The sequence below is a fragment of the Pseudomonas sp. Arb-4-2C genome (genome assembly GCF_055755015.1).
The window spans coordinates 1099560-1211478 of record NZ_CM146899.1 but is presented as its reverse complement, the minus strand read 5'-3'; the positions used below and the strand labels follow the sequence as shown (position 1 = coordinate 1211478).

General features: G+C 60.2%; 111 protein-coding genes and 1 tRNA gene (2 of these 112 only partly in view). 54 read left to right on the top strand and 58 right to left on the bottom strand.

The window, feature by feature from the left end:
• The 3 genes from AC0J41_RS05520 to AC0J41_RS05510 all read left to right on the top strand — a co-directional run.
• Positions 1 to 446: the end of a TolC family outer membrane protein gene (locus AC0J41_RS05520; RefSeq protein WP_025110584.1), read on the top strand. The gene continues 919 nt to the left of window position 1, outside the view; only the last 446 of its 1365 coding nucleotides appear in the window; its start codon lies beyond the left edge, outside the window; it ends in the stop codon at positions 444 to 446.
• A 165-nt stretch (positions 447 to 611) separates the two neighbouring features.
• On the top strand, positions 612 to 2771 hold the full coding sequence (locus tag AC0J41_RS05515; RefSeq protein WP_473014791.1) for a type I secretion system permease/ATPase: 2160 nt from the start codon (positions 612 to 614) through the stop codon (positions 2769 to 2771).
• A gap of 9 nt (positions 2772 to 2780) precedes the next feature.
• Complete coding sequence (locus AC0J41_RS05510) at positions 2781 to 4142, top strand: HlyD family type I secretion periplasmic adaptor subunit (RefSeq protein WP_025110586.1); 1362 nt, start codon at positions 2781 to 2783, stop codon at positions 4140 to 4142.
• A gap of 148 nt (positions 4143 to 4290) precedes the next feature.
• Here the strand turns inward: AC0J41_RS05510 and AC0J41_RS05505 are convergent, their stop codons facing one another.
• The gene (locus tag AC0J41_RS05505; protein WP_473014790.1) at positions 4291 to 4887 is read right to left on the bottom strand and encodes a tRNA-uridine aminocarboxypropyltransferase; all 597 of its coding nucleotides are present in this window, start codon (positions 4885 to 4887) and stop codon (positions 4291 to 4293) included.
• Between the two features lie 4 nt (positions 4888 to 4891).
• The gene (locus tag AC0J41_RS05500; protein ID WP_007956593.1) at positions 4892 to 5785 is read right to left on the bottom strand and encodes a LysR family transcriptional regulator; all 894 of its coding nucleotides are present in this window, start codon (positions 5783 to 5785) and stop codon (positions 4892 to 4894) included.
• A gap of 340 nt (positions 5786 to 6125) precedes the next feature.
• Here AC0J41_RS05500 and speB point away from each other — a divergent pair, with 340 nt between their 5' ends.
• The 6 genes from speB to AC0J41_RS05470 all read left to right on the top strand — a co-directional run bounded on the left by speB (position 6126) and on the right by AC0J41_RS05470 (position 11979).
• The gene (speB, locus tag AC0J41_RS05495; RefSeq protein ID WP_003222717.1) at positions 6126 to 7076 is read left to right on the top strand and encodes an agmatinase; all 951 of its coding nucleotides are present in this window, start codon (positions 6126 to 6128) and stop codon (positions 7074 to 7076) included.
• Positions 7077 to 7086: 10 nt separating this feature from the next.
• Entirely contained in the window at positions 7087 to 7509 is a 423-nt protein-coding gene (locus tag AC0J41_RS05490) for a YybH family protein (protein ID WP_473014789.1), read from the top strand.
• Positions 7510 to 7564: 55 nt separating this feature from the next.
• The gene (locus tag AC0J41_RS05485; protein ID WP_025110589.1) at positions 7565 to 9076 is read left to right on the top strand and encodes a purine-cytosine permease family protein; all 1512 of its coding nucleotides are present in this window, start codon (positions 7565 to 7567) and stop codon (positions 9074 to 9076) included.
• 158 nt (positions 9077 to 9234) lie between these two features.
• Positions 9235 to 10614: a sodium:solute symporter family protein gene (locus AC0J41_RS05480; RefSeq protein WP_473014788.1), complete on the top strand. Its 1380-nt coding sequence runs from the start codon at positions 9235 to 9237 to the stop codon at positions 10612 to 10614.
• Positions 10615 to 10962: 348 nt separating this feature from the next.
• Positions 10963 to 11688, top strand: a complete 726-nt coding sequence (locus AC0J41_RS05475) for an MBL fold metallo-hydrolase (protein ID WP_025110591.1) — start codon at positions 10963 to 10965, stop codon at positions 11686 to 11688.
• A 42-nt stretch (positions 11689 to 11730) separates the two neighbouring features.
• The gene (locus AC0J41_RS05470) at positions 11731 to 11979 is read left to right on the top strand and encodes a hypothetical protein (RefSeq protein WP_025110592.1); all 249 of its coding nucleotides are present in this window, start codon (positions 11731 to 11733) and stop codon (positions 11977 to 11979) included.
• A 196-nt stretch (positions 11980 to 12175) separates the two neighbouring features.
• Here the strand turns inward: AC0J41_RS05470 and AC0J41_RS05465 are convergent, their stop codons facing one another.
• On the bottom strand, positions 12176 to 12304 hold the full coding sequence (locus AC0J41_RS05465) for a PA1414 family protein (RefSeq protein WP_003184145.1): 129 nt from the start codon (positions 12302 to 12304) through the stop codon (positions 12176 to 12178).
• Positions 12305 to 12446: 142 nt separating this feature from the next.
• Positions 12447 to 13340, bottom strand: a complete 894-nt coding sequence (gene ptrR, locus AC0J41_RS05460; protein ID WP_473014787.1) for a putrescine utilization regulator PtrR — start codon at positions 13338 to 13340, stop codon at positions 12447 to 12449.
• A gap of 104 nt (positions 13341 to 13444) precedes the next feature.
• Here ptrR and AC0J41_RS05455 point away from each other — a divergent pair, with 104 nt between their 5' ends.
• Positions 13445 to 14626 carry an MFS transporter gene (locus AC0J41_RS05455; RefSeq protein ID WP_473014786.1) on the top strand — a complete coding sequence of 394 codons (1182 nt, stop codon included), beginning with the start codon at positions 13445 to 13447 and terminating at the stop codon, positions 14624 to 14626.
• On the opposite strand, the gene AC0J41_RS05450 is transcribed toward AC0J41_RS05455, so the two are convergent.
• The 3 genes from AC0J41_RS05450 to AC0J41_RS05440 all read right to left on the bottom strand — a co-directional run bounded on the left by AC0J41_RS05450 (position 14571) and on the right by AC0J41_RS05440 (position 17031).
• The gene (locus AC0J41_RS05450; RefSeq protein WP_025110594.1) at positions 14571 to 15503 is read right to left on the bottom strand and encodes a DMT family transporter; all 933 of its coding nucleotides are present in this window, start codon (positions 15501 to 15503) and stop codon (positions 14571 to 14573) included. The genes AC0J41_RS05455 and AC0J41_RS05450 overlap by 56 nt on opposite strands.
• 253 nt (positions 15504 to 15756) lie before the next feature.
• The gene (locus tag AC0J41_RS05445; protein ID WP_029977628.1) at positions 15757 to 16149 is read right to left on the bottom strand and encodes a DUF2177 family protein; all 393 of its coding nucleotides are present in this window, start codon (positions 16147 to 16149) and stop codon (positions 15757 to 15759) included.
• A gap of 45 nt (positions 16150 to 16194) precedes the next feature.
• The gene (locus tag AC0J41_RS05440) at positions 16195 to 17031 is read right to left on the bottom strand and encodes a CvfB family protein (protein ID WP_025110595.1); all 837 of its coding nucleotides are present in this window, start codon (positions 17029 to 17031) and stop codon (positions 16195 to 16197) included.
• Between the two features lie 350 nt (positions 17032 to 17381).
• Here AC0J41_RS05440 and AC0J41_RS05435 point away from each other — a divergent pair, with 350 nt between their 5' ends.
• The 3 genes from AC0J41_RS05435 to AC0J41_RS05425 all read left to right on the top strand — a co-directional run bounded on the left by AC0J41_RS05435 (position 17382) and on the right by AC0J41_RS05425 (position 19432).
• Positions 17382 to 17570: a hypothetical protein gene (locus AC0J41_RS05435; protein WP_016985943.1), complete on the top strand. Its 189-nt coding sequence runs from the start codon at positions 17382 to 17384 to the stop codon at positions 17568 to 17570.
• Between the two features lie 204 nt (positions 17571 to 17774).
• Complete coding sequence (locus AC0J41_RS05430; protein WP_473014785.1) at positions 17775 to 18491, top strand: TorF family putative porin; 717 nt, start codon at positions 17775 to 17777, stop codon at positions 18489 to 18491.
• A 71-nt stretch (positions 18492 to 18562) separates the two neighbouring features.
• Positions 18563 to 19432, top strand: a complete 870-nt coding sequence (locus AC0J41_RS05425; RefSeq protein WP_025110597.1) for a DUF6279 family lipoprotein — start codon at positions 18563 to 18565, stop codon at positions 19430 to 19432.
• A gap of 115 nt (positions 19433 to 19547) precedes the next feature.
• Here the strand turns inward: AC0J41_RS05425 and AC0J41_RS05420 are convergent, their stop codons facing one another.
• Positions 19548 to 19940: a hypothetical protein gene (locus AC0J41_RS05420; protein ID WP_025110598.1), complete on the bottom strand. Its 393-nt coding sequence runs from the start codon at positions 19938 to 19940 to the stop codon at positions 19548 to 19550.
• Between the two features lie 176 nt (positions 19941 to 20116).
• Here AC0J41_RS05420 and AC0J41_RS05415 point away from each other — a divergent pair, with 176 nt between their 5' ends.
• From AC0J41_RS05415 to AC0J41_RS05400, 4 genes are all read left to right on the top strand, one after another.
• The gene (locus AC0J41_RS05415) at positions 20117 to 20854 is read left to right on the top strand and encodes a DUF899 domain-containing protein (RefSeq protein WP_473014784.1); all 738 of its coding nucleotides are present in this window, start codon (positions 20117 to 20119) and stop codon (positions 20852 to 20854) included.
• 90 nt (positions 20855 to 20944) lie between these two features.
• A complete protein-coding gene (locus AC0J41_RS05410) occupies positions 20945 to 21220 on the top strand; it encodes a hypothetical protein (protein WP_473014783.1) in 276 nt (91 codons plus the stop codon).
• A 242-nt stretch (positions 21221 to 21462) separates the two neighbouring features.
• Positions 21463 to 22047: a papain-like cysteine protease family protein gene (locus AC0J41_RS05405; protein WP_473014782.1), complete on the top strand. Its 585-nt coding sequence runs from the start codon at positions 21463 to 21465 to the stop codon at positions 22045 to 22047.
• A 12-nt stretch (positions 22048 to 22059) separates the two neighbouring features.
• Positions 22060 to 22659 (top strand): hypothetical protein, encoded by a 600-nt coding sequence (locus tag AC0J41_RS05400; protein WP_473014781.1) that lies wholly within the window; start codon positions 22060 to 22062, stop codon positions 22657 to 22659.
• Between the two features lie 63 nt (positions 22660 to 22722).
• Here AC0J41_RS05400 and AC0J41_RS05395 read toward each other — a convergent pair whose 3' ends face one another.
• A complete protein-coding gene (locus AC0J41_RS05395) occupies positions 22723 to 24063 on the bottom strand; it encodes a DEAD/DEAH box helicase (RefSeq protein ID WP_025110603.1) in 1341 nt (446 codons plus the stop codon).
• Positions 24064 to 24254: 191 nt separating this feature from the next.
• Here AC0J41_RS05395 and AC0J41_RS05390 point away from each other — a divergent pair, with 191 nt between their 5' ends.
• A complete protein-coding gene (locus AC0J41_RS05390) occupies positions 24255 to 25553 on the top strand; it encodes a mechanosensitive ion channel family protein (RefSeq protein WP_025110604.1) in 1299 nt (432 codons plus the stop codon).
• Positions 25554 to 25663: 110 nt separating this feature from the next.
• Here the strand turns inward: AC0J41_RS05390 and AC0J41_RS05385 are convergent, their stop codons facing one another.
• The 3 genes from AC0J41_RS05385 to AC0J41_RS05375 form a co-directional block, all read right to left on the bottom strand.
• Positions 25664 to 26530: a carboxylate/amino acid/amine transporter gene (locus AC0J41_RS05385; protein WP_473014780.1), complete on the bottom strand. Its 867-nt coding sequence runs from the start codon at positions 26528 to 26530 to the stop codon at positions 25664 to 25666.
• Between the two features lie 355 nt (positions 26531 to 26885).
• Positions 26886 to 27485 (bottom strand): FMN-dependent NADH-azoreductase, encoded by a 600-nt coding sequence (locus AC0J41_RS05380; RefSeq protein ID WP_473014779.1) that lies wholly within the window; start codon positions 27483 to 27485, stop codon positions 26886 to 26888.
• A 228-nt stretch (positions 27486 to 27713) separates the two neighbouring features.
• A complete protein-coding gene (locus AC0J41_RS05375) occupies positions 27714 to 28028 on the bottom strand; it encodes a hypothetical protein (RefSeq protein WP_025110608.1) in 315 nt (104 codons plus the stop codon).
• A gap of 49 nt (positions 28029 to 28077) precedes the next feature.
• On the opposite strand from AC0J41_RS05375, the gene AC0J41_RS05370 reads away from it, so the two are divergent.
• The 5 genes from AC0J41_RS05370 (at position 28078) to aqpZ (ending at position 33313) form a co-directional block, all read left to right on the top strand.
• The gene (locus AC0J41_RS05370) at positions 28078 to 29001 is read left to right on the top strand and encodes a LysR family transcriptional regulator (RefSeq protein ID WP_025110609.1); all 924 of its coding nucleotides are present in this window, start codon (positions 28078 to 28080) and stop codon (positions 28999 to 29001) included.
• Between the two features lie 14 nt (positions 29002 to 29015).
• Entirely contained in the window at positions 29016 to 29819 is an 804-nt protein-coding gene (locus tag AC0J41_RS05365) for an alpha/beta fold hydrolase (protein WP_473014778.1), read from the top strand.
• A 3-nt stretch (positions 29820 to 29822) separates the two neighbouring features.
• Positions 29823 to 30386 (top strand): peptidylprolyl isomerase, encoded by a 564-nt coding sequence (locus AC0J41_RS05360; RefSeq protein ID WP_473014777.1) that lies wholly within the window; start codon positions 29823 to 29825, stop codon positions 30384 to 30386.
• Between the two features lie 88 nt (positions 30387 to 30474).
• Entirely contained in the window at positions 30475 to 32307 is a 1833-nt protein-coding gene (locus tag AC0J41_RS05355) for an ABC transporter ATP-binding protein (RefSeq protein ID WP_025110612.1), read from the top strand.
• Positions 32308 to 32617: 310 nt separating this feature from the next.
• A complete protein-coding gene (gene aqpZ / locus AC0J41_RS05350) occupies positions 32618 to 33313 on the top strand; it encodes an aquaporin Z (protein WP_025110613.1) in 696 nt (231 codons plus the stop codon).
• Between the two features lie 113 nt (positions 33314 to 33426).
• Here aqpZ and AC0J41_RS05345 read toward each other — a convergent pair whose 3' ends face one another.
• Positions 33427 to 34551: a GNAT family N-acetyltransferase gene (locus AC0J41_RS05345; protein ID WP_025110614.1), complete on the bottom strand. Its 1125-nt coding sequence runs from the start codon at positions 34549 to 34551 to the stop codon at positions 33427 to 33429.
• A 279-nt stretch (positions 34552 to 34830) separates the two neighbouring features.
• Between AC0J41_RS05345 and AC0J41_RS05340 the strand changes: the two genes are divergently transcribed.
• Positions 34831 to 36162 (top strand): putative porin, encoded by a 1332-nt coding sequence (locus tag AC0J41_RS05340; protein ID WP_025110615.1) that lies wholly within the window; start codon positions 34831 to 34833, stop codon positions 36160 to 36162.
• A gap of 196 nt (positions 36163 to 36358) precedes the next feature.
• On the opposite strand, the gene AC0J41_RS05335 is transcribed toward AC0J41_RS05340, so the two are convergent.
• From AC0J41_RS05335 to aceK, 5 genes are all read right to left on the bottom strand, one after another.
• On the bottom strand, positions 36359 to 36595 hold the full coding sequence (locus AC0J41_RS05335; protein WP_025110616.1) for an anti-sigma factor family protein: 237 nt from the start codon (positions 36593 to 36595) through the stop codon (positions 36359 to 36361).
• Positions 36589 to 37203 carry an RNA polymerase sigma factor gene (locus tag AC0J41_RS05330; protein WP_025110617.1) on the bottom strand — a complete coding sequence of 205 codons (615 nt, stop codon included), beginning with the start codon at positions 37201 to 37203 and terminating at the stop codon, positions 36589 to 36591. Before AC0J41_RS05330 ends, AC0J41_RS05335 begins: the two co-directional genes overlap by 7 nt.
• Positions 37204 to 37322: 119 nt before the next feature.
• Complete coding sequence (locus AC0J41_RS05325) at positions 37323 to 38444, bottom strand: beta-ketoacyl-ACP synthase III (protein WP_025110618.1); 1122 nt, start codon at positions 38442 to 38444, stop codon at positions 37323 to 37325.
• Positions 38445 to 38692: 248 nt separating this feature from the next.
• On the bottom strand, positions 38693 to 42619 hold the full coding sequence (hrpA, locus tag AC0J41_RS05320) for an ATP-dependent RNA helicase HrpA (RefSeq protein WP_473014776.1): 3927 nt from the start codon (positions 42617 to 42619) through the stop codon (positions 38693 to 38695).
• A 135-nt stretch (positions 42620 to 42754) separates the two neighbouring features.
• Positions 42755 to 44476: a bifunctional isocitrate dehydrogenase kinase/phosphatase gene (gene aceK, locus AC0J41_RS05315; RefSeq protein WP_025110620.1), complete on the bottom strand. Its 1722-nt coding sequence runs from the start codon at positions 44474 to 44476 to the stop codon at positions 42755 to 42757.
• 219 nt (positions 44477 to 44695) lie between these two features.
• Here aceK and AC0J41_RS05310 point away from each other — a divergent pair, with 219 nt between their 5' ends.
• Complete coding sequence (locus AC0J41_RS05310) at positions 44696 to 45604, top strand: DMT family transporter (RefSeq protein ID WP_025110621.1); 909 nt, start codon at positions 44696 to 44698, stop codon at positions 45602 to 45604.
• A gap of 147 nt (positions 45605 to 45751) precedes the next feature.
• Here the strand turns inward: AC0J41_RS05310 and AC0J41_RS05305 are convergent, their stop codons facing one another.
• The gene (locus AC0J41_RS05305; protein WP_473014775.1) at positions 45752 to 46618 is read right to left on the bottom strand and encodes a DMT family transporter; all 867 of its coding nucleotides are present in this window, start codon (positions 46616 to 46618) and stop codon (positions 45752 to 45754) included.
• Between the two features lie 557 nt (positions 46619 to 47175).
• Between AC0J41_RS05305 and AC0J41_RS05300 the strand changes: the two genes are divergently transcribed.
• A complete protein-coding gene (locus tag AC0J41_RS05300) occupies positions 47176 to 47598 on the top strand; it encodes a hypothetical protein (protein WP_473014774.1) in 423 nt (140 codons plus the stop codon).
• 35 nt (positions 47599 to 47633) lie between these two features.
• Complete coding sequence (locus tag AC0J41_RS05295; RefSeq protein ID WP_177327332.1) at positions 47634 to 47792, top strand: hypothetical protein; 159 nt, start codon at positions 47634 to 47636, stop codon at positions 47790 to 47792.
• A gap of 58 nt (positions 47793 to 47850) precedes the next feature.
• Here AC0J41_RS05295 and AC0J41_RS05290 read toward each other — a convergent pair whose 3' ends face one another.
• Positions 47851 to 48789 (bottom strand): aspartyl/asparaginyl beta-hydroxylase domain-containing protein, encoded by a 939-nt coding sequence (locus AC0J41_RS05290; RefSeq protein WP_025110624.1) that lies wholly within the window; start codon positions 48787 to 48789, stop codon positions 47851 to 47853.
• Between the two features lie 184 nt (positions 48790 to 48973).
• Entirely contained in the window at positions 48974 to 49948 is a 975-nt protein-coding gene (cysK, locus tag AC0J41_RS05285) for a cysteine synthase A (RefSeq protein WP_473014773.1), read from the bottom strand.
• Between the two features lie 127 nt (positions 49949 to 50075).
• On the opposite strand from cysK, the gene AC0J41_RS05280 reads away from it, so the two are divergent.
• The 3 genes from AC0J41_RS05280 to AC0J41_RS05270 all read left to right on the top strand — a co-directional run bounded on the left by AC0J41_RS05280 (position 50076) and on the right by AC0J41_RS05270 (position 53423).
• Complete coding sequence (locus AC0J41_RS05280; protein WP_025110626.1) at positions 50076 to 51152, top strand: DUF748 domain-containing protein; 1077 nt, start codon at positions 50076 to 50078, stop codon at positions 51150 to 51152.
• 221 nt (positions 51153 to 51373) lie between these two features.
• Positions 51374 to 52219, top strand: coding sequence for an AAA family ATPase (locus AC0J41_RS05275; protein ID WP_025110627.1), 846 nt, complete (start codon positions 51374 to 51376; stop codon positions 52217 to 52219).
• 25 nt (positions 52220 to 52244) lie between these two features.
• Complete coding sequence (locus AC0J41_RS05270) at positions 52245 to 53423, top strand: vWA domain-containing protein (protein ID WP_007911295.1); 1179 nt, start codon at positions 52245 to 52247, stop codon at positions 53421 to 53423.
• 92 nt (positions 53424 to 53515) lie between these two features.
• Here AC0J41_RS05270 and AC0J41_RS05265 read toward each other — a convergent pair whose 3' ends face one another.
• From AC0J41_RS05265 to AC0J41_RS05250, 4 genes are all read right to left on the bottom strand, one after another.
• The gene (locus AC0J41_RS05265; protein ID WP_473014771.1) at positions 53516 to 54439 is read right to left on the bottom strand and encodes a 5-oxoprolinase subunit C family protein; all 924 of its coding nucleotides are present in this window, start codon (positions 54437 to 54439) and stop codon (positions 53516 to 53518) included.
• On the bottom strand, positions 54436 to 55140 hold the full coding sequence (gene pxpB, locus AC0J41_RS05260) for a 5-oxoprolinase subunit PxpB (protein WP_025110630.1): 705 nt from the start codon (positions 55138 to 55140) through the stop codon (positions 54436 to 54438). The genes AC0J41_RS05265 and pxpB overlap by 4 nt, the downstream gene beginning before the upstream one ends.
• Positions 55137 to 55889, bottom strand: coding sequence for a 5-oxoprolinase subunit PxpA (locus tag AC0J41_RS05255; protein WP_473014770.1), 753 nt, complete (start codon positions 55887 to 55889; stop codon positions 55137 to 55139). Before AC0J41_RS05255 ends, pxpB begins: the two co-directional genes overlap by 4 nt.
• A 78-nt stretch (positions 55890 to 55967) precedes the next feature.
• The gene (locus AC0J41_RS05250) at positions 55968 to 57254 is read right to left on the bottom strand and encodes an MFS transporter (protein WP_025110632.1); all 1287 of its coding nucleotides are present in this window, start codon (positions 57252 to 57254) and stop codon (positions 55968 to 55970) included.
• Positions 57255 to 57412: 158 nt separating this feature from the next.
• Here AC0J41_RS05250 and AC0J41_RS05245 point away from each other — a divergent pair, with 158 nt between their 5' ends.
• Positions 57413 to 58327: a LysR family transcriptional regulator gene (locus AC0J41_RS05245; protein ID WP_473014768.1), complete on the top strand. Its 915-nt coding sequence runs from the start codon at positions 57413 to 57415 to the stop codon at positions 58325 to 58327.
• A gap of 49 nt (positions 58328 to 58376) precedes the next feature.
• Here the strand turns inward: AC0J41_RS05245 and AC0J41_RS05240 are convergent, their stop codons facing one another.
• From AC0J41_RS05240 to AC0J41_RS05230, 3 genes are read right to left on the bottom strand one after another with little or no spacing between them, the layout of a single operon-like run.
• A complete protein-coding gene (locus tag AC0J41_RS05240; protein WP_473014767.1) occupies positions 58377 to 58919 on the bottom strand; it encodes a DUF2937 family protein in 543 nt (180 codons plus the stop codon).
• A gap of 14 nt (positions 58920 to 58933) precedes the next feature.
• Positions 58934 to 59710: a class II glutamine amidotransferase gene (locus AC0J41_RS05235; protein ID WP_025110635.1), complete on the bottom strand. Its 777-nt coding sequence runs from the start codon at positions 59708 to 59710 to the stop codon at positions 58934 to 58936.
• Between the two features lie 16 nt (positions 59711 to 59726).
• A complete protein-coding gene (locus AC0J41_RS05230) occupies positions 59727 to 60224 on the bottom strand; it encodes an MFS transporter (RefSeq protein ID WP_473014766.1) in 498 nt (165 codons plus the stop codon).
• Between the two features lie 234 nt (positions 60225 to 60458).
• Between AC0J41_RS05230 and AC0J41_RS05225 the strand changes: the two genes are divergently transcribed.
• Complete coding sequence (locus tag AC0J41_RS05225; RefSeq protein ID WP_473014765.1) at positions 60459 to 62513, top strand: S9 family peptidase; 2055 nt, start codon at positions 60459 to 60461, stop codon at positions 62511 to 62513.
• Positions 62514 to 62719: 206 nt separating this feature from the next.
• On the top strand, positions 62720 to 63193 hold the full coding sequence (locus AC0J41_RS05220) for a cyclic nucleotide-binding domain-containing protein (RefSeq protein ID WP_025110638.1): 474 nt from the start codon (positions 62720 to 62722) through the stop codon (positions 63191 to 63193).
• On the opposite strand, the gene AC0J41_RS05215 is transcribed toward AC0J41_RS05220, so the two are convergent.
• Positions 63190 to 63474 (bottom strand): hypothetical protein, encoded by a 285-nt coding sequence (locus tag AC0J41_RS05215; RefSeq protein ID WP_025110639.1) that lies wholly within the window; start codon positions 63472 to 63474, stop codon positions 63190 to 63192. The two genes, AC0J41_RS05220 and AC0J41_RS05215, sit on opposite strands and share 4 nt — an antisense overlap.
• An 80-nt stretch (positions 63475 to 63554) precedes the next feature.
• Here AC0J41_RS05215 and AC0J41_RS05210 point away from each other — a divergent pair, with 80 nt between their 5' ends.
• The 4 genes from AC0J41_RS05210 to AC0J41_RS05195 all read left to right on the top strand — a co-directional run bounded on the left by AC0J41_RS05210 (position 63555) and on the right by AC0J41_RS05195 (position 65783).
• The gene (locus tag AC0J41_RS05210) at positions 63555 to 64241 is read left to right on the top strand and encodes a spermidine synthase (protein WP_025110640.1); all 687 of its coding nucleotides are present in this window, start codon (positions 63555 to 63557) and stop codon (positions 64239 to 64241) included.
• A 50-nt stretch (positions 64242 to 64291) separates the two neighbouring features.
• On the top strand, positions 64292 to 64663 hold the full coding sequence (locus tag AC0J41_RS05205) for a YajD family HNH nuclease (RefSeq protein ID WP_473014763.1): 372 nt from the start codon (positions 64292 to 64294) through the stop codon (positions 64661 to 64663).
• A 189-nt stretch (positions 64664 to 64852) separates the two neighbouring features.
• Positions 64853 to 65323 (top strand): RNA methyltransferase, encoded by a 471-nt coding sequence (locus AC0J41_RS05200; RefSeq protein ID WP_007911337.1) that lies wholly within the window; start codon positions 64853 to 64855, stop codon positions 65321 to 65323.
• 82 nt (positions 65324 to 65405) lie between these two features.
• A complete protein-coding gene (locus AC0J41_RS05195; protein WP_025110641.1) occupies positions 65406 to 65783 on the top strand; it encodes a YgaP family membrane protein in 378 nt (125 codons plus the stop codon).
• A gap of 103 nt (positions 65784 to 65886) precedes the next feature.
• Here the strand turns inward: AC0J41_RS05195 and AC0J41_RS05190 are convergent, their stop codons facing one another.
• Positions 65887 to 67116, bottom strand: a complete 1230-nt coding sequence (locus AC0J41_RS05190) for a hypothetical protein (RefSeq protein ID WP_473014762.1) — start codon at positions 67114 to 67116, stop codon at positions 65887 to 65889.
• Positions 67117 to 67190: 74 nt separating this feature from the next.
• The gene (locus AC0J41_RS05185; RefSeq protein ID WP_025110643.1) at positions 67191 to 67640 is read right to left on the bottom strand and encodes a YcgN family cysteine cluster protein; all 450 of its coding nucleotides are present in this window, start codon (positions 67638 to 67640) and stop codon (positions 67191 to 67193) included.
• Between the two features lie 279 nt (positions 67641 to 67919).
• Between AC0J41_RS05185 and AC0J41_RS05180 the strand changes: the two genes are divergently transcribed.
• Entirely contained in the window at positions 67920 to 68513 is a 594-nt protein-coding gene (locus tag AC0J41_RS05180) for a nitroreductase family protein (protein ID WP_025110644.1), read from the top strand.
• 124 nt (positions 68514 to 68637) lie between these two features.
• Here AC0J41_RS05180 and AC0J41_RS05175 read toward each other — a convergent pair whose 3' ends face one another.
• The 3 genes from AC0J41_RS05175 to rnd form a co-directional block, all read right to left on the bottom strand.
• Positions 68638 to 69570: a D-2-hydroxyacid dehydrogenase gene (locus tag AC0J41_RS05175; RefSeq protein WP_473014761.1), complete on the bottom strand. Its 933-nt coding sequence runs from the start codon at positions 69568 to 69570 to the stop codon at positions 68638 to 68640.
• A gap of 118 nt (positions 69571 to 69688) precedes the next feature.
• Positions 69689 to 69982: a YcgL domain-containing protein gene (locus AC0J41_RS05170; RefSeq protein ID WP_025110646.1), complete on the bottom strand. Its 294-nt coding sequence runs from the start codon at positions 69980 to 69982 to the stop codon at positions 69689 to 69691.
• Entirely contained in the window at positions 69979 to 71112 is a 1134-nt protein-coding gene (rnd, locus tag AC0J41_RS05165) for a ribonuclease D (protein ID WP_025110647.1), read from the bottom strand. Before rnd ends, AC0J41_RS05170 begins: the two co-directional genes overlap by 4 nt.
• 267 nt (positions 71113 to 71379) lie before the next feature.
• Here rnd and AC0J41_RS05160 point away from each other — a divergent pair, with 267 nt between their 5' ends.
• Both AC0J41_RS05160 and AC0J41_RS05155 read left to right on the top strand, forming a co-directional pair.
• Complete coding sequence (locus AC0J41_RS05160; protein ID WP_473014759.1) at positions 71380 to 72561, top strand: cyanate transporter; 1182 nt, start codon at positions 71380 to 71382, stop codon at positions 72559 to 72561.
• A 200-nt stretch (positions 72562 to 72761) separates the two neighbouring features.
• Positions 72762 to 73697, top strand: coding sequence for a LysR family transcriptional regulator (locus tag AC0J41_RS05155; protein ID WP_025110649.1), 936 nt, complete (start codon positions 72762 to 72764; stop codon positions 73695 to 73697).
• 3 nt (positions 73698 to 73700) lie between these two features.
• Here AC0J41_RS05155 and AC0J41_RS05150 read toward each other — a convergent pair whose 3' ends face one another.
• From AC0J41_RS05150 to AC0J41_RS05120, 7 genes are all read right to left on the bottom strand, one after another.
• Positions 73701 to 74066 (bottom strand): 5-carboxymethyl-2-hydroxymuconate Delta-isomerase, encoded by a 366-nt coding sequence (locus AC0J41_RS05150; RefSeq protein WP_025110650.1) that lies wholly within the window; start codon positions 74064 to 74066, stop codon positions 73701 to 73703.
• Between the two features lie 53 nt (positions 74067 to 74119).
• Entirely contained in the window at positions 74120 to 75328 is a 1209-nt protein-coding gene (locus tag AC0J41_RS05145) for a low temperature requirement protein A (protein ID WP_473014757.1), read from the bottom strand.
• 174 nt (positions 75329 to 75502) lie between these two features.
• Positions 75503 to 76423, bottom strand: coding sequence for a LysR substrate-binding domain-containing protein (locus tag AC0J41_RS05140; RefSeq protein ID WP_007963299.1), 921 nt, complete (start codon positions 76421 to 76423; stop codon positions 75503 to 75505).
• Between the two features lie 88 nt (positions 76424 to 76511).
• Positions 76512 to 78596, bottom strand: coding sequence for a DUF6311 domain-containing protein (locus AC0J41_RS05135; RefSeq protein WP_473014755.1), 2085 nt, complete (start codon positions 78594 to 78596; stop codon positions 76512 to 76514).
• Positions 78593 to 78979: a GtrA family protein gene (locus tag AC0J41_RS05130; protein ID WP_025110653.1), complete on the bottom strand. Its 387-nt coding sequence runs from the start codon at positions 78977 to 78979 to the stop codon at positions 78593 to 78595. Before AC0J41_RS05130 ends, AC0J41_RS05135 begins: the two co-directional genes overlap by 4 nt.
• Positions 78976 to 79686: a class I SAM-dependent methyltransferase gene (locus AC0J41_RS05125; protein WP_025110654.1), complete on the bottom strand. Its 711-nt coding sequence runs from the start codon at positions 79684 to 79686 to the stop codon at positions 78976 to 78978. Before AC0J41_RS05125 ends, AC0J41_RS05130 begins: the two co-directional genes overlap by 4 nt.
• A gap of 3 nt (positions 79687 to 79689) precedes the next feature.
• Positions 79690 to 80655, bottom strand: coding sequence for a glycosyltransferase family 2 protein (locus AC0J41_RS05120; RefSeq protein ID WP_025110655.1), 966 nt, complete (start codon positions 80653 to 80655; stop codon positions 79690 to 79692).
• A gap of 276 nt (positions 80656 to 80931) precedes the next feature.
• On the opposite strand from AC0J41_RS05120, the gene AC0J41_RS05115 reads away from it, so the two are divergent.
• Positions 80932 to 81123 carry a YegP family protein gene (locus AC0J41_RS05115; protein ID WP_025110656.1) on the top strand — a complete coding sequence of 64 codons (192 nt, stop codon included), beginning with the start codon at positions 80932 to 80934 and terminating at the stop codon, positions 81121 to 81123.
• A 153-nt stretch (positions 81124 to 81276) separates the two neighbouring features.
• Positions 81277 to 81483, top strand: a complete 207-nt coding sequence (locus tag AC0J41_RS05110; RefSeq protein WP_025110657.1) for a hypothetical protein — start codon at positions 81277 to 81279, stop codon at positions 81481 to 81483.
• 80 nt (positions 81484 to 81563) lie between these two features.
• Here the strand turns inward: AC0J41_RS05110 and AC0J41_RS05105 are convergent.
• From AC0J41_RS05105 to dapA, 5 genes are all read right to left on the bottom strand, one after another.
• A tRNA-Ser gene (locus tag AC0J41_RS05105) sits at positions 81564 to 81653 on the bottom strand.
• Positions 81654 to 81737: 84 nt separating this feature from the next.
• The gene (purC, locus tag AC0J41_RS05100) at positions 81738 to 82451 is read right to left on the bottom strand and encodes a phosphoribosylaminoimidazolesuccinocarboxamide synthase (protein ID WP_102354440.1); all 714 of its coding nucleotides are present in this window, start codon (positions 82449 to 82451) and stop codon (positions 81738 to 81740) included.
• 28 nt (positions 82452 to 82479) lie between these two features.
• Positions 82480 to 83241, bottom strand: coding sequence for an MBL fold metallo-hydrolase (locus AC0J41_RS05095; protein WP_473014754.1), 762 nt, complete (start codon positions 83239 to 83241; stop codon positions 82480 to 82482).
• Positions 83242 to 83245: 4 nt separating this feature from the next.
• Positions 83246 to 84361 carry an outer membrane protein assembly factor BamC gene (gene bamC / locus AC0J41_RS05090; protein WP_025110660.1) on the bottom strand — a complete coding sequence of 372 codons (1116 nt, stop codon included), beginning with the start codon at positions 84359 to 84361 and terminating at the stop codon, positions 83246 to 83248.
• Between the two features lie 17 nt (positions 84362 to 84378).
• Positions 84379 to 85257 (bottom strand): 4-hydroxy-tetrahydrodipicolinate synthase, encoded by an 879-nt coding sequence (gene dapA / locus AC0J41_RS05085; protein ID WP_025110661.1) that lies wholly within the window; start codon positions 85255 to 85257, stop codon positions 84379 to 84381.
• A 325-nt stretch (positions 85258 to 85582) separates the two neighbouring features.
• Here dapA and AC0J41_RS05080 point away from each other — a divergent pair, with 325 nt between their 5' ends.
• Both AC0J41_RS05080 and AC0J41_RS05075 read left to right on the top strand, forming a co-directional pair.
• Complete coding sequence (locus AC0J41_RS05080) at positions 85583 to 86143, top strand: glycine cleavage system transcriptional repressor (RefSeq protein WP_025110662.1); 561 nt, start codon at positions 85583 to 85585, stop codon at positions 86141 to 86143.
• Positions 86144 to 86153: 10 nt separating this feature from the next.
• A complete protein-coding gene (locus AC0J41_RS05075; protein ID WP_473014753.1) occupies positions 86154 to 86627 on the top strand; it encodes a peroxiredoxin in 474 nt (157 codons plus the stop codon).
• 122 nt (positions 86628 to 86749) lie between these two features.
• Here AC0J41_RS05075 and AC0J41_RS05070 read toward each other — a convergent pair whose 3' ends face one another.
• Both AC0J41_RS05070 and AC0J41_RS05065 read right to left on the bottom strand, forming a co-directional pair.
• The gene (locus AC0J41_RS05070; protein WP_473014752.1) at positions 86750 to 87820 is read right to left on the bottom strand and encodes an AI-2E family transporter; all 1071 of its coding nucleotides are present in this window, start codon (positions 87818 to 87820) and stop codon (positions 86750 to 86752) included.
• A 31-nt stretch (positions 87821 to 87851) separates the two neighbouring features.
• Positions 87852 to 88091 (bottom strand): sulfurtransferase TusA family protein, encoded by a 240-nt coding sequence (locus tag AC0J41_RS05065; RefSeq protein ID WP_007963279.1) that lies wholly within the window; start codon positions 88089 to 88091, stop codon positions 87852 to 87854.
• A gap of 98 nt (positions 88092 to 88189) precedes the next feature.
• Here AC0J41_RS05065 and AC0J41_RS05060 point away from each other — a divergent pair, with 98 nt between their 5' ends.
• Complete coding sequence (locus AC0J41_RS05060; RefSeq protein ID WP_473014750.1) at positions 88190 to 89623, top strand: M48 family metalloprotease; 1434 nt, start codon at positions 88190 to 88192, stop codon at positions 89621 to 89623.
• A gap of 82 nt (positions 89624 to 89705) precedes the next feature.
• Here the strand turns inward: AC0J41_RS05060 and AC0J41_RS05055 are convergent, their stop codons facing one another.
• The 4 genes from AC0J41_RS05055 to rpoE all read right to left on the bottom strand — a co-directional run bounded on the left by AC0J41_RS05055 (position 89706) and on the right by rpoE (position 93517).
• Positions 89706 to 91136, bottom strand: a complete 1431-nt coding sequence (locus AC0J41_RS05055; RefSeq protein WP_025110666.1) for a DegQ family serine endoprotease — start codon at positions 91134 to 91136, stop codon at positions 89706 to 89708.
• A gap of 210 nt (positions 91137 to 91346) precedes the next feature.
• Positions 91347 to 92309, bottom strand: a complete 963-nt coding sequence (locus AC0J41_RS05050; protein ID WP_473014749.1) for a MucB/RseB C-terminal domain-containing protein — start codon at positions 92307 to 92309, stop codon at positions 91347 to 91349.
• 8 nt (positions 92310 to 92317) lie between these two features.
• Complete coding sequence (locus AC0J41_RS05045; RefSeq protein ID WP_473014748.1) at positions 92318 to 92905, bottom strand: sigma-E factor negative regulatory protein; 588 nt, start codon at positions 92903 to 92905, stop codon at positions 92318 to 92320.
• A gap of 30 nt (positions 92906 to 92935) precedes the next feature.
• Positions 92936 to 93517: an RNA polymerase sigma factor RpoE/AlgU gene (gene rpoE, locus AC0J41_RS05040; protein ID WP_003172477.1), complete on the bottom strand. Its 582-nt coding sequence runs from the start codon at positions 93515 to 93517 to the stop codon at positions 92936 to 92938.
• Between the two features lie 558 nt (positions 93518 to 94075).
• On the opposite strand from rpoE, the gene nadB reads away from it, so the two are divergent.
• Positions 94076 to 95692, top strand: coding sequence for an L-aspartate oxidase (gene nadB, locus AC0J41_RS05035; RefSeq protein WP_025110669.1), 1617 nt, complete (start codon positions 94076 to 94078; stop codon positions 95690 to 95692).
• On the opposite strand, the gene AC0J41_RS05030 is transcribed toward nadB, so the two are convergent.
• Both AC0J41_RS05030 and AC0J41_RS05025 read right to left on the bottom strand, forming a co-directional pair.
• Complete coding sequence (locus AC0J41_RS05030; RefSeq protein WP_473014746.1) at positions 95661 to 96113, bottom strand: protein YgfX; 453 nt, start codon at positions 96111 to 96113, stop codon at positions 95661 to 95663. The genes nadB and AC0J41_RS05030 overlap by 32 nt on opposite strands.
• Complete coding sequence (locus AC0J41_RS05025; RefSeq protein ID WP_025110671.1) at positions 96097 to 96351, bottom strand: FAD assembly factor SdhE; 255 nt, start codon at positions 96349 to 96351, stop codon at positions 96097 to 96099. Before AC0J41_RS05025 ends, AC0J41_RS05030 begins: the two co-directional genes overlap by 17 nt.
• A gap of 149 nt (positions 96352 to 96500) precedes the next feature.
• Between AC0J41_RS05025 and ygfZ the strand changes: the two genes are divergently transcribed.
• Entirely contained in the window at positions 96501 to 97442 is a 942-nt protein-coding gene (gene ygfZ / locus AC0J41_RS05020; RefSeq protein ID WP_473014744.1) for a CAF17-like 4Fe-4S cluster assembly/insertion protein YgfZ, read from the top strand.
• 35 nt (positions 97443 to 97477) lie between these two features.
• On the top strand, positions 97478 to 98299 hold the full coding sequence (locus AC0J41_RS05015; RefSeq protein WP_025110673.1) for an HDOD domain-containing protein: 822 nt from the start codon (positions 97478 to 97480) through the stop codon (positions 98297 to 98299).
• A 117-nt stretch (positions 98300 to 98416) separates the two neighbouring features.
• Here AC0J41_RS05015 and AC0J41_RS05010 read toward each other — a convergent pair whose 3' ends face one another.
• Together AC0J41_RS05010 and AC0J41_RS05005 are read right to left on the bottom strand one after the other, a co-directional pair.
• Entirely contained in the window at positions 98417 to 99802 is a 1386-nt protein-coding gene (locus AC0J41_RS05010; RefSeq protein WP_025110674.1) for a sensor histidine kinase, read from the bottom strand.
• Positions 99795 to 100466 (bottom strand): response regulator, encoded by a 672-nt coding sequence (locus AC0J41_RS05005; RefSeq protein ID WP_025110675.1) that lies wholly within the window; start codon positions 100464 to 100466, stop codon positions 99795 to 99797. Before AC0J41_RS05005 ends, AC0J41_RS05010 begins: the two co-directional genes overlap by 8 nt.
• Before the next feature lie 237 nt (positions 100467 to 100703).
• Between AC0J41_RS05005 and AC0J41_RS05000 the strand changes: the two genes are divergently transcribed.
• From AC0J41_RS05000 to AC0J41_RS04980, 5 genes are read left to right on the top strand one after another with little or no spacing between them, the layout of a single operon-like run.
• On the top strand, positions 100704 to 101996 hold the full coding sequence (locus AC0J41_RS05000) for an OprD family porin (protein WP_473014743.1): 1293 nt from the start codon (positions 100704 to 100706) through the stop codon (positions 101994 to 101996).
• A 39-nt stretch (positions 101997 to 102035) separates the two neighbouring features.
• A complete protein-coding gene (locus AC0J41_RS04995) occupies positions 102036 to 103013 on the top strand; it encodes a Bug family tripartite tricarboxylate transporter substrate binding protein (RefSeq protein WP_025110677.1) in 978 nt (325 codons plus the stop codon).
• A 59-nt stretch (positions 103014 to 103072) separates the two neighbouring features.
• Positions 103073 to 103531: a tripartite tricarboxylate transporter TctB family protein gene (locus AC0J41_RS04990; protein WP_473014742.1), complete on the top strand. Its 459-nt coding sequence runs from the start codon at positions 103073 to 103075 to the stop codon at positions 103529 to 103531.
• A gap of 1 nt (position 103532) precedes the next feature.
• Complete coding sequence (locus AC0J41_RS04985) at positions 103533 to 105047, top strand: tripartite tricarboxylate transporter permease (RefSeq protein ID WP_025110679.1); 1515 nt, start codon at positions 103533 to 103535, stop codon at positions 105045 to 105047.
• The gene (locus AC0J41_RS04980) at positions 105040 to 106074 is read left to right on the top strand and encodes an AbrB family transcriptional regulator (protein WP_473014741.1); all 1035 of its coding nucleotides are present in this window, start codon (positions 105040 to 105042) and stop codon (positions 106072 to 106074) included. Before AC0J41_RS04985 ends, AC0J41_RS04980 begins: the two co-directional genes overlap by 8 nt.
• A gap of 127 nt (positions 106075 to 106201) precedes the next feature.
• On the opposite strand, the gene ung is transcribed toward AC0J41_RS04980, so the two are convergent.
• Positions 106202 to 106894 (bottom strand): uracil-DNA glycosylase, encoded by a 693-nt coding sequence (gene ung, locus AC0J41_RS04975; protein ID WP_007963257.1) that lies wholly within the window; start codon positions 106892 to 106894, stop codon positions 106202 to 106204.
• Between the two features lie 133 nt (positions 106895 to 107027).
• Between ung and AC0J41_RS04970 the strand changes: the two genes are divergently transcribed.
• Positions 107028 to 108140 (top strand): enoyl-CoA hydratase/isomerase family protein, encoded by a 1113-nt coding sequence (locus AC0J41_RS04970; RefSeq protein WP_473014739.1) that lies wholly within the window; start codon positions 107028 to 107030, stop codon positions 108138 to 108140.
• Between the two features lie 59 nt (positions 108141 to 108199).
• Here the strand turns inward: AC0J41_RS04970 and AC0J41_RS04965 are convergent, their stop codons facing one another.
• A protein-coding gene (locus AC0J41_RS04965) for a calcium-binding protein (RefSeq protein WP_473014737.1) crosses the window boundary here: on the bottom strand, positions 108200 to 111919 show its 3' portion. Its footprint extends 1851 nt past the window's final position; only the last 3720 of its 5571 coding nucleotides appear in the window; its start codon lies off the right edge, out of view — the gene reads right to left on this strand; it ends in the stop codon at positions 108200 to 108202.

Sequence of the window (111919 nt, the reverse complement as noted above, 5' to 3'; positions counted from 1 at the left end):
TGAACTACAACCTGTTCCGCGGCGGCAGCGACAAGGCCCGTCTGGCGTCCGATGCGCACCAGATCAACCAGGCAATGGACATCCGCAACAATGCCCTGCGTCAGTTGAACGAGAACATTCACCTGGCCTGGAACGCCATGGTCAACGCGAAGAAGCAGACCCCGACCGCCCGCGAATATGCCGAGACCACCAAACGTGTGCGCGCGGCCTATCAGGATCAGTTCGGCCTTGGCCAACGCACCCTGCTCGACTTGCTCGACAGTGAAAACGAGCTCTACAACGCCAACCGTCGCTACACCGAAATCCGCTACACCGAGGAGTATTCGATGTACCGCGTGCTGGCAAATATGGGCCAGTTGCTGAGCAAGCAACGGGTGGTGCTGCCGGCAGATGCGATCGCGGCGACCGAGGTGAAGAACGAGGCGCGCCTGCCTGAACTGAAGTAAGCAAAACGCTGTGGTGGGGGAGCTTGTCGGATCGCCGCACCGTAACTCTTGAGTGCGCAGCGCTCACACTGCCGATTCCGTTAGTTGCACAGGGCTGCTGCGCAGCCCAACGGAAGCACGCTCCCTCGCCACAGGTTTTGGGCAAGTCTTACGGAGGCGATCAATATGACCAGCATGGAACCCGGTAGCACCGGGATCGATCCGCGGTTGAGCTTCGATGACCCGTTACTCGACGGTCTGTTGATCCTCTGCAAACTCCACGGCGCGACTGTCAGTCGCGCCAGCCTGAGTGCCGGGCTGCCCCTGAACAAGCAACGCCTGAGCCTGGACCTGTTGCCCCGTGCAGCGGCCCGGGCCGGTCTGCAGGCGCGCTTGCTGCGGCGTGAACTGAAAGATGTCTCAGCGCTGAATCTGCCGATTCTGTTGTTGCTCAAGGATGGGCGTACCGCTGTGCTGCGGCGTTTCGCCGACGACGGCAAGGTGCTGATTCTGCCCAGCGAAGCCGATGGCGGCGAGCAATGGGTCAGCCGTGAAGAGTTGGCCGAACACTACAGCGGCCAGGCCTTGTTCGCCCGTCCGCGCCACGAACTCGAAGACTTGCGTTCACCGCTGGTGCCGCGGGTCCACGCCTGGTTTCGCGACACCCTGAAGCTGTCGAAATGGCTGTACAGCGATGCGATCCTCGCCAGTTTCCTGATCAACCTGCTGGGCCTGATGGTGCCGCTGTTCGTCATGCAGACTTACGACCGCGTGGTGCCCAATCAAGCCACCTCGACCCTGTGGGTATTGGCGATCGGCCTGTTGATCGGCACCGGTTTCGAACTGGTGCTGCGGGTGGTGCGTGCGCACCTGCTGGACACCGCCGGCAAGAAAACCGACGTGATCCTTTCCGCGACATTATTTGAACGCATCACCGGCATGGCGATGAAGGCACGGCCAGCCACCATCGGTGGTTTCGCCCAGAGCATTCATGACTTTCAGGGCCTGCGTGAATTCCTCACGGCGGTGACCCTGACCAGCCTGATCGACCTGCCCTTCGTGGTGTTGATGCTGGTGGTGATCGGCCTGCTCGGCGGCTGGCTGGTGGTGATTCCGCTGCTGGCGTTTCCGATCACGATCATTTTTGCCCTGGCCATTCAGGTGCGCCTGCGTGACACCGTGCAAAAAAGCCTGAGCCTGGGCGCCGAACGTCAGGCGTTGCTGATCGAAACCCTCGGCGGCCTCGAAACCCTCAAGGCCTGCAGCGCCGAAAGCGAGCGCCAGCACAAATGGGAAAGCACCCACGGCGCCCTCACCCGCCTCGACAGCCATGCGCGCAACCTCTCGGCGCTGGCGACCAACGGCACGCTGTTCATCCAGCAGTTTTCCGGGATGGCGACGATTGTCGCCGGGGTCTACAGCATCATCGCCGGCAACCTCAGCGTCGGTGCGCTGGTCGCCAGCTACATGCTCGGCAGCCGCGTGCTCGCGCCGCTGGGGCAGATCGCTGGCCTGATCACCCGCTACCAGCAAGCGCAACTGACGATGAAAAGCACCGACGCGCTGATGGGCCTGCCGCAGGAGCGCGACGGCAAGCAGCGGCCACTGGAACGTACACAACTGCAAGGTGCGCTGGACGTCAGCGGCGTGACGTTTCACTACAACGGCCAGAACGCGCCGGCGTTGAGCAACGTCAGCTTCAGCATGAAACCCGGTGAGCGGATCGGCATCATCGGCCGCAGCGGTTCAGGCAAAAGCACCCTGGCGCGATTGCTGATGGGCTTCTATGAACCCGAAGAAGGCCAGTTGCTCCTCGACGGCCTCGACCTGCGGCAACTGGATGTCGCCGACCTGCGCCAGCAGATCGGCTACGTCGCCCACGACCTGCCGCTGCTGGCCGGCAGCCTGCGCGACAACCTGACCCTCGGCGCACGTTACATCAGCGATGCACGCATGCTCGAAGTCGCCGAACTGACCGGCGTCACCGAGCTCGCCCGCCAGCATCCGCAAGGTTTCGACCGCCCGGTGGGCGAGCGTGGACAATTGCTCTCCGGCGGCCAGCGCCAGGCCGTATTGCTGGCCCGGGCGCTGCTGCTCGACCCGCCGATCATGCTGCTCGACGAGCCCACCAGCGCCATGGACAACAGCAGCGAAGACCTGCTGCGCCAGAAGCTCCACGGCTGGGTGCAAGGCAAGACGCTGCTGCTGGTCACCCATCGCACCTCGATGCTGAGCCTGGTGGATCGGTTGTTGGTGCTGGACAACGGCCGGGTCGTCGCTGACGGCCCGAAAGAAGCGGTCATCGATGCACTGCGCAAGGGCCGTGTCGGCTCGGCGGCGGTCTAGGAGTTGCCCATGTCAGCTGCATCCGATGGCAAATCACGCGGCTACTTCGACAGTTTCGGCAAAAGCGCCGAAGCCGAGTTCATGCCCGAAACCGCCGGTGCTTCGTTACAGGATTCGCCGCGCTGGTCGCGGATCACCGTGTGGCTGGCGGCGGCGCTGTTGATCAGTGCGCTGGTCTGGGCCAAGTTCGCGGTGCTTGAAGAAGTGACCATGGGCGAAGGCAAAGCGATCCCATCGAGCAAGGTCCAGGTGATCCAGAACCTTGAGGGCGGCATCGTCACCGAGATTTTCGTGCGTGAAGGGCAAATGGTGAACAAGGGCGACAAGCTGTTGCGCCTGGATGACACGCGCTTCCTGTCGAACAAGGGTGAGAGCGAAGCCGACCGTTACGCCCTGACCGCGCAAGTCGAACGCCTCTCCGCCGAAGCCGAGGGGCGCCCGCTCAAGCTGTCTGACGAGGTGGTTGCCAAGGCACCACAGGTCGCCGAAGACGAACGGGCGCTGTACGACCAGCGCCAACGGCGCCTGGCCAGTGAGCAACGCACCCTCACCGAACAGCTGCGGCAGAAGACGCAGGAGCTGGCGGAGTTTCGCTCCAAACAAGGTCAGTACAGCTCCAGCCTGGCGCTGCTGCAGCAAGAGATGAACATGTCCGCGCCGCTGGTCGGCACCGGCGCGGTATCGCCAGTGGAAATACTGCGGCTCAAGCGCAGCGCGGTGGAGATTCGTGGCTCGCTGAACGCGACGACGCTGGCGATCCCCCGAGCCGAATCGGCGATCAACGAGATCAAGAGCAAGATCGACGAATCGGAACAGACCTTCCGCTCCGACGCCGCCAAGGACCTCAATCAGAAGCGCACCGACCTGTCGAAAATCACCGCCTCGAGCATCGCAATCGACGATCGCGTCAGCCGCACCACCGTGACCTCGCCGGTGCACGGGGTGATCAAGCAGCTCAAGGTCAACACCATCGGCGGCGTGGTGCAGCCGGGCAGCGACATGGTGGAAATCGTGCCGCTGGAAGACAACCTGTTGATCGAAGCCAAGGTTCGTCCGCAGGACGTCGCGTTCCTGCACCCGGGCCAGAAAGCCATGGTCAAGTTCAGTGCCTATGACTACACGATCTACGGCGGGCTGAGCGCGAAACTGGAGCTGATCGGCGCCGACACCATCACCGATGACAAGGGCAACAGCTTCTATCTGATTCAGGTCAGGACCGATAAAAACCATTTGGGCGGGGATGTGAAACCGCTGCTGATCATCCCGGGGATGGTGGCGACGGTGGACATTATTACCGGGGAAAAAAGTGTGCTGGATTATCTGCTGAAACCGGTGCTGAAGGCGCGGACCGAGGCGATGCGCGAACGGTAGGCACTGCGAACAGTGCATAGATAGATCTGACGCATTCGCGAGCAGGCTCGCTCCCACAAGGGGATGTGAGGTGAACACAGCGTTTGTGCGCAGATTCGATCAAATGTGGGAGCGAGCCTGCTCGCGAAGAGGCCAGCTCAGGCAACGACTATCTGTCCCCATGATTACGCTGAAAAACCTCCTCCCCCATCGCCGCAATCTGCCCCTCGATCAACGCCTCGAACGGCTTGAGCAACGGCGTAAACGTCGTCGGCGCCTCGAGGGTTTCCAGCGCCTGCACGATCGCCTCGATGGTCGACAACGCCCCCGGCCCCGGCGCCTTGCGCAACCGATACCGCGACACCCCGCCCTCGGCCAGTGTCACTCGGGGCAGCGCCGCCAGCAGCGAATTGAGATGGAGCATCTTGCGCGCCTTGCGCCAGGTGCCATCCGGCACCACCAGCAGCAGCGGCTCAGCGGATTCGCTGTAAGCCTGCATCGGCTGCGCATCGTCGGCGGGAAACAACAACCGCGTCTGATACCCCGGTCGGCTGAGCAGCGCCGGCAGATCCTCGAATACCTCACCGACGATCAGCTCGGCGTTGGTCAGACCCAGCGCCGCCAGTCGCGCCGTGTTCAGCGCGTGATTGACCTCGCTCGGGTGCTGCAACAGCAACACCCGGGTGCGGCTGTCGAGGCTCGGGATCAGCGGGCACAGGCAATGGGTTTGTGGGCGCAGGCAGCGCGGGCATTGGGGTCTGGACATGTTCTCAGGCCTGATTGAGCTGTGCTTTGAGCAAGTCACGGAAAGTCTGGATCAGCGGCTCGCGGCTGCGGCCCCGGCGCATGATCATCGAAAACGGCGCCTGATAACCGAAGGTCGCCGGCAGCAACACGCGCAAGTCGCCCTTGTCGGCCCAGGCCTGGGCGTAGTGTTCCGGCAGGTAGCCGATGTAGGCGCCGGACAGCACCAGAATCAGCTGCGCTTCCATACTTTCCACGGTCGCCGCGCTGTGCTTGAAACCGTGGCGCGCCAGCTCGGCCTGGCTCCAGTAACCCCGGCCGACCATGCGTTGCTGGGTGATGACTTGCTCGGGAATCCGCCGCTCGTTGAACAACGGGTGCCGGCTGCTGCAATACAGCCAGTGCTGCTCACGGTACAGCGGCATGTAGACCAGACCGCTCATGCGCGTGGAAAACGCACCGATGGCCAGATCGAGGCGGTTGTCCTGCACGCCGAGTTGCAGTTCGTACGGGCTCATCACCGACAGGTGCAAATGCACCGCCGGGTGTTCCTGGCTGTAGGCGCCGATGGCTTCGGCGAACGGCAGGGCCTTGTCGCTGACGGTGGAGTCGATCACACCGAGGTTGAGCGTGCCACGCAGCTCACCCTTGAGCGCGGCGGCGTACTGCTCGAAGCCTTCGAGTTCGGCCAGCAGGCGCAGGGTTTCCTGATGGAACAGCTCACCCTTGCTGGTCAGACTGAACCCGCCCCGCCCGCGATGGCACAACACCAGACCGAGCGCCGCTTCGAGCTGGCTCATGTAGGTGCTGATCGCCGAGGTCGACAGGTTGAGTTCCTGCTGCGCATTGGCGAAGCCCTGATGCCGCACGACGCTGACGAAGATGCGCAATAGTTTCAGGTCAGGTAAAGCGTTGGCCATGTCTACTCCATCACAAGAAACACACGGTGCGTCTGGAAACACACCCTCCCTGTGGGAGCGGGCTTGCTCGCGAAGGCGTCGTGTCAGTTGACATCCATGATGCTGACACACCGTATTCGCGAGCAAGCCCGCTCCCACAGGGGCATCCTGTTCACCCCGGTGAACAGCACTGAGTCTATCTCCAGCCTCGGCATTAGTTTAGAAAAATCTGAACTAAGTATTTGCCCGTAGCGATTCTTCCCCTCCACTACATTTCGCAGAATCGGCCCCACAGCGGCGTCCGAACCTGTGTTGAACGGTGCGCCGACATAAATAAAACAAAGACGATGAGGCCCTACCCGTGGACAAGATTCTTCACCAACCACTGGGCGGCAACGAAATGCCGCGCTTCGGCGGCATCGCCACCATGCTCCGACTCCCCCATGTACCGACCGCTGCCGGCCTGGACGCTGCCTTCGTTGGCGTGCCTCTGGACATCGGTACTTCGCTGCGCCCAGGCACCCGCTTCGGGCCGCGCGACATCCGCACCGAATCGGTGATGATCCGCCCGTACAACATGGCCACCGGCGCCGCGCCGTTCGACTCGCTGTCGGTCGCCGACATCGGTGACGTGGCGATCAACACCTTCAACCTGCTCGACGCCGTGCGCATCATCGAAGAAGCCTACGACAACATCCTCGAGCACAACGTGATCCCGATGACCTTGGGTGGCGACCACACCATCACCCTGCCGATCCTGCGTGCCATCCATAAAAAGCACGGCAAGGTCGGTCTGGTGCACATTGATGCGCACGCTGACGTCAACGATCACATGTTCGGCGAGAAGATCGCTCACGGCACGACCTTCCGTCGTGCCGTCGAAGAAGGTCTTCTGGACTGCGACCGCGTGGTGCAGATTGGTCTGCGCGCGCAGGGTTACACCGCTGACGACTTCAACTGGAGCCGCGATCAGGGCTTCCGCGTGGTGCAGGCCGAAGAGTGCTGGCACAAGTCGCTGGCACCGCTGATGGCCGAAGTGCGCGAAAAAGTCGGCGGCGGCCCGGTGTACCTGAGCTTTGACATCGACGGCATCGACCCGGCCTGGGCGCCGGGCACCGGCACCCCGGAAATCGGAGGTCTGACGACCATTCAGGCGATTGAAATCGTCCGTGGCTGCCAGGGCCTCGACCTGATCGGCTGCGATCTGGTAGAAGTCTCGCCCGCTTATGACACCACCGGCAACACCTCGCTGCTGGCCGCCAACCTGCTGTACGAAATGCTCTGCGTACTGCCTGGCGTGGTCCACCGCTGAGGGTTCGGTCATGAACGAACGTGATCAGGTTCTGAAGGCGGCCGCCGATCTGGTGTCGGCTTTCGCCCGCAACGATCGCGAGGCTTACTTCGGCGCGTTCAGCGCCGATGCGAGCTTCGTGTTCTACACCCTCGAACAGCCCCTGCTGTCGCGCGATGCCTATCAGGCCTTGTGGGACAGCTGGCGCGCCGAGGATGGCTTCGAGGTGCTTTCCTGCACCTCAAGCAACGCCTTCGTCAGCCTGCTGGGTGACGTGGCGGTGTTTATCCATGACGTGGCCACCGAGCTGCGCATGCAAGGGGAGCAACACTTCAGCCAGGAGCGCGAGACGATTGTTTTCAAGAAACAAGCGTCGAGCCTAGAACAACAAGGCCATTGGCTGGCCTGCCATGAACATTTGTCCGCAATGCCGGAAGGGCTGCCATCCCCTTAGCCAAGACAGGTGACGCTCACGCACGATGAGCGCGCCTTTATGATCGGAGCAGATCATGAATAACAACAACAACGACCAAAGCCTTACGCAAATTGAAACCCACGGGGTCGAGCAGATCCCGGACAACGAACGCACCGCGGGCCCGACGGATCTGTTCCGGATGATCTTCGGTGGTTCGAATACCTTTGCCACCGCCGTGCTCGGCAGTTTCCCGGTGCTGTTCGGTCTGTCTTTTCAGGCCGGCGTCTGGGCGATTGTGTCGGGCGTGCTGCTCGGCTCGCTGATCCTCGCACCGATGGGCCTGTTCGGCCCGATCAACGGCACCAACAATGCCGTGTCGTCTGGCGCACACTTCGGCGTGCACGGGCGGATCGTCGGTTCGTTCCTGTCGCTGTTGACCGCTATCGCGTTTTTCTCGCTCTCGGTGTGGAGTTCGGGGGATGCGCTGATCGGTGGTGCGAAACGCCTGATCGGTCTGCCGGAAACCGACCTGACCCTGGGCCTGGCCTACGGTCTGTTCGCGATTCTGGTACTGACCGTGTGCATCTACGGCTTCCGTTTCCTGCTGTGGGTGAACAAGATCGCGGTGTGGAGCGCCAGCCTGTTATTCCTGCTGGGCATCTTCGCCTTCGCCGGCCCGTTCGACGTCAACTACGCCGGTACCGTGAACCTCGGTCAGCCAGGCTTCTGGGCAGCGTTCATCGGCGCGGCGCTGGTCGCGATGAGCAACCCGATTTCCTTCGGTGCGTTCCTCGGCGACTGGTCACGCTACATTCCGCGTGACACGTCCAAGCAGCGGATCATGGCGGCGGTGGTGCTGTCACAGATCGCCACGTTCATCCCGTTCCTGTTCGGCCTGGCCACCGCGACCATCGTCGCGATCAAGGCGCCGGACTACATTGCGGCCAACAACTACGTGGGCGGCCTGCTGGCGGTGTCGCCGAGCTGGTTCTTCCTGCCGGTGTGCCTGATTGCGGTGATCGGCGGCATGTCCACCGGCACCACCTCGCTGTATGGCACCGGGCTGGACATGTCCAGCGTGTTCCCGCGGGTGCTGTCGCGGGTCAAGGCAACGCTGCTGATCGGCGTGCTGTCGATTGCCTTCATCTTCATCGGACGCTTCGCGGCCAACCTGGTGCAGAGCGTGTCGACCTTCGCCGTGCTGATCATCACCTGCACCACGCCATGGATGGTGATCATGATCATCGGTCTGCTGGTGCGTCGCGGCTTCTATTGCCCGGATGACCTGCAAGTGTTCACTCGCGGCGAACAGGGCGGACGCTACTGGTTCAGCCACGGCTGGAACTGGCGTGGTCTGGGTGCGTGGATTCCGAGCGCAGCGGTCGGCTTGTGCTTCGTCAATCTGCCGGGGCAGTTCGTTGGCCCGCTGGGTGAAATGGCCGGCGGTATCGACATCAGTTTGCCGGTGACGCTGGGCCTGGCGTCGGTGGTGTACCTGACGTTGCTGAGCCTGTTCCCGGAACCGCGGGAAGTGTTCGGCCCGCAGGATGCGCGCAGCCAAGGCGCGTCAGCACCGGCCAAATCGGCACTGCGCCAGGCGGCCTGAAGAAACACACACCTTCTGTGGGAGCGGGCTTGCTCGCGAAAGCGATCTGTCAGTCACATCACGTTTGAATGTGCCGACGCCTTCGCGAGCAAGCCCGCTCCCACAAGGGCAAATCGAATTCAGCCTCACATAAAAAAGACAATCGGAGACACGCCATCATGGCTTTGGATTTATTCGTCGTCCTCATCTACGCCGCCGGCATGCTCTTGCTCGGCTACTTCGGCATGCGCAAGGCCAAGACCAACGAGGACTTTCTGGTCGCCGGACGTAATCTGGGGCCGAGCCTGTACATGGGCACCATGGCCGCGACCGTGCTTGGTGGTGCGTCCACCGTCGGCACCGTACGTCTGGGCTACGTCCACGGCATCTCCGGCTTCTGGCTGTGCGCGGCACTGGGTTGCGGCATCGTGGCGCTGAACCTGTTCCTCGCCAAACCGCTGCTGAAACTGAAGATCTACACCGTTACCCAGGTTCTGGAAAAACGCTACAACCCGATGGCCCGCTCGGCGAGCGCGGCGATCATGCTGGCCTACGCACTGATGATCGGCGTGACCTCGATCCTCGCCATCGGCACCGTGCTGCAAGTGCTGTTCGGTCTGCCATTCTGGGTCTCGGTATTGCTCGGCGGTGGTGTGGTGGTGATCTACTCGGCCATCGGCGGCATGTGGTCGCTGACCCTGACCGACATCGTCCAGTTCATCATCAAGACCGTGGGCCTGATGTTCATCCTGTTGCCGATCTGCCTGTACCGCGTTGGCGGCTGGGACGAGTTGGTGCTGAAACTGCCGGCGACCGCCTTCAGCTTCACCACCATCGGCTGGGACACGATCATCACCTACTTCATGATCTACTTCTTTGGCATCCTGATTGGTCAGGACATCTGGCAACGGGTGTTCACCGTCAAGACCGCCAAAGTCGCCCAGTACGCCGGCAGCATCGCGGGCATCTACTGCATCGTCTATGGCCTGGCCTGCGCACTGATCGGTATGGCCGCGCACGTGCTGATCCCCGATCTGGACAACGTCAACAACGCCTTCGCCGCCATCGTCAAACTGTCGCTGCCGGACGGCATCCGTGGCCTGGTGATCGCCGCTGCTCTGGCAGCCATGATGTCCACCGCCAGCGCCGGCCTGCTCGCCGCCGCCACCACCCTGACTGAAGACCTGCTGCCGAAACTGCGTGGCGGCAAGCAATCAAGCCTGGCCATCAACCGCTTGTTCACTTTGCTCACCGGAGTCGTCGTGCTGGGTATCGCCCTGGTGGTGAATGACGTGATCAGCGCCCTGACCCTCGCTTACAACCTGTTGGTAGGCGGCATGCTGATCCCGCTGATCGGTGCGATCTTCTGGAAACGTGCGACCACCGCCGGCGCCATCGCCAGCATGGGCCTGGGCTTTGCTACCGCGCTGCTGTTCATGTTCAAGGACGGTCTGGACGCCAACACCCCGATCTACTACAGCCTGGCTGTGGGCCTGATCAGTTTTGTGGTGGTCAGCCTTTTCTCCCGCCGTCCTGCGACGATGGCGAGCGCGATCTAAGCTTTGATGTAACGACTTGATGCTTTCTTCGACGGGTGTGGCGCGGGCGTGTCCTCCCTTATTTCCTGCACCGGGTTGCGCCTAAAAGCGAGCCAGGCAAGGCGCAGTCCGTAGGTAAGGGTTGTTTCCTTGCCAAGGACTGCAACGCAGCCTGGCTCGCTTTTAGGCACAACCCGGAGGGCCGGAGCTGATGTCGTGCAGGGCTGCGTTGCTCGGAGCTTATTTGGAAAACCAAACTACGCTCCTCGCGCCTTGCCCTGCACGACATCAGATCCGGCGCGGTGCAGGAAATAAGGGAGGACACGCCCACTTGCCACACCCGTTTTTTTCGTCTGGAGAAAAGGCCTTATGAAGATCGTTTCGCGCGATCAATGGTTTGAAGTGCAAAACCTGAGCGACGGCATCCGGCTGATTCACGAGCCGTACATCCGCCCGTTCTACCGCTGCAACCTGTGGCATGTGCAGGGCCGCGACAAAGACCTGCTGCTCGACAGCGGCTCGGGGCTGGTCAGCCTGCGCGAACAGTTGCCGTGGCTCACCGAACGGCCGCTGGTGGCCGTCGCCAGTCATTGCCACTTCGACCACATCGCCGGGCATCACGAATTCGCCGAACGCCTGGTGCATCGCGCCGAGGCGGATATTCTTGCCGCGCCGGATGGCGAGAACGACTTGAGCCGGGCCTTCGTCGGTGACGACATGTTCGAAGCACATCCGGACTGCCCGTTGTGCTACGCCGAATACCGGGTCAAGGCCGCTCCGGCTACCGGGTTTGTCGAGGACGGCGACGTGCTCGATCTGGGTAATCGCACGCTGCAAGTGCTGCACACGCCAGGACATTCGCCGGGCGGGATCAGCCTGTATGAGGCGGCCAGCGAAACCTTGTTCAGCGGCGACATCATCTACGACGGGCCGCTGATCGAAGACGCTTACCACTCCAATCTGCAAGATTACGCCACCAGTCTGCGGCGCTTGCAGGCATTGCCGATCCGCACGGTGCATGGCGGGCACTTCGGCAGTTTTTCCGGTGGGCATTTGCGCTCGATGATTGACGAATGGTTGCGCGGCCACGCTTGAGGCCTGCTGTAATCAGTCAAAACAACGACGAATACATCTGCCATGAGAAGAGCCGCCGTGCGTGCCGCGGTACACCGCTACATCCGGCGCCTGCTGGAAACCCGCGAATTCAACGACCACACCAGTCTGGTGCAATTAGGGCTGGAAACGGCGGATATCGAAGACCTGATCTTCCACCTGGAAGATGAATTCGGACTGACGGCATTCACCGCCGAAGAGGATCACATGCTCAAGACCGCGAAAACGGCGAATGACTTGAGCAGGTTTCTGATTGAGATCGGGCGCCACTGAGAGGCAGTGCCAAACACATCTATCGGGATGAGATGAAACCCTGTGGCGAGGGAGCTTGCTCCCGCTCGGCTGCGCAACAGCCGCAAACACAGAACATGCGATTGATCATATACAACCGGGCCGAATGGTTTTGGCGCCGCTTCGCAGCCCAGCGAGAGCAAGCGCCCTCGCCACAAATAGCCCGGTGCTTTTTGGCTTAACGGCGACGCGGCTGGCGCCGGCGCTGTTCGTCATCGGTGCGGATTGGTACGGGTTGCAGAGGCGGTTCGATCAAGCCGAGGGCAACACCCAAATCGTGTAGCCAGTTCTGAATTTTCTCTTTCATCGTCATGCCCCCTTCAGGGTAGTGCTGAGCGACCGGAATTCTGAGGCCGCTTCGCACTGATAATAGTCCGAAGTCCTACGCAATGCTCGGCCAAATCCGCAATGATCTGTTACTGAATTGAACAGAATTCCGATCGGTTGGTTCACCCCGCCTGCCGGGGTTCATCCGATGCCACGGGATAGAGCGCCTGCTGTTGTTCAATCCAGGCATTGAGGTTGGCCCCGACCATGCCCTTGCGCCACATGAGCCACGTTGTCGCACTGGCGAACGGCTCGGCCAACGGGTGCACCGCAACGCTCTCGCGCCCCGGCAAACTGGCAAGCATCGACTCCGACATCAGCGCCACGCCGCTGCCGGCAATCACACAGGCGAGCATGCCTTGATAGGACTCGATCTCCATCGCCCGGCCCATCGCCGCCTGATAATGAACAAACCACGCCTCCAGCCGTGCGCGATAAGCGCAGCCATGACGAAAGGTGAACACCGCCCTGCCCTCGACCTCCTTGGCGCTGCGGATCGGCGGGTGATCGGCCTCGCTGATCAGCACCAGACGCTCGTCGCACAGCGGCACGCCGTCAATGCCCGCCAACTGTGGAGGGCCGTCCACCAACGCCGCATCGAGGCGCCCGGACACCAGACCTTCGAGCAACTCACCGCTAGGCCCCGACTGCACTTGCAGGTTCACCGCCGGGTATTGCTTGTGATAGCGCGCCAGCAACGCCGGCAAATGGATCGCCGCCGTGCTGTACAGCGTGCCGAGGACAAAATCCCCCACCGGTTGCCCGCCCATCACCGCCGCACTGGCCTGATCGCGCAGGGCGAACAGTTTGCCGGTGTAGTCCAGCAGGACTTTTCCCGCAGGCGACAGCTGCAAACGCTGACGCTCGCGGACGAACAGTTCGACACCCAATTGCTCTTCCAGCTGCTTGAGCCGGGTCGACAGGTTGGACGGCACCCGGTGCAGACGCTCGGCGGCGCGGGTGATCGAACCTTCCTCGGCCACCGCCTGAAAGATCCGCAATTGGCTGAACTCCACAAGCCTTCTCTAAAACAGAACAAGTTACTCACTATTATTCAATTTTAAAGAAAGTCAATCGGTTCTAGCCTGACGGTCATTGCTCCTTCAAAGGAATCCAGACCATGTCGCCACTGATTCGCTTATCCGCCTGTTTCGTCGCCCTGATGATGGCCATGGGCATCGGGCGCTTCGCCCTCACCCCGCAAATGCCGCACCTGCTCAGCGAAGGCCAGGTCGACCTGACCGCCGCCGGTCTGATCGCGGCGGCCAACTACCTCGGCTACCTGCTCGGCGCGGTGGACGCAATGTTCGCCCATCGTCCGCAGCAAGTGCAGCGCCGTTTGCACGGTGGCTTGTGGCTGTGTGTGCTGCTGACCCTCGCATCGTTCTGGGCCAACGGCTTCTGGTCGCATCTGTTGCTGCGCTTTGGCACCGGGGTGGCGAGTGCCTGGGTGCTGGTGATGATTACTGCACTGAGCCAGCCACTGGCGGCTGCGGCGGGTCGGCCACGGCTGGGCGCGCTGGTATTTGCCGGGCCTGGGCTGGGAATTTTTCTGACAGGGTTGCTGGCGCTGGTCTCACACCTGCTGAATCAGACGTCGGCCACGCTGTGGCTGATTTACGCCGCCGTGGCGCTGCTGATGTTGCTGGGGATCGTACGGATCCTGCCACAACCGGGCATTCACACGCCGGCCACCACGCTCAATGTCAGTCACTCGAATCGCGGCATCCCGCGACTGGCAGCGGTGTATGCACTCTACGGTGTGGGTTACATCATTCCGGCCACGTTTCTCTCGCAAATGGCCAATGCGCAGTTTCACGGACAATGGCAGGCCGACCTGTTCTGGCCGTGCTTCGGCCTCGGCGCCGCGGTTGGTGTGCTGCTGGTGAGCCTGCGTCGCCACGATCCGAACACCACGCGCCACTGGCTGACGGCAACCTTGTGGCTACAGGCGCTTGGGGTCTTTGCCTGTCTATTGGGCAGCGGTTATGGCCTGGCGCTGGGCGTGATGTTGTGCGGCATGCCGTTCCTGGCCTGCATGCAACTGGTGATGCAACGTTCGCGGGAACTGGCGCCGCACGCCACCCAACGCAACGCCGGCCTGCTGACCGCGTGCTTCGCCGTCGGCCAGCTCAGCGGTCCGTTGCTGGCGGCGCTGAGCAGCCATTTCAGCGGTGGCCTGCAACCGGCACTGGTAATCGCCGGCAGCGGTTTGCTGATTGCCGGCGGGTTGGCCCTGCAAGCATCTACTGCTGACCGAGCGCTTTGCGCAAACGCCGACGCACCCACTGCTCAGCACTGACAAAAGTGATGCCGAGCAACACCAGCACCGCGCCGATGACGAAGTTCGCGCTCAGTTGTTCACCGAGCAATACCACACCGAAGGTGACGCCAAACAACGGCGTCATGAACGAAAACACCGCCAGATTGGCCGCCAGATAACGCCGCAGCAACCAGAACCAGGTCAGGTAACTGAAAAACGACACCACCAGGCCCTGGAACAACACGCTGGCAACCGCCACGGTGGTCAGGCTGACGTGAGTGATCTGGCCGCTGAACAACGCAATCAACAACAGGCCGACGAAGCCGACGATCAACTGATAGAACAGGGTCAACGTCACCGGTGCTTCCGACAGCCGCGAAGCGCGCACCACCACGGTGGTCGCGCCCCAGCAGGCGCCGGCCAATACCCCGAACGCATCACCCAGCAGCATGCGCCGGTCGAGGTTGTCCCACGACACACCGCCGGCGAAGGCAATGGCGATACCAATGAATGCCAGCAGAATCCCCATCCACTGCAGCGGCCGCAGGCGTTCGCTGGCCAGCAGAAAGTGCACGCCGAGTGCAGTGAATATCGGCGCGGTGTAGAGGAACACCGACATGTGCGCGGCCGTGGTCAGTTGCAGGCCTTCGGCGATGAAGAAGAACTCCAGGCCAAACAGTGCGCCGGCCAGTAAACCTCCGCGCCAGGTGTTGCCCACCTGATCCCAGCCGCCCTTCCAGCACAGCAACAGGCCGACCAGTAACGCGGAAATCCCCGAGCGACCGGCCGCCTGCATCACTGGCGCGATGTCCGGCGCGGCCCACTTGATCATCACTTGCTGCACGCCCCAGATCAGGCACAGGCCGATCATTACCTGCAAGGCAAAACCGTCGGCATTGCGCCGCTCGACACTCACCGCAATACCTCGAACACACACAACATGGCAGCCATCCAATGGTCAAAAATCGGTGTCAGGGATTATCAATCAGCCGGGCAGAAAAAGCCGTCTGGAAAAGACATTTAGTTTGTCTGTTGCGTCAGCGGTGAATGGCTGTCGGCTGTGCCGCCATTCGCGAGCAAGCCCGCTCCCACAGTAGACAGCACGCCACCTGTGGGAGCGGGCTTGCTCGCGAAGGCGTCGGTCAAAACAACAAAAATTACGGGGCTGACTACATAAATCGCTTCGCTGCTAGAAAACCGACCGAGCAGGCAACAGCCGTGGCAAACGTCCCCCACGCCCAATCCATCAAACTCACCTGCACCGACCAGCCACGCAACGTCGCCCAATTGGTCAGGTCATACGTGCCGTACGCCACCAGTCCCAACAACGCCCCCATGCGCGCCGCGCGTTGCCAGCTCAGCGCCGGCAACACCACAAATTGCACGCAACCAAAAACGTACAGGCAATAAAAAACCGCTGCCGGTAACAGCAGCGGTTTTTCGAGCATCAGCGAACCGAGCAGTTCGCGGTAGGTCGGCGCCATCAACAGGCCAAGCCAGAGGCCATCGAGCAGAAGAAACGCCACCAGGGTGGCGCCGTAGGCAATCAGTGCTTTTTTCATCTGCCCGACCTCAAGTGAACCCATACAACATGGGCTCCGCAGGTCTCAGGTTAGTTCAATGCGATCGGCGTGAATGACGATCTTGCCGTCCTTGTACAGCGAACCAATGGCCTTCTTGAAGTTGCCCTTGCTGACCCCGAACAGGCTGCTGATCAGGGCTGGATCGCTCTTGTCACTGACCGCCAGCGTGCCGTTGTTATCGCGCAGTTTGGCGAGGATCTTCGAACTCAGGCTGCTGGCCGCTTCCTGGCCAACCGGTTGCAGGCTGAGGCTGATCTTGCCATCGGCGCGTACTTCCTTGATGAACCCCTTCTCACTCATGCCGGAACGCATGAACTTGAAGATTTCATTCTTGTGGATCAGGCCCCAGTGCTTGTTGTTGATGATCGCCTTGAAGCCCATGTCGGTGGCTTCGGCAACCAGCAGGTCAACTTCCTGCCCGGCACTGTAGTTGGCCGGGGTCTTGTCGAGGTAGCGATCCAGACGTGCAGTGGCGGTGATGCGGCGCGTGTGCTTGTCGAGGTAGACGTGCACCACACAGTATTCGCCCGCGGTCATCTGGCGCTTTTCTTCGGAGTACGGAAGCAACAGATCTTTCGGCAGGCCCCAATCGAGGAACACGCCAATGCTGTTGACTTCAACTACTTTCAGGCTGGCAAATTCACCGACCTGAACTTTTGGTTTTTCAGTGGTGGCGAGAAGTTTGTCTTCACTGTCCAGATAAATAAAAACGTTGAGCCAGTCTTCATCTTCGCTGGGAATATCTTTAGGGATATAACGGTTGGGCAAAAGAATTTCGCCGTCGGCACCGCCGTCCAGATATAAACCGAAGTTAGTGTGTTTAACCACTTGCAAACTGTTGTAACGCCCGACTAAAGCCATTTTCCAAAACCCTCATTGCGTGGCGGCATTCTACCCGGTTTTGCCCGTTTCGTTCGCTGACTGAGCACCCGGTTCAAGAAAATCGTCGGGACGCCTTGATTTTCCTCGGGTTGGCACGGGCGGCTCGCCATTCGTCTGGCCAACGCACGGCCTGCTGCGCCGTTTCATTCGAGATAATTTCAGTTACGACAAATAAATGTTCTTATTTAAAACAGTAGCTTAGGGGGATATTTCGGATAATTAATCGAGAATAATCCACCCACGCACTTGGTTATTCCCGGGGATATTTATCAAGCAATTGTCAAGTGATTCCTGTACGATGCCTGGCCGAGTTACTTTTCTACAGGTTAATGGCCGCCATGCGTGTAAAAGCATCCACCAGCAAAGCAAAGCCAGCTCCAGCCGTTGAAACCAGCGAATCGATCAACGATCAGATCGCAGCGTTCCTCAAGTCCGGCGGCGAAATCCAGCAAATTGCCAAAGGCGTCAGCGGCCAGACGTTCGGCCCGTCCAAGCAGATCAGCCTGGGCAAGAAGTAATACCCGGTAATACACCCGTCCTGAGACGCTTTGAGCTTCGAAGCGTCTGGACTGGCACCCGCGCCACACCCTTTCTGTTTAATTAATCCGCAAAAATCGACGAACGGCCATCGACCCCGATGATTCGCCGGTATCCTTTCACGCGTCTAGATCAAGCGTTTCAGCAGGCCCGACGTCCTGCGCTCGCTGTTCATGGAGTGACGCATGCTCAAATCCATCTGTTTATTGTTTGTAGGCCTGCTGGCCTGCTCATCGGCGCACGCGCAGATTTTCCAGCGCGAGCTCGGCGACTTCGACCTCAAACTCGGCACCACCCCCAGCCGCAGCATGGCCCAGGGACTGGTCAAGCCGTCCGCAGTCGGCTCCTTCCACGGCGGCCTCGACCTCAGCCACGACAGTGGCCTGTATGTCGGCCAATACGCGCCCAGCATGGGCATCACTCCCGGCAAGAACCTCGAGATCGATTCCTACGTCGGCTTTAAACAACCTTTCGATCAGACCCTCGGCTACGAAGTCGGGATGATCCACTACAGCTATCCCAAGGTAGACACCCTCGACAGCCAGGAGCTGTTCGGCGGTCTGACCCTGCTCGGCAGTCGCTTTGGCGTAGCGTTCAGCAATGATCCGGATAAACAGAACAACACGCTGTTCGCCGACCTTGGCGGCAACCAGCCGTTCGGCATCGGAATCAGCATGAAATACACCACCCATCAGCTGAACTCGCCGGTCTCGGTGGACGGTGGCTACGTCAGCAGTTTTACCGATTGGTCGGTGAAACTTTCCCGGCCATTCATGGGCATCGACCTCGACCTGATCTACAGCAACTCCAGCCTCAGCGGCAGCGATTGCTCGGCCTACTCCGGACACAACAGCGAGTGCGACGGGCTGGTCACACTCAAGGCCGCACGCGCGTTCTATTGATCGGCTGAACTGCCGGGAGCATCCTGCGTTCACATAAGAATCAGACGCCAGGCTTTCGCAAGGATCCGCTCATGTCTCGCTGGTTCAAACACCTCGCCACCCTGCTGATCTTCACCCTCGCCCTCGGCGCCTGCAGCCGCGTTGGCCTGGCCTATCGCAATCTCGACGTGATTATCCCGTGGACGCTCGGCGACTACCTGGACATGAACGGCGAGCAAAAGGACTGGTTCAACGAACGTCTCAAGGAACACCTGAACTGGCACTGCACCACACAGTTGCCGGGTTACCTCGACTGGCTGGATCGCTTGCAGGGCATGGTTGAAACCAATCAGGTGACCGACGCCGCACTGCAAGCACGCACCGTGGAGGCCAAAAAGGCCATCGCTGACACCGCGCGCCAGATCACGCCATCGGCCATCGAATTGCTGCAAGGGCTGGACGACAAACAGGTCGCTGAAATGAACGACGCCTTTGCCAAGGATCTGCGCAAGCGTCAACAGGAATACGTCAAACCGCCACTGGCCCAGCAGATCGCCGAACGCGGCGCACGCATGGACAAGCGCCTGACCGATTGGCTCGGCCCATTGAGCGTCACCCAGGAGCAACGGGTGATGGCCTGGTCAACCGCGCTGGGCGATCAGAACACCCAGTGGATCGCCAACCGCGCGCACTGGCAGCAGCAATTCAGCGCGGCCGTTGCCCAGCGTAAAAGTCCCGAATTCCCACAACGGATCGAGACGCTTCTGGTCAATCGCGAGCGTTTATGGACACCGGACTATCAAAAGGCCTACGCCAACACCGAAGCCCAGGCGCGTGCGCTGGCGGTTGATCTGATGGCGCAGAGCACGCCGCAGCAACGGCAGCGGTTGTTGAAGAAGATCGAGGGGGTACGCAAGGACTTCAATGATCTGAAGTGCCTCAAGGCTGCGCAAAAACCTTAAACAAGATGCCAGTCCAATGTGGCAGCGGGCTTGCTCGCGAAGGCGCTGGGTCATTCACCATTAATGTGTCTGATGCACCGCATTCTCGAGCAAGCCCGCTCCCACTGGAGGCCTGTCAGGCAATCTGCGCTTTGGACGCCACTTCATCAAACGTCGCTTCATCCAGCGCGTCCTGCTGATCATCCAGCACCTGCCGCGGGTGGTCATTGCCGGGAATGCTGCTATCGATCAGGCTCAACAGGCTAGCGCCACGCGCCGTCAGCACGAAATTGTTGCCCGTGCTGCCCTGATCATCTGGACGAGGTTCGATATACCCGCGCAAAAGCAGCAACCGTTCATATTCACAGGCCAGCGTTTTCAGGTGATCCAGATTCTCGATCGGCTCGCCCGCGCTGGCTTTTTGCGCCGCATAGTCCTCGGCGTACGCCCGAGGGGCGAAGCTGTGGCCGGCGCTGTTCTGCACTTCGTGCAGCAAGCGTTCAATCAAATCCCAGTTATAAGTCGTCATCCTGATTCAACCTCCGGTGCGCGTGATTAATGGCGCGTTCATAGGTTGTGACCGGAGCCTGTCGCAGCCGTTCAGCTGCATTTCACGCCTCGACCGACCGGCGGTCTGTCGATTTGCCCATGGGTTAAACGACTAGTCTGACAAACACGGTTTGAACTTCCGCAGGAGAAATCATCATGAACGTTGAGAATCATCCGGTGGTGTCGGGTGAAGAATGGCTTGCTGCACGAAAACAACATCTGGCTGACGAGAAAGCCTTCACCCGGGAGCGCGACCGCCTCAGCGCCCGGCGTCGCGCCCTGCCGTGGGTGAAAGTCGACGAGGACTACCGCTTTCACGGCCCCAACGGCGAACTGAAGCTGGCCGACCTGTTCGGCAAACACAGCCAACTGATCGTTTACCACTTCATGTTCGCCAAGGACTGGGAGGAAGGCTGTCAGGGCTGCTCGTTCCTGTCCGATCACATCGACGGCGCCAACCAGCATCTGGCCCATCACGACATTGCCGTGGTGGCCGTCTCCCACGCGCCATTCGGACAGTTTCAGGCCTTTAAACGGCGCATGGGCTGGAAATTCGACTGGGTGTCGTCAGACGGTTCCGATTTCAACTACGACTTTGGCGTGTGCGCCCGGGAGGGCGACGCCAAGGCCGGAAAGGCGACGTACAACTACGAAAAAACTGACAGTGCCGAAGAAGAAATGCCGGGGCTGAGCGTGTTTTATCGCAATCAGGCCGGAGAGATTTTTCACACCTATTCAACCTACGCCCGTGGGCTGGACATGCTGGTCGGTGCCTACAACTACCTGGACCTGACGCCCAAGGGCCGCAATGAAGACGAGATCATGGAGTGGGTGCGCCATCATGATCAGTATGAGCGTGCCAGCAAGTCCGGTTGCTGCCACGGCGGCGAATAGCAACCTGTACCGGCGAGCCTGACTGAACTTTTCAGCGCCCCAAGGCCTCCACCGGTTAACCCGCCTTATCCGGAACGGAGGCCTGCCCCCATGAAAACCCTGCTCAAGCTGACCCTCGCCGCCACCTTCGCCTGCTCCCTGCCCGTGTGGGCCTGCACGCCCGAGGAAGCCACCGCCAAACGTGAACAACTGGCCAAGGAAGTCTCCAGGCTCACCGAACAGAATCCGGCGAAGGCCAAGGAAATCAACGCCGAGCTGCAGAAGATGGACCTTGGTACCGCCAGCGCCGATCTGCCGGACAAGTGTCAGCTGATTGATCAGCGCTTGAAAGAACTCGACTCGGCCGAGAAGAAAACCGAGGGTTGATCATAGCTAATCAACAAATCGCAGCCTGCGGCAACACCCGTCCGGCTGCGTTTTTTTACCCTTGAAAATGCATTTGTGCATTTATTTATTTGCACAAATGCATATACGTGACTACGGTTAGTTCGAGCAAGGAGATCGGCACCAGCCATCGAACATGGCAACCGTTAGCCACCGATCGCTCGGCAATACCGCAACACCCCACACAAGCTGGATGCTTGTTTTCATTCATGGAGGACTGAAAAATGTTAACCACTCAAGCAACATCGTTCACCGGCGAGAGCCTGCCAAGGTGCCTCGTCGGCCACCTGCTCGACCCGCAACTGGTCGAAGTTGAAACCGCAGCGCATACATCTGCACTGGCCGCCGCCAGCCTCAACTTCACGATGCAGAAACAGACTCAGACCAACTGGTGCTGGGCAGCCGTTTCCGCCTCGGTCGGCAACTACTACGGCACCGGGTCCTGGACCCAGTGCGGTGTCGCCAGTACCCAACTGGACCGCAATTGCTGCAATCAGCCGGGACCGTGCAACGTCTACGGCTATCTGGATTCGGCCCTGCAAACCACCCGTAGCTACAACGGCATGAATCAGGGTTCGCTGCAGATGTCGGCCATCCAGAACCAGATCAACATGGGCCGCCCGGTCGGCCTGCGCTGTGCCTGGTACGGCGGCGGTGCGCACTTCCTGACGATTTATGGCACCAACGGCAACTACGTGCTGGTCGCCGACTCGATCTACGGTTACTCGACCCGTGCACTGAACGCGTTCCCCGGTTCATACAACGGCGGCGGCAACTGGACCCACACTTACTTCACCGCAAAAAACTAGGAGGGCGACATCATGCAACTGACTTATCCAAAGGCGCCTTCCAACGGCGTTCAGACCCTGCGTCCGGCGCTGCAAGCCGCACTGCAAACCCAAGGCTTGGGCATCAATCGCCAATTCGCCAACGCCACACCAGCGAAGATCAGCCTGAGCGAAGCCTATCGTGGTTATTCGCTGACGCTGGACGACCTGAGCCAGGGCAAAGGCCTGCGGGATGCGCGTACCGGTGACTGGCACTACCTGGTGTTTGCCGACGGCGTGACCATTGCCGATGCGCAACTGGCGGAGGTTCGCGGCCACGTCGAGTTCTCTTCGCTGAACCATGGCAGCCGGGCCACCGACACCGTGGGCGCATTGAAACTGGCAGAACAGGCGCCGCAACTGCAAGGCAAAACCGTCGAATTGCGCGTGCTGTTTGTTTCGGCCCTGCACGTCGTGGCGATCTGGCTGCATGCGGACGGCGAGGATGTGCTGATTCCGATCGAGCCTACACCCAAGGCGCTGGGCGACTCGCGGTTGTACAGCGAAGCGGCGCTGTTGGCACTGCTCAAACCGGCGGCTGATCGCGCCAAACAACGCTTTGACGCCGATACCAGTGGGCAACTGGGCAGCTGACAAACGCTGCGTATAAAAAAACCCGGACACTGTCCGGGTTTTTTATTGGCCGCTGAAGGCGACTTACTCAGCCGCAGGCTCTGCCGGCTTGCGACGCTTGAGCGGTGCCATGCCGTCGCTGCTCACCAGTGAATCCGGCTTCGGACGGTTGGCGCTCTTGCGCTTGGTCGGGGTCTTGGCGGCGGTTTTCTTCTTGTCGCCCTTGGCGTCGGTCTTTTTCTTCTTCACGCCGACAGCCTTACCCGAGGCCTTGACCTTTTTCGGCCCGCCGTAGGTGCCTTTGACTTCCTTGATGGTGCGGCGCTCGAAGCTCTGCTTCAGGTAGCGCTCGATGCTCGACATCAGGTTCCAGTCGCCGTGGCAGATCAGCGAGATCGCCAGACCGTCGTTGCCGGCACGGCCGGTACGACCGATACGGTGCACGTATTCGTCGCCGCTGCGTGGCATGTCGAAGTTGATCACCAGGTCCAGGCCATCAACGTCCAGGCCACGGGCCGCCACATCGGTAGCCACCAGAATCTTCACGCCGCCCTGCTTCAGACGGTCGATCGCCAGTTTGCGATCCTTCTGGTCTTTCTCGCCGTGCAGCACGAACGCCTTGTATTCCTGAGCCACGAGGCGGCCGTAGATGCGGTCGGCCATGGCGCGGGTGTTGGTGAAGACGATGGCCTTCTGGTAGGTCTCGTTGGCCAGCAGCCAGTTCACAATCTGCTCTTTGTGCTGATTGTGATCAGCGGTGATGATCTGCTGACGGGTGGTCGAGTTCAGTTGGCTGACCGCATTGAGCTGCAAGTGCTCAGGGTTGTTCAGCACCTTGGCGATCATGTCGCGCAGGCCGGAACCGCCGGTGGTCGCGGAGAACAGCATGGTCTGCTGCCGGTTCGGGCATTCGTCGACCAGACGCTGTACGTCTTCGGCGAAACCCATGTCGAGCATGCGGTCGGCTTCGTCGAGTACCAGCACTTCGACTTCTTTGAGGTCGAGGTTGCCGGCGTTGAGTTGCTCGATCATCCGGCCCGGGGTGCCGATCAGGATATCCGGCACCTTGCGCAGCATGGCGGCCTGGACCTTGAAGTCTTCACCACCGGTGATCAGGCCGGACTTGATGAAGGTGAACTGCGAGAAGCGTTCGACTTCCTTCAGGGTCTGCTGAGCCAGTTCACGGGTCGGCAACAGGATCAGCGTCTTGATGCTGACGCGGATCTTGGCCGGGCCGATCAGGCGGTTGAGGATCGGCAGGACAAAAGCGGCGGTCTTGCCGCTACCGGTTTGCGCCGTCACCCGCAGGTCACGCCCCTGGAGCGCCAGCGGAATGGCCGCTGCTTGCACCGGCGTTGGCTCGACAAATTTCAGCTCGGCCACGGCTTTGAGCAGGCGTTCGTGCAGGGCGAATTGGGAAAACACGGGTGCTACCTCGAAGATATGCAAAAAAACAGCTGCATAGGTTACCGGTTTCGAGCGCTCAGGCCGAGTTTCTTTATACAAACGGGCGTAATCAGTGGCTTTTTTGTTGCTCGATTTGTCTCCATCGGTAATACACAGCGTCTTAAATGCTCTAATCGCCCATCGCGTCTTACAGAAGAATCGTTGCTCACATGGATTTCAAACAGCTCTGGCTCAACGCCCAAGACCTCTGGGGTGCCCTCGAACAGCACCCGTTCCTGCAATCCGGCCTGGCGCTGATGCTGCTATTAGTCATCGCGCTGGTCCTCGGACGAGTGGCGCGCTATCTGATCCTGCATGCCAGCCGCATGCTCGGTCGCCAGCCGGCGCTGCACTGGATCAACGACTTTCGCCACAACAAGGTGTTTCAGCGCCTGGCGCAGATGACGCCGTCGCTGGTGATCCAGTTCGGCCTGCACCTGGTGCCGGAACTGAGCAAAACCGCGATGACCTTCCTCGGCAACGTGGCGCTGTCCTTCACCATCCTGTTCCTGCTGCTGTCGGTCAGCGCCCTGCTCAACGCGTTGCTGGACATCTATGCGCGCACCGAACACGCCCGCACCCGGTCGATCAAAGGCTATGTGCAACTGGCGAAAATGGTCTTGTACGTGTTCGGCGCGATTATCATCGTCGCCACCCTGATCGACCGTTCACCGCTGTTGCTGCTCTCCGGTCTGGGTGCGATGTCGGCGGTGATTCTGTTGGTCTACAAGGACACCCTGCTGTCGTTCGTCGCCAGCGTGCAACTGACCAGTAACGACATGCTGCGGGTCGGCGACTGGATCGAAATGCCTCAGGTCGGCGCCGATGGCGACGTGGTCGACATCACTTTGCACACGGTCAAGGTGCAGAATTTCGACAAGACCATCGTCTCGATCCCGACCTGGCGCCTGATGAGCGAGTCGTTCAGAAACTGGCGCGGCATGCAGCAGTCCGGTGGGCGGCGGATCAAACGCAGCCTGTTCATCGATGCCAGCGGCGTGCGCTTCATCCGCGACGATGAAGAGGAAAAGCTCTCCCAGGTGCACCTGCTGACCGACTACATGAGCCGCAAGAAAGCCGAACTCAAGGCGTGGAACGAGGCGCAGGGCAACGTCGCGGCGATGTCGGCCAACCGGCGACGCATGACCAACATCGGCACCTTCCGCGCTTACGCACTGGCGTACCTGAAGAGCCACCCGGAGGTCCAGCCGAACATGACCTGCATGGTCCGCCAGATGCAGACCACCGCGCAGGGCATTCCACTGGAAATCTACTGCTTCACCAGCACCACGGCGTGGGCCGACTATGAGCGGATTCAGGGGGATATTTTCGATTACCTGCTGGCGGTGCTGCCGGAGTTTGGGTTGAGCCTGTATCAGCAGCCGAGTGGCGGGGATTTGCGGTCGGGGTTGTTGCCGGCGGTGTTGGGTTCGGCGCACATTCCGCAAACCCAGAAACACTTGATGTAACGCCACCGATCAAAACTGTGGGAGTGAGCCTGCTCGCGAAGGCGTCAAATCAGTCAACATAATCTTTGAATGACACATCGCTTTCGCGAGCAAGCCCGCTCCCACAGGGGTTATCCGGTGGTTGGAACTTTGCGGATACCTAAACGGCTAATCCATACGGCTGCGAGGATGACACTCCCGCCGAGGAACAACCTGCCCAGTTCCTCGTGCTGATTCCAGATCAGCAGATTCAGCAGCAAGCCCACCGGCACATGCAGGTTATTCATCACTGCCAGCGTGCCGCCATTGACCAGGCACGCGCCCTTGTTCCACCAGTACAGACCCAGCGCCGTCGAGACCAGCCCGAGAAACAGCAACACGCCCCACTGCAGCGGCGCTTCAGGCAGAAAGTCGGCTTTGCCGAACAGCAGAAACGCCGGCAACACTACCGCCAATGCACCGAGGTAGAAGAAGCCGAAACGCCGGTAATGCGGCAGGTCGCTTGGGTGTTTCGCCACCAGGTGCTTGTACAGCACCTGTCCGGCGGCGTAGGTGAAGTTGGCCAGTTGCAGCAGCAAAAAGCCCATGAAGAAGTCCGGGTTGATCCGGTCAAAGCGAATCACCGCCGCGCCACCTACTGCGACCAATGCGGCCACCAGCGCCCACGGGTTGAAACGGCGGTTCAGCGCATCTTCGATCAGCGTCACGTGCAGCGGCGTGAGGATGGTGAACAGCAGCACCTCCGGCACCGTCAGCACACGAAAGCTCAGGTACAGGCAGACGTAGGTGATGCCGAACTGCAGCGCGCCGATCAGCAGCATGCCGCGCATGAACGCAGGTTCCACCGAGCGCCAGCGGGTCAGCGGGATGAACACCAGCCCGGCCAGCACCACACGCACCAGCACCGCAAAGTAGCTGTCGACATGCCCGGCGAGGTATTCGCCGATCAGACTGAAGGAAAACGCCTGGATCAGCGTGACAAAAAGTAGATAGCCCATGCTCGCCTCTGTTTCGAATGGCAGCGACGATAGCGGGTTTTACATTGTGCAACCAACACAAAATCCCTTGCAGGAACACGGATCCATTGTGGGCGCGGGCTTGCTCGCGAAAGCGCTGTGTCATTGCGCATTGATATCGAATGACACGGCCCCTTCGCGAGCAAGCCCGCTCCCACAGGGTTTACACGTTGTGCAGATTATTGTGGGCAAAAAAAAGCCCGATCTCGCTAAAGCGTTCAATCGGGCTACAGCACTCAGGAGCAACAAGTGCAAAGGGAGGTTCGATGCGCGTAGAACCTTGAAGGGGTTGCGCCAGGTCACTAAAACAATCGGCGATTATCTGGCGATTAACCGATCAAGCGACTTGAGACAGTTTGGCGTTGGCCTGATTCAGGCCCTTCTCCTGGAAGTCGCCGCCCAGGTTCATGCCTTCGGCGTGAATGAAGGTCACGTCATGGATGCCGATGAAGCCCATGACCTGACGCAGGTACGGTTCCTGATGATCCGCCGGGCCGCCGGCGTAGATGCCGCCGCGAGCGGTGAGCACGTAGGCACGTTTGCCGCTGAGCAGGCCTTGCGGGCCGGTTTCGGTGTACTTGAAGGTCACGCCGGCACGCAGCACGTGGTCGAGCCAGGCCTTGAGGGTGCTCGGGATCGCGAAGTTGTACATCGGCGCAGCCATCACCAGCACGTCGGCGGCCAGCAACTCATCGGTCAACTCGTTGGAGCGGTCCAGCGATGATTGCTCGTTGGCGTTGCGCTGCTCGGCAGGCTTCATCCAGCCGCCCAGCAGGTTGGCGTCCAGGTGTGGCACCGGGTTCACGGCGAGGTCACGCACAGTGATCTGATCGTTGGGATGCGCCGCTTTCCACTGACCGATAAAGGTCTGGGTCAGTTGACGGGAAACCGAGTCTTGCTGGCGGGCGCTGCTTTCGATGATCAGAACGCGGGACATGGTGTGTAGTCTCCATCCGAGAATGTTGTAGGTCGATGGAGTGAAGGTTAAACAGGGTTGGATCGATGAAAAAGCGCAAATAATTGCTGCAAAGCATCGAATAATTCGTTTAGATGCGTCTAAGCCTTTGTGGGAGCGAGCCTGCTCGCGAAAGCGGTGCATCAGTCAGAGACTGTGTCGACTGACCCTACGCCTTCGCGAGCAGGCTCGCTCCCACAGGGATCGATATTATTTCGGGCTGCAGCTCAGTTCGATGCGCAGCCTGATGATCTCGCGTGAGAACTTGGCCGTGGCGTTTGTATGTTTGCCGGCCGGCACCTCGATGTTGCGTGTACGCGGTGCTTCCGGGCCATTGCTGAACACGGCTTTGCACAGCGCATCGACATCGCCGTAGTTGGCGACGCGGATCGAGCCAATGTCTTTATCGGTGTCGTAGGTTTCGTAGTCGATCTTCAGGCCATTGAGGCTCTTCTGCACATCGATCGGGTAAGCAAACGCAGTCAGCGGCAGCAACGCTAGCACCACACAACAGAATTTTTTCATTCGCCAGTCTCCATGAGGGACGGCCAGCTTAGGACAAGAGGAGCTATTGATGAAAGCGCCCCGCGTGACCCTTGATCAATGGCGAACATTGCAGGCCGTGGTCGACCATGGCGGATTCGCCCAGGCCGCCGAGGCACTGCACCGTTCGCAATCGTCGGTGAGTTACACCGTCGCCCGCATGCAGGATCAGCTCGGCGTGCCTTTGCTGCGCATCGACGGGCGTAAAGCGGTGCTTACCGAGGCCGGTGGCGTGCTGCTGCGCCGCTCACGGCAACTGGTGAAACAGGCCAGCCAACTGGAAGACCTCGCCCACCATATGGAGCAAGGCTGGGAGGCCGAGGTGCGACTGGTGGTCGATGCCGCTTACCCGAGCGCGCGCATCGTCAGGGCACTGACCGCGTTCATGCCGCAGAGTCGCGGCTGCCGCGTGCGCCTGCGCGAGGAGGTGTTGTCGGGTGTAGAAGAAGTGTTGCTTGAAGGCGTGGCCGATCTGGCCATTACCGGCCTGAGCATCCCCGGCTACCTCGGCGCGGAATTGAGCGACGTCGAGTTTGTCGCCGTCGCCCACCCGGATCACGCCCTGCATCGGCTCAACCGCGAGCTGAGCTTCCAGGATCTGGAAACCCAGATGCAGGTGGTGATCCGCGACTCCGGTCGCCAGCAACCGCGCGACGTCGGCTGGCTCGGCGCCGAACAGCGCTGGACCGTCGGCAGCCTCGCCACCGCCGCGACATTCGTCAGCAGTGGCCTGGGCTTTGCCTGGTTGCCACGGCACATGATCGAACGGGAATTGAAGGAAGGCACGCTCAAGCTGCTACCGTTGGATCAGGGCGGCAGCCGTAACCCGAGCTTCTACCTGTATTCGAACAAGGACAAACCACTGGGCCCGGCGACGCAAATCCTCATCGAACTGTTGCGCACCTTCGATACATTACCGCTGGACGCACCGTTCGCCGCCCCCGAACAAGCCTGACACGGAGTTCACCGATGGCCTATTTCGAGCACGAAGGTTGCAACCTGCACTACGAGGAATATGGCCACGGTACGCCGTTGCTGCTGGTTCACGGGCTCGGCTCGAGCACCCTGGACTGGGAAATGCAGATCCCGGCGCTGTCGGCGCACTACCGGGTGATCGTTCCGGACATACGCGGTCACGGTCGCTCGGACAAACCTCGCGAGCGCTACAGCATCGCCGGTTTCAGCGCCGATCTGCTGGCATTGATCGAACACCTGAACCTCGGTCCGGTGCACTACGTGGGGCTGTCGATGGGCGGGATGATCGGCTTTCAGTTCGCCGTCGATCAGCCGCAGAGGCTGAAAAGCCTGACCATCGTCAACAGCGCCCCCGAAGTCAAAATCCGCAGTCGCGACGATTATTGGCAGTGGTTCAAGCGCTGGAGCCTGATGCGCGTACTCAGCCTCGCGACCATTGGCAAAGCACTGGGCAGCAAACTGTTCCCGAAACCCGAGCAGGCCGATTTGCGGCAGAAAATGGCCGAGCGCTGGGCAAAAAACGACAAACGTGCTTATCTCGCCAGCTTCGATGCGATTGTTGGCTGGGGGGTTCAGGAACGACTTTCGCACGTGACCTGTCCAACGCTCATCGTCAGCGCCGACCGTGATTACACGCCGGTGGCGCTGAAAGAAACCTATGTAAAACTGCTGCCCGATGCGCGGCTGGTGGTGATCGCCGATTCGCGCCACGCCACCCCGCTCGATCAACCCGAACGCTTCAACCAAACGCTGCTGGAGTTTCTTGCCGCAGCCGATATTCAATCTCAGGATCACTGACCCATGCTGAAAAAACTTGCCCTCGCCGCCGGCACTGTGCTGTTTGCTGCCAACCTGATGGCTGCCACGCCTGCCAAAGCACCGCACGTGCTGCTGGACACCACCAACGGCCAGATCGAAATCGAACTGGATCCGGTCAAGGCGCCGATCAGTACCAAGAACTTTCTGGATTACGTCAACAGCGGTTTTTACACCAACACCATTTTCCACCGTGTGATCCCGGGCTTCATGGCTCAGGGCGGTGGTTTCACACCACAGATGCAGCAGAAAGAAACCAAGGCGCCGATCAAGAACGAAGCCAGCAATGGTCTGCATAACGTTCGCGGCACCTTGTCGATGGCCCGCACCTCCGATCCAAACTCGGCCACCAGCCAGTTCTTCATCAACGTGAAGGACAACGACTTCCTCGACCCGGGCCGTGACGCCGGTTACGCGGTGTTCGCCAAAGTGGTGAAAGGCATGGACGTGGTCGACATCATCGTCAACTCGCCAACCACTACCAGGCAAGGCATGCAAAACGTGCCTTCCGACCCTGTGATCATCAAGTCGGCCAAAGTCATCGACTAAGTTGTACAGGGCGTTTCGAGCGGCGTGAATTCAACCCCACGCCGCTCACACCGATAAAAGGAGAGCCCGGCTTCCGGGCGGTTATCTGATGCTCTATCGCCGTTTCGAACAACTGATCGACATATTCCGCGACGCCCCGACGGCGTCCCCGCCCGATCGTGTCTGGCCCTTCTACACCTATTACCTCAAGCAGGTCTGGCCGAGTTTTGCTGCCCTGCTGGTGGTCGGCCTGTTTGCCGCACTGATCGAAGTGGCACTGTTCAGTTACCTGAGTCGCATCATCGACCTGGCCCAAGGCACGCCCAACCCGAATTTCTTCAGCGACCACGCCCTCGAACTGACCTGGATGGTGGTGGTCGCGCTGGTGCTGCGGCCGATCTTCTTCGGCCTGCACGACCTGCTGGTGCATCAGACCCTGAGCCCGGGGATGACCAGCATGATCCGCTGGCAGAATCACAGCTATGTGCTCAAGCAGAGCCTGAACTTCTTCCAGAACGACTTCGCCGGGCGCATCGCCCAACGCATCATGCAGACCGGCAACTCGCTTCGTGACTCGGCGGTGCAGGCGGTGGATGCACTGTGGCACGTGCTGATCTACGCGATCAGCTCGCTGGTGCTGTTCGCCGAAGCCGACTGGCGCCTGATGATCCCGCTGCTGACGTGGATCGCCGCCTACATCGGCGCACTGTATTACTTCGTGCCACGGGTGAAAAATCGCTCGGTGGAAGCCTCCGACGCACGCTCCAAACTGATGGGGCGAATCGTCGACGGCTACACCAACATCGCCACCCTGAAGCTGTTCGCCCATACCAATTTCGAACAGCACTACGCCAAGGAAGCCATCGAAGAGCAGACGGTCAAGGCGCAGATGGCCGGTCGCGTGGTCACCAGCATGGACGTGGCGATCACCACCATGAACGGCCTGCTGATCGTCGGCACCACTGCGCTGGCGCTGTGGCTGTGGACGCAGTCGCTGATCACCGTCGGCGCAATCGCCCTGGCGACCGGCCTGGTGATTCGCATCGTCAACATGTCCGGCTGGATCATGTGGGTGGTTACCGGCATCTTCGAAAACATCGGCATGGTCCAGGATGGCCTGCAGACCATCTCGCAACCGGTCAGTGTGACCGATCGCGAGCAGGCCAAACCGCTGGCCGTGGCCCGTGGTGAAGTGCGTTTCGAGCACGTGGATTTTCACTACGGCAAGAAGAAAGGCATCATCGGCGACCTCAATCTGACCATCAAACCGGGTGAGAAAATCGGCCTGATCGGCCCGTCCGGTGCTGGCAAATCGACCCTGGTCAACCTGCTGCTGCGCCTGTACGACGTCGAAGGCGGACGGATTGTGATCGATGGGCAGAACATCGCCGAAGTCGGCCAGGAAAGCCTGCGCGCGCGGATCGGCATGATCACTCAGGATACGTCGTTGCTGCACCGCTCGATCCGCGACAACCTGCTCTACGGCAAACCCGATGCCACCGATGCCGAACTCTGGGACGCGGTGCACAAGGCCCGCGCCGATGAGTTCATTCCATTGCTGTCGGACGCTGAAGGCCGCACCGGTTTCGATGCGCACGTCGGCGAGCGCGGCGTGAAACTGTCCGGTGGCCAGCGCCAGCGCATTGCGATCGCGCGGGTACTGCTCAAGGACGCGCCGATCCTGATCATGGACGAAGCGACCTCGGCACTCGACTCGGAAGTCGAAGCGGCGATCCAGGAAAGCCTGGAAACCCTCATGCAGGGCAAGACCGTGATCGCCATCGCCCACCGCCTTTCGACCATCGCGCGCATGGACCGGCTGGTGGTACTGGAAAACGGCAAGATCGCCGAGAGCGGCACCCATGCCGAACTGCTGGCCCATCGCGGGCTGTATGCGCGATTGTGGGCACATCAGACCGGAGGGTTTGTCGGCATCGATTGATCATTGGGTCAATTCAATTGCAATGTGGGAGCGAGCCTGCTCGCGAAGGCGGAGTGTCAGATACCACCATTGTTGTCAGACATGCCGCTTTCGCGAGCAGGCTCGCTGCCACAGGGTTCGCAGTGATCCTGAACGCCTGAGAGCCGCCACAGCCCTCTCCCCACAGGCTCTGGCGGTTTTTTTGTGCCCGCTGGAAATCCGTCCAAAGCCTGCTGTACTCAGCCAAGGTTCCAGCAGGGAACCTGTCGTAAATTGGCAAGGAAGCACAAATCGATTCAGTCTCGATAGCACGCCTATCAAGGACACTCTCATGTCTCTGTTCAAACGTTCAGTTACTGAGTTGTTGGGTACGTTCTGGTTGGTTCTGGGTGGTTGTGGCAGTGCGGTGCTCGCCGCGTCTTCGCCTCTGGGCATCGGGGTGCTGGGAGTGGCCCTGGCATTTGGTCTGACCGTGTTGACCATGGCGTTCGCCATCGGCCACATCAGCGGCTGTCATCTGAACCCGGCCGTTTCCGTGGGTCTGGTGGTCGGCGGCCGGTTCCCGGCCAAAGAGCTGCCCGCCTACATCATCGCGCAAGTGCTGGGTGCGATTCTCGCAGCGGCGTTGCTCGCGCACATCGCCAGCGGCAAGGAGGGTTTCGACATCGCTGCGGGCCTGGCGTCCAACGGTTATGGCGAACACTCACCGGGCAAATACTCGATGGCCGCAGGTTTCGTCACCGAGCTGGTGATGACTGGCATGTTCGTGATCATCATCCTCGGCGCCACCGACAAACGCGCCCCGGCGGGACTCGCACCGATTGCCATCGGCCTGGGCCTGACGCTGATTCACCTGATCTCGATCCCGGTCACCAACACCTCGGTCAATCCGGCGCGCAGCACCGGGCCGGCGCTGATGGTGGGCGGCTGGGCGATCGCGCAGTTGTGGATGTTCTGGGTCGCGCCGCTGCTGGGCGCGGTGGTGGGTGGGACGATTTATCGCTGGCTGGGCAAAGACGAATCTTGAAGACGCCACAACTCCCCTTGTAGGAGTGAGCCTGCTCGCGATAGCGGTCTGTCGGTTAGCTCATCACTGGCAGACAGGCCGCTATCGCGAGCAGGCTCACTCCTACAGGGGATCTATGTTTGCCGGTAGGGCAAGGCTGTTCTGGCTTCCTCGGCGTAGGCCAATACGCCGGCGCGCTCCTGGTGTAGGAAGTCTTTGACCGCTGCCTTCAGGCCAGGATGGCGCAGGTAATGCCACGAGTGCGTGATCACCGGTTCAAAACCGCGAATCAGTTTGTGCTCACCTTGGGCACCCGCATCAAAGCGCTGATAACCCTGGGCAATCGCGTAATCCATGCCCTGATAGAAACAGGTCTCGAAATGCAGCCGGTCGAACTCGGCCAGGCAGCCCCAATAGCGACCGTAGAAGCTGTCGCCTCCCACCAGACTGAAGGCCATCGCCACTGGCCGTGAATCCTGTCTGGCCAGCACTACCCGAATCGACTCCGGCATCCGCTCGGCCAGCAGACTGAAAAACTCGCGCGTGAGGTACGGCGTCTGCCGACGCACCGCGTAAGTGTTGGCATAGCAGGCATAGACAAAATCCCATTGCGACTCGTCCAGCTCACGCCCCTCCAGCCATTCGAATTCGAAGCCCTGCCCCGCCACTTGCTCGCGCTCCTTGCGCATCTGCTTGCGCTTGCGCGAACTGAGCCGGTCGAGAAAGTCCTGGAAGTCCCGATAACCGCGATTCTGCCAGTGATACTGACAGCCGATGCGCTGCAGCCAGCCCGGCTGCTCGGCCATGGCGGCGTCAGTGAACGGGTCGGTGAAATTGATGTGCGCGCTGGAAAGTTCTTCGATCTCCAGATAACCCGGCAGGCTCTTGAGCAGTTCGAAACCATCCTCGACATTCACCGCCAACAGTCGCGGGCCACTGACCGGACTGAACGGTACCGCCGTCAGCAACTTGGGGTAGTAATCGATGCCGGCTCGGGCGCAGGCATCGGCCCAGCCGTGATCGAACACATACTCGCCGTAGGAATGCCACTTGCGATAGCTGGGCAGCGCCGCGATCAACTGCCCGTCTTCCAGGTGCAGCAAATGCTCAGGCTGCCAACCGGTATGGGGGCCGACGCTGCCACTGTCTTCCAGTGCACTCAGGAACGCATGCCGCAGAAACGGCTGGTTCTCGGGCACCAGCGCATCCCATGTCGTCGGGGCGATTTCTGACAGGTTTTGCAGACGTTGCAACGGCATCAACTGGCTCTCCACATCTTGGCGTCAAAGCCCCGCGAGTATCGCTGATCGGCAACCATAGCACACGCTCAATCGGCCGACAGCGCTCTGGCTCAATAGTTCACGCCGCCTTTGTATCGTCATCGACATGACATCACTTAGCCACTGCTCTGTCATAAACCATCGCGATACTCGCTCCTGTTTTTAGAGCGCCGGGTTCTACCCGGACACTGTTTTCCGACGTGCGCGTCGGTGTGCCCAGGATGGTTCAGCCATCCCCTCTCATCTTCGGAGATTGCTATGCGTCTTGCTTCCACGAAAACTGCGGCGGCCCTGTGCGGTGGCCTGTTGCTGGCCATGAGCGTTCCGGCCAGTGCTGCAGTCGACGCCAAACTGCTCGACATGCTCAAGGCCAACGGTTCCATTTCTCAGGCTCAGTACACTGAACTGCAAGCTGAACTGGCCAAGGATCAGAAGGCTCAGCAAATCGCGCAGCAGGCGCAGCAAGAGACCAACGAGCAAATCGCGGCAACCGCGAAGAAAACCAACGAGCTGAGTTCCTTCGACCAGAAACTCGCCTGGGCTGCCAAGACCCAGTTCAAGGGTGATGTGCGTTTCCGTCAGGAGACCGTCAAGAACGATGGCGTGCCGAACAGCAAGGACCAGGACCGTCAGCGCATTCGTGCCCGCCTGGGTGCCTACACCGAAATCAACCCGCAGGTGGACACCGGTATCCGTATCGCCACCGGCAGCAGCGACGATGCCCGCTCGACCAACCAGGACCTGAACAACTACTTCGACAAGAAACAGATCTGGCTCGACCAGGGTTACGTCGACTACCACCCTGACGCGATCAAGAACCTGCACCTGATCGCCGGTAAAATGAACCAGCCTTGGGTCAGCATGGGCGACATCATCTGGGACAGCGACATCAACCCGGAAGGTCTGGCCGTCACTTACAAGTACCCGCTGAGCGGCAGCACCGAGCTGTTCGGTAGCGCCGGTCATTACACCCTCAAGGACAACGTCGACGGCGAAGGCGTGCAGTTCAAGCACGACCTGCGTCTGTACGCCGGCCAGTTGGGCGGTCGCTTTGCACTGACCGACAGCCTCAAACTGACCCTGGGCGGCAGTATCTATTCCTACGACAACGACAAGGACAGCGCCTGCCCGACCACCGGCACCGTTACTGCGCCATGCGCCCTGGCGGTCAATGGCAACAGCCCGAACGAAACCTTCAAGTTGTATGAAGGTTTTGGTCAGCTGGACATCGCCAACCTGCCCGTTCCGCTGTCGATCTACGGTCAGTACGTCAACAACAAAGACGCCAGCAACGACCAGGACACTGGCTGGCTGGCCGGCGTCAAGACCAAGGTTTATGGCTTCGGGATCGACTACAACTACCGCGACGTGCAGCGTAACGCGGTGGTCGGTGCCTTCACCGACTCCGACTTCGCCAACGGCTACACCGGTTCGCGCGGCAGCAAGTTGAAAGTCAGCTACGAGCTGGACAAGAACTTCACTCTGGGCGCGACCTACTTCATGGCCAACTCGGACTACACCAACGCCAGCCTGAAAAAGACCGACTCCGACATCAACACGCTGCAACTGGATGCCGAAGCGAAGTTCTAAAAAGCGTCACCTTATAGCCTGATGCGGGCGGGACGATCCCCATCATCCGTTCGTTTCGTCCGCGCCGGGCTATTGCGCGACCCTGTGGCGAGGGAGCTTGCTCCCGCTGGAGTGCACAGCAGTCCTCTGCTTCTAAGTAAAGCGAGGGTTGCTGAGCGTCCCAGCGGGAGCAAGCGCCCTCGCCACACATCATTTTTCAGGAACGGTCCTTGCGCCGTTGCTCGGCCAGACTTTCGGCCAGCGCATCCACACCCTCTTCAGGTTTCTGCGGCATCGCTTTCAGCGTGGCCTGCATCAAACGCATCTGGCGAATGAATCGCCGACAGTTGGGGCAGAACATCAGGTGATGACGCACCATCAGTTTCTCGCGAAAGCTCAGTTGGCCATCGAGATAATCGCTGGAGCGCGCCACTTGCTCTTTACAGGTCAGCATTCGCCGGTCTCCTCAAAATGCTCCACCGTGGCGAAGACTTTCAGCCGCGCACGATGCAGCAGCACACGGACATTGGAGAGCGAGATCTCCAGAAGATTACAGATCTCTTCCAGCTCCAGCCCCTGACGCTCGCGCAGCAGCAACACGCTGCTTTGCAGTTCCGACAGGCTGAGCAAGGTGTGTTCCAGGCAGTCGCGCAATTCGCTTTCGGTGAGCAAGGCTTCCGGCGTGTCCTGATGCCAGGCGAACGGCGCCACCAGCCAATGGCCGTCACCGGGGGAAAAGCGATCGTCATCGATGGTGCCGTGCGGCGAAGGCAGGTCATCCATCAATACTTCGCGGCGGTTCTGCTTGTAGCGGCTCTTGGCCGAGTTGGCGGTGATGGTCAGCAGCCAGGTCTTGAGGCTGGAGCGGCCCTCGAAGCCACCGATATGGCGCACCACCGACAACCAGGCGTCCTGCACCACTTCTTCGACATGACGCTGGCCGACGATGGCATACGCCACGGCGCGCATGGCGCTCTGGTAAGTGCTGACCAGTTCCTTGAAGGCTTTTTGCTCACCGGCCAACAGGCGCTCGAGCAGTTGGGTGTCGTCCGTTGCGGCCATTCACACCTCGTTTTCAGATGGTCGAAAGCAAAAGATCGCAGCCTGCGGCAGCGCCTACAACGGCGGATCAATACCGTCAGTGCAGGAGCTGCCGCAGGCTGCGATCTTTTATGGCGAACTCAGCGCTTGCGCAGAATCACGCTGCCGATCGAGTAACCGGCGCCGAACGAGCTCAGCACGGCCAGCGAACCGGCGGCCAGGTCATCCTGATGCTTGTGGAAGGCAATCACGGAACCGGCGGAGCTGGTGTTGGCGTAGGTGTCGAGAATCACCGGCGCCTCTTCTTCAGTGGCTTCGCGGCCCAGCAGCTTGCGCACGATCAGATGATTCATGCTCAGGTTGGCCTGGTGCAGCCAGAAACGCTTGACGTCACCGACGTTGAGCTGGTTTTCCTGCAGATGCTCGCCGATCAATTCCGCGACCATCGGGCAAACATCCTTGAACACCTTGCGACCTTCCTGCACGAACAGTTTGTCGCGGGCACCGATGCCCTCTTCCGCCGCACGATTGAGGAAGCCGAAGTTGTTGCGGATGTTGTTGGAGAACTTGGTCAGCAGTTTGGTACTGACCACGTCGAACTGGTACCTGGACGTCGCCAGGTCGGCACGCTCGATGATCACGGCAGTCGCGGCGTCACCGAAGATGAAGTGGCTGTCGCGGTCGCGGAAGTTCAGGTGACCGGTGCAGACTTCCGGATTGACCATCAGGATCGCCCGGGCCTGGCCCAGTTGCACGCTGTTGGCCGCAGCCTGAATGCCGAAGGTCGCCGAGGAGCACGCCACGTTCATGTCGAAACCGAAACCCTGAATGCCCAGCGCTTCCTGGACTTCAATGGCGATGGCCGGATAGGCGCGCTGCAGGTTGGAGCAGGCAACGATCACGCCGTCGATGTCGGCGGCGGTCTTGCCGGCACGTTGCAGCGCCTGTTCGGCGGCGCCGATAGCCATCTGGCAGAGTACCGACCATTCGTCGTTGGAACGCTCCGGCAGGCGCGGAGCCATGCGTTGCGGGTCGAGAATGCCGTCCTTGTCCATGACAAAGCGGCTCTTGATGCCCGAGGCCTTTTCGATGAACGCGGCGCTGGATTCGGTCAGCGCCTGGATTTCACCGCTGGCGATGGCTTCGGCGTTGTCGGCGTTGAACTGCGCGACATAGGTATTGAAAGACTGCACCAGCTCTTCGTTGGAGATGCTGTTGGCCGGGGTGTACAGGCCGGTGCCGCTGATGACGACGTTATGCATGGTCGTTTCTCTAATCTGTTCAGGCAGAAAGCGCTGGCACCGACGTACCAACACACAATGGGTCTATTCCCGTCCGAGGACGCTGACCTGGCATCTTTATATTGCCGTTTGTGACCTCGCTGAAGGCTCTGGGTCGCGAAAACGGCATTTATGGTCGCGAAGTTTGCCATAAACCCAAGGTTTTGGCGCCATTCTCAAGCACCACCCAATTTCCCTGTAGGAGTGAGCCTGCTCGCGATTGCGGTGTGTCAGGTCTCGACCTGACTCCACTGCTTGCTCAGCCGCTTGTCCGAGATCGGCGCTTTCGTCCCCAACTGCTGGGCGAACAGCGAAACCCGGTACTCCTCCAGCCACCAGCGGTACAACTCAAGCTGCGGATCGCGCTTGCCTTCCTGAGCATGCTTGGCGGCGCGGGTTTGGTATTGACTCCAGAGACCGGCCAGTTCGCCGCTCCAGACGCGATCCTTCTGCACCTGCGCGCCCAGTTTCTCGAAACGCTGCTCGACGGCCTTCAGATAACGCGGCAACTCCTTGAGCCATTGCATCGGCGTTTCCCGGACAAAACCCGGGTAGACCAGATGGCTGAGTTGCAGCTTGATATCGTTGAGGGCCACGGCCTGAGCCAGGTCGATCTTGCCCTTGAAGCGCTTTTGCAGACCGTGCCACAGCTTGAGAATCTCCAGCGTCAGCCGCGCCACGCGCTCGGCGTGCTCGGTCCAACTGCCGCGCTTGCGTTCGGCCAGTGCGGCGAGACCCACACCGTCACGCGGCAATGGGTCTTCGCCTTCCAGAATGCAGCTGTCGAGGCTGGCCAGCAGAATGTCTTCGACCAGCGCATCGACCCGCCCCAGCTCGCGGTACAGCAAGCCCAGCTCGGTAACGCCCGGCAACTTGCCGCGCAGGAACTTCGCCGGCTCGGCCAGTTGCTGCATCAGCAGACGCTGCAAGGCACGGCGATGCTGGAACTCGGCTTCTGCCGGGGTCGAGAAACGCCCTTCCTTGACCGTACCGCCCTCTTCCACCAGCGCCGGATACACCGTCATCGACAGCCCGGCGATCTTCTGTTGAGTCTTCTCCGCCACCGGGGCGAAGACCTTGGCCTCCACCGGTTGCTGACTTTTCGCACTTTGCGGTACGGCCAACGCGGCCTGGCTGGCCTCGGCGAAACGTGCGGTCAGCTCGGCCAGATCCCGGCCTTCGCCGAGGAACTTGCCCTGACCGTCGACGATTTCCAGGTTCATCCGCAAATGACTTTCGACCTGCTGCGCGGCTTCCGCCCACGCCTCATCGCTGACCCGCGCACCGGTCATGCGCAGCAGCTCGCGACCGAGCGCCTGCGGCAAAGAACCTTCGGCGAAAGTCATGCGCTGTAACGCCGCTTTGATGAAGTCCGGCACCGGCACAAAGTTCTTGCGCAAGGCCTTCGGCAGGTTGCGCACCAGGGCAATGCACTTGGCCTCGATCAGCCCCGGCACCAGCCACTCCAGACGTTCAGGCGGTAGCATCGGCAACAGCGGCGCCGGTACGCGCAGGGTCACGCCGTCGCGCGGGTGATTGGGCTCGAAGTGGTAACTGAGGGCCAGTTCCAGATCACCGATGTGCAGCGTGTCCGGATAGTCGCGTGCGGTGACTTCACTGGCCTCGCGGGCCAGCACGTCTTCCTCGCGCATGATCAGCAGTTGCGGGTCTTTCTGGCTGTTGACCCGATACCAACTGTCGAAGGTTGCGGTCTGGTGAATCTCCGCCGGCAAGCGCGCATCGTAGAACGCGTAGAGGGTTTCTTCGTCCGCAAGAATGTCACGACGACGAGCCTTGGCTTCCAGTTCGTCGAGCTGTTCAAGCAACTGTTTGTTGGCCGTCAGGCACTTGGCTTTTGACTGAATTTCGCCCCGCACCAAGCCTTCGCGGATAAACAGCTCGCGCGAGACCACCGGATCCACCGGGCCGTAATGCACCGGGCGGCGGCCGACCACGATCAGCCCGAACAGAGTGATCTGCTCGTACGCCACGACCTGGCCGCGCTTCTTCTCCCAGTGTGGCTCGAAGTGGTTCTTCTTGATCAGGTGCCCGGCCAGCGGCTCGATCCAGTCGGGGTCGATCTTGGCGACCATGCGCGCGTAGAGCTTGGTGGTTTCCACCAGTTCGGCGGTCATCAGCCATTGCGGACGCTTCTTGCCGATGCCCGACGAGGGATGAATCCAGAAGCGCCGCTGACGGGCGCCGAGGTAATCACCGTCCTCGGTTTTCTGGCCGATCTGGCTGAGCAGGCCGACCAGCACCGCTTTGTGCAGTTTCGGGTAATCCGCCGGTTCTTTGTTGAGGCTCAGCTGCATGTCGCGGCAGATCAGGCTCAACTGGCGATGGGAATCACGCCACTCGCGCAGGCGCAGGTAGTTCAGGAAATTCTTCCGGCACCAGTTGCGCAGCGGGCTGGCGGTCAGCGCCTGACGCTGCTCTTCAAAGCCACGCCACAGATTGACCAGCCCGGCGAAGTCCGAATCAGTGTCCTTCCATTGCGCGTGGGCCTGATCCGCAGCTTGCTGACGCTCCGGCGGACGCTCGCGCGGGTCTTGAATCGACATCGCACTGGCGACGATCAGCACTTCCTGCAGGCTGCCGAGCCTGGCCGCTTCGAGCAACATGCGCCCCATGCGCGGATCCACCGGCAGGCGCGCCAACTGGCGACCCAGCGGGGTCAGCTGACTGTTGCGGTCCACCGCCGAGAGTTCTTGCAGCAGGTTGAAACCATCGCTGATCGCTTTGCCGTCCGGCGGTTCGATGAACGGGAAAGCAGTGATCTCGCCGAGGCGCAGGTGCAGCATCTGCAAAATGACGGCGGCAAGGTTGGTGCGCAGAATCTCCGGATCGGTAAATTCCGGACGGCCGAGGAAATCCTCCTCGCTGTACAACCGCACGCAAATACCCGGTTCAACCCGGCCGCAGCGACCTTTACGCTGGTTGGCGCTGGCCTGGGAAATCGCCTCGATCGGCAGACGCTGCACCTTGGCGCGGTAGCTGTAGCGACTGATGCGCGCGGTGCCGCTGTCGATCACGTAACGGATGCCCGGCACGGTCAGCGAGGTCTCGGCGACGTTGGTCGCCAGCACCACACGACGCCCCGGGTGTGACTGGAAAATCCGCTGCTGCTCGGCCGGCGACAGGCGCGCGTACAGCGGCAGGATTTCGGTGTGTTTGAGCTGGGCCTTGCGCAGCATGTCGGCGGCATCGCGAATTTCGCGCTCGCCCGGCAGGAACACCAGCACATCGCCAGGGCTGCGGCGTTCGCTGCGCTCGTACGCGGCGATTTCGTCGAGGGTGGCCAGAATCGCCTGATCCACGGTCAGGTCGTCCTCGACACGGTTGCCCTCTTCGTCCTGCTCCAGGGTCAGCGGGCGATACCAGGTGTCCACCGGGAAGGTGCGGCCGGAGACCTCGACAATCGGCGCGCCGCAAAGGCCGTCCCCATCGAAATGCCTGGAAAAGCGCTCCAGGTCGATGGTCGCCGAAGTGATGATGACTTTCAGGTCCGGACGACGCGGCAGCAGGGTTTTCAGGTAACCGAGCAGAAAGTCGATGTTCAGGCTGCGTTCGTGGGCTTCGTCGACGATGATCGTGTCGTAGCGTTCGAGGTAGCGGTCGTTTTGGGTTTCCGCCAGCAGAATGCCGTCGGTCATCAGCTTGATCAGGGTGTTGGAGTCGCTCTGATCTTCGAAACGTACCTGATAGCCGACCAGCGAACCCAGCGGTGTACCAAGCTCTTCGGCAACCCGACTGGCGACGCTGCGTGCAGCGATTCGACGCGGCTGGGTGTGACCGATCAGACCGTGCTGACCGCGACCGATTTCCAGACAGATTTTCGGCAACTGAGTGGTTTTGCCCGAGCCGGTTTCGCCGGCGATGATCAGTACCTGATGCTTCTCCAGCGCAGCCTTGATTTCATCGCGCTTGGCGGCAATCGGCAGGCTGTCGTCGTAACGAATCACCGGCAGGCTGGCCTTGCGGGCCAGCACCTGATCACAGGACGCCTGCATGCGCGCCACCCACTGGGCCAGTTTGGCCTCGTCGGGTTTCTTGCGCAGCTCAAGCAACTGCCGCCGCAGCCGGTGACGGTCGGCGAGCATGGCGTGATCAAGGTTTTTCAGCAGTTTGTCGATGGAGGGCGATTCGTCGGTCATCGGGTACGCAATTCGGTCGTCTGTTTATGCAGGGGGCCGATTGTCGCAGAAAAGCAGCTACAAGCGGCAAGCTACAAGCGGCAAGTTAAATCAGTTTCCGGCTTGAGGCTTGTAGCGTGCCGCTCGTCGCTGCTGTTATTCGTTGTCCAGGCCCTTGCGCCGATACGGGAACACATCGATGACCTTCCCCGCACGAATCGCCTCTTGCAGACTCTTCCAGTAATCGGCGTTATACAACTCACCATGTAACTGATCGAACAGCTTGCGTTGCGCCGAATCAGCAAACAAAAACGGTGGAAACTCCTCGGGAAACACATCCAGTGGCCCGATCGAGTACCACGGCTCCGAGGCCATTTCGTCCTCCGGCGTACGCGGCGCGGGGATGTGGCGAAAGTTGGCTTCGGTCAGGAAACAGATCTCGTCGTAGTCATAGAACACCACGCGCCCGTGCCGAGTGACGCCGAAATTCTTCAGCAGCATGTCGCCGGGAAAGATGTTCGCTGCCGCCAGTTGCTTGATCGCCAGGCCGTAATCCTCCAACGCCTCACGCACCTGCGCCTCGTTGGCGTTTTCCAGATAAAGGTTGAGCGGGGTCATCCGCCGTTCGGTCCAGCAGTGGCGGATCAGCACCGTATCGCCTTCGACCGAGACCGTCGACGGCGCGACCTCAAGCAGTTCTTCAAGGCACGCCGGATCGAACTTGCTCAGCGGAAAACGGAAGTCGGCGAACTCCTGGGTATCGGCCATGCGCCCGACCCGATCGACGCTTTTCACCAATCGGTACTTTTCGATGACCGTTGCCCGGTCGACGTTTTTCGACGGCGAGAAGCGGTCCTTGATGATCTTGAACACGGTATTGAAGCCCGGCAGGGTAAACACGCTCATGACCATGCCGCGCACGCCGGGGGCCATGATGAACTGATCATCAGTGTTGGCCAGATGATTGATCAGCGCGCGGTAGAACTCGGATTTGCCGTGTTTGTAGAAACCGATCGAGGTGTACAGCTCGGCGATGTGCTTGCCCGGCAGGATGCGCCGCAGAAATCCGATGAATTCCGCCGGCACCGGCACATCGACCATGAAATACGAGCGTGTGAAGGAAAAGATGATCGACACATCGGCTTCGTCGGTGATCAACGCATCAATCTGGATCCCGCGGCCCTCACGGTGCAGCAGTGGAATCACCAGCGGCCATTGTTCGTCGCGGGTGTAGATGCGCCCGACCAGATAGGCGCCTTTGTTGCGGTACAGCACCGAGGAAAACAGCTCGACGGCCAGCTCCGGGTCCTTGCACACCCAATCCGGCAGGTTCTCGCGCAACTGCGCTTCGAGGCGCTGCAGATCGCCCGGCAAGTCGGCGTAATCCTCGCTGAAGCGATAGTCGGCAAAGATGCTCGCGAGCATCGATGACAACTGGCCCTGCGGCTTGTAGGTACGGGTTTGCGCGGCCCGGGCGCGGCGCAGGCTCGGGCGGGTGGTGTGGATGAACATGCAGCCGTCGCTGATCAGATCATGACTGAACAGCCCGCAGAAGATCGAGTTGTACCAGGTCTCGGACAGTTCATCATCAAAGCGCAGGTCGATCACGCTGATGTAGGCGCTTTTCACCAGCGGCCAGCAACTGACATTCATCAGCGTCTCATCGTCGAAGTGCTCGCGCAGGCGGGCAATGGTTTCACCGACCTTTTCCTCGTAAAGGTTGATCCGCGCAGCCGACGCGGTCTGCGTCTCCTGCCAGCGCGCCTGCTCGAAGCGTTCGCGCGCACCGTCGGTGATCCGCCGGAAATGCTCGCGGTAATCGTCAAAGCCATCGAGGATCATGCGGGCGATGTCGGTGGCTGGCCATTGCTGCGGCATAGGTTGAGACCTCGGCGTACAAGTGGAAATCTGTGCCTGAGCTTAGCCACGGAACCGTGTGCAGGTGAAGTGCAATTTCTGCCAAAAGCCAAGCACTGGCGTCCATCGCCGGATTTTTCCGTGGGTAAAACCGCGTGCGTAATTAAATGCCCGATTAGCGGTTGCCATTGCCTGAGCGCTCGGCAACACTCTCGTCCCGATCAAGGAAGGAGTGCCATCGTGAGCGCTGTCGATATTTTCCGCATGCTGTCGCTGGCAGCCATCTGGGGCGCAAGCTTCCTGTTCATGCGCATCATTGCGCCGGTGATCGGCACGATTCCGACCGCATTCTTTCGGGTGTCGATTGCTGCCGTGGGCTTGCTAGTGATTCTCGGCCTGATGCGCATCAGCTGGGATTTCAAGGGCAAACTGAAAACCGTGATGTTGCTGGGCGTGATCAACTCGGGGATTCCGGCAACGCTGTATTCGGTGGCGGCGCAAGTGTTGCCGGCCGGTTACTCGGCGATCTTCAATGCCACCACGCCATTGATGGGCGTGTTGATTGGCGGGCTGTTTTTCAGTGAAAAGCTCACTGTCGCCAAACTGGCGGGGGTGTTTCTCGGCTTGTTCGGTGTCGGTGTGCTGACGCGTGCTGGGCCGGTGGCCTTCGACATGCAATTGCTGATGGGCGCCCTCGCCTGCCTGCTTGCCACCACTTGTTATGGTTTCGCCGGATTTCTCACGCGGCGCTGGCTGGATCATAGCGGTGGGCTCGACAGTCGCCTCTCGGCCGTGGGCAGCATGCTCGGCGCCTCGCTGTTCCTATTGCCGCTGTTCGGCTACAGCGTGATCACCGCACCACCGACAAGCTGGGGCGGATGGAATGTCTGGCTGTCGCTGCTGGGCCTGGGCCTGGGTTGCACGGCGTTCGCCTACATCATTTATTTCCGCCTGCTCAGCTCCATCGGCCCGGTCAAATCGATGACCGTGACCTTCATGATCCCGGCGTTCGGCGTGTTGTGGGGGGCGTTGTTGCTGGATGAACCGTTGTCGATGGCTCACCTGTATGGCGGGGTGTTGATTGCGCTGGCGTTGTGGCTGGTGCTCAAGCCTGCGGTGGTGAAGCCCTCTGCAGCGACAGCCCGATGATTTTGCGGCGTTGATCAGTCCGTCTTCGCGAGCAAGCCCGCTCTCACAGAGTGATGCGCCATTTTCAAATTGACGCTGACCCTGTGGGAGCGGGCTTGCTCGCGAAGAGGCCGGACCAGACACTGAAAATGCCTGGCCCACTTGCGTTTATCCAGCAGATTTACGGAACACAAACGCCAGACCGACAATGATCAGCAGCATCCCCAGCACACTCAACGCCGCCAGGCGATTGCCGAAAATCAGATAGTCCATCACTGCCGTCACCGCCGGCACCAGATAGAACAGACTGGTGACATTCACCAGATTGCCCCGGGCGATCAGGCGATACAGCAACAGTGTCGCCAGCACCGACACCACCAGCCCCATCCACAACACCGGCACGATGAAACCTGCGCCGTGTTCAAAGTGGAACGGCTGAAACGGCACGAAAATCCCGCACAACAGCAGTCCGGCCAGGTACTGCACCGGCAGCGTGCCGAGGGGATTTTCAGTGATGCGTTTCTGCATGATCGAGCCCAGGGTCATGCTCGCCAGCGCCAGCAAGCCAAACAGCATGCCCTGCCAGGACATGCCCGCCAGACCGATCCCCTGGTAAACCACCATGATCAGACCGGCCAGGCCCAACGCCAGACCGAACATTCGGCTCGCCGAACGCTGGCGCTCCATCAGCACCACCGTGAGGATCGGTTGCACGCCCATGATGGTCGCCATCACGCCAGGCGTGATTCGGGTGTTGAGCGCCAGCAGATAGAAAATCTGGTAAGCCCCCAACAGCACTACCCCGGTGGCGATCGCATACAGCATCGGCCTGCCGCCCTTGGGCAACTTCAATTTGAGCAGAGGCGCCAACAGCAGCAGCCCGCACAGGGCGATTACAAAGCGAATCAGCAAAAAGGCAAAGGGCGAAGCGTGGGCCAGGCCCCATTTGGAGAAAATCGCCCCGCTGCTCCACAGCAGAACGAACAGGCTCGTGGACGTCGCCGCGAGCGCGGACTTTTTCGAAAGGACAAACATGAATACCACCTGTAGTCAGGCAAAAAGCCAACTCAGCCAAAGCTGAAATTCAGTAGGTTTTTTCTGGCGGGCGCAGGGGTCGGCAGAGAACGCCGATCAGCCCGAAACGCCAACGCCCGGCGGTGATACGACTGCGCACACCGGCGTGCTACTGACAGGTGGAGGGTAATGACTGATCTGCCCAGGCTGCTGATTCCCGCACGGCACGACGCCAGCGTTGACCGCTGAATCGACTACCGCGTTGATGAGGGATGCAGGCATTGGCACTGATCTTTTTTGAGGGGGTTGGGATGTGAATCCTCTGATTCACCAGCGCCGACTATAACCAGCGCCGGACATGGATTGCAACGGTTTGGCCAAAGGGCCAGCAGGGACAGCTCGATAGCAGGCGCATAGGCTGATGAGCAACGGCTACGCCCATTGATGGGGAGACAGGGAATGCTCGAGATCACATGCCAAGGGAACGGAGTTATCTGCGCTATCAACTGTACAGGTCGCAGGCCAGGAAACAGGCAAGCATCGCCAAAGCTCTATTACAGCTACCAGCGGGACAAGACTTGTCGGAAGTACGCTTCGAACCCATCGATGTCATAGCACTGAACGCGTTTGAACTTTGGGAGAATCCACTTTTTTGCTGGCAAGAGGTTGCCGCATGGAAGTCACGAGAACCCCTGTCCCTGGATATCGCGATCTGGTTTGAAGAACAGCTGTGCGGACTGTGTTTCGTCAATCCGAACAAAAGCCGCCAACGTATTCGAATCGTACGATTGGAGGGGCGGCCCGGAGATTCTCACCCGCTAAAGAATCGTATCGGGACCCTGGCGATGATGGTCATCGATGAGTTCGCCCAAATAATTGGCAGCAACTTCATTGAAGTCCAGGAGCCAATGCAGGGAGCAATTCCTGTTTATACAAAGCTTGGCTTCAAATTTGATTTGGAAGGTCGTCTTGTCCTCGCAGTGGAGAGTAACGTATCGTGAAAACAGTTCAAGTAATGAACAATGAGGGAGGGAGCATGCGCAAATCAGTCAAGAAATCCCCCACCAAGAAAAGATCAATCAAAACGGAAGACAAAATTGTCTCCTCCGAGCTATCAGCCAATCAGCGGCGCTTTCTGCAGCTGCTGATTACAGGTATTGAAGACGAACCCAACGTTCTCGCTGGACGCCGTTGACTCACAGACAATAAAAAACCGCTCATACGAGCGGTTTTTTCAGTTATAGCGTCCAGCCTCAACCAAACAGCCAATACCCCAACAGCGTCAGCACCACCACTGCCAGAATCGGGCGCAGGATGCGGTAGGCCTTCGGATTACGGCGTTTCCATTGCTTGACCACGCCGCTGAACTTGTCGCTGAAGTTCTTGCTCCAGGCATAAGCCTGGTTAATCCCGCCGACGCGTTCATCATCAAGATTCTGCGGAGCGGTGGCACGACCCAGCCAGGCGCTGATGGCGCGGTTGATGCGGGTCATCAGGCGATTGCTCAGCGGGCGTTCGACGTCGCAGAACAGGATGACGCGGGTCTGTTCGGTTTCGTTCTTGACCCAGTGCACGTAAGTCTCGTCGAACATCACGTCTTCACCGTCACGCCAGGCGTAGACCTGACCGTCCACGAAGATCCGGCAATCGTCGGAGTTCGGCGTCGACAGGCCCAGGTGATAACGCAGGGAGCCGGCAAACGGATCACGGTGCGGGTTCAAGTGGCTGCCACCCGGCAACAGCGCAAACATCGCGCCTTTGACGTTGGGAATCGCACTGACCAGCGCCACGGTTTTCGGGCACAGGGTTTCGGCCGACGGCAGCGGTTTGTCGTACCACTTGAGGTAGAAACGCTTCCAGCCCTTCTTGAAGAACGAGCCGAAACCGGCGTCATTGTTCTTCTCGGCGGCGCGGATGTAGCCCTCGTCGAACAGGTGCATGGCCTCGTCGCGAATGGTTTCCCAGTTGTCGCGCAGCACATCCAGTTCCGGAAACTTGCTGCGATCCAGATACGGTTTGGACGGCACGCCGGAGAACAGGTACATCAGGGCGTTGTACGGAGCGAACAGCGCCGAGTGGTTGACGAACTGACGCAGGACCGGCAAACGCGCCTTGCCGCGCAAATGCACATAGAGGATGCTGCCCACAAACAGCAGCAACACCAACACCTTGGCGGCTAACGAAAAGGTCATCAACGACTCCTTGAATAAAGACAACGCTGCGCAAGGCCCATTACTCGGCATGGCAGCCGGCCATGATAAACACTACCGGCCTCGGGCAAAACCCGCCCAACCCAAGATTCAGTGTTAGGAATTGCGCAACAAAGCATTTATTAGCATAACGATCCTGAACTCCGGCTGATCTGAATCAATTCGCTTACTGCTGATTCTCCTGTTCAGTGAACAGATCGCTGAACAGCATGCTCGACAGATAACGCTCCCCGGAGTCCGGCAGAATTACCACGATGGTCTTGCCCTGCATTTCCGGAGTCTCTGCCAGTCGTACCGCTACAGCCATCGCCGCGCCGCAGGAAATACCGCACAAGATCCCTTCTTCCTGCATCAGGCGCAGCGCCATGGTCTTGGACTCGTCATCGGTGACCTGCTCTACCCGATCGACCATCGACAGATCGAGGTTCTTCGGCACGAAACCGGCGCCAATCCCCTGAATCTTGTGCGGGCTCGGCTTGATCTCCTCGCCTGCCAGTGCCTGGCTGATCACCGGCGATGACACGGGTTCCACCGCCACCGACAGAATCGGCTTGCCCTGGGTATTCTTGATATACCGCGAAACGCCGGTGATGGTTCCACCGGTTCCGACGCCAGCTACCAGTACATCCACCGCACCATCGGTGTCGTTCCAGATTTCCGGACCGGTGGTCTTTTCGTGAATCGCCGGGTTGGCCGGGTTATCGAACTGCGATGGCATGAAGTATTTGCCGGTATCGCTGGCAACGATTTCGGCGGCCTTCTCGATCGCGCCTTTCATGCCCTTGGCCGGTTCAGTCAGGACCAGCTCTGCGCCCAGCGCCTTGAGCACCTTGCGCCGTTCGATACTCATCGAGGCCGGCATGGTCAACATCAATTTGTAGCCTCGGGCCGCCGCAACAAAGGCCAGGCCGATACCGGTATTGCCGGAGGTCGGCTCGACGATGGTCATGCCTGGCTTGAGTTTGCCGCTGCTTTCGGCGTCCCAGATCATGTTCGCGCCGATCCGGCACTTGACCGAGTAACCGGGGTTGCGCCCCTCGATCTTGGCCAGGATAGTCACGCCACGCGGCGCGATGCGGTTGATCTGCACCAGCGGCGTGTTGCCGATGGAATGGGCGTTGTCAGCGAAAATACGGCTCATGGCTGGGTCCTTATGCAGCGTTGAATTCAGCCTTCCAAGGTATGCCTGTTGCCTGGCGCAGTCCAGTCGGGTCGAACGTCTGCGTCACGCAACAGTCAATCGCTTACATCGTTCGGGAATTGCCGCCATGAAGCGTCGCTACAGCTGGCCATTAGGGATTTTCGCCGTCGTCGTTGTGTTGCTGATTGCCCTGCACATCGCCCTGCCCTACGTGGTGCGTGACTACCTGAACGACAAACTGGCGGACATGGGCGATTACCGGGGCCAGATCACCGACGTCGATCTGGCCTTGTGGCGCGGCGCCTACAAGATCAACGGGCTGAAAATCGTCAAGGTCGACGGTAAGGTGCCGGTGCCGTTCGTCAACGCGCCCGTGATCGATCTGGCAGTCAGTTGGCACTCGCTGTGGTACGACCATGCTGTAGTGGCTCAGGTGAAGTTCTTCAATCCCGAGGTCAACTTCGTCGATGGCGGGGCCAACAAGCAGAATTCCCAGACCGGTAAAGGCACCGACTGGCGCGCGCAACTGGGCAAACTGCTGCCGATTACCCTCGACGAAGTGCAGATTCATGAGGGCAAAATCAGTTTCCGCAATTTCAATTCCAAACCGCCGGTCAACATGAACGCCACCAGCGTCGAGGCCAGCATCTATAACCTGACCAACGTGGTCGACAAACAGGGCAAGCGCGATGCCCGTTTCGAAGGCAAGGCCAAACTGCTCGGCCAGGCACCGCTGGAAAGCACTGCGACTTTCGACCCGCTGAGCAACTTCGAGGACTTCCAGTTCCGCCTGCGCGCCCGCGATATCGAACTCAAGCGCATGAACGACTTCGCCTCGGCCTACGGCAAGTTTGATTTCAACGCCGGCCACGGCGACGTGGTTATCGAAGCCCAGGCGAAAAAAGCCCAGGTCAGCGGCTATATCAAACCGCTGCTGCGCGACGTCGAAGTGTTCAACTGGCAGCAGGATGTGGAAAACAAGGACAAGAGCATCTTCCGCTCAGTCTGGGAGGCCATCGTCGGCGGCTCGGAAACCGTATTGAAGAACCAGGCGAAAAACCAGTTCGCCACCAAGGTCGAACTCAGCGGCAACGTGCACCAGCAAAATATCAGCGCGTTCGAAGCGTTTTTGCAGATTTTGCGCAATGGTTTCATACAGGCATTCAATGCCCGGTATGAGCGGCCGAAGCCGGATGCAGGTTAGTTTTGACGTTTGGGCTGCTGCGCAGCCAGCGGGGATGAATCCTCGTCAGGGCGATGTTCGGCATCAGGCCGAAACCGAGTCAACATGTGACGCCCCATTCAGAGACTGAATAAGCCGTCTGCGTTCACAGTCGACCGGGCTGCGCGTTATAGTCGGTGCATCCGATTTTTTCGCCCCCGCCCTGCCCGCGCAGGTCGGCGTTACCGTTCGAGGATTAGCAGATGAAGTTCGAAGGCACCCAGGCCTACGTCGCCACCGATGACCTGAAGCTGGCGGTCAACGCCGCCATCACCCTGGAGCGGCCGCTGCTGGTCAAGGGCGAACCGGGCACCGGCAAGACCATGCTCGCCGAGCAACTGGCCGAATCGTTCGGCGCCAAGCTGATCACCTGGCACATCAAATCCACCACCAAGGCCCATCAGGGCTTGTACGAGTACGATGCGGTCAGCCGCCTGCGCGACTCGCAACTGGGCAATGAAAAAGTCCACGATGTGCGCAACTACCTGAAGAAAGGCAAACTCTGGGAGGCTTTCGAGTCCGAAGAGCGCGTCATTCTGCTGATCGACGAGATCGACAAGGCCGACATCGAGTTCCCCAACGACCTGCTGCAAGAACTCGACAAGATGGAGTTCTACGTTTACGAGATCGACGAGACCATCAAGGCCAAGAAGCGCCCGATCATCATCATTACTTCCAACAACGAGAAAGAGCTGCCGGACGCTTTCCTGCGCCGCTGCTTCTTTCACTACATCGCCTTCCCGGACCGCACCACCCTGCAGAAAATCGTCGATGTGCACTACCCGGACATCAAGAAGGATCTGGTCAGTGAAGCACTGGACGTGTTCTTCGATGTGCGCAAGGTGCCGGGCCTGAAGAAGAAGCCGTCGACCTCGGAACTGGTCGACTGGCTGAAGCTGCTGATGGCCGATAACATCGGCGAAGCCGTGCTGCGCGAGCGCGATCCGACCAAAGCCATTCCGCCACTGGCCGGTGCGCTGGTGAAGAACGAACAGGACGTGCAACTGCTTGAGCGCCTGGCGTTCATGAGCCGTCGTGGCTCTCGCTAAGCACTTGTAAGCAGGGGCCATCGTTATGCTGCTCAACCTCTTCAATGAAATGCGCGCAGCCAAGGTGCCGGTTTCGGTGCGCGAACTGCTCGACCTGATCAACGCGCTGAAACAGCGCGTGACCTTCGCCGACATGGACGAGTTCTACTACTTGTCGCGGGCGATCCTGGTGAAGGACGAACGGCATTTCGACAAGTTCGACCGCGCGTTCGGCGCCTACTTCAATGGCCTGGAAAAACTCGACGATCACTTGCAGGCGCTGATCCCCGAAGACTGGCTGCGCAAGGAGTTCGAGCGCTCCCTGAGCGATGAGGAGCGCGCGCAGATCCAGTCCCTCGGCGGCCTGGACAAGCTGATCGAAGAGTTCAAGAAGCGTCTGGAAGAACAGAAGGAACGCCACGCCGGCGGCAACAAATGGATCGGCACCGGCGGCACCAGCCCATTCGGCTCTGGCGGTTTCAACCCGGAAGGCATTCGGGTCGGCGATGCCGGCAAGCGCCAAGGCAAAGCGGTAAAGGTTTGGGATCAGCGCGAGTACAAGAACCTCGACGACTCGGTGGAACTGGGTACGCGCAACATCAAGGTCGCGCTGCGTCGTCTGCGCAAATTCGCTCGCCAGGGTGCGGCGGAAGAGCTGGACATCGACGGCACCATCGACCACACCGCCAAGGACGCCGGTCTGCTGAATATCCAGATGCGTCCCGAGCGTCGCAACACGGTGAAGCTGCTGTTGCTGTTCGACATCGGCGGTTCGATGGATGCGCACGTGAAGATCTGCGAAGAGCTGTTCTCGGCCTGCAAGACCGAGTTCAAGCATCTTGAGTATTTCTACTTCCACAACTTCGTGTATGAATCGGTGTGGAAGAACAACATGCGCCGCACCTCCGAGCGCACTTCAACCCAGGACCTGCTGCACAAGTACGGCGCCGATTACAAAGTGATTTTCATCGGTGACGCCGCCATGGCGCCCTACGAAATCACCCAGGCCGGCGGCAGCGTCGAGCACTGGAACGAAGAGCCGGGTTATGTGTGGATGCAGCGTTTCATGGAGAAGTACAAGAAACTCATCTGGATCAACCCGTATCCGAAGGACACGTGGGGCTATACCTCGTCGACCAATATCGTGAGGGATCTGATCGAGGACCAGATGTATCCGCTGACCCTTCGCGGGTTGGAAGAAGGGATGCGGTTTCTTTCCAAATAACCTTCGTTAGCAGTGATGGCCTCTTCGCGAGCAAGCCCGCTCCCACAATTGGAATGCATTCCAGTGTGGGAGCGGGCTTGCTCGCGAAGCGCTTAGCTATTTCGAAAACGCTGCAAACACTCGACGTGCTCCCGGTGCGCGACTTCCTGTACCACCGGCCTTAATCGCACCTGCGCCCCCGGCAGGCACTGCGCCAGCCGCGCCAGCGCCAACGGCGTCAACGCCCCCAACCGCGGATACCCACCAATGGTCTGCCGATCATTGAGCAAGACAATCGGCTGCCCGTCAGGCGGCACCTGCACCGCGCCCAAGGGAATGCCCTCGGAAATCATCGGCCGGCCCTGATACTGCAACGCTTTGCCCAACAGCCGAATGCCCATGCGGTCGGCGCGACTGTCGAGCGTCCACGGACTGTTGAACACATCAAACAGACTCTGCCCGCTGAACTGACCGATCTGTGCACCGAGCACCAGATCCAGCGGCGTATCGAGTTTCAGATCCGGTCGCAACGCTACCGGTACTTCACGCACCTGCAGCGTTTCGCCGCGATAGTTCAGCGTCGCCCCTTTGGTCAGCGGCAATCCCAGACCATCAAGACCACCAAGTTCTTCGCGCACCACCGTTGCACTGCTGCCCAGTACCTGCGGCGCGTCAAAGCCGCCGGGGGCCGCCAGATATGCCCGGGCACCGAGCAGCGGTTGGGTGAACCGTAACGTCTGCCCTTTGCTCAGTTTGAAACTGCGCCACGGCGCCAGCGCCTGCCCATCGATTTGCGCACCGAGATCCGCGCCGGCCAGCGCCAGCAAACAATCCTCCTGCGCAACCACGGCAAACCCGCCGAGGGTGATTTCGATCACCGGCACATCCAGGCCATTGCCCAGCAACCAGTTGGCCCAACTCATCGAACGCCAATCCGCTGCGCCGCCCTGGGTTACACCCAAATGGCGCACGCCAAAGCGTCCGGCGTCCTGCAACAAACACAGCGCTGTGCTCGCTTCAATCAACAGTCGGCTCATGCCAGCACCTCCAGCGGTGTGTCGTCGCCGCCAAGGTTGATGAATTCGGCGTGACTCACCGCTTCGAAGCGCACGGTGTCGCCGGGCTGCATCAGGCTGTAGCCGTCACGATTGCGGTCGAACAGTTTCGCTGGCGTGCGGCCGATCAGGTTCCAGCCACCAGGTGATACCACCGGGTAAGCCGCGGTCTGCCGTTCGGCGATGCCGACGCTGCCGGCCGCGACCTTCTTGCGTGGAGTGTCCAGACGCGGCGCGGCCAGTTGCTCTTCCACCAGCCCCATGAAAGCGAATCCCGGGGCAAAACCGAGGGCGAACACCTGATATTCCCGCGCGCTGTGACGGCGGATCACCTCTTCCACCGCCAGACCGCTGCGCTGCGCCAACAAGCTCAATTCGGGGCCGACACTGAGGTCGTACCAGACTGGCAACACATGGCACTGGCCGCCGGTGCGCGCATTTGGCGACAGGTCGATCAGCGCTTGCGCGATCAATTCACGGGCCTGATTCGGGCTCAGCGCGGTCAGGTCGTAATGCACCATCAACGTGGTGTAGGACGGCACCAAGTCGATCAACTGCGCGCCGAACGCTGCCCGCAGGCGCTCACTGGCGGCGAGCATCCACGGCATATTGGCTTCGGCGATTTCATCGAACAGGCGCAGCATCAGGCAGTCCAGGGCCACCACTTCAATCCGTGGATTCATGGCGCGCTCTGCTGATTCAGGGCCTCGCGAATGCGCTGCACCGCGACCACCGAACTGGCGTTGTCGCCATGTACGCACAAGGTGTTGACCTGCAGGTGCAACGCGCTGCCGTCACTGGCGACGAGGTCGCCGCCACGGGCGATGGTCAGGGCCTGTTCGATGATTGTTTGCGGATCGTGGTGCACCGCGCCCGGCAGTTGCCGCGAAACCAGTTTGCCGGCGCTGTCGTAGGCGCGGTCGGCGAAGGCTTCGAACCACAGCGTAACGCCGTATTCGTCACCCAGTTGTTGCGCCGAAGCATTGTCGCGGGTGGCCATCAGCATCAGCGGCAAGCTGCGATCGTAAGCGGCGACGGCCTGAATCACTGCGCGCAACTGCGCCGGGTTGGCCATCATGTCGTTGTACATCGCGCCGTGGGGTTTGACGTAGCTGACCCGTCCGCCCTGCGCCCGGCAAATCCCGTCGAGCGCGCCGATCTGGTAATGCAGGATGTCCTGCAGCTCTTGTGCGGAATACGCCATGGAGCGACGGCCGAAACCGACCAGATCCTGATAGGCCGGGTGCGCACCGATCTGCACGCCGTGGCTCAGGGCCAGGCTCACGGTTTTGCGCATGATGCCTGGGTCGCCAGCATGGAACCCGCAGGCGACGTTGGCGCAATCGATGTAGGGCATGACCTCGGCGTCCAGACCCATGGTCCAGCTGCCGAAACTCTCGCCAATGTCACAGTTCAATAACAGGCGGCTCACGGTAAACACTCCTGTAGCTTCTTGTCTTTCTATCCGTAGGACAAATGCCCGTTGGGCACTGCCCCCGCAGGTTATCAGTTACTGCGCATCCAGTTGCTTGCCACGGGTTTCCGGCAGGCTCAATGCCGCGAGAATCACCACCCCGTACGACACCGCAGCGAACGCGCCGATGCCCACGCTCAGCGGCACTGTCTGGCTGAGCAGGCCGATCAGCAGCGGAAACAACGCCGCCAGCGCCCGCCCGATGTTGTAGCAGAAACCCTGCCCGGAACCCCGAATTCGCGTGGGAAACAGCTCGGTGAGAAACGCGCCCATGCCGCTGAAAATCCCCGAGGCAAAGAAGCCCAGTGGAAAGCCCAGCCACAGCATCACGCCATTGCTGACCGGCATCTGCGTGTACAGCAGCACGATGGTGAACGAGCCGACGGCGAACAGGATGAAATTCTTTTTACGCCCCAACAGGTCGGTGAGATAAGCGCTGATCACGTAGCCGACGTAGGAACCGACGATCACCATCGCCAGATAACCGCCGGTGCCAAGCACACTCAAGCCGCGCTCGTTCTTGAGGAATGTCGGCAGCCACGAGGTGATCGCGTAATAGCCGCCCAGTGCCCCGGTGGTCAGCAAGGAAGCGCGGAACGTGGTGAACAGCATGCCGGGAGCGAAGATCTCGTAGAACTTTGCCGGGTTCTCCGGGGTTTGCGCAGCCTTGGCTTCGCGGTAGATCTGCGGGTCTTTCACCAGCCGACGGACGAAGATCACAAAGATCGCCGGCACGATGCCGAGGATGAACAGTGCACGCCACGCGTCTTCGGGTGGCAACAGCGAGAACAACAGCGCATACAGAATCGCCGTCAGGCCCCAGCCCAGGGCCCAGCCGGATTGCACCATGCCCACCGCCTTGCCACGGTCCTTGGCGCGAATCACTTCACCGATCAGCACCGCGCCGGCGGTCCATTCACCGCCGAAGCCGAAGCCCATCAGGGTGCGGGCGATCAACAGCTGTTCGTAGCTCTGGGCGAAACCGCAGAGGAAGGTGAAGAAGGCGAACCACAGCACCGTCAGTTGCAGGGTGCGCACGCGGCCGATGCGGTCGGAGAGAATCCCCGCCACCCAGCCGCCGATGGCCGAGGCGATCAGGGTGCTGGTGTGAATCAGACCGGCCTGCCCGGTGGTGATGCCCCACATGGCGATCAGGGTTGGCACCACAAAGCTGAGCATCTGCGTGTCCATACCGTCCAGGCCATAGCCGATCTTGCAGCTCCAGAAGGTGCGACGCTCTTGCTGATTGATGTTGCGATACCAGTCGAACGGCCCGGGACGGGCCGTACTCTTGGGGAGGTCGAGGGTGTCGGGCGCACGCATGGCAAGTCTCCGCAGGCTTTTATTGGTCTTGTTCGAAGTTCCGACGACGCCTATCGTGGGAACCGGATGCGCCGATTTTTGGGCGCGCAGCCCTGCTGCGTCCAACGAATAAAAAACCGCCTTAGGCATAAGAAAAATTTGTCACCCGAGCCGTTGCCATGAACCTGAAGTTTCTCGAGACCTTTGTCTGGGTCGCCCGGCTGAAGAGTTTTCGCCTGACCGCCGACAAGCTGTTCACCACTCAGGCCTCGATTTCCAGCCGTATCGCGGTGCTCGAAGGCGAGCTGGGGGTGAAGCTGTTTCTGCGTGATTCCCGTGGTGTCAGCCTGACGCCCGAAGGCCTGAAAGTGCTGGATTACGCCGAGCAGATGCTCGACACCATGTCAGCGTTGAAGCAATCGATCGAAACCCGTTCAAGCAAGGTCGGCCGGGTGCGCATTGGCGTGATGGACACGGTGATTCACACTTGGCTCAGCCCGTTGGTGGCGCAGATGACCGACCTGTACCCGCGAGTGGAAATCGAGCTGGTGGCGGATACTTCGCTCAACCTCTGCGATCAGTTGCAAAAAGGCTTTCTCGATCTGATTCTGCAAACCGACCTGGTGCGCCACGAGAGCGTGCGCAGCCTGGAACTGGCCAGCCATCCGCTGGGCTGGATCGTCGCGAGCAATTCGATCTACAACCGCAACTACACCGACCTTGGCGAGCTGGCGCAGGAACGGATCATCACCTACTCGAAAAACTCCCGACCGCACCAGGACCTGCTGGCGCTGATGCAGGCCAACGGCGTGCTGGCGCCACGCTTGAACTGCGTGAACTCGGTGTCGGCGATTACCCGGTTGCTGCGCGATGGCTTTGGCATCGGTGTGCTGCCGCCAGTGCTGGTGGCGGAAGAGCTGGCCCAGGGTGAGCTGATTTTGCTCGACATCGACCAGCGGCCACCGAACTTGCAGGTGGTGGTGTCGTGGCGAGTTGGCGTGGAATGGGTCGAAGAGATTGTGACGCTGTGTCAGCAGGTGCTGGGGGAATATGCACGCAAGGTCGGTGAAAATTACATCACGCTCGCCGACTGATACTGGTAGTGAGGGGATTTATCCCCTCACCCCATAGGTGGCGCAAGCCTTAAAGACCACGCACGTCGCGGTCTTCAATTGGCCGGCTCTGACGCAAACGTCGGCCGCCCAGCACCACCCAGTCAATCAGACGAATCAGGCACTCGATGCCGAACGACAGCAGCAACGCGCCGCTCATGCCCCAGATCATCGCTTCCGGAGTCAGCAGAATCTGATAGCTGTAGCCGTTCCAGGTTTCCTGGCGAATGTCCGGATCAGCGGCCAGCACCACTTGCAGGAAGCGGATATACCACGGGCCCTGCATGGCCTGGAACTGTTTATCCAGCGCAATCTGCCGGTTGAGCAAGGTGCTCAGGCTGTCGGCATCGCTGCGGAACACCGGGTCGTCGCTGGCGCGGTAATGCGCGACCAGCGCCTGCAAGTCGCCCTTGAAGAACTGCTCGGCCGTGCCCTGGAAGCCACGCAGACCGGTCTGTGCTTCGATCAGGTGGGCTTCGACGCGTTTGGCGTAATCGTTGATGAAACCCGGCACTTGGACACCGATCAACAGGCCCGCCGCAAACAACACCAGCCGTAGATAACTGAGCAACATCGAGGAGAGATCCTTTATTCGGTCGTGCCCTGGCTGACGCATTCGCCGCGTCGCCACAGGCTCCATTGGCCCGGTTCGTAACGGGTCCAGGTTTCATTTTCGGTCAAAGGCTCGGTGGCGATCACCGTGACCACGTCGTTGGGCGTGGTTTCCGCCTGGAAATCGACGATCACATCGACATCCTTCAGCCGCGCCGGGCCGAACGGTGCGCGCCGGGTGATCTGTGCCAGTTTGGTCGAGCAATAGCAGAACAGCCAGTCGCCATCGCTGAGCAGGCAGTTGAATACGCCTTTGCTGCGATATTCGGCGCAGGCGGCGACCAGATCCGGCAGCAGCACCTCTATATCGACCGGTTCCGGGAAGGCTGCACGCACACGGTTGAGCAAATCGCAGAATGCCGCTTCGCTGTCGGTGTCACCCACCGGGCGGTAGAAACTCTTGATCGGGGTGAAATCGGCGAGCTGGCCATTGTGCGCAAAACACCAGTTGCGCCCCCACAGTTCGCGCACAAACGGATGGGTGTTGGACAGACAGACCTTGCCGACGTTGGCCTGGCGGATATGGCCGATGACCACTTCGCTCTTGATCGGATAGCGCTGCACCAAATTGGCGACTTCTGACTCGCTGCTGGCGGCCGGGTCCTGAAACAGGCGCAAGCCGCGACCTTCATAGAAAGCGATGCCCCAGCCGTCGCGATGCGGGCCGGTACGCCCGCCGCGCTGCATCAGACCGGTGAAGCTGAACACGATATCGGTCGGCACGTTGGCACTCATGCCCAGTAATTCACACATGTGCGGACTCTCGGGATTACAGACGCGGCTCGACCCGCATGCGCTGCGGATTGTTCGGCAACGGCGGACGACCGTAGCGGTCATCACCGGCACCGCCGAACGGCTGATCGTCGTCGCGATCATCGGCACGGGCTGCGGCCTGGGCGGCCTCGGCCTGCGCGCGACGGGCGCGGGAGGCGCGTTCGATCGGGAAGCGGATCAACACAAAGATCAGGTAAATGCCGAACGCGATCATGCCATACATGAACAGGTCGGAAATCGCCCGCCAGGCGTTGTTGCCGACCTTGAAGGCCAGGTCCAGCGCGGTGATGGCGATCGACGGCGCGACCTTGGCCTTCACCGGGTCAATGATGGTCGGGCTGAACAGCAACACTGCCATCAGCACCCGCAGCGGTTCACGCAGCCAGCGCCACATCCAGCGGGTCAGGCGCATCCATACCAACAGGCAGCCTACAGCGGCAAAGGCGTAGAGGCCCCAGGCGATCAGATAGTCGTTCTCGGTCATGGTGTCCATGGCAAGGCAGGCAAAGAGGCGCTTATAGTAACGACTTTTCGCCCGCCAGGCTTGTCCCAATGCCAGACGGCCAGCTGCCATCCCTGTAGGAGCGGGCTTGCTCGCGAAAGCGCTGTCTCAGCCAAATAAATATTTACTGACAGGACGCCTTCGCGAGCAAGCCCGCGCCCACAGGATCTACAGTGGTTTCACGAGCGGCGACCACCATTTCCGAACATTGTCCGAGAGCCTTCCATGCCCCAATCCGCCAACGTCAACAGCGCCCCGTTCGCCCACAAGGCTGCCGGTGCCGACCCGTATGCCTGGCTGCAGGAACGCGACACCGACGCGGTGCTCGACTACCTCAAGGCCGAAAACGCTTATCAGGAAGCGCAAACCGCTGATCAGGCCTCCCTGCGCGAAAGCCTGTTCGAAGAGATCAAGGGCCGGATCCTCGAAACCGACCTGTCCCTGCCCTCGCCGTGGGGCCCGTACCTGTATTACACGCGCACCACCGCTGGCGACGAATACGCCCGCCATTACCGCTGCCCGCGTCCCGCCGACGACAGCCTGACCCTCGACGAGAGCCGCGAGCAATTGCTGCTCGACCCGAACGTGCTGGCCAACGGCGGCTTTTTCTCCCTCGGCGCGTTCAGCATCAGTCCCGACCACCAGCGTCTGGCCTACAGTGTCGACGCCTCGGGTGATGAGATCTACACGCTGTTCGTCAAGGAACTGGCCAGCGACAAGGTCAGCGAACTGGAGTTCGAGGACTGCGACGGCAGCATGACCTGGGCCAACGACAGCCTGACGCTGTTTTTTGGCGTGCTCGACGACACTCACCGCCCGCACAAACTGTTTCGCTACCGCCTCGACGGCACGGCGGCCGAAGAGGTGTTCCACGAGCCGGACGGGCGTTTCTTCCTGCATTGCTACCGCGCAAGCTCCGAGCAGCAGTTGCTGCTGACCCTGGGCAGCAAGACCACCAGTGAAGTCTGGGCGCTGGATGCCCATCAGCCGCATCTGCCCTTCACCTGCCTGGCGCCACGGGTCGAGGATCACGAATACGACGTCGACCACGGCATGCTCGATGGCGCGTGGACATGGTTCATTCGCACCAACCGCGACGGCATCAACTTCGCCCTGTACCAGGCACCGGACAGCGGCGTCGCGCCGAGTGAAGCCGACTGGCAGAACCTGATCCCGCACAGCGACACGGTGATGCTCGACGGCGTGACCCTCAACGCCGAGGCCATGACCCTGAGCCTGCGCGAAGGTGGCTTGCCGGTCATCGAGGTTCACCCGCAAGGCCTGACGCCGTATCGCGTGCAATTGCCGGACGCGGCCTATAGCCTCTATGTGCAAAACAGCCTGGAGTTCGAGAGCGACCGCATCCGTCTGCGCTACGAAGCGTTGAACCGTCCGGCGCAGGTGCGCCAGTTGAGGCTGGCCACCGGCGAGCAAACCGTCCTGAAAGAGACCCCGGTGCTTGGCCCGTTCGACGCCGACGCCTACGTCAGCCAACGCCTGTGGGCCACCGCACCGGACGGCACGCAGGTGCCGATCAGCCTGGTGATGAAACGCGAGATGGTCGGCAAAGCGGTGCCGCTGTACTTGTACGGTTACGGCGCTTACGGTTCCAGCCTCGACCCGTGGTTCTCCCACGCACGCCTGAGCCTGCTGGATCGCGGCATGGCCTTCGCCATCGCCCACGTACGTGGCGGCGGTGAGCTGGGCGAGGCCTGGTATCGTGCCGGCAAGCAGGAACACAAGCACAACACCTTCAGCGACTTCATTGCCTGCGCCGAATTCCTGATCCTCAACGGCATCACTACGCCCGAGCAGCTGGCAATCAGCGGCGGCAGCGCCGGGGGCCTGCTGATCGGCGCGGTGCTCAACCAGCGCCCGGACCTGTTCGGCGTGGCGATTGCCGAAGTGCCGTTCGTCGACGTGCTCAACACCATGCTCGACCCGGACCTGCCGCTGACCGTCACCGAGTATGACGAGTGGGGCAATCCCGAAGAGCCGCAGGTTTATGAGCGGATCAAGGCCTATGCGCCGTACGAAAACGTCACCGCGCAGGCCTATCCGGCGACGCTGGTGATCGCCGGCTACAACGACAGCCGCGTGCAGTACTGGGAAGCGGCCAAGTGGGTGGCGAAACTGCGTGCGACCAAAACCGACGACAACCTGCTGCTGCTCAAGACCGAACTGGGTGCCGGACACGGCGGGATGAGCGGGCGTTATCAGGGATTACGTGACGTAGCGCTCGAATATGCATTTGTATTCAAGGTTTTGGGGCTGGCCTGAGGAACTCCGTCGGTCACTTGGGTCTTAATTCCAGACCCCGGTGGTCGATACACCACAGATCCCCTTTGTGGGAGCGGGCTTGCTCGCGAAGGCGTCCGGTCAGTCACGACTGATATTGGCTGACCCACCGCCTTCGCGAGCAAGCCCGCTCCCACAACGGTCCGTGTAGTGCCTGAAAACCGTGAAAACAAAAAGATTGCAATGACATGTCAGAACCAACCCTACTGAACAACGAAATCCGCGACTGGCTGATGGACTGCGGCCTGTTCGACCAATTGCAACTGGCGGACTTTGCCGCGGCCTCGGGCTATTTCAGCATCAGCACCGTGGCAGAAGGCGAAGCGATTTTCCGCGAGGGCGATGCCGGCAGCTTCATGTGCATCATCCACACCGGCCAGGTGGCCGTGCAGAAAACCGGCAGCGATGGCCAGGTAGTGACCATGGCCATCCTGCGCAGCGGTCGGGCGTTCGGCGAAATGGCCGTGCTCGATGGCGAACGGCGCTCGGCCACCTGTATCGCCGCGAGCAACTGCCAACTGCTTAACCTGGGCAAGGACTCGCTGGAAAAAATGCTCAACGACGCGCCGAAGATCGCCGCGAAGATCATCCGCGCCCTCGCTGTCTCCCTGTCCAAACGCCTGCGCATGGCCGACGGCCAACTGGCGGCGCAGCAGATCTAGCCGCCGGGGGATTTGGCCTTGGTGCCGCTCGGTTCGACACCCGGTACCGGTTGATCCTTGCTTGGCGGGCTGGGCATTTCGATCGGCACCAGCGGCGGACTGCCACTGCCCGCACCTGACTTGGGAATGCTGATCGGGGTGATTTGCGGATACGGCGTCGGCGTTGCGGTACCGGGCGACCCGGGTTGCGGCGTCGGGCTGACCGGAATGGTCTGCTGCGCCTGCACTGCAGTAATCGTGAGCGCGGCCAGGGCAATGACCGTTAGAATGGTGCGCTTCATCAAGGGCTCCGTTTGGCCTCTAGTCTGCGCTCAGGCTACTCCCAACGGGCCTGCTTGCCTTCCCCCTTGTAGAGATTTCCATGAAACGTTTCGTTCTGCTCGACACCACGCCGATCCCTGACAACGGTGGCGCCCTGTGCCTGTTCGAGTATGGCGAGGATTTCGTCATCAAGATCCAGGGCGGCGACGGCGGGCAATTGATGAACACGCGCATGCACGGTTCCGAAGATGCGCTGGCCGAAATTCCATGCCGCAAGGTCGCCGGACGGCCGAATTCGCGGGTACTGATCGGCGGTTTGGGCATGGGCTTCACCCTCGCTTCGGCGCTCAAGCACCTGGGCAAGAGCGCCGAAGTGGTGGTCGCCGAACTGGTGCCCGGCGTGGTGGAATGGAACCGAGGGGCGCTGGGTGAAAAGTCCGGTCGGCCGCTGCTCGATCCACGCACGGTGATCCGTCAGGACGACGTGGCCAAGGTGCTGCAAAGCGAGCCGAATGGCTTCGACGCGATCATGCTCGACGTCGACAACGGTCCCGAAGGCCTGACGCAGAAGGCCAACAGCTGGCTGTATTCGGCTGCCGGGCTCAACGCCTGCGCCAAGGCCCTGCGGCCCAAAGGCGTGCTGGCGGTGTGGTCGGCCAGCGCTGACCGGCAGTTTTCCGACAAATTGAAGAAGGCTGGTTTCAAGGCTGAAGAAGTCCAGGTCTTCGCCCACGGCAACAAGGGCACCCGCCATACGATCTGGATTGCCGAGAAGCTCAAGGGCTGAGCTAAACTGGCGTCATAACCGTCATTAGTCTTTTTTACAAAGGTGAACCCATGAGTTCGTCCACCCAGACCAACACGTCGAAGCTCGATCGCATCCTTGCCGACAACCAGCGCGACAAGGAAATGGGCTACCGCGACAAGGCCCTGAAGATGTACCCGCACGTGTGTGGCCGCTGCGCCCGTGAGTTCTCCGGCAAGCGCCTGAGCGAACTGACCGTGCACCACCGCGACCACAACCACGACAACAATCCGCAGGACGGCTCGAACTGGGAGCTGTTGTGCCTGTACTGCCACGACAACGAACACTCGCGCTACACCGACCAGCAGTATTTTGGTGACGGCTCACTGAGCACGCCGAAGATTGCCAAGGCGACGCATAACCCGTTTGCCGCCCTCGCCGGGCTTATGAAGAAAGAAGACTGAAGATCTTCAGCGCCTGAACTGTCCCCTTCGCGAGCAAGCCCGCTCCCACAGGATCCTCTGACGACCGAGACCTCTGTGGGAGCGGGCTTGCTCGCGAAGCGGCCAGAACAGCCACCACAAGTCCTGAACCTGCCCGCTCTCCTCCAATCCCCGTATAATCGCCCTCTTTTTCCCGAAGGCACCCCGCTCGTGGCAGACAAACGTTACAGCTGCATTGGTTTGTACAACCCCAAGTCACCGGAGAACGTCGGTTCGGTGATGCGCGCCGCAGGCTGTTACGGCGTGGCGTCGGTGTTCTACACCGGCAAGCGTTATGAACGCGCCGCCGACTTCGTCACCGACACCAAGCGCGTGCACTACGACATCCCGCTGATCGGCATCGACGACCTGAAGAAGATCCTCCCGCTCAACTGCGTACCGGTTGCTGTGGAACTGGTCGAAGGCGCCCGTCCGCTGCCTGAATACACCCACCCGGACCGCGCGCTGTACATCTTCGGCCCGGAAGACGGCTCGCTGGACAAAGAGATCCGCGACTGGTGCGAAGACGTCGTGTACATCCCGACCACCGGCTGCATGAACCTCGCTGCCACGGTCAACGTCGTGCTCTACGACCGCATGGCCAAGGGGCTGAACACCCGCTCTGGGCCGAAATTCCGCTGAAACGTCGCACATCCGATGGAACGAGCCGGCCGTTGCGGCAGTCAGCATATCTATCTATTGCACATTGCCTGGGAGACAGATCATGACCGAGCTCAAACGCGTCCAACGTATCGAATCCACCCCGTTCCAGAGCCGTTCCGAACAGAACGTCGAAGGCTGGGAGCGCATCGGATCCCTGGCCGGTGGCGTGATCATGGTCGGCAAGGGCCTGCGCCGTGGCGGTGTGTTCGGCCTGCTTCAGGTGGCGATTGGCGGTGTGGCGATGGCCCGTGGCATCACCGGACACAGCTCGGTGAAAAGCCTGCTGGAGAAAAGCCGTCAGGACATGAACAACGTGCGGGCGAAGATCGAGCGCGCCGGTGAAGAGTTGAGCAAGCTGAAGGCCAATGCCGAGGCGGCGACCAGCACCGCGACGGTGACTGGCAATGATTCGGTGAAATCGCCCAAAGCCGGGGTTTGAGCCTGAACTTGCAGTGAGGCTACCGGCCTCTTCGCGAGCAAGCCCGCTCCCACAGTTTGAAATACATTTCCCTGTGGGAGCGGGCTTGCTCGCGAAGGCGGTATCACTGCAGTAACGCGCTATCAAGAACCTTGGAGGGCTCGCCCAGAACGCTCTCGGCCAGTTGCACAAACGCCTTGGTACTCACCGTCCCCAAATGCATCGCTGCGCGCAGCACATCATCCAGCGAGCGCTTGTTCCGCGTCTTCAGGCGAATCTCGCGATCCAGCTCCTGCAGCACAACCACCGCTTTTGACATCTGCGCCGGGCTGAGCTGTTCGCCGCGCAAGGTCGTGACTTTCTGACTGTCCCTGGTCAGCTTCGCCTGCAACGCCTGATAACGCTCATCGCTCATGCCCCCGGCACGACGCACCAGCTCGATGGCGTAATACTCGGCAAAGCCTTCGCTGATCCAGTCGCTGCGCTGCTCGTCGTTGATCCGTCCGAACACCTGCGCCAGCTCGCGCACCAGCGCACTGCTGCCGCTTTCGCTGACCAGCGGCAAACGCGTGTTGAGATAAATCGATTCATGCGCACCGAGACTGCCGCGCCACATCGGATCATTGGCGCCGACGATCAACAGTTTGCCCGGATGCCGTGGGTACACAGCCTGTACCTGCGGCCAGATGAACGTCAGCAACGTCAACACATCCATGCGGCGCATGCCCTGCCCTTGCGGCGAGGCCACGGTGACTTCGGTTTCGCCCAGGCGCGTGCGGCGACTGCCGAGGTGGCCGGCCAGCATCCAGCCGGTCGGCCGATCGAACAGGCGTGAAGGGTTGTCGATGCGGAATTTGTTCTTGCCGATGCGCGGCCAGGCGGTTTCGACGCTTTGCCAGCCGTCGGGCAGTTCGAATTGCAGACGCGACACCAACTCGACGCCATCCTGCTGATCGAGTTTGGCCGGCGGTACCAGATCATCACCGCGCAGCAGTGCCCAGTTCGGGGTCATGCGCGTGTCGAAGCTGCCGCTCTTGCGCCCGTGGCTGAGGGTGACGCGATAGGTCAGGCTGGCCTTGTCGCCCGTCGGACGCCAGAGGCCACGGGCCTGCTTGCCCGGGGTCAACTGCCATTGGCCATCGGCTTTGAAGTCGCTGTAATGGCTGCCATCACCGAGGTCGAAGTCGAGGCTGCGCACCGCTTCGCCTTTGGCCAGGGTCAGGCGCACCTCGGCCTGATCGCTTTGCGGCAACAGACGCACGTGGTAGTCCAGATCGACCTTCTTTGCCGCCCACACCGGCGCGCTCAACGCCAGCAGGCCAATGCCGAGCGCCCGCCGCAATCCCACAGCCATACACACTCCTTGCTTGCGCTGGTGAGTGCTGCGCACTCAATCGGGAGTAAGCTCCCTCGCCACAGATTTACAGATTAACCGGCGCGGAAAATCAGGTGATCTTCCCAGTCGTCTTCCGGCACGCTGCCTTCGGCGAGCATGCGCCCGGACTGGGAAATCCGTTCGTGGTGCACGGCGTCACGGTCGCCGCACACCAGGTGGTGCCACAACGGCAGATCCTTGCCTTCGCTGACCAATCGGTAACCGCAGGTCGGCGGCAGCCATTTGAACTCTTCGGCCTGGCCCGGGGTGAGCTGGATGCAGTCCGGGACAAACTTGATGCGGTTCGGGTAATCGCTGCACTGGCAGGTTTTCAGGTCCAGCAGTTTGCAGGCGATGCGCGTGTAATAGACGCTGTTGTCTTCTTCATCTTCGAGTTTCTGCAGGCAGCACAGACCGCAGCCGTCGCACAGCGATTCCCATTCCTCGTGATCCAGTTGATCGAGGGTTTTGCGTATCCAGAACGGTTCGACTTTGGCGGCCATGGCTCAAGCATCAACATCAGGTGGTGAAAAGGCCGCCAGTCTAGTGCCCCAGACCGTGCGGGCCAAGCGCTGGCGACTGCCGGTTGCGCAACGCTTGTCAGTTTCGATGCCGGCGCGTAGCTTTGCCTGTCGCAAGGAGCCTTGCCCGGAAGCCATTGACGCTCGACCGCGTTGCATTCCGGTGAACACCAAAGGCTCGGAAAATCCCATCGTTCAGCGCAACTGATCCCGCCGGGTTTTCATTCGACTCTCTGACTCAAATACAGCAAGGAATCTTCGATGAGTGCCAACCCTCGCGTTGCCGATTACGCCATTCACCCGCAGTTCACCGATCGCTGGTCGCCCCGCGCCTTCACGGGCGAAGCGATCCCGGAAGAAACCCTGCTGAGCTTCTTCGAGGCCGCGCGCTGGGCGCCGTCTGCGTACAACTCGCAGCCGTGGCGCTTCCTGTATGCGCGTCGTGACACGCCGAGCTGGGAGCGTTATCTGGGCCTGCTCAACGAGTTCAACCGCAGTTGGGCGCAACACGCCTCGGCGCTGGTGATCGTGATTTCGAAAACCACCTTCACCGCACCGGGCGCGACGGAAGAAACCCCGGCGCTGTGGCACACCTTCGACACTGGTTCGGCGTGGGGCCATCTGGCGCTGCAAGCGAGCATCAGCGGCTGGCACACTCACGGCATGGCCGGTTTCGATCAGGAACTGACCCGCAAGGAGCTGAACATCCCTGAAGGTTATGCGCTGCACGCAGCCGTCGCCGTCGGCAAGCTGGGTGACAAGGCAACCCTGGCCGAATACCTGCAGGCCCGTGAAGAACCGAGTTCGCGTCGTCCGCTGAACGAACTGGCGGCTGAAGGCGACTTCACCCTTTAAGCCATCACCAAAAACAATGTGGGAGCGAGCCTGCTCGCGAAAGCGCTGTGTCAATCAACATTGATGTCGACTGACACGCCCTCTTCGCGAGCAGGCTCGCTCCCACAGTTTGTAGTGCGCTGACTCAGTAACCGCGTGCGAAATCCACTTCCCCGCGCAATGCTTCACCCGCCTGATACGCTTTCAGGTTCTCGACAAACAGCTGCACCATCAACGCCGGCGACGTCGGTGCCGAGCTGTGTCCGGTCAGCAGCAAGCCCCAGGCCGTCCAGAACGGATGACGTTGCGGCAACGGCTCCTGACGGCAGACGTCGATTACCGCGCCGGCCAGATGCCCTTCCTTCAAGGCTTCAACCAGATCGGCATCCACTACCGCCACGCCACGCCCGACGTTGATGAACAACCCGGTCGGCTTGAATTGCTTGAACAGCGCCGCGTCGTAGATATCGTGGGTGTGCTCGGTGTTCGGCAGCAGGTTGACCACGTAATCGACCTCGCCCACCAGCCGTGGCAGATCCGCCATCGAACCGACCTCGACGAACGGCGCCTGCTCGCGAGCGCTGCTGGCGATGCCGTACAACTCGACACCGAACGGCAGCAGGAACTGCGCCACGCTCTGGCCAATATCGCCGGTACCGACGATCAGCACCTTGCGTCCGACCAGGCTCTGGCCGGTGCGGTTGTCCCACTTGCGCTCGACCTGGCTGACCAGGCGCGCCAGCACTTCACGCTCGTGACCGAGCATGTAGGTCAGTACGTATTCGGCCATCACCTGACCGAAGATCCCCACCGCGCGGGTCAAACGGTAGTCGCGGCGCAAACCGTCGGCGAGCAACGGCGTGATGCCGGCCCAGGTCGATTGCAGCCACTGCGGTTGGTGGCCCTGACGCAACAGGGTCGCCAGCAGGTCCGGCTGCCCCAGCCACACCGGGCAATCGGCAGCCTGACGGGCCAGTTCGGCGGAGTCGCCGCTGGTCAGTACTTCAAGTTCGGGGGCCGCCTGACGCAGCAGCCGGGCGTACACCGCGTGGTCGTGTTCAGCAATCAGAACGCGCATCTTCAAACCTTTCGCAAACCGTGCAGGCAACCGCCGAGGGAGTCACGCTCCTTCGTGGCGGTCGTCGCCGTAAAATCAGTTCCAGAGTGGCAAGAGGCCCAGAACAGGGCCTCGCAGATCAGACCGGGTCGTTGCGTCGCAGCAATTCTTCGGGCAGGTGTTCGATGTACTCGTCCTCGGCCGGCGGCATCTGCAGGTGATAGCCCTGCTTTTCGAGGTTTTCCAGAACCACGACGATGTCCTCGCTGGCCAGCTTACGCTCGGGCGAGAGCACCAGATCGAACGAATGTTTCGGTTTGCCGAAGGCCAGCATCAGCGCTTCCGGCACCCGCTCAAGCGCGTCACTTTTGAGCACGTAAAGATACATGCCGCTGCGCTTGGAGCTTTGGTAGATGGAACAAATACGTTTCAAGGCTGTTCTCCGGCGGTGGCCAGGCTGTCGAGCAGCTTCTGACCCATGAGTTCGCGGCGCCAGCCACGCAGCGACTCAGGCAATTGATAAGGTCCCTCGGGGAAGCCGCTTTTGACCAGTGCTTCGAGGGTTTTCTTGCGTAGCATCAGTTCCGGCGCGATACCCAGACGCTCGGCTTCGACCTGGCCGAGGGCACGCAGTTGCTTGATCAACGCAGCGGCCTCGACCGGCAATGGCTCCGGCACTGCTGGCGGCCATTGATCAGGCCCCACACTGCCAGAGCGTTTGATCAGATCAAGCAGAAACTGGCCGTCCTGACGCACGGTACGTGGGTGCATGTCTTCGATTTTGCCCAGCGCCGCGAGGTTGTCCGGTTGCGTGCGGGCCAGCGGCCACAGCGAATGCTCGCGAACAATACGGTTGCGCGGCAGATCACGGGCGCGGGCTTCTTTTTCCCGCCAGGCGCACAGCTCACGCAGCACCGCCAATTGCGCACGGGACAGTTTCCACGCCAGCTTGGCTTCGCGATAGACCTCGTACGGATCGGTTTCGCGGCGCAGGTTGGCTACCAGTTCGGCACCGTCCTCCAGCACCCAGGCGAATTTGTCGTCAGACAGTTTCGGCCGCAGTTGTACGAAAACCTCCGCCAGATGCACCGCATCTTCAGCGGCGTAGCTGATCTGCGTGTCGGACAACGGGCGCTGCAACCAATCGGAACGGGTTTCGCCCTTCGGCAGCTCGATGCCGAGCACTTCCTGCACCAGACGCGAATAGCCCATCGAGAACCCGAGGTTCAGGTAGGCCGCCGCCAGCTGCGTGTCGAACAACGGCGCCGGCAGGCTGCCGGTCAGACGCAGCAGCACTTCGAGGTCTTCACTGCAGGCATGCAGGACTTTGAGCACCGCCGGGTTTTCCAGCAACGCCGCCAGCGGTTGCCAGGCGTCGATGGTCAGCGGGTCGATCAGGTAGGCGCGTTTGCCGTCGCCTACCTGCAACAGGCCGGCAATCGGGTAGAAGGTGTCGACCCGCATGAATTCGGTGTCGAGGGCAACGAACGGCAGCTGCTGCCACTCGGCGCAAAACTGCGCGAGGCTATCGTTGTCGCGAATCCAGTGAATATCGATGGCCACACGGCTCTCCCTTGAAGAATGGCGCGCAGTATATATCGCCGCCGGCGATTTACGCGCCTGCGCCGGGCAAGAGCTGTAACGAAATGTCCTGCCAGTGAGAAAGAATAGTCTGACAGCGAGGTCGGCAAGATTAATCCGCGCATCAGCCCCTGACGCAGCGCCTGCCGGAAGCGGTATTTAATTTTTAAATAGCACTCGGGAAATCTGATTTGCCGATACCCGCGGAGCACCGCCTAATCGACAGCCTCCGCTATCCAGAGTCTGCTGATGGAAAACGTTCGCGCCACCGCTCGCCCCGTTGTCTGGCTGATGCTCGGCATCATGCTTGTCGCGCTCAATCTGCGCCCGTCCATGGCGGCCGTCGGCCCCCTGCTGTCGGCCATACGCGGCGACATACCGCTGAGTTTCAGCATGGCTTCGCTGCTGACCATGTTGCCGGTGATGAGCATGGGGCTGGCGATGTTTTTCGGCATTGGCATCAGCCGACGCCTGGGCAAGCAACGCACGGTGATCCTGTCGCTGTTGATTATCGGACTGGCGACGCTGTCGCGGCTGTGGCTCGATTCGGCGGCGCAGTTGATAGGCAGCGCAGTGCTGGCGGGGATTGGCATTGCCTTGATTCAGGCGTTGATGCCGGTGCTGATCAAGTCACGCTTCCCCGACCATGTGGCGCTGTGCATGGGGCTGTACGTCACCGCGATCATGGGCGGCGCGGCGCTGGCCGCCTCGTTTGCGCCGCTGGTGATGGTGCAGACCGGCAGCTGGCGCATCGGGCTGGCGATCTGGGCGACACTGGCCTTGCTCGCGTTGCTGCTCTGGTGGACACAGCCGCACCCGCCATCCACCCCGAACACGCCAGCCGGAAGAGAATCGTTCTTCTCCAATTCCCGCGCCTGGTTGCTCGCTATCTTCTTCGGTCTGGGCACGGCGTCCTACACCTGCGTACTCGCCTGGCTGGCGCCGTACTACGTCGAACAAGGCTGGAGCGAACAACACGCCGGCCTGCTACTGGGTTTGCTGACGGCCATGGAGGTGATTTCCGGGTTGCTGACCCCGGCCATTGCCAACCGCAGCCGTGACCGACGCGTGGTTCTGGCTGTGTTGCTACTGCTGATCATTGGCGGCTTCTGCGGGCTGATCCTCAGCCCGCAACACCTGAGCCTGCTGTGGCCGTGCCTGCTGGGGCTGGGCATTGGCGGTCTATTCCCGATGAGCCTGATCGTCTCGCTTGATCACCTCGACAACCCACAGCGTGCCGGTGGCCTGACCGCCTTCGTGCAAGGCATCGGCTACTTGATCGCAGGGCTATCGCCGCTGCTGGCCGGCATCATTCGTGACCGTCTCGGCAGCTTCGAATGGGCGTGGTGGGCGCTGACCGCGGTGATGGTCGTGATGCTGCTGATGGTGCTGCGTTTCAACCCCCAGGCGTACACCCGACACATCCGCTGAAGCCGAATACCGTCATCGGGCTAGAGGCTTCTTGCCATCTTTTTAGCGTTTATTTGGCGACGTCGTGTTGCTAAAACTTTCTGTCCCACAACTGACATTGAAACGTCCTACAGGGCTTTGTCCTGGCACCATCGTTCCGTTACGATCATGCGCACACGTTTGCGCGGATTCAGCGCAAGGAGCACGGTGGGACGGAACGGATGCTGAACAGTAACTTGCTTCGAAAGCTCGACATGCAGGACCTCATGGTGTTTATCGCCGTGTATGAGCAGAGCAGCGTCACGGATGTCTCGGAGACTCTGTGCGTCAGCCAGTCCACTGTCAGCTACTGCCTGAAAAAATTGCGCACCAGTTTCGAAGATGATCTGTTCATCAACACCCGCACGGGCATGCGCCCCACCTACAAGGCCGGCACCATGTACGGCCATGTGCAGAAAATCCTCGAAAGCATCAACCTGTGCCACGCCGGCGCTCCAACCTTCGATCCGGCCCGGCAAGCGGTGACCTTCAATATCTGTGCGCCGGAATACTTCGAGCAACTGGTGTTGCCGCGCCTGTTGAAGCGTTTCGACTTCGACGATTTGCCGGTTATCGTCAACATGCACAAGTTCGAGACCGACGTGCCTGCCGAGGAATTGCGCGACGGCAGCCTCGATCTGGTGATCTGTTTCGGCCCCAACTTCCACCGCAGTCACACCGATCTCAAGTCGCGGATGCTGCTGGAGGACGACCTGGTCTGCGTCTTCGACAAACGTGCCACGCCACTAGAGCCGCGCCTGAGCCTGCAAGCCTTCACCGAGCGGCGGCATGTATTCCCGACACCGTGGACTTCCACCACCAACATGGTCGACGGCTGGCTGGCCCGGCAGGCGCAGAAACGGCAGATCGTCGCGCGCTCCAACAGCTACAGCGCGGCGCTGAAAATGATCACCGGCACCGACTTCATCCTCACCCTGCCCCGGCGCATCCAGCGCCTGCTGACCAAAGAGACGGTGTTCAATCACTGCGAGGCGCCGAACGGCCTGCCCGGGTTCACCCTCGACATGCAGTGGAGCCATGCCGCCGATCAGGACAGCGCCAACGTCTGGCTGCGCGAACAGGTGATCAAGGTGTGCAGCGAACTGGAAGCGGCCTGAGTCCTACACGCCGATGGCAGTCTTGGTGTAGGAATCGCGGTCGATATCGAGCAGCTCGACGCAAAGTTGCACTTCGACTCCCGCTGGCCACTCGCACAGATCCTGCAACACGGCCAGCAGGCTATCGGAAAGCTGCTTTTTGATCTGCGGCGATCGACCGCTGAGCAGCGCCAGCTTCACGTGGATGAAGGCGCGCTCGCCCATGCCGGTACCGACCTTGAACGTCTCGACCTTCACCGCGCGGCTCTTGATGTCGAATTCCGCCGCGAACTGACCGGAACCCACCAAGGTGTTATTGAGCCGGATCAACGCCACATCGGCGTTCAACTGCGGCAAGTTGGCGGTGTATTCCATGTGCAGGTGTGGCATGAGCATGCTCCAGTCGGACGGCAGAAAGGTCGTACATATACCACACCGCCGCCCTACTCTCCTGCGGGTTTTTCGGGCGTGATCGAGGTTAACGCCTGGCGCACGGACAAGGTCTCCCAAAGCGCCACCAGCACCACGATCGCCGTGGTCAGGGCTCCGAGCATCAACGCCGAAAACCACTGGTTCAACGCCAACGGCAGCGCCAGCGTGAGCAACAGCAGACCCGCCATGTGCGACAACGGCGGCAACGGCCGGTCGGACATGACCCACTTGAACAGCGCATTGCCCAGCAGAAACAACCATGGCCCGCCCACGATCACCAGGATGCCGGCGTCACTGGCGTGATCCGGATGCACCAGCACCAACTCGTCGGCCACCGCGCTGACAATCACCCCGGCGACGATCAGCACATGCAGATAGGTGTAGGCGATTCGTGCCTGGCGCCCCGGATCGCTCGAATGGGCGATGCGATGATGCGCACGTTCGGCACCGCTGTCGAAGTACACCCACCACATGGCAATGCTGCCCAGCACCGCGACCAGAAATGCAATGACCCCGGTGACGCTCAGCGTCAGCTCGGCGAACGTCGCACCCGTGACCAGCAACGATTCCCCCAGCGCAATGATCACGAACAGTGCGCAACGCTCGGCCATGTGATTGCCTTCGACGTTCCAGTCGCTCAGCGACGAACGTCCCAGCCCCGGGACCCAGAAATACAGCGAGGGTGACACCAGTTCAATCAACAGCGCCAGCGCCCAACACAGCAAGCGCTGCTGCCCTTCGAGAAACGCCCCGGCCATCCAGAACACCCCGGAGAGCGTCAACCACGCCAGGATGCGCTGAAAATTGCGGGTCATGCCCAACGATTCGCCACGCACTGCCCAGATCGCAAACAGTGTGCGCCCGACCTGCATGAACACGAACGCCGAGGCAAACATCAGTCCGCGCTCGGTGAAGGCCTGTGGAATAGATGACGACAGCAATAGACCGGCGATCATCAACCCGAACAAGCCGAGGCGGATCGGCAGTTTTTCCGGGTCGAGCCAGTTGGTGATCCACGAGGTGAAAATCCACACCCACCACACGGCAACCATCAGCAACGCCACCTGCACCGCCCCCGCAATCGACAGATGCGCGAGCAGCGAATGCGACAACTGGGTCACGGCAAACACGAACACCAGATCGAAAAACAGCTCGACCATGCCGACCTTGCCGCTGTCGAGACTGCCGCGTCCACGCAGCAACGAACGGGAAATACTCATGGGACAGGTCTCCGCCGGGATCATTGCCATTGAGCAAAGCAGGCCGGCCAGATGAACGCAACAACCTGGCAGGCGTGAGCCTGTTCGCGATGAGGGTGTGCCAGTCGCATCAATGTTGCCTGATACAGCGCTTTCGCGAGCAGGCTCACTCCTGCAGGAGATTTGTGTTGGGGATCAGGGCGCGGTCAGCGGCCGCTCACTCATGAACGCTTCGAGTCGCGAACGCAGCCAGCGCTCGGCCGGATCGCTGTCGACATGGCTGAGCCAGACCATCGACAGATCCAGCATCGGGGTCTTGAACGGAAACGGTTCCTTGAACAACCGCCCGGAAGCGGCCATGGCTTCGGCGGTGTAGTCCGGCAGGCTGGCGATCAGGTCCGTGCCCGCGAGCAACGCCGGCAACGCACTGTATTGCGGCACCGACAGCACCACATGGCGGGTACGGCCGATTTCCGCCAGCCATTCATCGGCATAGCCACTGATGTTGGCGGTGTGGGACACCAGCACGTGCGGGCGTGAGCAGTATTCATCGAGGGTTAGTGGCGAATCAGAAGCATCGGCGCGCAGGATGCTCGGCTGGATATGCCGCAGCAGTTTGCGCTTGGCATTGGCCGGCAAGCCTCGGGTCTGGCTGATGCCGACGGTAATGTCGCCAGCGGCCAGCAGGTCGGGAATGCGCCAGTAGTCGACGTGTTGCACCACAAACACCACGCTGGGTGCCTCCTGGCGCAACGCCCGCAACAACGGTGGCAGCAGGCCGAATTCGACGTCATCGGACAGACCGATGCGAAACGTCATGTTGCTAACGGCCGGGTCGAAATCGTGGGTCAGGCTCAGGGCCACCGACAGCGAGTCGAGGGCCGGCGACAGGTACTTGAACAGTTCTTCGGCGCGGGCGGTCGGCTCCATGCGATGGCCGACGCGGATGAACAGCGGATCATTGAACATCGCGCGCAAGCGATTGAGCGCCGAGCTGATGGTCGGCTGGCCAAGAAACAGCTTCTCCGCTGCCCGGGTCACGTTGCGCTCGAGCATCAAGGTTTCAAACACCACCATCAGGTTGATGTCGGCCTTGCGTAGTTCATTTCGATTCATCCATTGCCCCTGATCCCCAGACTGCGGGCAGTGTATGAAGTCCTTGGGACTGGCGTCTATCAGACGATTGGCCGTTTGTTCGACAATTTCACTTGACCGTCAGTGTCTTCAGTCCAAGCCCCATGACGCGCGCATCATCATTGAAGCCGAGCTTTTTCGGGCTGACGGCATCGGGCAGATGCAGCCGGACGTCCAGAAACTCCTCCGCGGCCAGGGCGGCGCTGAGCGGAATTTCCAGCCGATTGTCCTGTACCTGGGTCAGACGCGTTGAATACGCCTCTACACCATTGATGCTGACGATCACCCGCTGGCTGAGATTCGGCGGCATGGCAAACGCCAAGGCATCGATCACGATCGCACGTGCTCCGGGGGTGACTCGCAGCAGCAATTCCGCATCCTGCCCGTCACTCCAGGTACCCCAGGCTTCCGGCGTTGACCAGCCTTTGGCCAGTTGCCGCGTGCTGCGATTGAAGGCCTGCACCAGCCCCGGCTGACTCAACGGTATCGGCGACATTGCCCGCCCCTGATCAACCATCGCCCGGCATTGGCCGCAGTGCTTCCAGCCTGGGGCCAGCACGACAAAGTCATCGACTCGGGTCAACAGATCGGTGTCGCTGTGAATGCTTTTTACTGCCAGCGCCAGCGCATCGTCATCGAGGATGTACAGCGAGTCGGCGTCGTACTGGCCACTGGCAAGTTCGCTTTGCGTGGTGCGCTGCAGCTTTTCCAGCGCCTTGGGGCTCGTACGCCCCAGGTAGGCCGCATCGGTTTTCAGCCCGCGGGTGGCGGCGAAATCGGCAATCGCCTGCCACTGGTCTGGCTGGTTTTTCGGTGTCACGGCACGGATGCTCTTGTAGTGTGCCGCCGCGCTGTCCCAGAACGGATCATGCATCGGGCTGACCCAGGCCACGGCTTCCGGGACCATTTTCGCAGCGTTCAAACCGGCCCAGACAATCCGCATATCGGCAACTTGCACCGCCAGCGCGAGCGCCAGCAGCCCGATGGCGATTCGCGGTCGATAGCCGCGTACCACCAGATAAGTGAGCAGTATCACGATGACGTAAAATACCGGCCAGAACATCCGTCCCGAGGCGCGGAAAATATTCGAAAGCCCCACCACAAACTTCGGTAACGGATAACTGAAGGTCTGCAGGCCGACACCGATATGGTTCGACAACGCGAACAGGGTCAACCCGATCAAGGCCCAGAACAGCAACGGGCGGCGGTTCAGCAGTGCCTTCAGCGAAATGCCGCTGCGGTACCAGCCAATCAGGGCCAAGGGCACCAGCAGCAGCACGCCAAGCCCCAGATAATTGAAACCTTCGTAATCGCCGCCAGCCGTGGGAATGTTAGCCAGAACATAAGACCAACCGTCCGCATCCACCAGCGACAGCAGGTTCATGCGATAAAAACCGAAGCCACCGCTCACCGCGCCACCGGAAATACTGAAATAACCCGCTTGCCAGCAGCACACGCTCACCAGCGCGAACAAACAGCCCAGCTCGATCAGGACCTGACGGCGGGTCAGTTTATCCGCCCGCAGTTTGCCAAACAGATCTGCCACCCAGATCAGCGCCACCATGCCCAACAGGTAGGCATGAACCAACGCCGTCACGGCCAGTAACGCACCCCATGCCAGACGTCGGCGCTGCAGTGCCGGGTGCAACGCCAGATATAGCGCCGCGAGAATCAGGAAGTGCCCGGCCAGCGAAAGATGGCCACCGGTACGCAAAAACATCGGCGGCGAAAATACCAGGAGACCGGCACCGAGCAGGCGCAATAAAGGGTTTTCGGTGATCAAGCCGAGCAGCTTCCAGGCAAACCAGGCTTGCAGAACGAAACACAGCAACAACCACATGCCAAAGTACTGGAAGGTCTCCGGCAGCCACGCGTTGAAGGGTTTGAACAGCAGCGCCAGCAGCGGATTGGAGTCGGAGAAAATGATCGCGCTGCCCAGCTCCATCCCATAGGACGGGTTCAGCCCGAGAGGAAAGGTCCAGGGCGAATGGCGAAAGAACACCCAGCCCAGATAATGCGTTGCCGGGTCACCGTCCTTGAGCCAGGCAATGTTTTGCGGATCAAGGGCGCGCGGGCCGATCACCAGAAAGAACGCCAGCGCCCCCAACAGGATCGGCAACAGCGCCAAGGCCGGGTGCTTGTTCAAGTCCTTCATCGGTACGTCCAGAAGTTATGCAGCACGAAGGTGAACGCCGGAATGATCAGTGCCACGGCACCGATGCCCAGCAAATAGTGAAGACCGGCGATCTGCGCCGCCCATGCGACGAACATGGCCAACAAAAATCCGCCAAAGGACACCAGCATGAAGCGCGACAGCGTTCTGCCATGCAGCCGGGCGGAGAAACTCCAGGTGGTGTTGATCAAATAGGACACCACCGTCGCCACGGCAAATGCCACACCGTTGGCCAGCGGCGGTTGCGGGGCCACGAAGTTGATGAACAACACCGCCACCAGTGCATGCAGGGCCGTGACGAACAGACCGGTCACGGCAAAGCGCAAACCGCGCTGGATCAACGCCGCTCTGTCGGCTGATGTCACGGCTTGCGCGCCAGCACAAACACACTCAGACCGGCCAGGCGGTTCACGCCCATCAGCGGCAGTTCAAGGCTGCACAGGGTCTTGAGCACGCTGTTGACCAGCGGATGATGGCGTTTGAGCTGAGACTGCGGTGCTGCAGCCTGCGGCCCTTTGGGCAGCAGACGCAACGCCGCCGCGATCGGAAACACCGCACCGAAATAATAGGCACCGCGCTGCACAGTCAACCCGGCGTCATGGGCCAGGGTTTCAAACTGCGCAAGGGTGTAGCGGCGTTTGTGTTCGAGGAAGTCGTCGTGTCCGCTCCATAGGAACTGGAACGCCGGCACGGTCATCAGGAAACGGCTGCCGGACGGCACTTTATCGACATAAGCCTTGAGCAGACCAAGGTCGTCGTCGACATGCTCCAGCACGTCCATGAGCAGCACCAGATCGGCGTCGATGGCGTCAATGTCGCGGCGGTAATGCACCGGTTTGCCGGCCGTGGTCGCGTCCGAATCGGCGGGGTAGCTGATGTCGACGCACCACGCTTCCTGCGCAGTGGTTTGGGTCAACAGATGGTGGGAGAAAAAACCCGACCCGGCGCCCACGTCGAGAATCCGCGTGATCGGCGCATCGCCCAGCAAACGCCGGGTCGCTGCCGCTTTGGAGCAGTAGTACCAATGCTCGCCGATGCTGTCGCCGAGGATGTCGGTTTCCTTGAGATCCATGTTTCAGTCCTTGGGGTCATAGACGCGACGCACCAGAAAAACCGGCCGGCGTTTGGATTCGATGTAAGTGCGACCGAGGTACTCGCCGAGCACGCCGATGCCGATCAGTTGCAGGCCACCGAGGAACGTCACCGCCACCATCAGCGAGGCGTAACCGGGCATGTCGACGCCATGAATCAACGTGCGCACCACAATAAAAATGGCAAAGGCAAAGGACACCAGCGAGACCATCGCCCCGATGTAGGTCCAGATGCGCAGCGGTTCGGTGCTGAAACTGGTGATGCCTTCCAGGGCAAAATTCCACAGCCGCCAGCCGTTGAACTTGCTCTCCCCGGCCACACGCTCGGGGCGCTCGTAATCGACGTGGGTGGTACGAAACCCTACCCAGGCAAACAGGCCCTTCATGAAGCGCCGGGACTCCGGCAGGGTCAGCAAGGCATCGACCACGCAGCGGTCCATCAGGCGGAAATCACCGACGTTTTCCGGCAGCGGTTGCTCGGCGATCTTGTTGTGCAAGCGATAGAACCAGTGCGCCGAAGTCTGCTTGGCCCAGGTGTCGCTGCGGCGACTGATGCGATGGCCGAGCACCACCTCGTAGCCTTCGCGCCAACGCTCGATCATTTGCAGGATGATTTCGGGCGGGTCCTGCAGATCGGCATCGATGGGAACGACAATCTGCCCGGTGGCGATCTGCAATCCCGCAGACAGCGCCGCCTCTTTACCGAAGTTGCGACTCAGGTCGACGATGCGCAGACGCGCGTCGTGCTGCTGGCGTTGCAGCAGCCGCTCAAGCGTGGCATCGGTGCTGCCGTCGTTGACGAATACCAGTTCCAGATCAATCGACGCCTGGTGCTGGAAAACTTCATCGATGCGCAGGACGAACGCATCGAGACTGTCCTCCTCGTTAAAAACGGGGACAACCAGCGATAACGTGACCCGTGTAGCCTGTGGCGTTCCGTGCTCAGTCAAGGGAATGCTCTTTTTATAGTGATTGTCGGTCGTCGAAGGATTTTCGACGCCATGAGCCGTCCCGTATTAAGCAGTAGCGTTGATAGCCTTGCAAGGTGGAAATGGCGACATTTTGGCCAATCCAGACGCCGATGCGTGCGCTCTAGCCCGCGCTCTTCAGAAACATCCACCAACGATTGGAAACAAATACCCGATAGCGAAAAAAACTCGCTCCGCTAGGCTTGCGTCGATGCGCCACACAGGTTGTCGCAATAACCATCGCAAGGAGCGAACCGAATGTATTTCGAGATCTACAGGCAATCCCGCGGCACCCCGACCACCGGCAAAGGTCAATGGCGCTGGAGGCTGCGGGCGGGGAACCACGAGACAGTTGCCAGTGGCGAGTCGTATATGAACAAGGCCGACTGCTTACATGTGATCGAGTTGATCAAGGGTGTGCAGGGCGAAACACCGGTGAAGGAAATCTGACCCCACCAGTCGGTGTAGCGCCGTTTCCTACAGCCTCTTCCTTTTTTGCCTGAACCACTGGCGAAGCACGTTGGCGCCCCTACGCTATTCAGCGTATGGGGCCATCCGGCTCTGTTGCGCCACATAACATTCAAGCCCAAAAGGAGCCGCACCATGGCTAGAGACAAAGCGAAAGACGACAAGCACTTCAACTGCACCCAAACACACGAAGCCGACTACGTCGCCAGCCTCTATCCGCACGCCAAGGATGAAGTGAAAACCTTCCTGGCCACGGCTTGCAAGGACAACACGCTGCATAACTCGACGCACAAGGAGGTGTACGACTTGATCAAACGCAAGCTGGGGCATTCGCAGCCGTGAGTGACTGAGGCGGGTTTCGATAAAACCCGCAGAAACAAAAAAGCCCCGTAGCTTCTCAGCTACGGGGCTTTTTCTATGTATGGCGGAGAGATAGGGATTCGAACCCTAGGTACCGGTGAAGGTACAACGGATTTCGAATCCGTCCCATTCGGCCACTCTGGCATCTCTCCAACGGCGCGCATCATAACAACACTTTTGCCGAAAGCAAACCCTCTTTCGCAAAATTTCTCCGTGCTATCAGATGCTTGCGTCGATTAAAGCGGCACACCCAGACGGTTGGCAACTTCTTCGTAGGCTTCGATGACGTCACCGAGGCCCTGGCGGAAGCGGTCCTTGTCCATCTTCTTCTTGGTGTCCTTGTCCCACAGACGGCAGCCGTCCGGGCTGAACTCGTCGCCCAGGACGATGGAGCCGTCGCTGAACACACCGAATTCAAGCTTGAAGTCCACCAGCAGCAGACCGGCGTCGTCGAACAGTTTGCTCAGGACTTCGTTGACCTTGAGCGACAGTTCTTTCATGCGCGCCAGTTGCTCGGCGGTGCCCCAGCCAAATGCCACAACGTGGGATTCGTTGATGAACGGGTCGCCCTTTGCGTCGTCCTTCAGGAACAGTTCGAAGGTGTAAGGGTTGAGCTTCAGCCCCTCTTCAACGCCCAGACGCTTGACCAGGCTGCCGGCGGCGTAGTTACGCACGACGCACTCGACCGGGATCATGTCCAGCTTCTTCACCAGGCACTCGTTGTCGCCCAGCAGTTTGTCGAATTGGGTCGGAATGCCGGCCGCTTCGAGTTTCTGCATGATGAAGGCGTTGAACTTGTTGTTCACCATGCCTTTGCGGTCGAGCTGCTCGATGCGCTTGCCGTCGAACGCCGAGGTGTCGTTACGAAACAGCAGGATCAAGCGGTCAGCGTCATCGGTCTTGTAAACCGATTTGGCTTTGCCGCGGTAGAGTTCTTCACGTTTTTCCATGATGGGCTCCGCTTGCTAAGTAGATGGGCTAGGCGATATGGCGCCAGTCGAGCCCTGAATCTTGATCGGCCAGTTGCAGCCAGTCCGGGTCGCACCCGAGGGTGTCGACGAAACATTGCCGGGCCAGCTGCGGCAGGTTGTTCTTGCTGCTCAGGTGGGCGAGAACCAGATGCTGCAAGCCCTGCCACCCCAACTCGGCCACCAGGAATGCCGCCTGATGGTTATTCAAATGTCCCAGCTCGCCGCCCACCCGCTGCTTGAGAAAGTACGGGTAGTGACCACGAGCCAGCATGTCGCGGCAGTGGTTGGACTCGATCATCAATGCATCGAGATCCCGATAACCGTCCAGCACCCGCTCGCAGTAGGAACCAAGGTCGGTCAGCAGGCCGAAGCGCCGCTGCTCGTTATCACTGAATACATACTGGGTCGGCTCTTGCGCATCGTGGGCCACGGCAATGACCCGGATGCTCAGTGCGCCGATCTGCAGCTGCTCGCCGCCGGCCAGAAAGCCTGCGGGTTCGATCGGTTTGCGCATCCCGCGCAGTGTGCCGCGACTGAGGTAGACCGGCAGATTGTAGCGCCGAGACAGCAAACCCACGCCATGCACGTGGTCGGCATGTTCGTGGGTCACGAGTATCGCGCTCAGTTGCGCCGGGTTCACACCCAGGCGCAACAGGCGTTTTTCGGTTTCCCGCAGGGAAAAACCACAATCCACCAGCACATACGTATCAGCACTGGCGATCAGCGTGCCGTTCCCTTGGCTACCGCTGCCGAGAACGGCAAAACGCATGTGATCAGCCCAGGTTATCCTGAATCACGCTCAACACTTTGCGGGCCACATCGGCCGGCGCAACGGTGTTGATGTTCTTCTCGACGGTTACCTGAACGTTGTCACCGACCTTGCTCAGGCGAACCTGATAACGCTCGGCGCGAGCTTCAACTTCTTCCTTGGTCGGCGCACTGCCGAACAGGCTGCTGAAGAAACCAGGCTTTTCGTCTTTCTTCTCGGCTTTTTCGGCCAGGTTGATGTAGTACAGGCCCAGGCTGCGGTTGATGTCTTCAACGCGCCACTGACCTTGCTCCAGCGCACGACCGACGCTCGACCAGGCACGATCCAGGTCCGGGCCGACGTTCAGCACCGGGTTGCCGCTGCCGTCTTCGCTGAGACTGACACGGCTTGGGGTATCGAAATCACGCGAAGCCAGCATCGACACCGAACCGCCCTTCTCGGAGATCCGGCTCATGCTCGCGAGCATGTCGTCGACCAGGGCTGCGTCCAGGCCAGTGTTGACCGAACGGTTGGTGAAATCGACGTCGGCGGTGCTGCCGGCAGGACGCTCGGCGCTGACCACGTAGATTTCACTGGTGTTGCGCTGCACGCCCGGCTCGATGCGCACCCGCACGCGGGTTTCGCTGTCGGCACCGACACCGGCTGCGCTCAGGCGCTTGGCCATCGCGGCAGACAGTTCGTCGGAATGCTGCCAGGTGGTGCTGAATTCGCCGGTTTGCGGGCGCTGTTCATCCAGACGGAAACCGTTGTCCTGGAAGAACTGCACCGCCACTGGCCAGACTTCGGCCGGTGGATGCTGGGCCATGACCCAACGCGAGTCACCGCTCTTCTGCAGCGAGTAGTCCGTCGCATCGACAATCGCCGACAGCGGTTGAGGACGCGGCACCACGTATTCACCCTTGGCAGTGTCATCGGCCACGTTGCGCGGGATCGGCAACAGTGGATCCAGACGCTTGGAGGTGCTGACGTTCGGTGGCAGTTGCATCGGTGCAGTCTGTTGCGCTTCCAGGTAATCGCTACCACGGTCACGGAAATAACCTTCCGGGCCCCAGATCCATCCGCAGCCACTGGTGCTGGAGATAATCAAGGCAAGTGCGGAAAGTCCGGCCATTCGCTTCATGCGTTGTACTTCCTCAATTAAACCAGGACGCTGCACTGGCGCAGGGCCGTGCGAAGCGTTTCATGACAAGGAGCGCTCAGCCAGGTCAGCGGCAGGCGGATGCCTTCGTGCATCAGGCCCATTTCAACCAAAGCCCACTTCACCGGAATCGGATTGGCTTCGATGAACAGGTCCTTGTGCAGCGGCATCAGTTTTTCGTTGATGGCCCGTGCGGTCTCGGCGTCGCCGTTCAGCGCAGCCTCGCACAGGTCGGCCATTTCGCGCGGGGCGACGTTGGCGGTCACGGAGATGTTGCCTTTGCCACCCAGCAGGATCAGCTCGACCGCGGTCGGATCATCGCCGGACAGCACGATGAAGTCCTTGCTCACGCCGTCAATGATCGCTTTGGCGCGTTTCAGGTCGCCGGTGGCTTCCTTGATGCCGATGATGTTCGGCACGGTGGACAGGCGAATCACGGTCTCGGCCTGCATGTCGCAGGAGGTGCGGCCAGGAACGTTGTAGAGAATCTGTGGAATGTCGACCGCTTCGGCAATGTGCTTGAAGTGCTGGTACAGGCCTTCCTGAGTCGGCTTGTTGTAGTACGGCACGACCAGCAGGCAGGCGTCGGCGCCGGCGGCCTTGGCGTTGCGGGTCAGCTCGACGGCTTCACGGGTCGAGTTGGCGCCAGTACCGGCGATGACCGGGATGCGGCCCGCTACCTGCTTGACCACGGCTTTGATGACGGCGATGTGTTCTTCTACATCAAGGGTGGCCGACTCGCCGGTGGTACCGACCGCGACAATGGCGTGGGTGCCGTTTTCAAGGTGGAAGTCCACGAGTTTTCGGAGGCTGTCCCAGTCAAGACGCCCTTGTGCATCCATGGGTGTGACCAGTGCCACCATACTGCCCCGAATCATGAAAACGCTCCTGCCGGAAAAAGAGAGCGGTAATGGTACTGGCGCCAAGATGCTTGTACAAGCGAAGTACTGCGCCGCCATTCCCCTTGGCGTCGGTTTTCGCTACCCTTCAGACTTTGATCGGTACAGATCAGCTTGTACGCCGGGTTCCAGCCTCCCTTTTCGGCCTCCCAGGTCCCGTTCCAGCGTCGCTGCTGCACGCTCCACTATTATTGGAGCGAATTGCGAGCCGTGGCCCGGGGCTTTCTGAATCGGCACGCGCAGACGCATCCCGACGACCAACGCCCATCGACCTACCGACCGCTCATCGCTTTAGGAATGCTGCATGTCCACCCCCACAGTTCGCGAACAATTCCTTGTCATCAGTGCCCTTGGCGCCAACCCCATGGAGCTGACTAACGTCCTGTGCCGCGCCAGCCATGAAAATCGCTGCGCCGTCGTCACCTCCCGCCTGACTCGCCACGGCGAATGCAGCGCGCTGATCCTTGAGATCTCTGGCAGCTGGGACGCCCTTGCGCGCCTGGAAGGCAGCCTGTCCGGGCTCGCCAAGAAGCACGCGTTCACGGTCAACGTAGTGCGCAGCGCCGCGCTGGAAAATCGCCCGCAGGCATTGCCGTACGTGGCGTATGTCAGCTCGGCGTATCGCCCGGACATCATCAATGAGCTGTGCCAGTTCTTCATGGACCACCACGTCGAACTGGAAAACCTGACCTGCGACACCTACCAGGCTCCGCAGACCGGCGGCACCATGCTCAACGCCACGTTCACCGTGACGTTGCCGGCCGGCACCCAGATCAGTTGGCTGCGCGACCAGTTCCTGGATTTCGCCGACGCGATGAATCTGGATGCCCTGATCGAGCCTTGGCGCCCACAAAACCCAATGTAAGGAAGCTTTCATGGCCGTTGTCATCGACCAACCGGTTGCGGATTTCGAAGCACCAGCCACCAGCGGGCAGACCGTCAGCCTGTCTGCCCTGAAGGGCAAGCAAGTGGTGATCTACTTCTATCCGAAGGACAGCACCCCGGGCTGCACCACCGAAGGCCAGGGTTTTCGTGATCAATACGCGGAATTTCAAGCCGCCAACACGGAAATCTTCGGTATTTCCCGCGACAGCCTGAAATCCCACGAGAACTTCAAGTGCAAGCAGGCGTTCCCGTTCGAGCTGATCAGCGACAAGGACGAAGCCGTCTGCCAGCTGTTCGACGTGATCAAGCTGAAGAAGCTCTATGGCAAGGAATACCTGGGCGTTGATCGCAGCACATTCCTGATCGACAAGAACGGTGTGCTGCGACAGGAATGGCGCGGCGTGAAAGTGCCGGGGCATGTGGATGCGGTGCTGGCTGCAGCTCAGGCGCTGAATAAAGCCTGATATTTCTGCGTCGATCTCACTGACGCCTTCGCGAGCAAGCCCGCTCCCACAATTGACCGAGGTCTGATGTGGGAGCGGGCTTGCTCGCGAAGGGGCCATAAGCCTCAACGAATAATCCGGTTTTAAAGTAGCGGAGCGACAACGGGCTCCTTACGCGGCCAGGCATCCAGCACCGCCTTGAACAGCGTCGCCAGGGGAATCGCAAAGAATACCCCCCAGAACCCCCACAACCCGCCAAACAACAGCACCGCGCAGATAATTGCCACCGGGTGCAGGTTGACCGCTTCGGAAAACAGCAACGGCACCAGGACGTTGCCATCCAGCGTCTGAATGATTCCGTAGACCGCCATCAGATAGATGAACTGATCACTCCAGCCCCACTGAAACAGCGCGATCAGCAGCACCGGCACGGTTACCACCACCGCGCCGACGTAAGGCACCACCACCGACACCCCGACCAGCAACGCCAACAGCGCCGCATAGTTGAGCCCAAGGGCGACGAACGCGATGTAGGTCACGCCGCCACAGATCACGATCTCGATGACCTTGCCACGAATGTAGTTGGCGATCTGCCGGTTCATTTCCTGGGCAACCCGGGTAATCAGCGCCCGTTCACGCGGCAGATAGCCGCGCACCCACTCGCCGATCATGGCCCGATCCTTGAGAAAGAAAAACACCAGGATCGGCACCAGCACCAGATAGATCATGATGTTGACCAGCAGCGGCAGACTCGACAGCGAGAAGGTCAGCGCCCACTGCCCGAACTTGCCGATCTCGCCGCGCGCCGCTTCGATGGCCTGCAGCACCTGCTCGTCGGAGACCAGATGCGGATAGCGCTCGGGCAGCAACAGCAGCAGCGACTGCCACTTGGCGAGCATCCCCGGCAGTTCGTTGAACAGCGTGATCAACTGATGCCAGAGCAACGGCACCACCACAACAATGAACACCAGCAACAGGCCCATGAACAGCGCAAACACCAGCCCCACCGCCGCCGCACCGGGCACGCGCATACGTTCAAGGGCCACCACCAGCCCCTGCATCAGATACGCCAGCACCATCCCGGCCAGCACCGGCGCGAGCATGCCACCGAGGGTGAGCACCGCGGTGAAAGCGAGGAACAGCAGCACTGCCAGCACCACCGCTTCTTCATCGGAAAAGTAGCGCTGAATCCAGTCGCGTAACACTTTGAACATCAATAATCCTTAGGTTTTTACGCTGTCGGTTTCAGGCTTTTTTCAACCAGTAACGGTAAACGCCTGCTTCGTCTTCTTCGCGCAGCAGCGTATGACCGGCCAAACGGGCAAAGGTGCGAAAGTCGCGCTGCGAGCCCGCATCCGTGGCGATCACCTTGAGCACGGCGCCGCTGGGCAGCTTGTTGAGTTCCATTTTGGCCTTGAGCAACGGCAACGGGCAATTCAGGCCACTGGCGTCCAGTTCACAGTCATGGGCTACAGCGTCAGTCATTGCGTCACTCCGGATCAGGTGGTTGAGCTGCCTAGAATATCTGGTCGCAGGCCCGGTGTCCGGCTACAGTAAGGTCTTTGTCTTCTAAGGCTTTGTGCATGACATTTCTGCGCCCTACCCTGCTGACGCTCGCTTGCCTGCTCGCCTCACCGGGCTTTGCCGACGATCTGCCGTCACTTGGCGACGCCAGTTCTGCCATTGTCTCGCCGCAACAGGAATACCAGCTCGGCCGCGCCTGGCTGGCCATGCTGCGTAGCCAGGTTGCTCAGCTCAACGATCCGCAGCTCAAGGATTACGTCGAGTCCAGCGTCTACAAGCTGGTGGAAACCAGCCAGGTCACCGACCGCCGCCTGGAATTCATCCTGATCAACAGCCCGCAACTCAACGCCTTTGCCGCCCCGGGCGGCGTGGTGGGGGTCAACGGCGGGCTGTTCCTCAACGCGCAGACCGAAGGTGAATACGCTTCGGTACTGGCCCACGAACTGGCTCACTTGTCACAACGCCACTTCGCTCGCGGCGTCGAAGCCTCACAGCGGATGCAGGTGCCGATGATGGCGGCGCTGCTGGCCGGCATCGTGATTGCCGCCGCCGGTGGCGGGGATGCCGGGATCGCGACCATCGCCGGCACTCAGGCCGCAGCCATTCAGTCGCAACGCACCTTCTCGCGTCAGAACGAACAGGAAGCGGACCGTATCGGCATCCTCAATCTGGAAAAGGCCGGGTACGACCCACGCTCGATGCCGACCATGTTCGAACGGCTGATGCGCCAATACCGCTTTGACGCCAAGCCGCCGGAATTCCTGTTGACTCACCCGGTGACCGAATCGCGTATCGCCGACACCCGCAACCGTGCAGAGCAGGCACCGGCGGGCGGCATCGAAGACAGCATGCGTTATCAACTGATCCGCGCCCGCGTCCAACTGATTTATGAAGAAACCCCGGGACTGGGCGCCAAGCGTTTCCGCGCGCAACTGGACGAGAACCCGAAAAACGACGTGGCGCGCTACGGCCTGGCAATTGCGCAAATCAAGGGTGGCCAGCTCAATGAAGCGCGAGAGAACCTCAAACAGCTGCTGGCCAAGTCGCCGAACGAGATCATTTATAACCTCGCGCAGATCGATCTGGACATCACCAACAACCGCTTGCCGGATGCTCAAACACGGGCTGACCGGATGCTCACGCAGTATCCGGGCAATTACCCGCTGAATCAGGTTCGTGTCGATCTGCTGCTGAAACAGAATCGCACCGCCGACGCAGAAAAAGCGCTTGAAGGCTTGCTCAAGTCCCGCCCGAACGATCCGGACGTGTGGTATCAGGTCGCCGAAACACGCGGTTTGTCCGGCAATATCATCGGCTTGCACCAGGCCCGCGCCGAGTACTTCGCGCTGGTGGGTGATTATCGCCAGGCGATCCAGCAGCTCGACTTTGCCAAGCGCAAGGCGGGCAGCAACTTCCCGCTGTCCTCGCGCATCGATGCCCGCCAGCGTGAGCTGATGGAGCAGGAGCGCATGATCAAGGACATGATGGGCTGAGTTTTCTTTTCAGCGATGCAAATGTTTCAGGCATAAAAAAACCGCCTCTTTCGAGGCGGTTTTTTATTTCACCGCAAGCGGATTATTCAGCCAGCTTGAAGGTGATGAAGCTGGCACGACCTTGACGCAGAACGCGCATCGACACCGAACGATTCTTCGGCAGCGCCTTGGCGATCTCGGCGAACTCCTTGGTGGAGCCTATGGCCTGGTTGTTCAGGTGAGTGATCACGTCGCCCGGCTGCAGACCGATCAGGGCTGCTGGACCGTCCTGAACGTCCTTGATGACCACCCCGCCTTTGAGGTCGTAGGTTTTCTTCTGCTCATCAGTCAGTTCAACTACCGACACACCGAGGCGGTTGCTGCTGCTTTCCGTACCGGACTTCGGCAGTGCTGCCAGCTCTTTATCTTCGTCCGGAATCGCGCCGACCGTCAGTTCGACGTTCTTGCGCTTGCCGTCACGAATCACTTCCAGATTGGCCTTGGCACCGGCCTTTAGCGCACCCACCAGATGTGGCAGGTCGGCGGACATGACGATCGGCTGACCGTTCATGCTCAGGATCACGTCGCCCACCTGCAGGCCGCCCTTGGCTGCCGGACCATCATCCTGAATCTGCGCCACCAGCGCACCGGCCGGTTTATCAAGACCGAACGACTCGGCCAGATCCTTGTTCACTTCCTGAATCACCACGCCCAGCCAGCCGCGGCTGACCTTGCCACCGCTTTTCAGCTGGTTGGATACATCCATGGCAACGTCGATAGGAATGGCGAACGAAACGCCCATGAAGCCACCGGAACGGGTGTAGATCTGCGAGTTGATCCCGACCACTTCACCATTGAGGTTGAACAGCGGACCACCGGAGTTACCCGGGTTGATCGGCACGTCAGTCTGGATGAACGGCACGTAGTTTTCGTTTGGCAGGCTACGGCCAACAGCGCTGACGATGCCCTGGGTCACGGTGTGGTCGAAGCCGAATGGCGATCCGATCGCCACGACCCATTGACCAGCCTTCAGATCCTGAGACTTGCCGAGCTTGAGCACCGGCAGGTCTTTGCCATCGATTTTCAGCAGGGCCACATCGGAACGCGGATCGGTGCCGATCAGCTTGGCCTTCATTTCACTGCGATCAGCCAGGCGCACGAGGATTTCGTCGGCATCGGCAATCACGTGGTTGTTGGTCAGGATGTAGCCATCCGAAGAAATGATGAAGCCCGAACCCAGTGATTGCGCTTCGCGCTGGCGATCACCCCGTGGCGAACGCTGCTGAGGCGGCATGCCACGTTCGAAGAACTCGCGCAGCATCGGTGGCAAGCCTTCCAGGTCAGGCATCTGCTGGTTCACTTTGCGATCCGGCAGTTTCTGCGTGGTACTGATGTTCACCACCGCAGGCGAGGCCTGTTCGACCAACTGGGTGAAGTCCGGCAGGTCGGCCGCCTGGGCAGCGGGAACAGCCTGACCGAGCACCAGGACGGTGGCGAAAATGGAGAGATAAGACTTCAAGCTAAGTATCGACATACAGCTCCCGTTACGACGAGCAGGGTTAAGCGATATGGAGCAAGGAACACCGGGAACCGCGGGCCGGCATTTTTGTTCCGGGAACAACAGACAAGGCCAGAGCCGTGAGGCTCTGACCTATAAAAAACTTTCGGGTGATTTGCAAATGAAAATGCTGAGCAAACATTTCATCTACGTCTCGACGAAGAGGTGGAAAAGACTGAAATCAGCTCACTGCTTGCTGGTTGCAGCGCCATCGTTGCGCATAGACAGAGCAATTCGTTCGGCCGTACCGATTGGAATTTCACCGACCACCGTCACCATCATTTCGCCTTCAGGCGTGGTCAGGCGGCGGGAAACAGCGACAGTCGGCCCCAACTGCGTACGAGTGTCGGTCACTGTCGCGCCGTTGAGCGGCTCCAGAAATACCGAGAATCGCGCCAACCCGTCGTCATACATCAGGCTGCTGACCTGAGTTTTGGTTTCCGGGTCTTTGTGCGAGGTGCTGCTGGTCAATTCAAAGCCAGGCGGCAGCCAGTCGGAATGCCAGACCTGAGCGGTCTTCACGGCAGAAGCCTTGTCGCTGTCGAGCGTGATGGCCTTGCACTCGGCGCCGGCTTGCAGGTCTTTGTCCGACGGCATATCGGCGGTATCAAGACTGGTGAACTGGAAGCGCTCGAGTAACTGCCCCTTGTCATTAAGCAGCAGCGACTTGAGCGGCAGACCGGTCTGTTTGTCCAGATGCAGTTCGAAACCATAGCGATGCTGGTCTCGAGGCGTCAGCGATACGATGACCGCATCACGCCCGGCCACGCGCGACTTGCCGATGACAGCAAGGTCATACCAGTTTTTCAGCTTTTGGGGATCAAGCGAACGAGCAGTCGAGTTGGGAGAGTCTCCCAATCCGGCAATCAGGGTACCGCTGACGCATTGAGTATGCCCATCAACGCGCACGACTTCCTGAGCCGAGCCGTCGAGCTGAAGCAGACGCTCGCGGACCTGACCATTCTGGACACGATGCCAGATGTTATGGGTAGAAAAACTACCGTTACGCTCGTAAACGAAGGTGCCGTGGAAGCTTTGCTGCTGCTCGGCCTGGCCCAGACGGGTCAACCAGTCCTGGGCTTCGTCGGCGTGGGCTGGAACAACGAACCAGCCACTGAGCAGAAGCGAAAGTAGAGGTATGGCGCGCATGATCCTCCTTAACGGTTTTCCATGCTTGCTGCACGCGCATAAGGCAAGGCGCTTTCAGTACCTTTCAGCGCAGCCTGTTGGGCATGCTGGCGCAGATAGCCTGGCAGACGCTGATCGTGCCAGCCTGGCTGACCTTGCAGTACGCCATTGGCCATTGGGCCTGTGGCTTCCGAGCTTTCCTTATAGCCTGCCAGAACAGCCGGGCCCTTGACCTGTGGAGCGGCCAGGGATTGCTGGCTGGACTGCTGAGCCAGCTCGACACCCGCGATTTCATCCTGGTTGTACAGGCGGACACCCGCCAATACGGCAACGGTCACCGACGCGGCAACGGCCAGACGACCAAGGTTGCGCCAAGGGCTACGGGATACTTTGGCTGGAGCCGTCTCGTCTTCCAGCGCAGCAGAAACTGCCGCAGCAATGTCCAGACGCGGAAGCAGCAGATCCTTGTGCATGGCTGCCCGAGCGATCTGATAACGAGCCCAGGTCTCACGGGTTTCAACATCGTCCAGTGCATTGATCACTCGACGCAATTCCAGTTCGTCCGCTTCGTTATCCATCACTGCGGACAGCGATTCCTGCAGGGCTTCACGACTCATGGCGTTCCTCTCTTGGCTGTCGCCGCTGTCTCAGTTTTCCTGCAACAACGGCTGCAGGGCTTTATCGATGGCCTCCCGGGCGCGGAAGATCCGGGAGCGCACGGTACCCACCGGACACTGCATGACGCTCGCAATGTCCTCGTAACTCAGACCATCGAATTCACGTAAAGTTAAAGCCGTACGCAAATCCTCTGGCAGTTGCTGAATGGTTCGATGGACGGTGCCTTCGATCTCATCCCGCAGCAATGCGCGTTCAGGTGATTCAAGATCCTTGAGGCCGTGATCGCCATCGTAGAACTCTGCATCTTCAGAACTTACATCGCTATCCGGCGGCCGGCGGCCGCGTGAAACCAGATAGTTTTTTGCCGTGTTGATGGCAATGCGGTAAAGCCACGTATAAAACGCGCTGTCTCCGCGAAAGTTTCCAAGCGCTCTGTACGCCTTGATAAAGGCTTCCTGAGCCACATCCTGGGCTTCATGGGTGTCGTGCACAAAACGCACGATCAACCCGAGAATTTTGTGCTGATATTTCAGCACCAGCAGATCGAAAGCTCGCTTGTCGCCACGCTGAACGCGCTCGACCAGCTGCTGATCCTCTTCCTGGGTTAGCATGAACACTCCTCGATAAGCATGGAGGAGGCTTGCATAACTAAACGACCAGACTTGCAAACATAGACTCGGGCTTTTCGCAAAAGTTCTCCCCCTCCAGGCAAGTTTCCTGCGGGCTCTGATTTGGCACGCACGAAAAACGCAGCGCGGGATAAACCGGCTGCGCGAATAATCTTGTCATCGGTTCGCCGGCAAAAACCCAATCGCAGGTTCTGCATTGAAGCCGACACTGTCCCGTGTTTCAGGCAACTGTCTATTGATCTTGGGCCTCTGGCAAAAGTTCCAATTATTTATAGCCATGCTGAAGCGACATTGAGCAACCGTGCGCTGAAAAAGCCTGTTTCATCCTCGATACAGTCGCCTTTTCCCAAAACGACAGAAAAAAACTCCCGACGAAGCGTCAAGCATTTGTCGTCACAGTAGTTTCACAATGCCATACGAGCCCGGCTATTGTGCCGCTCCCCCCCTCTATATACTAGTGGGCTGTGTGGCTGTCTTGACTCGCCGATCCAGCTGTCTTGCGCCAACCCCGACCCGGGTCGCTTTGAGCGGAATCCTGAAATGAGCCAACAGTTTCAACACGATGTTCTGGTCATTGGCAGCGGCGCTGCCGGTTTGAGTCTCGCGCTGACCCTGCCGGGTCATTTGCGCATTGCCGTATTGAGCAAAGGCGATCTGGCCAACGGCTCGACCTATTGGGCCCAGGGTGGCGTCGCTGCCGTGCTGGACGATACCGACACTGTCGAATCCCACGTCGATGACACGTTGAATGCCGGCGGCGGCCTGTGCCATGAAGACGCCGTGCGCTTCACCGTCGAACACAGCCGCGAAGCCATCCAGTGGCTGATCGACCAAGGTGTGCCTTTCACCCGTGACGAACAGTCCGGCACAGAAGACGGCGGTTTCGAATTCCACCTGACCCGCGAAGGCGGTCACAGCCATCGGCGCATCATTCACGCCGCCGATGCAACGGGCGCGGCGATTTTCACCACCCTGCTCGCCCAGGCCCGACAACGCACCAATATCGAACTGCTGGAGCAGCGAGTTGCCGTTGATCTGATTACCGAACGCCGCCTGGGCATGGATGGCGACCGTTGCCTCGGTGCCTACGTGTTGAATCGCGCCACCGGTGAAGTCGACACCTACGGCGCGCGTTTCGTGATCCTCGCCTCCGGCGGCGCAGCCAAGGTCTACCTCTATACCAGCAACCCCGACGGCGCCTGCGGCGATGGCATCGCCATGGCCTGGCGTTCGGGCTGTCGGGTGGCGAACCTGGAGTTCAACCAGTTCCACCCCACCTGCCTGTATCACCCGCAGGCCAAGAGCTTCCTGATCACCGAAGCCTTGCGCGGTGAAGGTGCGCACCTGAAGCTGCCCAACGGCGAACGGTTCATGCCGCGCTTCGACAAACGTGCCGAACTCGCGCCGCGCGACATCGTTGCCCGGGCCATCGACCATGAAATGAAGCGCCTGGGCGTCGATTGCGTTTATCTCGACATCAGTCACAAGCCCGAAGCCTTCATCAAAAACCACTTCCCGACGGTTTATGAGCGCTGCCTGGGCTTCGGCATCGACATCACCAAGCAGCCGATCCCGGTGGTGCCGGCCGCGCACTACACCTGCGGCGGCGTAATGGTTGACCAGCACGGTCGCACCGATGTCCCGGGCTTGTACGCGATTGGCGAAACCAGCTTCACCGGTTTGCACGGCGCAAACCGCATGGCCAGTAATTCGCTGCTCGAATGCTTCGTCTATGCCCGTTCGGCCGCAGCGGACATTCTCGTGCAACTGGATGACATCGCGGCGCCAGACGCCCTGCCCGAGTGGGACGCCAGCCAGGTGACCGATTCGGACGAAGACGTGATCATTGCCCACAACTGGGACGAACTGCGCCGCTTCATGTGGGACTACGTGGGCATCGTGCGCACCAACAAGCGTCTGCAACGCGCGCAACACCGTGTGCGCCTGTTGCTGGACGAAATCGACGAGTTCTACAGCAACTATAAAGTCAGCCGCGACCTGATCGAGCTGCGCAACCTGGCGCAAGTCGCTGAACTGATGATCTGCTCGGCCATGGAACGCAAGGAGAGCCGTGGCCTGCATTACACCCTCGACTACCCGAACCTGCTGCCCGAGGCACTCGACACTATTCTGGTGCCGCCCACCTACGCCGGCTGAACTTGAGCCGCACCCGCAGGCGTCGGTGCACATCCGCCGCCTGCGCATCACGTGGTACGCAGATCGACCGGACACGCCACTCCCCGCGCAAACGAAACCGCAGCACCACAATCAGTGGCAGCGCCAGGCTGTCGGGGCGCAATTGCGCCGCTTGCCAGCCGCCCGCCTGACTCCACAGCTGCCAGCCGTCGGCGTCACGCCGCAGCCCACAGAAGGCGTCGGGATGCGTCAGCAGCACCTGCCGCGGGAGTAACCAGAACGCATGCGTCAGACAAACAAAAGCCCCGAGCAGACTGGCCCAGAGAGGAATTGAAAGCATGAACAAGGTACCCAGAGCGAACGCCTGGGCCAACAGATACGCCGCCAGCAACTGCCGTGAGGCATGCCAGCGGCATTCGAACGTGTTACTTGGGCTGAACACGATCCAGAATCATCCGGACCATGCGCTGCAGCTCCGGGTCTTCGGATTCGCTGCGCTCCATGAACCAGCCGAACATGTCCTGATCCTCACAGGTCAGCAGGCGGACATACAAATCGCGATCGACCTGGTTGAGGTGCGGGTAAGCTTCTTTCACGAACGGCACCAGCAACACGTCAAGCTCAAGCATGCCGCGACGGCTGTGCCAAAAGAGGCGATTCAGTTCAACTTGTTCGACCATGGAGCCCTCCTCAAATAGGCGCGCAGTATACAGCCCCGAGACGGGACGCGCAGTCGGCTTTGGTCGGGCACCACCGATCCTTTATCAACTACCCATTTCAACAACGCGCCCTTATGATGTGCCCCAGACTTTTTACCCTGCGATGACCCATGGCCGATTCTGCTTTTTTCTGCACCCTGTCTCATGAAGGCGTACTCGCGGTTCGCGGCGTGGATGCCGGCAAATTCCTGCAAGGCCAATTGACCTGCAACATCAATTACCTCAGTGACAGTCAGGCCAGCCTCGGCGCGCGCTGCACGCAAAAAGGCCGGATGCAGTCCAGCTTCCGCATTCTGCTTGAAGGTGACGGCGTGCTGCTGGCGATGGCCAGCGAGCTGCTGGAGCCGCAGCTGGCGGACCTGAAAAAGTACGCGGTGTTCTCAAAATCCAAATTGACCGACGAAAGCGCCGCCTGGGTGCGTTTTGGTCTGGAGCACGGTGATGCAGCCCTGGCCGGACTCGGTCTGCAGTTGCCCGCCGACACCGACAGCGTCGTGCGCAGTGAAGGGCTGATCGCGATTCGCGTCTCGCCGAATCGCGCCGAACTCTGGGTGCCGGCCGATCAGGCCGATACCCTCAAGGCCAAATTGGCCGCTGCCCTGCCTGAAACCGGGCTCAATCAATGGCTGCTGGGGCAGATCCGCGCCGGTATCGGTCAGGTCATGCCGAGTACCCGCGAGCTGTTCATCCCGCAGATGCTCAACCTGCAAGCCATCGGTGGCGTGAGCTTCAAGAAAGGCTGCTACACCGGACAGGAAATCGTCGCGCGCATGCAGTACCTGGGCAAACTCAAGCGCCGCCTGTATCGCGTGCAACTGGATGCGACTGATCTGCCGGAACCGGGCACCCCGCTGTTCGCCCCAAGCCACGGCAGTGCCATCGGCGAAGTGGTGCTGGCTGCCCGCGCCGAAGAAAATATTGAACTGCTGGCGGTGTTGCAGGCCGAAGCTGCCGAAGCGGGTTATCTGCACCTGGGCGCCCTCGAAGGCCCCGCGCTGCATTTGCTCGACTTGCCCTACGAACTGGATCGCGACCGCGAAATCCAGCGCTGATCGCAGCATTTGTTGCAACACCCTAGAGAGTCCACATGAGCGAGCTGGCGGATAAGGTCCAACAGGATTTGGTTGAGGCCATCGATAACGATGACCTGGTTCTGCCAACGTTACCGGAAGTGGCCCTGCAAATTCGCAAGGCTGCTGAAGACCCGGAAATCAGCGTCAGCGATCTGAGCAAAGTGATCGGCCGAGACACGGCGCTATCTGCGCGCCTGATCAAAGTGGTCAACAGTCCGCTGCTGCGCGCCGCGCAGGAAGTGACCGACCTGCACACCGCCATCACCCGGCTGGGCATCAACTACAGCAGCAACCTGGCGATCGGCCTGGTGATGGAGCAGATTTTCCACGCACGCTCCGAGGTGGTCGAACAGAAAATGCGTGATGTCTGGCGCAGCAGCCTGGAGATCGCCGGCGTCAGCTACGCACTGTGCCGGCGCTACACCCAGCTCAAACCGGATCAGGCGGCTCTCGGAGGGCTGGTGCATCAGATCGGCGTGCTGCCGATTCTGACCTACGCCGAAGATCACTACGAACTGCTGTCGGATCCGGTCAGTCTCAACCATGTGATCGACCACATTCATCCGCTGCTGGGCGACAAGTTGCTGCGCGTCTGGGAGTTCCCGGAAAGGCTGGTGGAGCTGCCGGGGCTGTATCAGGACTTCAAGCGCGATTCGGCGCAGATCGATTACGTCGATCTGGTACAGGTGGCGAGCCTGTATTGCCACAAGGACACCGATCATCCGTTTGCGCGGATCGATCCGCTCAGCGTTCCGGCGTTTCGCAAACTGGGGATTGATCCGGAGAACCAGGCGCTGTGCGCGGATCTGGAAGAATCGCGGACGATGTTTTACTGATCCAAGACTGCGGCGCGGCCTTCGCGAGCAAGCCCGCTCTCACAGGGGTTTTGTATAAGACACGGCTCAATCTAGGAGCGAGCCTGCTCGCGAAGAGGCCACCACAGGCACCGAAGATCATCCCGCGATAAAACTGACCCGCACTTTAAGCCCTGCCTGCTCACCGTCATGCAAGGTGATCTGCGCCAGGTGCGCCCGGCAAATCTCTCCGACAATCGCCAGCCCCAAGCCTGAGCCCGCGACCTGCTGGTTGCGCCGGTAGAAGCGCTCAAACACCCGATCACGCTCTTCCAGCGGAATCCCCGGCCCGTCATCTTCGACCTCAAGTACCGCCGGCGCCGCCACCCGCAGAATCACATTGCCGCCCGGTGGCGTATGCGCCAGGGCGTTGTCCACCAGGTTGCTCAGCAGTTCATTGAGCAGCGTGGGTTCGCCGCGCAGCCACACCGGCTCATCCGCCTCCAGCGCCAGCGCCACCCCGCGTGCGTGCGCCAAGGGCGCCATGGCCATGCCCAATTCACGGGCCAACTGACTCAGATCGAGCAGTTGTGCGCCGCCCTCGGCAATCGCCCGGGCACCGTTTTCCACCCGCGCCAGTGACAGCAATTGATTGGCCAGGTGAGTCAGGCGATCGGTGCTTTGCGCCGATGACTCCAGGGTGGTGCGCCAGGTTTCTGCTTCGCTGGAACGCAATCCCAGCTCCAGCCGCGCCTTCAACGCGGCCAGCGGTGTGCGCAGTTCGTGCGCGGCATCAGCGATGAACTGCGCTTGACGCTCGAACTGCCCGCGCAGACGTTCGGTGAAATGGTTGAGCGCGCGCACCAGTGGCCACAATTCACGCTGCACTTCCACGAGCGGCAGCGGCCGCAAATCATCCGGCTGACGCTCCTCCACCGCCGTGCGCAAGCGCTCCAGCGGGCGCAGCGCCGCACTGACCGCAAACCACACCAGCAACAAAGCGCCAATGGCCAGCATCCCCAGACGCAACAGCGTGTCGGCCGCCAGACTGCGGGCCATGGCGACCCGCGCCTCGTCGGTTTCAGCGACACGGATTTCCGCCATGCCGTTCATGTTCGGCTCGGTCACCGCTTTGAGCAGACTGACCACACGTACGTTCTGCCCGCGATACGTTGCGTTATAGAAGCGCGCCAACGCTGGATAATCGTCGGTGCGTCGCGTGCCAGGTGGTGGTCCGGGCAGATTTTCATAACCGGAAATCAGCTTCTGATGAATGTCGTTGACCTGGTAATAGATCCGCCCGGCACTGTCGTACGCGAACGTATCGAGGGCCACGTAAGGCACGTCGGCGCTGAGCGTGCCGTCGCGCTGCGACAACCCGGCGGCGATGGTGCGGGCCGAGGCCAGCAAGGTCCGGTCGTAGGCGGTGTCGGCGGCTTCGCGCCCGTTCCAGTACGCGCTCAAGCCACTGGCGAGCATCAACACCACCAGCAGCAATGCGAGGTTCCACAGCAACCGCCAGCGCAGGCTGCTGGGCTTATGCATCGCGGCTTTCCAGCAAGTAACCGAGGCCGCGAAAGGTCACGATCGCCACCGGTTGGCCGTCGAGTTTCTTGCGCAGCCGATGCACGTAGATTTCGATGGCGTCGGGGCTGGCTTCTTCGTCGAGACCGAACACCTGTGCAGCCAGCTGCTCCTTGCTCATCACCCGTCCCGGGCGGGCGATCAATGCTTCAAGCACTGCCTGCTCGCGCGAGGTCAACGTGAGCAATTCTTCGCCTAGGCTGAAGCGCCGGGTGTCCAGATCGTAGGCCAGCACGCCGCAACGCTGCTGACGTTCACCGCCGAGCACGCTGCGCCGCAGCAGGGCTTTGACCCGGGCCTCGAGTTCGGTCAGTTCAAACGGTTTGGCCAGGTAATCGTCAGCGCCGAGATTCAGGCCGTGAACCCGGTCTTTCACATCGCTGCGCGCTGTCAGCATCAATACCGGCAGATTTTTGCCGCGTGCACGCAGACGCGCCAGCACCTCGAAACCGTCCATGCGCGGCAACCCGACATCAAGGATTGCCATCGCGTATTCCTCGCTGCTCAGGGCCAGGTCGGCCGCCACGCCATCGTGCAACACGTCCACGGTCAGACCGGTGCTCTTGAGCGCCTGGGCGACACTTTCGGCCAGTTGCAGATGGTCTTCGACGAGCAGAACACGCATGGATCTCTACCTCATTCAGGGATGGCCGACGCCACTCTTTGCCGCGGAGTTTACAGCCGCAACCGCCGCTGTGAAGCCCGAAAACCGCGAAATCCAGCTGAAAGGTTAGCGAAAGGTTAGGTCGTTAGAGTCCGGTCACGGACAGTTTCGACTGCCGTCGCTGCTGCCACACAGCGATACGAAAAACGCCTCGAAGCGTTTTCGACCAATAAGAACAATAAACGGAGTACACCGCGCATGCCGTCCTTGCAGACCAGGGCTCTCACGCCCGCTCGCCCTTCGCGTTTCAGCCACACCGCCCTCGCCAGTGCCGCCGCCCTCGCCGGTTTTTCGCCGCTGAGCTATGCCGACTTCATCGAAGACAGTTCCGCTACCTTCGAAACCCGCAACATGTACTTCAACCGCGACTTTCGTGACGGCACCAGTGCCCAGCAAAGCAAGCGTGATGAATGGGCGCAGGGTTTCATGCTCAACCTGCAATCGGGTTACACCGACGGCACCGTGGGGTTTGGTGTCGATGCACTGGGCATGCTCGGGGTCAAGCTTGATTCGAGTCCGGACCGCACCGGCACCGGTCTGTTGCCGACCCACGATGACGGGCGCGCCGCCAACGAATATTCCAAGGTCGGCCTGACCGGCAAGGTCAAAATCTCCGCCACCGAACTGAAAATCGGCAGCCTGATTCCTGAGCTGCCGATCCTCAAGCCGAACGACGGGCGTATCCTGCCGCAGACCTTTGAAGGCGGTTTGCTGACCTCCAAAGAGATCAAGAACCTGACCTTCACCGGTGGGCGTCTGGACAAGGCCAAGGATCGCGACAGCACCGATTTCGAGGACATCGCCCTCAACAACAAGAACAGCCGTTTTGCCGGCACCGCCGCCGGCAAGCATTTCGACTTTGCCGGCGTGGACTACAAGTTCACCGACAAGATCACCGGCAGTTACCACTTCGCCCAACTCGATGAAGTCTACAACCAGCACTTCTTCGGCCTCGTTGCCTCGCGCCCGATGGGTCCGGGCACGTTCGCCACCGACCTGCGTTTCGCTGTCAGCGACGATCAAGGCGCAGCCCGTGGCGGCGAGATCGACAACCGCTCGCTCAACGGCCTGGTCAGCTATGCCTTGAGCGGCCACAAGTTCACGGCCGGTTACCAGCACATGTCCGGCGACAGCGCCTTTCCGTATGTCGATGGCAGCGACCCGTACCTGGTCAACTTCGTGCAGATCAACGACTTCGCCGGCGCCGAAGAGCGCTCGTGGCAAGCGCGGTACGACTTCGACTTCGCCCGCCTCGGCATTCCCGGCCTGTCGTTCATGAGCCGTTACCTGAGCGGTGACAACATCAAGCTCAAGAACGGCGAAGAAGGCAAAGAGTGGGAGCGCAACACCGAGATCAAATACGTAGTACAAAGCGGCGCCCTGAAGGACGTTGCCGTACGCCTGCGTAATGCCACCTACCGTTCCAACTACTCCGCTCGCGATGCCGATGAAGTGCGTCTGCTGGTGAGCTATAGCGTTGCCCTTTGGTAATTCAGTACGTCCATAACAACAACTCCCAAGGAGACATAGATGAACTTATCACTGCGTAAAGTTGCTCTAGCCGCTGGCGTCATGCTGTTCGCCGGCCAACTGATGGCGGAACCGAAACGTCCCGAATGCATCGCACCGGCCTCCCCCGGCGGCGGCTTCGACCTGACCTGCAAACTGGCGCAGAGCGCGCTGGTCAACGAAAAACTGCTGACCAAACCGATGCGCGTGACCTACATGCCCGGCGGTGTCGGCGCGGTGGCGTACAACGCGGTGGTCGCTCAGCGTCCGGCCGATGCCGGCACACTGGTAGCGTGGTCCAGCGGTTCGTTGCTGAACCTGGCGCAAGGCAAGTTCGGTCGCTTCGATGAAACCAACGTTCGCTGGCTGGCCGCTGTCGGCACCAGTTACGGCGCCATTGCGGTAAAAAGCGACTCGCCCTACAAAACCCTCGACGATCTCGTAAAGGCGCTGAAGAAAGATCCGAGCTCTGTGGTGATTGGTTCCGGTGGCACCGTCGGCAGTCAGGACTGGATGCAGACCGCACTGATCGCCAAGGCTGCCGGGATCAACCCGCGTGACCTGCGTTACGTCGCCCTCGAAGGTGGTGGCGAAATCGCCACCGCGCTGCTCGGCGGTCACATCCAGGTCGGCAGCACCGACATCTCCGACTCCATGCCGCACATCCAGAGCGGCGACATGCGTCTGTTGGCCGTGTTCGCCGACAAGCGCATCGACGAGCCCGAAATGAAAGACATCCCGACTGCCAAGGAACAAGGCTACGACATCGTCTGGCCGGTGGTGCGCGGTTTCTACCTGGGGCCAAAAGTCAGCGACGAAGACTACGCCTGGTGGAAAGACGCATTCGACAAACTGCTCGCCTCGGATGACTTCGCCAAGCTGCGCGATCAGCGTGAACTGTTCCCGTTCGCCATGACCGGCCCGGAGCTGGATACCTACGTGAAGAAGCAAGTGGCAGATTACAAAGTGCTGGCCAAAGAGTTCGGCCTGATTCAGTGATCGTCTCTGTCTAGCGGCCGTAGCCTCCATTCTCGGGGGCTGCGGCACAGGAGTTTCTCATGCTCTTACAACGCATTTTCGCCTCGGTGCTGTTGCTGGTCTGTGTCGGCCTGGCATTGATGGCGTGGCCGTACCAAGCGGCCTTTTCCTACGAACCGGTCGGCCCCCGCGCCTTTCCTCTGCTGATGCTCGGGCTGATGGGCGCCGCGCTGCTGTACATGGTGTTCCGCCCGGCACCGATCAAACACAGCGCTGACGAACCGCCGCTGGACCGCGCCACTCTGACCAAGATCGGCATCTGCGTGGTGCTGTTGTTGGTGTTCGCCGGCACCTTTGAACCGCTGGGCTTCATTGCCGCCAGCATCATCACCGGTGTCCCGATGGCACGCCTGTATGGTGGCCGCTGGCTGCCGAGCGTGGTGATCATCAGCCTGATGGCCGTCGGTCTTTACCTGCTGTTCGACCGTTTGATGGACGTCCCGCTGCCTCTCGGCCTGCTCGACGTTCTGGAGAACTGATATGGATACTCTTGGCTATTTGGGTCAGGGTTTCGGCGTTGCGCTGAGCCCGTACAACCTGGTGACCGCCCTGTGCGGCACGCTGATCGGCACGGTCGTCGGGCTGCTGCCGGGGCTCGGCCCGATCAACGGCGTGGCACTGCTGATCCCCATCGCATTCGCCCTCGGCCTGCCGCCGGAATCGGCGTTGATTCTGTTGGCCGCGGTGTATCTGGGCTGCGAATACGGCGGACGGATCAGCTCGATTCTGCTGAACATTCCGGGTGAAGCTTCCACCGTGATGACCACCCTCGACGGCTACCCGATGGCCCGCAAAGGCCTGGCCGGTGTGGCGCTGTCGCTGTCGGCATGGAGTTCGTTCATCGGCGCGTTCATCGCCACCTGCGGCATGGTGCTGTTCGCGCCGCTGCTGGCGAAATGGGCGATAGCCTTCGGGCCGGCGGAATACTTCGTGTTGATGGTGTTCGCGATTGTCTGTCTTGGCGGCATGGCCGGCGATCGACCGCTGAAGACCTTTATCGCAGCGTTGATCGGTCTGTTCCTGTCCACCGTCGGCATCGACGCCAACAGCGGGGTGTACCGCTTTACCGGTGACAACATTCACCTCACTGACGGCATTCAGTTTGTCGTGCTGGTGCTGGGCCTGTTCTCCATCAGCGAAATTCTGCTGCTGCTGGAAAAAACCCACCACGGCCAGGAAGCCGTGAAAGCCACCGGCCGGATGATGTTCAACTTCAAGGAAGCGGCGTCGGTGTTCGTGGTGAACATCCGTTGCGGCGTGCTCGGTTTCATCATGGGCGTACTGCCGGGTGCCGGCGCGACGCTGGCCAGCGCCGTGGCCTACATGACCGAGAAACGCATCGCCGGTGCCAGCGGCAAATTTGGTGAAGGCGATGCCCGTGGCCTCGCGGCGCCGGAAACCGCCATCGGCGGCGCGGCGTGCGGCGCACTGGTGCCGATGCTGACCCTCGGCGTTCCAGGTTCCGGCACCACGGCAGTGATGATTGGCGCCCTGTCGCTGTACAACATCACGCCGGGCCCGCTGCTGTTCCAGCAACAACCGGACATCGTCTGGGGGCTGATCGCTTCGTTGTTCATCGCCAACGTCATGCTGGTGATCCTCAACATCCCGATGATCCGCGTGTTCACCCGCATCCTCGCCGTGCCGAACTGGGCACTGGTGCCGGTCATCGCGATCATTACCGGGATCGGCGTATACGCCGTACATGCGACAACGTTCGATCTGTTCCTGATGATCGGCATCGGCATCTTCGGCTACATCCTGCGCAAGCTGGACTTCCCGCTGTCGCCGCTGTTGCTCGGTTTCATCCTTGGCGGCCTGATGGAGCAGAACCTGCGTCGCGCCCTGTCGATCTCCAACGGTGCGCTGGAAATCCTCTGGTCGAGCCCGATCACCTTCGGCTGCTGGATTCTGACCGCGATCATGCTGTTGATGCCGATCATCCGCATCTGGCGCAAACGCTCTGCCGCGCAGCGCGCCATTGCCGATGTTTGATCGCTCCTCGCTGAAATCCTGGTGGGGAACCCCGCTGGTCGGTCTGCTCGGCGGCTATGTCGCCAGCCAGATCGGCTGGCCTCTACCGTGGATGGTCGGCTCGTTGCTGGCGATCATCCTCGTGCGCTGCCTGACCCCGTGGCAACTCACGGAAATCCCCGGCGGGCGCAAATGTGGTCAATGGATTGTCGGAATCGGCATAGGCCTGCACTTCACTCCTGTGGTGATGGAGCAGGTACTCAGTCATTTCGGTTTGATCTTCTTTGGGGCGCTGGTCACCAGTCTTTCGGCGGTGGTCGGCGTGTGGCTGATGCGTCGCACCGGTGAGGATCGCGCAACAGCGTTCTTCTCCAGCATGCCCGGTGGTTCTGGCGAGATGGTCAACCTCGGCGCACGCAATGGCGCGCTGCTCAGCCACGTTGCGGCGGGGCAGAGTCTGCGGGTGTTGGTGGTCGTCCTCTGTGTACCGGCAGCGTTCAAGTATTTGCTCGGTGACGGGACGCCGATTGCTCACGCCGGCAGCGTCGACTGGCGCTGGCTGGCGATCCTGTTTCCAGCGGGCGGCCTGCTTGCCTGGCTCTGGCAGCGTCTGCGTCAACCCAATCCCTGGCTGTTCGGGCCGTTGCTGGTGAGTGCAGCGGTGAGTATTGGCTGGGATTTGCACATCGGCTTGCCCAATGGCGGCAGCCAGATTGGCCAGTGGCTGATTGGCAGCGGCTTGGGTTGCCACTTCAACCGACAGTTCTTCCGGCGCGCGCCGTCATTCATGGGCCGCACGTTGATCGGCACGGCGCTGACCATGTTGATCGCCACATTGGCGGCGCTGGGCTTGAGTGCGCTGACCCATCTGGATCTGCGTTCGCTGACATTGGGCATGATGCCCGGCGGGATTGCCGAGATGAGCCTGACGGCGGAGACCTTGCAACTGTCGGTGCCGCTGGTGACGGCGATGCAGGTGATGCGACTGTTGTTCGTGCTGTTTCTGGCGGAGCCGTTGTTCAAGTACTGGAGTCGTAGTCCCGAATAAAACCGCGTCGCTCTTTTCGCGAGCAGGCTCGCTCCCACAGGGTTTTGGAGTGTTCACATAATCTGTGGCACCCACAAGAATCTGTGGGAGCGGGCTTGCTCGCGAAGGGGCCGGCCCGGCCAGCCAGTCAAACTGGCGGCAGACGCCACTCGATCGGCGCTTCGCCATTCTGCTCCAGAAACTTGTTGGTCCGGCTGAAATGCCCACACCCCAGGAATCCCCGATACGCCGACAACGGCGACGGGTGCACCGAGGTCAGCACCAAGTGCTTGGTTGCATCGATCAGCTTCTGCTTGCTCTGCGCATGCGCGCCCCACAGCATGAACACCAGATGCGGCTGCCGCTCGCTGACCAGTTCAATGATCCGGTCGGTGAAGAACTGCCAGCCCTTGTCCTTGTGCGCGTTGGCATTGGCACGCTCGACCGTCATGGTGGTGTTGAGCATCAACACGCCCTGATCAGCCCAGCTCTGCAAATAGCCGTGGTTGGGGATGTCGATGTTCAGGTCGCGTTTCAACTCTTTATAAATGTTGACCAGCGACGGCGGCGCCGGCACGCCCGGCTGCACCGAGAAGCACAAGCCATGGGCCTGGCCCGGGCCGTGATACGGGTCCTGACCGAGGATGACGACTTTCACCTTGTCCAGCGGCGTGGAGTTCAGCGCATTGAAAATCAGTGGGCCTGGGGGATAGATTTCCTTGCCGGCCGCCCGCTCCTGTTGCAGGAAGTTGCGCAACTCTGCCATGTAGGGCTGGTCGAACTCAGCACGCAGTGCCTCCTTCCAGCTCGGTTCGAGTTTGATACGGTCGTCAGCAGTCATGGTTACATCCGGCGAAAACAATTGGGGCGAACCCTAGGAAACCCGCCCATGCTTGTCAATTGATCTGACGCAGATCCGGCACTTTCCCACACAGCGATCATACTGATCGTTCAAATTCCCGATCGAGGTCACGATGAATCTGCACTTCGAAGAACTTACCGGCACCGATGGCGCCCGCCTCGGGGTCGCCAGCCTGGACGCTGAAAAGTCGCTCAATGCGCTGTCCTTGCCGATGATCAACGCCCTGAGCGACAAACTGAACGCCTGGGCCAAGGATCCGCAAATCGTCTGCGTATTGCTGCGCGGCAACGGCGCCAAGGCATTCTGCGCCGGTGGCGAAGTGCGCAGCCTGGTGGAAGCCTGCCGCGCCCACCCCGGCGAAGTCCCGCCACTGGCCGCGCAATTTTTCGCCGCGGAATACCGACTGGACTACAGCCTGCACACCTACCCCAAACCGCTGATCTGCTGGGGCCACGGTTATGTGCTCGGCGGCGGCATGGGCCTGTTGCAAGGCGCCAGCACGCGGATCGTCACTCCGAGCAGCCGCCTGGCGATGCCGGAGATCACTATTGGTTTGTATCCGGATGTTGGCGCCAGTTGGTTTCTGTCGCGACTACCGGGCAAGCTTGGGCTGTTCCTTGGTTTGACCGGCGCGCACATGAACGCTCGTGATGCGATTGATCTGGATCTGGCCGACCGCTTCCTCCTCGATGAACAGCAACCGGAGTTGATTGAAGGCCTGCTGCAACTCAACTGGCAGGAACAGACCGACATGCAGCTCAACAGTCTGCTCAAGGCCCTGCAACAGGAAGCCGTTGGGCAAATGCCCGAGGCGCAGTGGCTGCCACGCCGTCAGCCGATCGACGAACTGCTCGACGTCAGCGATGTGACATGCGCCTGGAAAGCCATCAGCCTGCAACGCGACAGCAGCGACCCGCTGATCGCCCGCGCCGCGAAAACCCTGAGTGACGGCTCACCGCTGACCGCACACCTGGTCTGGGAACAGATCCTGCGCGCCCGCTATCTGTCACTGGCCGAAGTCTTCCAGATGGAATACACCCTGAGCCTCAATTGCTGCCGCCATCCGGAATTCAGCGAAGGGGTGCGGGCGCGGCTGATCGACAAGGACCAGAAACCGCACTGGCATTGGCCGGACATCAACAACATCCCGGACGCGGTGGTCGAGGCGCATTTTCACAAGGTGTGGGAAGGTAGGCATCCGCTGGCGGATCTGACGCAGTACTAAATTTTCCATGTTCCTGCGATGGCGGCCTCTGGCCCCTATCGCGGGCAACCTGACTGGCGTTATCGCAACTCGGGATTCAACTGGTAAAAATTGATGATTTCCACCGTTGCCTGCAGCGCTTCCGCATCATTTTTTTTCAGAATATCCTCTACGTCCCTCAGCGGTGGAAGCGGATGCAGCAACTCAACGAATTGGTCCGCAGAATAGTCTTGAGTAGATTTATCTTCTCTTGTGACCCTGATGAAACTGATAGCAGCATCACCGCCCAGAAAGTGGTTGGACACCCGGATCTTTGGAGACACGCCGTAATTCACAACAATGACCAGATCATCTCGTTCACGGTGAAATTTGATCTGATGAATAGACAGTCCGAACGCTGAAAAGTCGACACCATCAATGCCGCCACCGGTATTAACAATCAAATCTCTCCCGAGCCCATCATATTTATAAATATCATTGCCAGCACTGCCGGATAGCGTGTCATTTCCTGCACCACCCACCAGCACGTCATCATCGGCATCGCCAGTAATTAAATCATCACCCTGCATTCCGCGTATTTCTCCCGCGCCACTCAGAGTGTCATTACCATTACCACCCACGAGTGGGAGCGCTTGACTCTCTCTAAACGATTGGGCGCGTGCCGTGCCAGTAATGAGTACGCCTTGATGATAAGTATCCGGGGCAGGACCCAACTGACTTGTTTCCAATAGATGCTTCAAACTGACGCTTGAACCATCAGCAAACCTTATCAACTCGATACCAGATCCACCAAAATCGCCTGCACCCGGTAAAACAATGCGAACCTGCTGGGAGTCACCCCATTTGATATCGAGGGTCGAATACAGCATCTGTGCCCGAGGCGGATGGCGAGAGGCATCGCGCGGCGGATCAGGTGCCAGCTCAATATTTACTGCTTCGATCAACGTCGCCCCCCAACTTAATTGCAGCGCCTCCCGCTGCGCGTCATCAGGAAGAATGACGGTATCTTCATCGACCAACCCATACTCATCCCTCCATCCGGTAACACCCACCTCAGGGCGGTGAAAAACAGGACTCAGAACATCCGCGATAATAGTTGTCGCTCCAGCATGCGCTTGCACAATGTAGGTATCAGCGCCATTTTCACCGTAAAGCCAATCAACCCCTGAACCACTGATTAAATAATCAGCGCCTTCGGATCCCAGCAACGTATCGTTGCCTGCGCCAGCCGACAGAACAGCACCGGGGAACCGGTCATTCACTGATCCATAATCAAGCAACGAGCGTGCATAAGTGACTATCAGGTCATTGCCCGTACCACCGTGAAATACATTCCCGACTTCGAGGTTTACTCGCCCGCCGGCATCATCACCCTGGACAGTTTTATGCTTGACCGTTTCAGTCATAACATTCTGGCGAAACTCTTTACGGACAGTTTCACCAGAGCCGAAGCTTCCTGCCGAATAGATGTACCAACCCTCAATCGCGCCTGACTCCTTTCTATCCTCTACGATTACATCTCCCGCTTTAAACGAAAATCCGCTGCCAGAACCAGACCGATAATAATATGGTTTATTAACAGATGAAGAGATTGCTCCTTCTGCCTTTACATGTCTAAAAGTGCTCTGGGATGTAGAGCTTGTCTGCCTATCGCTATACACGGCACGGCCAGATACCGAGCCCATCCATTGTGGCGTATCAGACAAGGCTCCGTTCTCGATACTCTCTTCAATCAAGTCAGTATCAGCGATGTAACCCGCATCAGTGCTTACTATGTGACTTCTGACCCAGACGCCCTGATCATTTAGAGTAAAACCCGCCGCCCGCCTGCGTGCCGAACGTTTCCCTTGAATGTCTGCAAGGAATCTTCCCGTCCCAAAAACGCCACTATCAACTTTCGCACCATGCCCTTCACTGGCAACATCAATGGCTGTCTGAACCGACGTACCTGCCAAGTCTCTGGATTCACTTGTGCCGCCTATCTCCCCTTGGTCCACCACCCCCTCCGTGACTGTCGGGACGATCACCACTACCGGAACAAGTGTCTTCTTGATGACATCCTGGTAACTCAGGACTGCGCCATTACTGAAACTGAAAGTTGAGCCCTGCCACTTCTCCTGATTTTTGATCAGAATGGCGTCACCTGCTCCGTTCGACAATCGCAATACCGGGCCTATTTCAATCTCAAGAATTTCAGCTTTCAGGTTCTCCGCAGAAAACCCGGTTCCAAATTTCATGACATTATTGCCACCGGCGTCGGCGATAACATCAAGCCCGTCACCGGCTCCGAAATAGTAAATGTCATCCCCGCCCAGGGCCTCCAGGTGATCATTGCCGGCTCCGCCATCGAACACATTATTTCCTGCATCACCGCGTAGAAAATCCGCACCCTCACCGCCGAATAATGTGTCGTCCCCACCGCCGCCAAGCAATGTATCGTTGCCTGAACCACCGTCCAGATAATCTGCGCCATGTTCGGCCTCAGGCGTTTGCTCGTAGTCGCCAGATATCAAGTCATCGCCAGCACCGCCCAGAAGCGTGTCGGCGCCTAAACCACCCCAAAGCGTGTCGTTTCCTGCATCACCTCCAACGTAGTCATCGTTGGTTCCACCGGACTGCAGGTTTGGCTCGTCGCCATCAAGAGCATCGGCCCCCGGGCCGCCTATCAATGTGTCACAGCCGCCTAATCCACGAAGCGTATCGTCCCCCCAACCGCCATCGAGCAGATCATCACCGTGGTAACGAATCGGATGGTCGTGGTAATCGCCAACCAACTCGTCGTTACCAGCGCCACCAAACAGCAAATCATCAGCACCACCGCCCCAGAGTGTGTCGTCTCCTGGACCACCATCCAGAAAATCACGTCCGAAGAAATCGGCCGCGTCACCCGCTACACCATCCAATACCTCGTCATCACCCTTCAGGACATCGTTGCCGGGACCGCCATACAGCACGTCACTGCCAGCGTTCCCGGCAAGAGCATCATCGCCACTGCCCCCCTCCAGCAGATCGTTGCCGTGGTGTTTGCTTTGCAGTCCTCCACCCCAATCAAGATTGTCTCCCAGTAATGTGTCGTTGCCGCTTCCGCCAACTAAGGTGTCGCTGCCTTCTCCGCCGTATAGATGATCATCCTCAGTTCCGCCGTCAATAAGATCCGCGCCCCAGCCACCCTTGATAAAGTCTCTTCCGCCCTGGCCGTACAGTACGTCATCATCTCCCTCCGATGGATTGCTCAACGAGGCCTTGGAAAGCACGGCACGGTGACTGGTGACACTGCCTGCTATGGGAACGTCGATCTGCTTGAAACTCCAACCCTGCTCCAACGCTCCAGTCGCTTCATCACCGGATAACATGTCGTCACCTGCTCCTCCAACCAACGTGTCTCGCCCGTTCCCACCGAGCAGCACATCTTGGGAAGCGGTACCGACAAGAAGATCATCACCCTCTCCTCCATCTAACCAGTCACCACGGTTTGTTTTCCCTTTAGCTATATCAGCCATCGCTTTTTCCAGGGTCGTCTGCTTGTCCCCAAATAAAAGGTCGCTTCCAGCTTTGCCGAATATTCGATCAGAACCACCGAGCCCAAGAATGACGTCATTCTTGGGCGATCCGTAAAGTACGTCAGACTTGTTCCGGTGTTTTACCTTGGGCAATAGCGCTGCATTGCCCAAGTCATCATAAGAGGGCTGATCACCCGGCACATCCGGATCGCTATCTTTCGCTTTCCAGTCACCTTGAACAACCAAATCGGCGGCAGAACAGGATTGTGCTTCGTAATCCGGGAGCACTATGCCCAACAT

Excerpts from the sequence above, each read along its gene's own strand:
- AC0J41_RS05515 (WP_473014791.1), top strand. The coding sequence starts at position 612 with ATGACCAGCATGGAACCCGGTAGCACCGGGATCGATCCGCGGTTGAGC.
- AC0J41_RS05510 (WP_025110586.1), top strand. The coding sequence starts at position 2,781 with ATGTCAGCTGCATCCGATGGCAAATCACGCGGCTACTTCGACAGTTTC.
- AC0J41_RS05505 (WP_473014790.1), bottom strand. The coding sequence starts at position 4,887 with ATGTCCAGACCCCAATGCCCGCGCTGCCTGCGCCCACAAACCCATTGC.
- AC0J41_RS05500 (WP_007956593.1), bottom strand. The coding sequence starts at position 5,785 with ATGGCCAACGCTTTACCTGACCTGAAACTATTGCGCATCTTCGTCAGC.
- AC0J41_RS05490 (WP_473014789.1), top strand. The coding sequence starts at position 7,087 with ATGAACGAACGTGATCAGGTTCTGAAGGCGGCCGCCGATCTGGTGTCG.
- AC0J41_RS05485 (WP_025110589.1), top strand. The coding sequence starts at position 7,565 with ATGAATAACAACAACAACGACCAAAGCCTTACGCAAATTGAAACCCAC.
- AC0J41_RS05480 (WP_473014788.1), top strand. The coding sequence starts at position 9,235 with ATGGCTTTGGATTTATTCGTCGTCCTCATCTACGCCGCCGGCATGCTC.
- AC0J41_RS05475 (WP_025110591.1), top strand. The coding sequence starts at position 10,963 with ATGAAGATCGTTTCGCGCGATCAATGGTTTGAAGTGCAAAACCTGAGC.
- AC0J41_RS05470 (WP_025110592.1), top strand. The coding sequence starts at position 11,731 with ATGAGAAGAGCCGCCGTGCGTGCCGCGGTACACCGCTACATCCGGCGC.
- AC0J41_RS05465 (WP_003184145.1), bottom strand. The coding sequence starts at position 12,304 with ATGAAAGAGAAAATTCAGAACTGGCTACACGATTTGGGTGTTGCCCTC.
- AC0J41_RS05455 (WP_473014786.1), top strand. The coding sequence starts at position 13,445 with ATGTCGCCACTGATTCGCTTATCCGCCTGTTTCGTCGCCCTGATGATG.
- AC0J41_RS05445 (WP_029977628.1), bottom strand. The coding sequence starts at position 16,149 with ATGAAAAAAGCACTGATTGCCTACGGCGCCACCCTGGTGGCGTTTCTT.
- AC0J41_RS05440 (WP_025110595.1), bottom strand. The coding sequence starts at position 17,031 with ATGGCTTTAGTCGGGCGTTACAACAGTTTGCAAGTGGTTAAACACACT.
- AC0J41_RS05435 (WP_016985943.1), top strand. The coding sequence starts at position 17,382 with ATGGCCGCCATGCGTGTAAAAGCATCCACCAGCAAAGCAAAGCCAGCT.
- AC0J41_RS05430 (WP_473014785.1), top strand. The coding sequence starts at position 17,775 with ATGCTCAAATCCATCTGTTTATTGTTTGTAGGCCTGCTGGCCTGCTCA.
- AC0J41_RS05425 (WP_025110597.1), top strand. The coding sequence starts at position 18,563 with ATGTCTCGCTGGTTCAAACACCTCGCCACCCTGCTGATCTTCACCCTC.
- AC0J41_RS05420 (WP_025110598.1), bottom strand. The coding sequence starts at position 19,940 with ATGACGACTTATAACTGGGATTTGATTGAACGCTTGCTGCACGAAGTG.
- AC0J41_RS05415 (WP_473014784.1), top strand. The coding sequence starts at position 20,117 with ATGAACGTTGAGAATCATCCGGTGGTGTCGGGTGAAGAATGGCTTGCT.
- AC0J41_RS05410 (WP_473014783.1), top strand. The coding sequence starts at position 20,945 with ATGAAAACCCTGCTCAAGCTGACCCTCGCCGCCACCTTCGCCTGCTCC.
- AC0J41_RS05405 (WP_473014782.1), top strand. The coding sequence starts at position 21,463 with ATGTTAACCACTCAAGCAACATCGTTCACCGGCGAGAGCCTGCCAAGG.
- AC0J41_RS05400 (WP_473014781.1), top strand. The coding sequence starts at position 22,060 with ATGCAACTGACTTATCCAAAGGCGCCTTCCAACGGCGTTCAGACCCTG.
- AC0J41_RS05390 (WP_025110604.1), top strand. The coding sequence starts at position 24,255 with ATGGATTTCAAACAGCTCTGGCTCAACGCCCAAGACCTCTGGGGTGCC.
- AC0J41_RS05385 (WP_473014780.1), bottom strand. The coding sequence starts at position 26,530 with ATGGGCTATCTACTTTTTGTCACGCTGATCCAGGCGTTTTCCTTCAGT.
- AC0J41_RS05380 (WP_473014779.1), bottom strand. The coding sequence starts at position 27,485 with ATGTCCCGCGTTCTGATCATCGAAAGCAGCGCCCGCCAGCAAGACTCG.
- AC0J41_RS05375 (WP_025110608.1), bottom strand. The coding sequence starts at position 28,028 with ATGAAAAAATTCTGTTGTGTGGTGCTAGCGTTGCTGCCGCTGACTGCG.
- AC0J41_RS05370 (WP_025110609.1), top strand. The coding sequence starts at position 28,078 with ATGAAAGCGCCCCGCGTGACCCTTGATCAATGGCGAACATTGCAGGCC.
- AC0J41_RS05365 (WP_473014778.1), top strand. The coding sequence starts at position 29,016 with ATGGCCTATTTCGAGCACGAAGGTTGCAACCTGCACTACGAGGAATAT.
- AC0J41_RS05360 (WP_473014777.1), top strand. The coding sequence starts at position 29,823 with ATGCTGAAAAAACTTGCCCTCGCCGCCGGCACTGTGCTGTTTGCTGCC.
- AC0J41_RS05355 (WP_025110612.1), top strand. The coding sequence starts at position 30,475 with ATGCTCTATCGCCGTTTCGAACAACTGATCGACATATTCCGCGACGCC.
- aqpZ (WP_025110613.1), top strand. The coding sequence starts at position 32,618 with ATGTCTCTGTTCAAACGTTCAGTTACTGAGTTGTTGGGTACGTTCTGG.
- AC0J41_RS05345 (WP_025110614.1), bottom strand. The coding sequence starts at position 34,551 with ATGCCGTTGCAACGTCTGCAAAACCTGTCAGAAATCGCCCCGACGACA.
- AC0J41_RS05340 (WP_025110615.1), top strand. The coding sequence starts at position 34,831 with ATGCGTCTTGCTTCCACGAAAACTGCGGCGGCCCTGTGCGGTGGCCTG.
- AC0J41_RS05335 (WP_025110616.1), bottom strand. The coding sequence starts at position 36,595 with ATGCTGACCTGTAAAGAGCAAGTGGCGCGCTCCAGCGATTATCTCGAT.
- AC0J41_RS05330 (WP_025110617.1), bottom strand. The coding sequence starts at position 37,203 with ATGGCCGCAACGGACGACACCCAACTGCTCGAGCGCCTGTTGGCCGGT.
- AC0J41_RS05325 (WP_025110618.1), bottom strand. The coding sequence starts at position 38,444 with ATGCATAACGTCGTCATCAGCGGCACCGGCCTGTACACCCCGGCCAAC.
- hrpA (WP_473014776.1), bottom strand. The coding sequence starts at position 42,619 with ATGACCGACGAATCGCCCTCCATCGACAAACTGCTGAAAAACCTTGAT.
- aceK (WP_025110620.1), bottom strand. The coding sequence starts at position 44,476 with ATGCCGCAGCAATGGCCAGCCACCGACATCGCCCGCATGATCCTCGAT.
- AC0J41_RS05305 (WP_473014775.1), bottom strand. The coding sequence starts at position 46,618 with ATGTTTGTCCTTTCGAAAAAGTCCGCGCTCGCGGCGACGTCCACGAGC.
- AC0J41_RS05295 (WP_177327332.1), top strand. The coding sequence starts at position 47,634 with ATGCGCAAATCAGTCAAGAAATCCCCCACCAAGAAAAGATCAATCAAA.
- AC0J41_RS05290 (WP_025110624.1), bottom strand. The coding sequence starts at position 48,789 with ATGACCTTTTCGTTAGCCGCCAAGGTGTTGGTGTTGCTGCTGTTTGTG.
- cysK (WP_473014773.1), bottom strand. The coding sequence starts at position 49,948 with ATGAGCCGTATTTTCGCTGACAACGCCCATTCCATCGGCAACACGCCG.
- AC0J41_RS05280 (WP_025110626.1), top strand. The coding sequence starts at position 50,076 with ATGAAGCGTCGCTACAGCTGGCCATTAGGGATTTTCGCCGTCGTCGTT.
- AC0J41_RS05275 (WP_025110627.1), top strand. The coding sequence starts at position 51,374 with ATGAAGTTCGAAGGCACCCAGGCCTACGTCGCCACCGATGACCTGAAG.
- AC0J41_RS05270 (WP_007911295.1), top strand. The coding sequence starts at position 52,245 with ATGCTGCTCAACCTCTTCAATGAAATGCGCGCAGCCAAGGTGCCGGTT.
- AC0J41_RS05265 (WP_473014771.1), bottom strand. The coding sequence starts at position 54,439 with ATGAGCCGACTGTTGATTGAAGCGAGCACAGCGCTGTGTTTGTTGCAG.
- pxpB (WP_025110630.1), bottom strand. The coding sequence starts at position 55,140 with ATGAATCCACGGATTGAAGTGGTGGCCCTGGACTGCCTGATGCTGCGC.
- AC0J41_RS05250 (WP_025110632.1), bottom strand. The coding sequence starts at position 57,254 with ATGCGTGCGCCCGACACCCTCGACCTCCCCAAGAGTACGGCCCGTCCC.
- AC0J41_RS05245 (WP_473014768.1), top strand. The coding sequence starts at position 57,413 with ATGAACCTGAAGTTTCTCGAGACCTTTGTCTGGGTCGCCCGGCTGAAG.
- AC0J41_RS05240 (WP_473014767.1), bottom strand. The coding sequence starts at position 58,919 with ATGTTGCTCAGTTATCTACGGCTGGTGTTGTTTGCGGCGGGCCTGTTG.
- AC0J41_RS05235 (WP_025110635.1), bottom strand. The coding sequence starts at position 59,710 with ATGTGTGAATTACTGGGCATGAGTGCCAACGTGCCGACCGATATCGTG.
- AC0J41_RS05230 (WP_473014766.1), bottom strand. The coding sequence starts at position 60,224 with ATGGACACCATGACCGAGAACGACTATCTGATCGCCTGGGGCCTCTAC.
- AC0J41_RS05225 (WP_473014765.1), top strand. The coding sequence starts at position 60,459 with ATGCCCCAATCCGCCAACGTCAACAGCGCCCCGTTCGCCCACAAGGCT.
- AC0J41_RS05220 (WP_025110638.1), top strand. The coding sequence starts at position 62,720 with ATGTCAGAACCAACCCTACTGAACAACGAAATCCGCGACTGGCTGATG.
- AC0J41_RS05215 (WP_025110639.1), bottom strand. The coding sequence starts at position 63,474 with ATGAAGCGCACCATTCTAACGGTCATTGCCCTGGCCGCGCTCACGATT.
- AC0J41_RS05210 (WP_025110640.1), top strand. The coding sequence starts at position 63,555 with ATGAAACGTTTCGTTCTGCTCGACACCACGCCGATCCCTGACAACGGT.
- AC0J41_RS05205 (WP_473014763.1), top strand. The coding sequence starts at position 64,292 with ATGAGTTCGTCCACCCAGACCAACACGTCGAAGCTCGATCGCATCCTT.
- AC0J41_RS05195 (WP_025110641.1), top strand. The coding sequence starts at position 65,406 with ATGACCGAGCTCAAACGCGTCCAACGTATCGAATCCACCCCGTTCCAG.
- AC0J41_RS05190 (WP_473014762.1), bottom strand. The coding sequence starts at position 67,116 with ATGGCTGTGGGATTGCGGCGGGCGCTCGGCATTGGCCTGCTGGCGTTG.
- AC0J41_RS05185 (WP_025110643.1), bottom strand. The coding sequence starts at position 67,640 with ATGGCCGCCAAAGTCGAACCGTTCTGGATACGCAAAACCCTCGATCAA.
- AC0J41_RS05180 (WP_025110644.1), top strand. The coding sequence starts at position 67,920 with ATGAGTGCCAACCCTCGCGTTGCCGATTACGCCATTCACCCGCAGTTC.
- AC0J41_RS05175 (WP_473014761.1), bottom strand. The coding sequence starts at position 69,570 with ATGCGCGTTCTGATTGCTGAACACGACCACGCGGTGTACGCCCGGCTG.
- AC0J41_RS05160 (WP_473014759.1), top strand. The coding sequence starts at position 71,380 with ATGGAAAACGTTCGCGCCACCGCTCGCCCCGTTGTCTGGCTGATGCTC.
- AC0J41_RS05155 (WP_025110649.1), top strand. The coding sequence starts at position 72,762 with ATGCTGAACAGTAACTTGCTTCGAAAGCTCGACATGCAGGACCTCATG.
- AC0J41_RS05150 (WP_025110650.1), bottom strand. The coding sequence starts at position 74,066 with ATGCCACACCTGCACATGGAATACACCGCCAACTTGCCGCAGTTGAAC.
- AC0J41_RS05145 (WP_473014757.1), bottom strand. The coding sequence starts at position 75,328 with ATGAGTATTTCCCGTTCGTTGCTGCGTGGACGCGGCAGTCTCGACAGC.
- AC0J41_RS05140 (WP_007963299.1), bottom strand. The coding sequence starts at position 76,423 with ATGAATCGAAATGAACTACGCAAGGCCGACATCAACCTGATGGTGGTG.
- AC0J41_RS05135 (WP_473014755.1), bottom strand. The coding sequence starts at position 78,596 with ATGAAGGACTTGAACAAGCACCCGGCCTTGGCGCTGTTGCCGATCCTG.
- AC0J41_RS05125 (WP_025110654.1), bottom strand. The coding sequence starts at position 79,686 with ATGGATCTCAAGGAAACCGACATCCTCGGCGACAGCATCGGCGAGCAT.
- AC0J41_RS05115 (WP_025110656.1), top strand. The coding sequence starts at position 80,932 with ATGTATTTCGAGATCTACAGGCAATCCCGCGGCACCCCGACCACCGGC.
- AC0J41_RS05110 (WP_025110657.1), top strand. The coding sequence starts at position 81,277 with ATGGCTAGAGACAAAGCGAAAGACGACAAGCACTTCAACTGCACCCAA.
- purC (WP_102354440.1), bottom strand. The coding sequence starts at position 82,451 with ATGGAAAAACGTGAAGAACTCTACCGCGGCAAAGCCAAATCGGTTTAC.
- AC0J41_RS05095 (WP_473014754.1), bottom strand. The coding sequence starts at position 83,241 with ATGCGTTTTGCCGTTCTCGGCAGCGGTAGCCAAGGGAACGGCACGCTG.
- bamC (WP_025110660.1), bottom strand. The coding sequence starts at position 84,361 with ATGAAGCGAATGGCCGGACTTTCCGCACTTGCCTTGATTATCTCCAGC.
- dapA (WP_025110661.1), bottom strand. The coding sequence starts at position 85,257 with ATGATTCGGGGCAGTATGGTGGCACTGGTCACACCCATGGATGCACAA.
- AC0J41_RS05080 (WP_025110662.1), top strand. The coding sequence starts at position 85,583 with ATGTCCACCCCCACAGTTCGCGAACAATTCCTTGTCATCAGTGCCCTT.
- AC0J41_RS05075 (WP_473014753.1), top strand. The coding sequence starts at position 86,154 with ATGGCCGTTGTCATCGACCAACCGGTTGCGGATTTCGAAGCACCAGCC.
- AC0J41_RS05070 (WP_473014752.1), bottom strand. The coding sequence starts at position 87,820 with ATGTTCAAAGTGTTACGCGACTGGATTCAGCGCTACTTTTCCGATGAA.
- AC0J41_RS05065 (WP_007963279.1), bottom strand. The coding sequence starts at position 88,091 with ATGACTGACGCTGTAGCCCATGACTGTGAACTGGACGCCAGTGGCCTG.
- AC0J41_RS05060 (WP_473014750.1), top strand. The coding sequence starts at position 88,190 with ATGACATTTCTGCGCCCTACCCTGCTGACGCTCGCTTGCCTGCTCGCC.
- AC0J41_RS05055 (WP_025110666.1), bottom strand. The coding sequence starts at position 91,136 with ATGTCGATACTTAGCTTGAAGTCTTATCTCTCCATTTTCGCCACCGTC.
- AC0J41_RS05050 (WP_473014749.1), bottom strand. The coding sequence starts at position 92,309 with ATGCGCGCCATACCTCTACTTTCGCTTCTGCTCAGTGGCTGGTTCGTT.
- AC0J41_RS05045 (WP_473014748.1), bottom strand. The coding sequence starts at position 92,905 with ATGAGTCGTGAAGCCCTGCAGGAATCGCTGTCCGCAGTGATGGATAAC.
- rpoE (WP_003172477.1), bottom strand. The coding sequence starts at position 93,517 with ATGCTAACCCAGGAAGAGGATCAGCAGCTGGTCGAGCGCGTTCAGCGT.
- nadB (WP_025110669.1), top strand. The coding sequence starts at position 94,076 with ATGAGCCAACAGTTTCAACACGATGTTCTGGTCATTGGCAGCGGCGCT.
- AC0J41_RS05025 (WP_025110671.1), bottom strand. The coding sequence starts at position 96,351 with ATGGTCGAACAAGTTGAACTGAATCGCCTCTTTTGGCACAGCCGTCGC.
- ygfZ (WP_473014744.1), top strand. The coding sequence starts at position 96,501 with ATGGCCGATTCTGCTTTTTTCTGCACCCTGTCTCATGAAGGCGTACTC.
- AC0J41_RS05015 (WP_025110673.1), top strand. The coding sequence starts at position 97,478 with ATGAGCGAGCTGGCGGATAAGGTCCAACAGGATTTGGTTGAGGCCATC.
- AC0J41_RS05010 (WP_025110674.1), bottom strand. The coding sequence starts at position 99,802 with ATGCATAAGCCCAGCAGCCTGCGCTGGCGGTTGCTGTGGAACCTCGCA.
- AC0J41_RS05005 (WP_025110675.1), bottom strand. The coding sequence starts at position 100,466 with ATGCGTGTTCTGCTCGTCGAAGACCATCTGCAACTGGCCGAAAGTGTC.
- AC0J41_RS05000 (WP_473014743.1), top strand. The coding sequence starts at position 100,704 with ATGCCGTCCTTGCAGACCAGGGCTCTCACGCCCGCTCGCCCTTCGCGT.
- AC0J41_RS04995 (WP_025110677.1), top strand. The coding sequence starts at position 102,036 with ATGAACTTATCACTGCGTAAAGTTGCTCTAGCCGCTGGCGTCATGCTG.
- AC0J41_RS04990 (WP_473014742.1), top strand. The coding sequence starts at position 103,073 with ATGCTCTTACAACGCATTTTCGCCTCGGTGCTGTTGCTGGTCTGTGTC.
- AC0J41_RS04985 (WP_025110679.1), top strand. The coding sequence starts at position 103,533 with ATGGATACTCTTGGCTATTTGGGTCAGGGTTTCGGCGTTGCGCTGAGC.
- AC0J41_RS04980 (WP_473014741.1), top strand. The coding sequence starts at position 105,040 with ATGTTTGATCGCTCCTCGCTGAAATCCTGGTGGGGAACCCCGCTGGTC.
- ung (WP_007963257.1), bottom strand. The coding sequence starts at position 106,894 with ATGACTGCTGACGACCGTATCAAACTCGAACCGAGCTGGAAGGAGGCA.
- AC0J41_RS04970 (WP_473014739.1), top strand. The coding sequence starts at position 107,028 with ATGAATCTGCACTTCGAAGAACTTACCGGCACCGATGGCGCCCGCCTC.